Below are 102,036 nucleotides of genomic sequence, written 5' to 3' on the forward strand. Positions count from 1 at the left end.
AATAACCAAACTTAGCAAGTAATCCACCTAAAGTTGGACCAATTACAGTACCTACACCTACAATAGCGCTCACCCATCCAAAGTATTTAGTTCTCTGATTACTAGGAATTATATCTGCAAAATATGCGAAAATAGTACTTATGGTCCCACCTGTTATACCATCTATTATGCGCCCGGCAAATAGTATCCATAAGGCTCCTCCTATACCAAAGACTACGTACCCGATTGCTGAACCCAAGAGACATACTAAGAGTACTGGACGGCGGCCATATCTATCGCTCAAAGCGCCAAGACCTGGAGCTGCTAAAAACACACAAACTGCATAAACAGATGTAAGAAGTGTAACAACTATAGCTTGCTCTCCTGGATTGCTTGTATAAGGCTGAACTAAGAATGGAACGACTGGTGCTATGATCGTAAAGCCTATTCCACAAAGAAATACAGATATAAGACCGAATATTAAAGCATGTTTATCTATAATTTGTTCTGAGTTTTGTTCATTATTTGATTTAAATTTGGACATTTAAACCCTCCTATCAATATTTGTTATTTTGTAAAGATTTATGAGTGATGTTGATATAAACTGAGTGAATCCTACTGCTAATAGTTGTTATTTTGTTTCATTAAGAACTATTATTACCGTGTAACAAATTGGGTATTTTTGACCATCCCTCCAAAATGGAGAAATGAGCAAAGATACCTAGTATCCTTATTACTTCGAGATCCCTTCCGAAACAATTGTTTTTCCTACATCTTTTAACATAATGTTAAGATCTTCTCTTTCATTTGCTGGTCCATTTCTCAAACCAGTAACAACCGGTACCTCTGTAACATCAAATTCAAGCATCTCAAACATGTGCTTAGTATAATCAATATACGACTTGAACAGTTCTGGATCCGGATTTCCCTGATTAAACGTAAGCATTAGCCTTTTTTCAGCTGCGCTTTCTTCCTTAAAATATGGAGAGTATCGTGGAGAGAATCGTGCAAACATCCTGTCAATGATGATCTTTCCTTGAGCACTCATCTGCATCATATAAATCGGCGAACCGAAAACAATCACATTTGCACGGTCAATTGCATCATTAAGTTTTTGCATATCATCTTTGATAACACACCCCTGATCACCTTTATGGCAGGCCCAACATCCTTGACATGGTTTGATATCAAGATTATTGAAATCAAAGAATTGAGTTTCAGCACCTTGTTCTTTCGCACCTTTGAGTATTTTATTTACTATCCAGGCAGTATTCCCTTCTTTTCGTGAACTAGCACTAATTCCGATTACATTCATACTTTTTCCTCCTTGCATATCTTTTATATCTATAATTTGTTTTGTACTTTCTGATTTCATTTTAAATTCTCCTTTCGTAGCAGATACTTTTTTGTTTACCTCTCAACAAAATCATCTTAACACCATTTTGTTTACCTGTCAACAAAATATCACCAATAAAAATGCAGCCTATTACAAATATTTATAGGCTGCTTGTTGTTTTATTATAGATAAACAATTTAAGAATTAAACTTATTAGATGAACATATTTACAAAGTCGCTAAAACTTTGAGTTCATATCTGCACTAGAAATCATAAATATATTTGTGTAGAAAACATTTGAAAATGAGCTGTTAAAGGTTCTTAGCCGTAGGTTGTTCCATTTTAGCTTGTCAAACTGAAAGTTGGAGCATGCTAAAGTGGATGCAACCTGCTGCTTAGAACCTTCAGTGATATTTTCATAGCTTTTCGGAATCAAAATATTTATGATTTCGGCAAGTTATATGCATAAGTTCCGGTATCTAAAGTGCATTAGAACTAGTTTCTTGTTCTTTAACGGAACTTTGCTTTCCTTGAAGCAGTTTTGCTGCAATAGCCGATACAATTGGAACTGTAAGTATAACTGCTAAGCTCCCGCAAACAGCATTAAGAATATCAATTGCAACACCATTTGAGTTAATCAATTGCCTAAACTGTACTTGATAAGAGTACATTAAAATAAAAGAGAAAATGGATTCACCTAAGAACGCTAAAATAAGAGTATTACTCATAGTCCCCATCATATCTCGTCCAATATTCATACCTGAACTGAATAATTCACTGAAGGAAGCCTCCTGATTTTGCTTCTTTAGTTCATTGATTGAGGTAGCAATAGAAATAGCAATATCCATTACAGCTCCAAGTGAAGCAATAATGATACCTGTAAATAAAAGGTCTTTCACCTGCAGCTTGCTTTGTCCAGCAATGTTAAGCAATGCATCTGTATCTGAAGATGTATAACCAGATATACCTAGAATCCTACTAAAAATAAGCATAATTACAACTGATACAACAACACCTGCCACTGTTCCTAATACAGCGGACAAAGTTTTTCTGTCAAAGCCGCCTACTAGAAAGAGGGTTACGCAAGAAGTTACAATGACAAGCAATATAGTTGCCAAGACATCAGACACACCCATGAAAAGTAATGGAACAAAAATAAATAATACCGTGGTCAAGGTAAATATTATCCCTAGAACAGAATGAAAACCACGCCATCCACCTACTAAGCAGATTGCTCCAATAAAAAGGCCTATAAGTACAAGTAAAGGAACAACACGATATGGTGCAAACATATAAACATTTACGTATGATTTATCATCAGTAGATGTATTAACAGACACCACAATATCCTGTCCATTATGAAGAATAAAATTAGTATCATAATTAAGGGCATTATTAACCTTAAAAGTCTGTCCTTTATATTGCCCACTTTCTATAAGTACATCTACAATCTGTCTTCCAATGTAAAGCCCAGAAAACCCTGATGAATTTATTATCTGCTCATCAATTGAGAGAACCTTACCCTTTTCATAATGTACTTCTCCACCAGCTCCTGAACTAAATGGATTATAAATAGGCGTATGTGAGCTAAAAAGTATAGCCAGTATAATGTAAACAGACAAAATGGCAATAGATCCAATAATTTTGCCCCCTATCTTAATAGATGAAATCCAACCTAATTTTATATTCATAATATTCATGCTATTCTCCTACTTCTATACTGCCTTATAAAAAGCAGTTTAATTTTATATGACAAACAGTCCAGTCAATATAAACTGAACTTTTGTCTTTTACTAAGTTATGCTTATTTATTATTTCTTTGTAATAGTGTAGCTATCAATTAATGATTGATTACCAATTGTATAATCATTTGCTGCATAAGTATTGATTGTAAATGTATCATCAGTGAAACTTACATATGAGTACGATGGAACATACCCCTGCCATCCAACAACACTAAATGAATGATCAGCACTTCCGCCAATTGTATCATTATTACCCTTGTTGAAGTCATAATATTTACTTCCTGTACCTGAATCAAGAGTAAAGTAAACTGTTCCCTTAGGATTAGTTACACTGTCTGGATATTCTTTTTTTGCATAAGTAGCATTTGGATTTGTAGTGCCTGGTACAGAAGCGTTGCTACTATTTTTCAAAGTTTCAGGAGCACCAGTATTAGGATCAACAGCACTTCCATTTAACATTTGTGCAGTACGAGTATAGTAGTGATCATGCCCTTGTAGTACAACATCTATATTGTATTTATCCATCATTTTTGTCCAAGTATTACGTATTGTTAAAACTGGATCATCAAGTTCATTTTTAGTATTGTGATTAGCTTCGCTGTATGCAGATTGGTGCCATGTAGCAACCTTCCACTTTACATTTGGATTGGCTTTAATAGCCTCTGCTATAAATTGATCATGATCAGCAGTACCATAGTTATTTGCATTCAATACTAAAAATAATACTGGACCAGCAGTAAACCAGTAGTCACCATCATTTCCATATTGTGTAGCACCTAACTTACTTATATTAGGCTGATTGTAGTGATAGCCATAATATTCACCCATTTGATGATCATGATTACCACAAAAAGCAGCTAAAGGCATATTTTGCATGTAATTCACTGTAGAATCTGGATTAAAGAAATCCCTATATTGATACCATTGTCCATCAGATGAATTTGAAGGTTGAACTAAGTAATTATAGTCGTTAATTTGATCTCCCATTGAAAAAAGGAAGTTTAAGTCCTTATTTTGAGTCACTAGTTTCAGCATATTATTCCAGCCTGTTTTATCATCATTTAAGTTCTTGTGACCACCTGTAGCATTAGATTTGGCAGTACCTTTAGAATTATCAAATGCACCAATTTGTGGATCACCAAAAGCAGCAAACGTTACTTTATCGGTAGGTAGTGTGGTAATTGTATAAACTGGACTCCAATTGCCTTGTCCATCACTTACAGAATAAGAGTACTGTGTATCTGGATCTAACCCTTTTACTTTCACTTTATTTGAATATTCACCAGTTGGAGCACCTGCTGTTTTCTTCCCATTATAAACATCATCCCCATTATTAGCAGGAGTAGCCTTTCCATCAATATCTGTAAGGGCTGTCTCACTCTGATTAATAGATTGTGTAGCTTTTACAACAGTTTGTTCCGCATCCTGAATATCTGCAGAAGTTGGAAATTCTGTACCATTCATATTAGATGTACGTGAAATTTTTATTTGTGTCTTTCCAGAAGATTGTGTGAACCAAGCAAAATCAAGCTCTTTTGGATCAGAACCAACATTTGCATTAATATTATAAGGTCCTGTAACCTTAGGTAATGAGAAATTTTCAATACCTGATATACCAGTAATTTCGGCATTAACGTTCCTTATAAAAGGTATACTGGCAGACGTAGCCATGACTGTAGCTACAGCAATTGGAAGCATGAATTTAACTTTCTTACTAATTTTCATATAATCTTACCACCTTCTAAATATTTTGTTCTTATATAAAGTTACTCCTTTTATTTTAAATACCAGTTAACTTATAGTTAATTTCACTTTAAATATTATAATTTACCTAAAATTACATATTTTTACTGGCATTGCGTTGGTAAGACTACGTTACATACAATTTTATTACAAAGGAATTATGAAATCTCTGGTATAAGCCACACAAAATTTTAACAATAGCAAGTGACCGCTTTATTGCCTGAGCTTTCAAGATTGGCGACAGCACAAAAGAATTGGTTCAGCAAGTATTGGCATCAAAGAAGATTGAACAGCAGGCATGCTCAGCATGGAAGAGGTGTATTACCCCAAACTCAACCACAAAGCAGACCTGACAAACCGTCAAATCTTCTGAAAAAAGTATTCCGCCGCAAGATGGAAATATATAGTTAGGTTAGGCAAAAATATATACAATAAATTGTTTACTATCACAGTTGACACTTTAATCCATTTATTATATACTGTGAATGCATTCACAGTATATAGCGAATAGATTCACACAACAATAAGGAGGGTTCTATGCCAAAAAAAGCTTTCTTTCGCCTGGATGAAACAAAACGCGAGGAAATATCAAATAGCGCTATGCAGCTTTTTGTTAATTATCCATACGATGATATAAATATGAAGATGACTTTAGACGCATTGTCCATGCATCCTGGAACATTTTATCGGTATTTTGATGATAAAGATGATCTTTATTGTCTCTTGATACAAAATGTGACCCAGAAAAGAGCTGAATTTTTTAATAACCGTAATCAAGATTCAATTTTGCAGATTTTCCTTACCGGCTTATTTGATAATGATAATGGGATTGGGGCCGAACCGCTTAATGAATTGGAAGTCAAGTTCATTGAAACAATTTTATCCATTCCCGAGAACATCTTGCTTCACATATACCTGAATGTACTGAAGGGCGAATCATTCCCTTTGGTTAAGGACATTCTTCGCCGAATGAGGTTTGATGGATATCTACGGCCAGATATTGACGACAACCTGATTTCTTTTATGTTTGAGACAATGCAATTTAATTTGATTTTATTTTTTAGGGAATTCGGTATTAAGGACTTTGAGCTGCAGCATAAGGTCAGCAAATACTTTACAGACTTTTTCTGCCATGGTTTGGTTGAAGATCATAAGTATTCTGAGCTCATGAGCAATCTCAAGAAAGTCAAGGAATAGATACGAATCCATTAAGATATGATGGAAATCATTTTATAGCATTCGAAGCCCGAAAGTATTTGTAGCACTATGCCGTTCGGGTTTCGTAAACACTACAATTATTATAAAACGAGAGAGAGGAACAAAAAAATGAAAACTTATGACGCATTTCCAAAACCGATCGGCAACTATACCGTCGGGCGAACACAAATTGATTTTAAGTACGTAGCATCAGATAATTCAGAAAGAGAACTGACAGCGTTTTTCTTTTATCCGTCCGACAGCAGCGAAGGCAAGCCAACAGCAGAATACGCATTTCCAGAGCTGCCATCACTGTGGAATGAAAGTATGGTTAAGAATGGTCTTGAAATGGATAATTTTTTTGATTTCAATATTAAAACATGCTGTTACGAAGATCTGGCATTATCTCAAAAGGAAAATCGTTATCCAGTTGTATTCTATGTTCATGGCGGAACTACATACCCGCAGCAAAATACTGTAACCTGCCAAGACCTGGCAAGTGCTGGCTATATTGTTGTAGCAATTGGTCATCAAGGAGGAGGTGTATACAGACTCAAGGATGGGCGACTTAGTCACATTTCAAAGAAATATTACGAAGATTTACAGGAATTCGGCACTGACCCAGTGACAAAGGATATAGCTCCAATTCTGGTAGAGAAGCTTGAAAAAGAAAAAGCACTTGAAATTTCTCGTAAAGTAACTTCGTCACCTGGAGCAGTCAAGTTTGCAAAGTATGCCGATCTTCAGAGCGAGGACATAAGATATGTAGCAGATTGCCTGTACAAAATGAATACAGGTGACATTGGATCCATATTTAAAGACAGATTGAAACTTGAAATCGGCATTGGCGTGTTCGGGCACTCATTTGGAGGAGCTACAACAGCAATTGTTTGCCGTGACGACGACCGATTTGTCTGCGGCATCGATTTTGACGGTGGTCTATTTTGTCAGGATAGCGACCTTAAGAAACCCTTCATGATGCTCGGCAGTACGGTATCCTATAATGTGGATGCGCTTTTTCTTGAATCAAACAGCGGAGAAACCTATTTTGTCATTCTTGATAATGTAGTGCATTTTGACTTCGGCGATTTCATATTTCTTGCTAAAAATGAAGCCTTGCAACTGTCATTAAGAGGAACCAGGGATGCAATGGAGCTGCGCAACATTCTTACAACTTATACAAAGGCGTTTTTTGATAAATATATGCTGAAAAAATCAGTGGAAATTGAAAGCCTGGCGTTCGATGGCGTGGAAATGATCAAGAAGTCGAAAAAATAAGTAGCAAAACGCTAGGAACGACTCCGATGAAAGCACTTGAGCTTAGTTCTTTGGAATGTACTCTGCGTCATCTATGGACTGTGTCGCCTAGTAAGGCGACATAAACCTTATACTTGATAATATTTACCATACAATAAAAATACAGCCCATTCCAAGTGGAATTAGGCTGCTTATAGTTTTATTTTAATTATTCAGATTTATCAGATTTAGAATCTATTCCAAGTTTATTTATTTCTGCGTCCAAATGCCTGCTATATTTTTCTATGAATCCAAGCATAGCGTCAAATTGTTCATCAGTCACTTGTTCAAATACGACTTTATCTCGATCTTGAAACTCTTTATGCAGCTTTTCATGGAGGTCATAAACTTTTTGCCCTTGTTCAGTGAGCCTAAAATAGATTTCTTTCTTATTATCTGGTTTCTGATAGCTTTCTATAATGCCTCTTTGTATAAGCTTCTTTGTCATTTTACTTATAGCTCCCCTAGTCATATAAAGAGACTCTGCAAGTTTTGTCACGTTGGACTCTACGTTTCTTCCAATACATTCAATGTAATGTACTTCTGATGGGTTATATCCCTTAAGACTATCTTCCATCTTAAGTTTATTAAGCCAAGCCATCTTATTAAATACTTTCCTAAAATCCATTAAGACCTGTTCTTGTTTGTTCATGGCCTATCCTCCCACTTTTTAACGCATTAACAATATTATATTACTCTTTTGTTTCCATTTCAACAATATTAAAATATTATTGTAATAAATTGAACTATACGTAAAAAGTTATTCTTATCCCTATTATGCTTCCTTATACTCTATTTGTATCTTTTTATCCTCACTTCTTACAAATGTATTGCAGGTATTACAATTATAACTATTTGTTATAATCTTAAAAAGATTCCCTTTTTCGTCTTCTTCATTTCTCTCTACAGTATTTACATTCATAATTTCTAATGCATGACATTTAGGACAATATTCATTAACCATAATTTACACTTCCTCATAACATAATTTTGTATTTAAAAATATTTTTTATGATTCAACCATTTTTTATTCTTGCCAAAAACTACATATATTTATGTTAAATGCAATTTTCACTAAACTATATATATTTATCTTAAATCTAAATTTTATTATATGCCGTATCTCTGTATTTAAAAAATACTTTAAAAGCTACTCTTAAAATAGATTCATCATTTGCAGTTCTCAGAATCACCAACTATCTCTAGTAACTTGCAAGGCTTGTCTATAATGTAATCAGCACCTTTTTCCTTTAGAAGCTCTCTATCTCTAAATCCCCAAGTTACGCCTACACATTTAACTCCAGCATTTCTAGCTGTTTTTACATCTACTTCTGAATCGCCAACATATATAGCTTTATCATCAGTAGAATCTAACTCCTTTAAAGCTTTAATTACTGTATCAGGGGCTGGCTTTTTAGCAATATTTGAACTTTCTCCAATCGCAACTTTTATATATTGTTCAAAATAAATCTTATTAAGCTCTTTTACTGCTGAATCAAATTTATTAGAAACAATTGCAATCTTATAGTTTTCCTTTGATAAAACATCTAAAAGCCCCATGATTCCTTCATATACTTTAGTTTTATTTTGCATATTTTTTGAATAATGACTCCGAAAATCTGCAAGACATTCCTTATAATAAGGATTATTTAAGCCGTCAGGTACAGAAAGCTCCATTAAACGCCCAACTCCGTTTCCTACAAAACTTCTAACTTCTTCCTTTTTTCTAGATGGAAAATTATATTTTCCTAATGCAAAATTCACGCTATCAGCAAGATCTTCAAGAGTGTCAAGAAGCGTTCCATCCAAATCAAATATAACTGTATCATATTTCTTCATAAATAGTATCTCCTTAAAAAACATATAAATTTATAATTAAGCTTTGTTTTAAATGTATGTTGATAAATTATATAAACAAAAGGATACATCTTTCCTGTTCCTTTTGTTTGAATGAGTTTACAAAATATTTTACTTATACGAATTATGTTATAATCTTGAAACTTGTATTTCTTTTGCTAATTTACTTTTTCTTAAACTTCTTGTTTTTATTTGAGAAATCAGAATTCCTATATTGGGATATGATAACCGTACTAAAAAATAATTAATAAATTCTATAATAGCAAACAGCATCAAAAATACTCCCCAAAAATAATACTTAAATGAAATTGATTTACTAACTATTAATATAGGGATATATCCTAAAATTAATAGCAGGTTAATATACTTTAGCACAAAATAAAATTTGCCAGTTGAGTTAAAAGTTATATTCTTATTTGTAAGTCTCTTTAGACATATAAACCAATAAACTGAACCTTGTAACAATATTAAACATAATACTGTTAATGGGTAAATAACTTGAACTGTATGTTCTTTAAACCATATAAAATAACACAACCAAAACGCAAAAACACTTGCTAATTCACCAGTTGATAATTTTAACAATTCTTTTCCTATAGATTTTTTCACGTTTTCTTTCTCCCATAAATAATTCTATTTAAATAAATTTTGGTTCTCTATTTTTAAATGCCTTTACCATAGTATGTATAATTATATAGTATATTGCTTTGAATTATAAAATTCTTAGTCTTTAATAGTGTCTTTTTCCACACTAAAAACTTTAAGCTATTTAAACCATTTAAGATAGTTTGAAAGATATTTAGTTGCAACTCCATTAAACCTACGCATCCATCTTTTTAAATTAGAGTGTATTGCATTTATATGTTGTGTATGTGATACACATCTTCTTTGTGTCTACCTCGTTTAATTCTCTTATGCTCTAAGGACATTTCTATTGAAAATTGAATTTGCTGATTCCCTTTTTCTTAACCTCTTTACCTCTTTTATCTTTATATATTTATATTTCATTATTCTCTTTTAACCTCATAAAATACACCTTCATCAAAATAAATTAAAGTATTATTGTCCTTGATGAATAAAGTTATTTTATCTGATACATTTAATTGCATAATAGAATCAGTGCTAACACCTATTTTTGAAAGATTGGTCTTATACTCACTCGCCATATTATTTTGAGTTTTGTTTGTCATCTTATATTGTGGATTATTATAAGATTCATTACCAAAGGTCGCTAAGTTATTGGACAAACTAATCTTTAAACCTATTAGTGATGTTTTTTCACCAACAGATACCTTTGCATACCCTGCCACTTTTTTGATTTCCCAATTACCATAAAATGATTTTTCATCATTACTAGTTTCTTTATCATTGCTTTGTGCATTAGAATTATTATTTTTGCCATTATTGTTTTTCTCCACTGCAATATTTCTATCTTTGCTATCAGTAGATAAGCTGGCAGTCTTATTTGTTTCAGTATTATTATCTGTATTTTTTGAATCACTGTTGCTAGTAGTATTATCACTAGTATCTGTAGTAGCCTCAATGGTTGTATCATTATTGGTTGGGTTAGCATTATTTTGTGGTTTTTGATTTCCACAACCACTTAATGTTACTAATATAGCTGCTACTAATAAGATAATTTTTATTTTTTTCAATTTTATTCTCCTTATTGTATTAACTTGTTGTATTTTAATACGAGCATATTTTAACATAAACATACACGACTTACAAATTTTATATTTACTCTAAATTGTAAATGCGCTTTTGTAATAATATTATAAAGTGTACATTATAGAAATAACCTTCAGAATCTCTGTAGGTTATTTTTATCTCTCCAAATGTCTATCTTTAATTTTCTTTAGGGCAGCATTTTTCTTTCTAATAATTTTATGATAAGGTATTTTCTTTTTAGCTGCATAATCAGTTAGTCTATAGCAATTATTTAACTGACTATAAACTTATTATAGTAAACCTGAAAGATTAATGAAAATTCATCTAGTTCAACATCTAATATTATTTTTTGAAGTTCAACTATTTTATCATTATTACAGATAATCTTTTTAGCAAATTTAAGATAACAGATGAAAACATAAGTTTCATGTATACCATATCATAATATAATTCAGTTTCTATGATATCGCCAGTTTTACTTTATCAGCATAACCGTTAAAATTAATATATGTCATGACATTAACTTTATTTAACAGGAAATAAACAATCCTAAATAAATCGCTTGGAGGTCAGAATATGGATATAGACTTATTAGAGAAACTTATCATATTTCAGAAAGATAAAGATAATTTTATAGAAACCTTATCTTATTTTAATCCAAAGATAAAATACCTAAGCTATAAACTAAAATATCCTGAAGCTGAAACAGACCTTATCATATTTCTTTATGAATTAATTACAAAAATAAAATTATATAAATTTGTTTCTAGTGCAGATGCTTTAAGATATATAAAAAGATGTCTTAGAAATCAAGCAATTAGATTATCATATAAAGTTAATCGTGATAAAAACCTTCTCATCTTTAATTCTGACGATGAATCATTAGAATCATTTAATAAAAATAATTCCATCAATGATTATTCAGATGTATTCTTCAACGATTTAATTTCATCATTAAAACCTAGACAAAAACAAATTGTTTATTATAAATTTCATATGCAGCTTTCAGATATTGAAATTGGTAAAATTCTCAAAATATCTAGGCAATCTGTAAATAAATCTAAAAGAGTTTCTTTAAATGTACTAAAAACTCGGTTATATATGGAGGGATGATATTATGTATGATGATCTTATAAAGGTTGCTATGACTCAAGGAATTTGGACATTACTTAGTTGTGTGCTTATAGTATACATATTAAAAGCACAGGAATCTAGAGACCTAAGGCAGGAAGAAAGAGAAAAAAATTATCAGGAAATAATTAAGGAACTTACTGATAAATTAAATCTTCTAGATTCCATGAATTCAGCTCTAAATGAAATCAAAATTAAGATTAATTAAAGTTTATCTTTTAGATTTCTCTAATATAAAAACCATTTATTTCTTTGAGATGTGTATTAAAAAGTGTTTAATAATATAAAATAAAAGTATATAATCTTTAAAGTTTATGGATTATATACTTTTATTTTTATGTAAGCATAATGCTATTGTGTTTATTTTTGTCATATAATTATGTATAATATAACTTGATTAAGTTTAGATTGAGGTGATTTATTATTTTATTGTTTAAATATTTAGATATTCTTCTATTCCTTGTTTTTTTCTGCTTATCATTAATTTTTATGATAAATTATATCCAGTCATACCATAGATTGGTTGGAGATAAAAAAGCTAATTTAGTAATTGATTCACATTTGCGTTCCAATAAACACTCATATTTTATGTATATCTTTATTGTATTTCTTATAGTAAGAAATATTGTAGAAAGCTTTTCTTTATACTTACTTCTAAGTAATTGTACTCTTATATTTATTATTATTTTATGTCTATTTTTATATGACAAAGTTGTATCTAAAATGTATTTTCTTGAAGATGGAATTTTTATTGGAAATAAATTCATTGAATATATAGATATAAGAAGCCTTGACTTTATAGAAGAAAAAAATGAGGTTTTAATTATAAAGATATATTATATTTTTTTAGAAAAAGATTTTACTATTTCATATAAAATAAATCATGATTCAAAAAGTAAAATCGAGGATTATATTAATTCATTAAGTATTAATGTTAATATTAACGGGGAATAGATAAAACTTACAAAATCCACTCTATGTTGAAAATTCATAGAGTGGATTTTTTATTATAGATATCGAGCTTTAAAACTAAATTTGTGCGGTAACTTAACAAAATCATAAATATTTTGTTCCGAAAAACTATTTATTCTAGTTATTGCTTGATTCACATTTATATATTCTTTAAAATTAATATAATATTGCATATTATTGTAAATTTATATATTACAAATAAAATGGGGGATCAACATGAATGAATTTATCTGCTTTTTGGAAGAATATTTTTTCTTAGTACTTTCAATATTGCTATTTGTAATTGGCTTTAGCTGTCGTTTCAATTCATTAAAGGCTATTACTTCTCTTAAACTTAATATTGCTAAAAGAAAATATACTATAATTGATGAAAAAGAATACTTAAAATTTGAGGGAACTTACAATTTACTTATAGGATGCTTATCTTTTATTAGCTTTTTAATAGTTACATTAAAGGAAGACTTGATTTTTCCTGTACTAACCATAGAGGTAATTATAATAAATATAATTATTTACTTTTATAATAATCTAAAAAAGGACTTTCTACAAAATAAATAATTCATAGTTTACAATATTAAAATTTTTCTATGTAATGTGAAAAATTTTAATATTGGTGAATATTTCATTTAACTTATGCAAACAATTATCATTGAAGTATTAACTTTCAACTATGGTAAAGAGATAGCATTTTAAATTACCCTGCTATCTCTTTTTTATTATTTATTTAACCTAACAATTATTTACAATATTATAGTTTTGAATATTTTTTTATAAATGACATATACTACTCTCGTAAAATAGTAGTAATTTAATTTCATTAAAAGTGAACCACCAGAATAAGCCCTTATTTGCAAGGGCTTATTTTTGTATTATTAAATAAATATCTATTCTGAATATATATATTAACTTTTCACATAATAAAATAAATCAATTAATTATACAGTTTAATTAAGAAAGGTGGATGATTTTTAATGAAGAGATTTCGTACAGCATTATTTGCTTTCTTATTAGTATTATTTACATCATTGACAACCAGCGCTTATAGTCAATCTGGTAAAACTCTTTCTCAAGGAATTTATAATGCAAGAGATTCAAATTTATTAATAAGTACTCCTATGACAGTTAAGATTGATTCTCCTAGCGGCAAGGCTATTATCTTTATACTTGATTCTGATTATTCCATGAAGGAAATGGTAAAGTTAGAAGCCGAATCCACTGAACACACTTTAAAGCCATTTGATTATGGTTCCTTAATCATAATCGTTGGTAATTCAAGTGTTACCTTTTACTAAAAGGCACTAGAAATAGTGCCCTTCTTATATTTCAAAATTTATTTATTCATAATTCTATATCTTAGTGATGGAAGTTTATAAACACCAATACTATTATACAAACAACAATGTTAGGCATTAAAATAGTCAGCAAATTACTTACTATTTTTGTCCTTTTATTTCTCTCATCTTTTCCTTCACTTAGGTAATTAGCTAAGTATTTATCGCCACTAATAAATGAACCATTTAAAATTCCACATATAACAATACAAAAAGCACTTAAAAAACCAGATATTTTTAATGTTATATTATAATCATTCATTAAAAATCCTGCTATATATGACACCATCGCAATAATTAAACCAATAATAAATGATGTTTTCAAAACTTTTCCTCCTCATATACGAAGCCTCACATACTTATTAAGAATAAACGTTTAAATTTTAATTATCATAATTACGTTTTGATATAATTACTAATTATGCATTATTCATAGTAAGTATACCCCTTCATTTTACTTTGTATTACTAATATAAGATTTATAAAATGAAATCCTGGAAATGATAATATAACCAAAATATTAGAAGCATTAAAAATTATTATTACTATTCCAGCTATAATAAGATACACTGAATTTAATATTGCAAACTTTAACTGCATCCTAAAAAATTCTCTTGGTTTTATAATTGTCATTTCTGTTTTTCTTGCAAATCTTTTATTGTAGTAAGTAATTTTATCCTTACAACAAATAGAATATATTAAATAGATTACTCCAATTAAAATTGGTAATATACCAAGCCAATTCATCTCAACTCCCCCTAATGAAATACTTTATTATAATTTTAATTCCCCCCCTCATATTTTCCTACTTAGTATAGATAAATTCTTGCTCATTATTGCTATGCAGTACTTAATTAATGCATTATACCTGTGCCGCACGAAGTTTCTTCCATTTTCTGATTTTGCTGCGAAAAGACTTAAAAGGCGCAACAGTATTTATGTGAATCCATTTCCAAACTGGCCAATTAGATGGTGTTGACTCTGCCCACTTTCTGCCTCCTGGATTAAACAACTTATCCTCATTAAAATCTTTTATCCATAAAATAATATCATCAACTTTTGAAATGTACATTTCCTTTAACTCTGATAAAGAATAATCATTATACTTAGCATAAAATCTTTCATATAACTTTCCTAGTTGATTCCATTTAAAATCTTTATCTGGTGTTATTACTTCCTTTCCAGCCAATTCATCACTTTCCCAGCTTTTAAGCAATTCCATCCATCCAAGCTGATATGCAATGATTTGTCCAGGGGTTCTATCAACTCCTTCTATAATAAGATCCCTATCACTTTCTGCTACATTATCAAATTCCTTTATAAAAAGTGTTGCTGTCTTTTTTATTTCATTTATGAAAGTTTCTTTATCCGCATATTGCTCCATAACTACACCTCCTATTTTGTATAATAATACAGCATAAAACTTGACAGCATCATGTCATATTAATTAACTTTAGTAAAATATTAGTTAATCTAAACAATATATAATTGTATTTATATATTGTTTTTAAATCCTTTAAGGACTTTTTCATGTTGTTCTATATTAGAATTTCTAATCATTTTTCTGTAAACAATCTAAGATTATAGTATTGCCATTTTTTTATATCTATTTTAAACAAGACACTATATAATCAACTGGTACATCCATTCTAACAGCTGTTTCTTCTATGGACAGACCATTATTTAGGAATCTTTTTACGACCATCACTATATTTTCTCCAACTTCAATAATATGATTATCAGGATCATAAAATCTAACAACACGCTGCCCCCAAGAATGTTCTACCATAGGATGTACATAATTAATATCTGAGATGCTGGTAAGCTTTTGACTAAAGCTGTAAAAATCATCTTCCTCAAAATATAATTCCGCTACATTTCCACCAAAAGCAATTTCATCATTCTGTTTGCATATAAATGATAACCAAGTATCTTTTGTTTGTAATGCAATACCACCAGTCAAAGTTACATTTGCTCCAAAGTCAACAACAACCTCTAAGCCAAGTACTTCATAATAAAATTTCTTTGATTTCTCCATATTAGAAACAACTATCATTGGATTTGAAAACTTCATTTTATTCCTCTCCTTTAGCTAGCTTTATCTCTTCTAACCTTTCCTCAGCTGCTTTAATTGCCTGAGTTCCTGTTTTACACAGTACATTTATTCCCTTAACAATAGTTACAATTACATATGCTTCTACTAATTCTTCCATAGTTAAACCTGCTTCTACAGCTGCAACAGCATGTGCCTTTGCTCCACTTACTTCATCATCTAAACTATCCAATATAGTAAAAATTAATTCCCTTGTTTTTTTAGGAAGATGTCCATTTTCAATTGATTCACGCATTGCCAAATATCCACTTAACCCATCTGGCGAATATTTAGAAAGTGCATCAGCAAATGGCGGATTCCATTTCAATTCTTCCTTATAATATTTAAGTATACTTTCAAAATCCTTCATAACTAAACTCTCCCTCATTTTTTATTTTCTTAAAAATATTAACCCAAACTATATTTTCTTAACAATATAATCAACAAATCCTTGTCTTATTTTTTCACCTTCATCCATTCTTTCTAATACCCTAATTTCTTTATGCAATATTTCCATATCTTCAAAATATGTATCTGGCTCACATTCCTCAAAATATGAATGTATTACAGAAGTATTTCTCTCCATTTGCTCATATTGATTTTCACCAATATCTATACCTATACTATAACGAGAATCTTTTGTCGTAAGAAAATTTATAAAAAGCAACCCTCCAGGCTTTAATACACGCTTCATTTCATTCATTGATTTTAAAACATCTTCTTTTCTCATGTGAAATACTGAATTATACGAATAAACAAAGCTAAATGTTTCATCTCCAAATTTTAAATATCTCATATCTCCGTGTTCAATATTTAAATCTTGATTTTTTTTATGTGCATACATATTAGCCTCTTTTAATTGATTAATATCAAATTCTATTCCATGTGTTTTATATCCATATTCCGAAAATAAGCTTAACGGTGGACAATTCCCTCCTGCACCACAATCTAGAACCACTTTATCCATAGTTGTTTCATTACAGAACATGATAAATGTATACAATGGTATTTGCCTAAATATTTCATTCATTTTACCTATTCCTTTCTATTAAACACATTTTATAAATCGCCTAAATTTATCATTGCTACAGTCTTCTATTTCCACTAAAATATTCTGACATTATAACTAAATAATAACATATATTACAATTATAAATTTCTTAAATTTTATTAAGTTTGAATATATGTACTACAATATAAAATTGTATTTATGTATATATGTCGCAATAAATTTACATTTAAAACTTTAGTTAGGTAAGTCCTAAGTTAAAACCCAAATGTAGAAATTAAATTGCAACATATTTAACAGAGAACTCTTCATCTGCTGCTGAAGTTAGGCTATAGCAAGATGATTTAGCTGAACCATTACCTTTGTTAAATTATAATAAACTCTTTAAATACTAAGCTATGTTTTAATATGATCTTGAAATATAGCTAAAAAAAATTATAGGTGGGATTGCCCGCCTATAATACTCAATATAAGAAATAAGTTCTTCTCTTACTATTATTTTTTAAAAAGGAATTATAGTTCCCAAAGGTAACCAACCATTTGACCTTGAAAGTTTATCCATCTTTTGCAATACTTTATAAGCTCTATCTCCAGTAGTAATTTTTTCAATAAAAACTACCCGATAAATTCCAACGACTACATGCTTCAAAACAACTTGAGGAATTTTACCTTTGCTCAATTCATTTTGTCCATTCAATATAATATCATCAATGATTTTGTTTTTAGGTTCATACATTTCTTTAAACTCATTTAGTAAAAGTTCTGCCTCTTCTTCTATTCTTATCTTTTCCTTTTTCACCAAATAATCACCTTACTATCTTTAAAATCATACTCTAAATTATTCTTGTTACGAAATATGAGTTACTACTGTTTATTAGATTATAGTTTTTAATAATGCTTATTATAACATAATTTACAAAATATCACACATGTTACACATAGATTGGCTCTCTATCCTTTATACTTTTAATTTGATATATAATGTGTTACATTGCTTTGAATTATAAAGTTCTTAGCCTTTACTATTTCTTTATCTGCATCAATATTTGAACCACTTGATATAGTTTCTTATGTATTTAGTTGCAAATTGCAATACCACTGAACCTATTTCACTAGTAAATATCAATTTTCAATACTAATTTTAAACATAGCTAACCTCTAAAAAGCAAGACTAAAATCTAGCCTTGCTTTTAAATTCACAATTTTTTGATATAAATTATTCTTTTATTAATATGTTCAATAACTTTACATCTGTTAATGCTTCTATTCCATATTGTATATCAGCTTCTAATGCAAAAATATCACCTTCGCTTATTACTGATTCGTCATTTTCATTGTAAACAACTTTAGCTTCTCCTTCTATTACAATAAATAATGATTCCATTTGATAATATTCCTTATCTATGCTTTCTCCCTTTGCATATGAAAAGAATCTAACTTCATGTTTTTCATTATCTACTAGGGCCTTACTTGCTATTGTATTTCCTGAATGACTTATCATATCTTTCATTTTTATTGGTTCAAATGGTTTTATGTTTCTTAAATATTTCATAAGCTTAATCCTCTTTCACTACTATTAATAGCATCTTCATGTCTTCTTTTGCAGTTACTTGATGCTGAATATTTGCAGGCATAACTACCAATTGCCCTTTATGAGCTTCCATTACTTCATCACCTATTTTTACAGTAGCTATTCCTTCCTGAATAACAATCATAGCATCCCCTTTAGCTGCATGAGGCCCAACGCCTTCACCTTTTCCAAAAGCTAATGCAGTAAGTCCTACACCTTTCTTTTGAGCCATTGTAACAGTTTCTATTTGACCTTCCTTGCAGCTTACTAAGCTGTCAAAATCTATTGCCTTTGATTTTTCTATATTCTTAATTAATTCTTGCATATTACATTCTCCTTTTTATTTATTGTCTAGTTTTTACTACACAAAATATGTTTTATATTTGAATCATTATATAATCTGATATTTTTATCCGATAGCTAGCATCCGTAACACTCCCTCAATATATGAAACTCCTCTTCCTAAAGTCAGATGAGTAAGCGATTCACACTAAATCATAGATTTAGGTTCTCTGCTTAAGTGGGAGATAACGGCTGCACGCTCCTGGATTAGTTCAACTAAATTCAGCTGGAGTATAAAAACTCCACCTGAAAAGTTTCACTTTATAAATAAGCAGTAAATGTTTCTATTAGTTCTTCATTATTTTTGTTTATATTACTATCAAAATATAGATCTAATACAGGAATATTTATTTCTTCTTTATATTTTTCTCTTAATATTTTTAATATTGTAGCTGTATTTTCATACATAGAGCTTACAACAATAATCCCATCAACATTTTCTGCTGTTAATAATTTAGCAAACCTATATCTTCCGCTTCCTCCTGCATAATTTGGAAGCTTATCTTTTAGTATTTCATTAAGACTATCAATATCCTTATTAAATGGGGATTTTTCTTCTAAAATCAAATTAACTTTATTAATAATCTTCTTAGCTTCAGCTACTAATTTTAAATATTGCTTATTAGTCTTATTTCTCTTATTGCTAAAATCTTCATATAGCATATATAATTCTTCCGCAAAGGGCTGCTTTACAACATCATAATTTTCCATTAGCCTTTTTATGAGATTATTATTTAAATAATCTTTATTCACTACCAAAGATTCTCCCACTATAAGCAGTTTCTTTTTATTTTCTTTTAATATCTCACTATCTAGGATTTCTAATTTTTCATCAAAATATGAGTCTGTCATATTATTATTTTTTATTGCTTTAATTAAATCATCTAAGGATGTTTCTTTTTTATCTTCATGTAATCTATTAATTAGATCGCCTATTACCAATGCTTTAAAGAATTCTAGACCAAAATCTTTATCTCCTAAGTAATCTTCTATAAATGGCGCTTCGAGATTTAGTTTTCTGCCACATTCTAAGGCTTTATATTGTATAAGCTTCCCATACTGCCCAAAGGTTTCACTTCCTTCATCTGTAGGAAGATATAATGTATATTCTTTTTCACTTTCTTTAACTTTACTTATGACTTCTGATATTAAACCAGTTAGTGAGAAATATTCTTTTCCTCTTGAAAATTGCTTTCCAATTTCAATTGTGCTTTCACTTACAGGTTCTAATATTGTAACCTCTTTATTTTTTCTTTCTAAGAAAGCTTTTAGTATATTGCTATATGGATACATATATGGAATTATCACTTCATTTTCAGTTTCTATTTCATTCTTAGAGTTTTGAAGTTTATTATCAAATTTAACTTCATTAACCATTCCAAGTTTTTTACTATAATTACCTTCAGCAGATTCCTCAACTTTATTTTCTAAAAGGCCATTATTATCACAATTTTTAATCGAATTTATAAATGCCTCTACCCTTGTAATTACTCCAACTTTTGAAGAGTGTTCATCTACTTCTATATGCAAATAAGGCTTGCTTCCCATTTCCTTTTTAAAATAATGGGTAAGAATTGTATCTGGTCCGCATCCATGGTTAGTAATGTATATTGGATATAAATTTTTATGATTTCTTATAATTTTTGCTCCTGTTATTATGTGCTGTCCAAAAGGCCAATACATATTAGAATATTCTTCTCCAATATTCATTTCAGAAGCTTCAAGGTGAGTTAAATGAAGTACTTTATATCCACGCTTTTTCAATTCATTTTCTATGCCCATGTTTAATGCTGGATCAACAATATTATATACTCTGCTTATCATTACAAATACTTTTTCATCTTCACCTATATTTTTTAAAACATCCGATCCGAGTGATTCAAGATTTTTTTCATAATCCATAAACTTTTTCATACCAGACATTACTGCTGCCGCTGTTTCTATTTTATTTTTTCCAAGATCTTTTCCTATACTTAATAAGGTTTTAATCATATATTGTTTACCAAAATTAAATGATAATGTTGGTGATATTAACTTTATATTTTTTTCTTCTAAATTAAACACGCTTTCAATTATCTTTGGTGAAGTCTGCATATACACACATGCATAATCTTCTCTCACATCTGAACCTGCATGCTTCATAGTGTATAAATGTGGCAGGAATATATAATCAACTTTCCTCTGTAGAAGCCATGCCACATGCCCATTTATTAATTTAACTGGAAAACATGTTTCTTCAAACGAATATTCCTGGCTAAGGCCTATTATATCTTCATTAGTTGCATCTGAAAGTAAAACATTATATCCTAATTTTTTGAATATCTCATTAAACATCGGGAACATTTTATTAAGAAACAGTACTCTTGGTATCCCTATTGTTTTTTTATTAGCATCTTTATCAGTTATATATCCGTCTAAGAATAATTTTTCACCTTTATTTGAATAATCTATACTGCTATTTTGTTTCTTATCTTTTTCGTTATTCTTTATACTTTCCTTTGTTAAAACTGCTGTTCCTAAAGCGCCTGTAACACTAAAGAATTCTGGAATGATAATTTCTTTATTAAGTAAAGCTCTAAATGCATTTACTACTGCTTGATTATGAGCAATTCCACCTTGAAGGAAAATTTTATTTCCAATAGGTCTATTTCCAACAACTCTATTTAAATAATTTTTTACTATAGAGTAAGCAAGTCCAGCTGAAATATTCTCAATACTTTCGCCTTCTCCTATTGCTTTACCTATGTTTCCTTCAATAAAAACAGTACATCTATCCCCTAAATTGCAAGGGCTATCGCCTTCTAAAGCAACCTTTCCAAACTCATTAATACTTATTCCAAGTTTCTTAATCTGCTCTTCTATAAACGCTCCTGTTCCTGCTGCGCATATTTTATTCATTTCAAAGTCTTTTACTAATTTATTTTCTATACATATATATTTTGAATCCTGACCACCAATTTCAAATATGGTGTCAACATCACTACATACATTTATGGCACCTTCTGCTTGCGCTGTAATCTCATTTACAATTAAATCTGCATTAATTAATTTTCCAATATACTCTCTACCAGAACCAGTTGTACCTATTCCTTTGAATTTAAAGTCTTGTCCTAATCTTTCCTTTAATATATCAAAATATTCAGTAACAACTTCTTTTGGTTTTCCATTAGTTTTTGTATAAATATAATCAATTACGTTGTTAGCTTCATCAATAACAACAAAATTGATACTTGTTGATCCAATATCAACGCCCAAGTAACCTTCTTTTAAAGTATTGTTTATACAATTATGTTTATTTAAACCATCATTTACTCCGAATTTATCTAATTTTTCAAATAAGCTATTTTTAGGCTTTTCTATAATTAATTTTTCAGAAGAGCTAAGTTTATTTACATCTATAATTAATCCTTTTTCTTCTGCTATCTTGCAAGCTCCAAAACATGTAAGCAACTCAAAATTTTCTTCAATTATAATGTCTTCGTCTTCTAACTTTAATACATCCTTTAGAGCTTTAACTACTCCTTTGTTATGTATTACCCCACCAGAAAGCATGATTGGTTTATTAAGCTTATTTTTCTGAAGAACATTTGCTTTATAATTTCTTACAAGTGCATGGCATAATCCTTGTAATATGTCCTCTACTTTTACACCATCCTGCATATGATGTATCATATCAGTCTTTGAAAAAACGCTGCATCTTCCAGCTATTCTTGGAATTTCTGTAGCTTTTTCTGTATAAAGTGATATATCTTTTATATCTATAGATAATCTTGAAGCCTGCTCTTCTAAAAAAGAACCAGTACCAGCTGCACAGCTTGTATTCATGAAGAATTTTACATTTTTAACATCTATATCTGTAATATATTTTGTTTCTTGTGCACCAAGTTCAATAATAGATTTAACATTCTTATTTTTAAATAAAGCTCCTTCAATAAGAGAAATACTATTATTGATATGATACTTTTTATCTAAATTAATTCTTGATGATAAACTTCCTGTTATCCCAATAACCATATTTGATTCTTTATTAATTGCTTTAACCTTCTCAATTAACTCACTATAATATTTATTAATATTTCCTTTATGGAATATATAATTACTTTCAATTAAATTATCATTACTATCTAAGTAAACATACTTAAGAGTTGAATAACCAATATCTATTCCTAACTTATTCATAACACCCTCCTTTGAAATTCATTCTCATTTACTTCTTATAAGTATTATATTACACTTTCACGCTAGACTCCGTATCATATGATACGCTTAAGAAGAAATTTATGAGGAGTCTAATGTCAGATTTAGATAATTTAAATATTTCATGTGCTTCTGAAGTCCAAATGATTGAGGTTTTTATAAACTAAAATACCCTATAGAGTTGACTTTTTTATCGTCTATTCTATAGGATACAATCTAATTATCTTATGATCCATCCATTATTAAAAATAAAGTTTACACTATATCTTTCAATCTGAAGTATTGCTCGATCTTTTCATCAATTAAACAAAAATTACAGGAATGTGCGATTTTAAATTTCATATTTTTAGTTAAGACTAAAAATAAATTATACAGATTAATCAATAGTTAGCTACAACAATGGATTATGCCACTATCTTTCATCTCTATGATCATAATCACAAGTACGAGCTGGTGGAATACTCTGTATGAAGTTGAAAACATTTTCTGGATCATATTTAGCTTTAATTCTCCTAAGTCTAGCAAAATTATCACCATAATATTCATGACCGTAATCTTTTATACATAAATCTGGTACATTTACATATGATCCTGTTATATATGACTGCAATCTTGCACGTGTCTTCTCAACAAGCATAATATTCTCTCGTGCTTCACCTTTTTCAATCCATGATGCATCCCATTCCAAATAATATTTAGTATTTCGCCAGAAAAAGGCTGTATCCTTTGGATTTACACTATTCATAGCACCTCCAGAGTTAAGGAAAAAGAAATTAGATTCGCTTCCTTTTGCTTTTTCTAAGAAGCTTCTTATTGCTTCAATTCCTTCTTCAGGTAGAGTTTGCTCAACCCAGGCAGATGACCACGTACTCTTCTGTTCATCGAAGAAAGGTTCATTTGGAGCCCAGAAATCTATTGCCTCACTTAGTGTAACCCCATCAATAACTACCTTTAAAGGACATCCTACTTCTATCAAAGGTCTTATCAACTTCTTCAGTTCTGCTTTAGTCCCAAGGAATAATCCCTGTGAACGGAGAAGACCATTTGTTTTAGAATATATCTCCAATATAGTACCAAGTCTTACATCTACAAATGGAGACCACCTTTGCCATGCATCAATAACTTCATCTAATTGCTCCCAAGGCCAAATTATTTGGAATATCCCAACTTCAGCAGGAGCACGACGTATTCTAAATGTGTATGAGGTTATAATACCGAAGTTACCTCCTCCACCTCCACGAATAGCCCATAGTAAGTCTGGATTTTCCTTTTCGCTAACGTGCATAATCTCACCATCAGCATTAACTATAGTGGCAGCTAGAATATTATCTGAAATCACTCCTGCTGTTCGTTGTATAGCTGTAATTCCTCCACCAGTACTTATTCCGCCTATACCAACAGTAGAACTATCTCCAAAAGGAGCAAGGAAACCTTCCTGTGCTAGCATCCTCACAAGAGAACCAACGCGTATTCCCGCTTCAACTGTGGCAATTAAATTTTCTTTATCTACCTTTACTCTTTTCATTAGACCAGTATCTATTACAATTCCACCATTTGTTTGTGAAAAATCTTTTGCTAGAGCATGCCTGCCGCTTCGCATTCTAATTGGTACATCATTCTCACGAGCCCACTTGACTGCATTTTCTACATCCTTATTATTCTTTGCAAAAACAAATACACTAGGAAACGCGTTGGTGAACGGATTCCAGTTCATTCGTGCTTCCCTATATTCAGGATCATTTGGACGGACTACCTTTCCAGTTAATTTTGTTTTGCATTTCATATAGTCACCCTCTTTTGTAAATTTGCTTTATATAAAAACAATGTGATTTTTTACACAAAGCTTGTTATATTTTATAATATGAACATTTATAAAATTAGTACCATCTTTTAACTTTTCATCTAACATAATACTATAAAAACACTACGAACTTTTGATTAAACTACTGTGAATTAAGAAGGCAAGTACGCTCATATTTCCCATGTACTTTTTCCCAAAAACGAGTATACACTTTTCATTGATATGTAATTCACTATGTGATTTTTTAATACTCATCCTGATCTGAGATTAGTTTTTTAATTCACCACCAAGCAAATATTTTTTTATTCTCTTTTAAAAGGCAACTTTCCGAATAAGCCTTTCTCATAATTAATCCCCCTCACCAAGCACAATGTCCATATGTTTGTCTAGTGATACAAATTTCTAGAGAATAATAAATCCTCGACAATACTACACTCGTATTGTCGAGGATTTGTTTAGTTAACATGATGTCTTCCTCTTGGAACTATAAAAGGCGAATTAGATACTGGATCTTGTATTACCACACAATCTAATCCAAATACTTCATTGATTAATTCTGATGTTATAACCTTTGATGGTTCACCTTTCCCAATTAATTTTCCCTTTCGAAGAGCAAATATATAATCTGCATATCTGGCAGATAAATTTATATCATGAAGTACCATTACAATAGTAGTTCCTCTTCTGCGGTTTAGATCCGTCAATAAATCAAGAATTTCTACTTGATAAGCAATATCAAGATATGTAGTTGGTTCATCTAAAAGAAGTATATCTGTCTGCTGAGCTAGTGCCATAGCTATCCAAACCCTTTGGCGTTGTCCTCCAGATAGCTCATCTACACTACGATTAGCAAGCTCTGTTATTCCCATTATTTCAAGTGCCTCTTCTACTGCATCAAAGTCACTTTTATCCATGCTTTTCAAAAATGCTTGATATGGAAATCTACCTCTTGAAACTAAGTCCCAGACTGTTATCCCTTCTGGAACTACTGGTGATTGTGGAAGCAGTCCTAAAACTTGTGCCAATTTTTTAGAAGGCATTGAAGTTATTTTTTTGCCATCAATTACAACATCTCCCGAAATTGGCTTAATAAGCCTTGCAAGTGTTTTTAGCAAAGTTGATTTACCACATGCATTTGCACCAATAATAACACTGATTTTATTACTTGGAATAGTTATATCAATTCCATCAACTATAATCTTTTTTTCATACCCAGTTACTAAATTTTTTGCTTCAAGCAATTGTTGTTTTTCATTCATTATGCTTGCCCCCTTCTGTTTATAGTTATTAGAAGCAATAGCATATATGGTGCTCCTAAAATTCCTGTAATTACACCTACAGGAAATCTTGTACTAAATACAAACTGGCCAATCATATCTGCTCCAAGTACTAATAATGCTCCAACTAAACCTGATGCTAAAACATTTGGTGCACCTAGTCCAACAAGTCTTGCTGAAATTGGACCTGATAAAAATGCAACAAAGGCTATAGGCCCTGTAACAGCAGTTGCAAAAGCAATTAAAAATACGGAACTTAAGATCAATGCTATTCTTATTAAATTTATTTTAATCCCCAGTGTTGTTGCAAATTCATCTCCTAATTCTAATATTTGAAGATGATTAGTTAAACATAAAATGATAACTCCAAATATAATAACAACCACAAGTAAGCCTGGGACATCTTTCATACTCATCCCATTTAAGCTTCCATTTAACCATGTCAGTGCTTTTGAGACATCGTGTTCTGAAGCCTTAACCAGCAAAAATGATATAAGGGCATTTAGCATTGCTTGCATTCCAATTCCTATAAGTATTAATCTTCCGCCTGAAAATCCTGAACCTTTAGAGAACATATATATAAGTCCTGAAACCAAAATTCCTGAAATCACAGCTGCAATAGAAACACCGCTTCCACTCATGTGAAGAACTAATATACAAAATACAGCTGCCACACTAGCTCCTGAACTTATTCCTATAATATCAGGACTAGCTAGTGGATTTCTAAGCATAGTTTGAAATGTGTTTCCTGCTATTCCAAATGCTAGCCCTGCTAAAAGTCCACAAAACATTCTTGGTAAACGCAAGGTTCCTATAGTAAATGTAGCTCCTTGTATCTCTTCCCCAATAAGTACTCTTATAACTGTACTTAATGAATAATTAGTTTTACCATATAAAAGCATAACTCCGCAAAGACTTAATGTTAAAGCAAAGAGAATTATATTAACGCTAATCATGCGTTTTTTTCTTTTTATATAACCTTCTTTTATCATAGAGTGAGTAGTTTTTATCATATAGCCCTCACCTTCGCTTTCCTTGCAATGATAATAAGAATTGGTGCACCTAAAAATGCAGTAATAATTCCCACCTGAAGTTCACCAGGACTTCCAATTACTCTTCCCAAAACATCTGAAATTGTTAAAATCACCGCTCCTCCAATAGCTGACATAGGAACTAAGCCTCTTAAATTTGAGCCAAAAATGAGACGTATACTATGAGGAATCATTAAACCTACAAATCCTATGGGTCCTGCAATTGCTGTGGTTGCACCACATAGTATAACCCCTGCAATTGCACATATAATCCTAATAATTCCTATATTTACTCCAAGACCAGTTGCAACCTCATCTCCTAAAGCTAAAATATCCAATGCTGGTGCTGATATTATGCTTATTATTAATCCAATTATTAAAAATGGTAACATTAAGTCAATACTCTCCCAAGTTGCACCACTTACACTTCCGACCTGCCAAAATCTATATGCATCTATAACCTCACTTCTAGGAAGTATTATTACACTTACTAAAGAGGTTAAAACCGCACTAGTAGCTGAGCCTGCCAAAGCAAGTTTTATTGGTGTCATACCTCCGCTTCCAATAGAAGCTATAGTATAAACAAATATTGATGTTATTCCTGCTCCAGCTAATGCAATCCAGATATACTCGTTAGCTGAATTTATATTAAAAAATGCTATTCCAATTACAACAAATAAAGACGCACCTGTATTAACTCCTAAAATGCTTGGGTCTGCTATTGGATTTCTAGTGATTGATTGCATAAGAGCCCCCGATATTCCAAGAGAAGCTCCTGCCATAATACTAAAAATTGTTCTTGGAACACGTTCTCGAACAACTAATGCAGCAAAAGACGTATCGTCACTATTTAATAAAGCATTTATTGCTTGACTAATTCCTATATTTTTTGACCCAAATGCCAGTGATATTACTACACATATACCTAGTAAAAAAATACTACCTAAATATATTCCTACTGTCTTTCTAAATCTCATTATGCTTTATCTGCTGCCTCTCCAATTATTTTTAGATATTCATCTATTGTTGCTGGAATTGATAAAGCAGTAGGAGTACAAGATGCTGCAAGTGCTGATCCATCTTCTATTACGGCAACTGATCCTCTTTTTATTGCTGGAACTGTTCCAAGTAGGGCATCTGATTGCAATTGTTTTACTAATGTATCATTTCCATACGTTACTATTACATCTACATCTGTTAATTTATCAATATTTTCTGAACTAATTTCAAGAGCAAAACTATCTGAAGTCTGCGCAAGCTTTTTAACACTCTCTGGTAATTCTAATCCTAAATCAGTTAAATATGCTGCTCGAGGATCTGATGGAAGATATATATAAAATTTACCTAGGTCAGCTGGATTAAAGTAACAAAAAACAGCCTTTTTGCCTTTAAGTTTAGTATACTCACTAGTTTTTTCTGTTATTTGCTTTTCCAAATCTGAAACTAATTTGTCTCCTTCATCTTTTTTACCCATTGCAGTTGAATTAATTGATATTTGATCACGCCAATATGTTTGCCAAGGAAGTTTAGGATATGCTACAACAGGAGCAATTTTACTTAATAAATCATATTCTTCTTGTGTTATTCCTGAATATACAGCTAATATAACATCTGGCTTTGCATTACTGATAGCTTCATAATCTAAACCATCTACATCGTCAAAAGTAACAGGTTTGTCCACACCTAACTCTTTATATTTTTCTGCTGTCCATGGCAATAAACCATTTTCATCTGCTTTTCCATAGTTAGCTTTAGATACACCTGCTGGTACAACTCCTAATGCTAATGGTACGTCCTGATTTCCCCAAGAAATTGTAACAACCTTTTCTGGCTGTTTTTCAATTACTGTTTCACCAAAAGCATGTTTAATAGTAAGTGGATAAGTTACAGTCGCACTTTGTCCCACATTAGATTTATCTTCATTTTTAGCCGCTCCACTTGAGCATCCTGTTATTAATAAAGTACAAGCAAGAATAATCGTAGTTATTCCTTTTAATTTCATGATAATCCTCCTAATTGTTATGTATTTTATTTAATTAATACTTATTTGATTTTTATACTCAAATGATAATGTTTTTCATTTACTATCGTTATTTATTTTATATTTATCAGTAAAATTTGTCAACCTTACATTTGAGAATATTATCTTGAAATTTGTGGTAATACTTATTAAATAAACTTATTTTCATTATATTTTGTGAAGACTTTGCCTTCATAGGGAGTTCCTAGAAAAGAACAAAACCGCAGGCGACTGTGTTTAAGTTCCGTATTGTGCTTCGCACTCTTTTCATATGTGTAGATTTTTTCACGCATCTGCCTTTTCGAACGCATGTGAGAAAAATCTGCACATCAGAAATGGCAGCTATGCACTTATAAAAAGAGTAGCTATGCTACAATACTGAACTATTCTGCATATAAGAACATTTTATGCAGGCGAATAAGATTTCTTTTTTATTCTTTTTTAAATACAAAAACTAGTCAATCAACCTTTTTTAAGTTATACCCTCAAGGAGTACCTCGTCTACAGATTTTATTGGAATATAAATTCCTAAAGAATAAAAAAATATTTATGATAAATCCTTGTTTTAATTGCGTTTCTAAACAGCAATGAAAACAAGGATCTATACATAAATATTTCAAAACAAAATTACATAAAATTTATTATTAACGCACAAGTTCTTTAAGCAACAAAACTTATTTTTTGACTTAACTAAATCTCGCTTTAAGACATTTGATAAATTAATTTAATTCTATAGATTTAGAGGTTCTTTTAATATTAAGTTCAGTTACCATCTTATTCGAAAACTTGTCCATATTTATAAAATACATTACGATTAATCCAATTATGGTAAATACAATTCCTGAGTATATAAACGAAATATTAATTGCCTTTATTGCTGCACCTGTCTGTACAGCAGCTGTTCCATTATATTTTCCAAAGTCAAGAATCCATCCGAGAATTGCAGTACCAAGGCCCCCCCCTAATTTCATTCCAAAACTTACACAACTGTTAATTAATCCATCTGCACGTATTCCTGTTTTCCATTCTCCATAATCTACAGCATCTGCAACAATTGCGAAAATTCCAACTATTAGAGGCGCCATACCAAAACCCTTTATAATACTTCCTGCCATAACAAGCTCATAAGAAGCAGGATTAATTGCCATAATAATAACACCTACTAATTTCACTAGAAATCCAAACATCATAACTTTCCATTTACCAAATTTACTTATGAACTTAGGTAAAAGTGCAAATCCAACTATCATAGGTGCATAAAGTGCTAAAGTAAGCATCCCCATTAAATTAGCATTATTTAATACATAAGTTGTATAATAAAGAGTAGCTCCTGAAAATAGCCCCATATCTGTATAAATAATAATAAACATAATCGCTATAAGTAAAAAATATTTATTTTTCATCAAGGAACCAATTCCTACTTTTAACTTGAATTTTTCTCCCTTTTCATCCTGATTTCTTTCTTTTGTAAATGCAAATGTTATGAATAGAAATGCACATGAAATTATTCCATAAATAACTGCAAGTTTTGACCATCCATACTTTTCAACCAATGGATTTGTAATCATTGATAATATAATAGTAAATGAGATAACAAAAACAAATCGAATTGAGCTCAAAACTGAACGTTCTTGTATGTTACTTGATATTCTTGATAACAATGTGCAATATGACAAATTTGAGGCCGTGTATACAATTGACACTAAAAATATATAAGTGATATATGCATAAATCAGCTTTCCACCATTGCTGAGCCCCATAGGAACATTAAACAATAATATCAAACCAATCCCCATAAATGGTGCACTCCATAAAATCCAAGGTCTTGTTTTCCCCCACCTTGTATTAGTTTTATCAATAAGTGCTCCAATTGATAAATCTGTTACACCATCTAAAAGTCTCGCAATCAGCATTAGTGTCCCAACTGCTGCTACTCCAAGTCCAACGCTATTAGTATAATATATCATCAAAAAAGAAGTAATTGGCACATACACAAAGTTACATCCTACATCGCCTATTGAATAAGAAATCTTTTCTTTTAAATTAATTTTTTCTTCCATAAAAATACTCATTCCTTTCATAGTACTCAACATATAAAGTAATTAAACGATTACTTTAAGAATATATATATGTTCTAATTAATGATTAACATTTGTCAATAAATAATGAATGCTCGAACTTTTTTAGTTTTCAAAATAATTCTTATTCAAAAAGCATTGAATTCTAATTAAAACTTATATATTATAAAAATATGACTTGATATGGCAGAGTAAAGTAATTATATTTTTATGTACAGTTAATATTAACTAATCAACCAACTAATATTAACTATCATTAAACTAATACTTTTCACTCTGTCATTTCATTTGTATTTGATACAATTACAATGTAACTTTTCCCATGTGTAGATCTGAATCTGCGCTGCTGCTTCCTATATACACCTCATACTCCATTTTCTCTAATTCCATTTGTTCTGTTTTTGGATTATACCAGCAAAGCTCCTCTTTATGGCAAGTTATTGTAACTTCCTTGCTTTCTCCTGGCTGTAAATTTACACGAGCAAAACCTCTTAACAATTTTACAGGTCTCTCTACAGATGAATTTTTGAATCCGACATACATTTGTACGACTTCATCCCCTGCCATTTTTCCTATATTTTTAACAGTACATTTAGCGATAACACTATCATCAGATGCATCAAACTTTGCATCACTAAAATCAAATTTAGTATAAGATAGTCCATATCCATATGGAGCAGATGGTTTTATGCCTTCCTTTTCTAACTTTGTATATCCATGATAGTAATCATACCATTGAGATGTTGTATCCCAATTTACTTGTGGAAGATCACTTTCTTTAAATGGAATTACATATGGTAGTTTTCCACTTGGATTAACATCTCCAAATATAATCTCTCCTATTGCAGTTCCGCCTTCCATACCTGGATAATATGCCATCATTATAGCTCCGACGCTTTCTTTCCATTCTTCCATCATTATCATATTTCCACCAATTAACACAGCTATGGAATTAGTGTTAACAGGACCTACTTCCTGTATTAATTTAATTTCATTTTCATGAAGACCTAATGAATTTTTTCTATCTCCACCTACTGCTCCTGTATAAGATTCAAATTCATCTTCTGATATATATTCACCTTCATCGTCATAGTTATATCCAACTACAAATATAACTGCGTCTGCATCTTTAGCTAATTCTTTTGCATGTTCCAAATTTTCACCATTGTAATATACAACTTGTGCTTTAGGTGCTGAATTTGCAATTCCTTGTAATGGTGTTATGACATAAGCTGGTCTTACCTGACTTGAACCGTGATCTCCAATTACTTCTTTATCTCCTAACTTTCCTAACACAACAATTTTTTTTGCTTTATCTTTGCTTAGTGGCAATACATTATTTTCATTCTTAATTAATGTAATCCCCTCTCTTGCTGCCTGAAGTGCAAGTTTAATGTGATCTTCACATCCAATTACGCTCTCATCATATTCATTTGAATAAGCATCTTCAAATGCTAGCAATGTACGCACGATACGTAATGCAGATTCATCAATTTTACTTTCTTTTACTTGTCCATTTTTTACTGCCTCTACTAATTTATCTCCAAAAAACTGAGTGCAGCACATTTCCATATCTTGTCCGCCATTAGCTGCTTCAACCGTATCTCTGACTCCCCAGATAAAGTCACTCATAACAAATCCATCAAAATCCCATTCCTTTTTCAATACTTGATTTAATAAGTAATCATGATGTCCACAATGAGTTCCTTTGTATAAGTTATAAGAACTCATAATAGCTGCTGCACCTGCTTCAACACATTTCTTGAAATGAGGAAGAAATACTTCTCTCTCTGTACGTTTATCACATTCAACATTTACTTTAAATCTGGAAATTTCCATTTGGTTAAAGGCAAAATGTTTTACACATGCGATTACATTTTCGTCTTGTACACCTTTAACTAATGCTCGTCCCATTTCCCCTAAGTGAAAAGATTCTTCACCATAAGTTTCTTGGCTTCTTCCCCAGCCTGGATTATACGGAAGATTGATACATACTCCTGCAAATAAGTTCCCTTTATACCCATGAACTTCTTTACCTATAGCATTACCTATTTTTTCTTCTAATGCTGTATCAAATGTTGCACCTCTAAGCATTGATACTGGAAAACATGTGCTTTTTCCTGCACTACAAACTACACCTCTTGGGCCATCACAGAAAAGCATAGAAGGCACATTCTTCTTCTCTATTCCTCCAGCTGGATAAGGATAACTATTATAATGTTTTTGCTCATCAGCATCTCTCAAATCAGAGAGCATATCATTAAGAGTAACATTTCCACCCATTAAGGAAACCTTTTCTTCTAAAGTTAAAGAGTTAACTATTTCCTTTGCCTTTTCAGTATAAGATAATCTTTTTAATTTAGTACATTTCATTTTTACATATCTCCTTTACAATATTTTTCTAATAAATTAATAGATTCTTTAAAATCAAAACGCAAATAGCCTTGTACATTAGGATCAGCATTTAAACTTGCCCCACTTTTTCGGTATTCAGAAGGGGTCACACCTATTTCCTTTTTAAAAGCTCTGTAAAAAGTACTTTCAGAATAAAAGCCACAATCATTTGCTATAAAGCTAATTGACTTGTTTGAAAACTTAAGCATATATTTAGAAGCCTCTATTTTGCTGCTAAGCACTAAATCCTTAGGTGATAATCCAATGTTTGCCTTTAAGAAACGATAAACTGATTTCTCGCACAAGCCTATAAATTTATATAGTTCATCTAATACTGTATCCTTTTTACAGTTTTTTTGGATAAAGTTTATTACCTGCATGAGCAATTCTGTGTTTTCTGTTTCTTTCAAATCTACAGCTTTTTGATGAATATCATATAATGTGAATTCAAATAAGTCCGCTATTAACATATAAACCAAAGATTTTACCCGGTAAGTGTTAAATATTTCATCATTCTGACTTTCAAGTCCAATTTTAGCAGCATTAGTAACGTATGCATCATATCCGTTCTTAGGTTTCTTATCATCAAGCTTGCTATTTAAGTAAAAATAATACGATCTATTATCATCTTTTGTATTTTTGAATAAATTCTCATTCATTTGAATAAACAAGCATAAATTATCTTCTTTAGTACGTTGTAATTCATGTACTGCTTTTGAATTTAATAATACAATATCCCCTGCTTCCAAAACCGTTATCTTTGGGCTTGCATTTACTATTAAAGATCCTTTCAGAACTAAAATTAATTCATAATCATAATGCCAATGAAAACTAGAATGCTCAATTGATGTTACAAACACCTTTGCTGGATATTTCTCTTCATGTTCAATTGTTTCAAAAATATATGAACTCATATTTCCCCCATTTCATGATACACTATAACCACTTTGTAAATATTTACACTTTGATTATAAGTTATATCAAAATATATTTGTTATCATTTTTGTACAAATTCTATTTCATTTTCAGACTACTCATATTATAACTGAATCATATAAGGTGCATAAAAATAAATTAAATATTTCATATTATGTATAGACAATCTATAAGCTAATAAACTGTATAGAACTTAACTAATTCCCTAATTTCTAGCTATTCCGAATCATAATAAAAAAATGGAACAATAATTTATCTTTGAAATCTCAAACCCAATACTTTGGAAATTTATGATAAAATATTATTATGTGAAAAAGAAATATTATAAATTTAACAGAAGATGGAATTAGCCTTTTATTAGAATCTATTAAAAAGTAAAGGATGTATCTTATATGTTAAATGTAAAAAAAATATTATTAGGTGTAGTTTGTCTTGTTGTAATCACAGTTATAATCGTTGGAGGAAAATATCTAATCTCTGTTAGAAATTATCAAACAACAATTAAAGGATTAACAATTAACAACGTAGATTTATCAAAGATTCCCGATGGAAAATATATTGGTTCATACGATGCTAATTTAATTAGCGCAAAAGTTTCAGTTACAGTTAAAAGCCACAAGATTGAAAATATAGATTTACTAGAACATAAAACCGATAGAGGCAAGCCTGCAGAAGTTATTCCAAGTATGGTAGTTAAAGCACAAAGTTTACAAGTAGATACTGTTTCAGGAGCAACAAATAGCAGTAAAACAATTTTAAAGGCTATTGAAAATGCACTAAAGCCTAATCAGAAATAAAGATATATCAATAAAATGGGCTGTAAATAGATTTTGTCTTTACACAAATCTACCTACAGCCCAAAAACATAATATTTAAAATCCAATACGCATAATTTAGTTCCATATACGTTATAAACATTCTATTTCACAGAACTTTTATCCCTCATTACCTTACTTAACAATATTGACTATGTTAGCTTGTCCTGCATCAACCTGTATATCGCCATTAACCAGTTCACATATTTCGCCACTAGTAAATATAACTATCACATCAGTTGATGGAACTTTATTTTTTATTTCTTCTATGTCAAACTCTAAGAGCTTATCACCTATTTTTATCTTTTGCCCTTCTCTAACAAATGTTTTGAATCCTTTACCATTGAGTTTGACTGTATCAATACCAACATGAATTAGAATTTCAGCTCCATTATTTGCTTTTAGACCTATTGCATGCAAAGTTGGAAAAATCATTGATACTACACCAACTATAGGTGAATACACAACACCTTGTTTAGGCTCAATTGCAAAACCGTCACCTAAAGCTTTAGACGCAAATACCTCATCTATTACAGATGTTACTGACTTTAGTTTTCCCTCCGTTGGTGACACTATTTTGAACTTTGTCCTATTAAATAAATTAAACATATTTTCCAGCCTTCCTTTTATAAACTACTTTTTTCTATATTTATTGCACCGCTAATTCTTATCTCTAGACTTTTGCACCATTTAGAAAATCATAAATACAATATATCAGTTATCTAAAATTTGCAATATTGCCTCTGCCGCTCCATTTTTATCATTGTCTAGTGTAATGAAATCTGCTTTAGCTTTAATTTCTTCACTTGCATTTCCCATTGCAATGCCAATTCCAGCCATTTGAAGCATTTCTATATCATTATTATTATCCCCAATAGCAGCTATTTCCTTCAAATCTATTTCTAGCAATTCAGCTAGTTTTTCCAGACCAGCCCCCTTATTTGCGCTATGAATGTTAATCTCAAGATTATCCTCTACAGATGAGGTTATTTTAACTTTATCATTTATAGATAACAAACTATTATATACTTCATTTTTCATATCATCTTTTAAAAATGGAATATTTATTTTTTCTACACATTTTATCCATTCACATTCTGATCTATCATCAACTACCGAAAAAATATTCTTTATTAAATTATGACTGTCTGACATAAGATTTAAGCATTTTTCTGATAATCCATATTTAACGGGATTTATAAAAACCTCTTCATCTATATAAGCATTCCCGTTAGAATAAAACTCAACAACGATTGGATAATCCTTAATTATTTCAATTATCTTCTTTAAAATATCTATAGTAATAAAGTTAGAAAAAACTATTTCATTTTTTCTTAAATTTACTACAGCCGCTCCATTTGAAGATATTGCATATGTAATTTCCTCTATTGATTTTATTTCATCACATATTAATCCAACACTTCTTCCAGTTGCCAGAACCACCTGAACTCCCTTTTCAATCGCCATTTTAATTGCAGTAAGAGTTTTGTCACTTATATAACCACAACTGTTTAATACTGTCCCATCTAAATCCAATGCTATAAGTTTAATCTTCATTTACACCTCCATGATAGTTTATTAAAAATTCCTGTATTCTCTTAATATTTTCTTCCTGCAATACATAGTTAATATAAATAATCTTAGTTTTACTTGGTAATATAACATTAAATAATCGTATTGGAGTAAAGATCACATCTACATCTACGGAATACTGTCTTATATAATTTAAGGAGAAACTTCCTATGATTTCGATTTTATCACCACAGTAATTATTGATTTGTTTTGCCATGCTCGAAGCTGCACTTTGTCCAATATCACTTATTATTATTGCTTTTATTTTTGTTTGGGCAAAAGCTCCCATATAAAGTATGATAAAGCCCAATTCTTCTTCTTGAATCTTATAACTATACTTATCAAAAACTAGTTTATATAATATATCTGCCATTTCTGTTTGAAGCTTATATAATTCCTTTGCATTTCTTATAGATGCATTGTGTTCAAAATGTCCTTGTTCTAAACGATAAAGCATTTTATCTATATGTATGCTTAACATTTTCTTTAACTCTGGATTTTTCAAATAGCTACAATTATATTTTTTATCTACTATCGATAAAAATTCTTCTGTTAACTCCGCGATTTCTTTTCTTGGCTCCACTTTAACACATTCATCATATAATACTCTTTTAGTTAAAAGGCAATCTTTTAAAAAGTTTCTATCACACTCAGATATTCTAATATCATTTTGAATTAAAAGTTCCTCAATTTCCTTCATAATATCTTCAAATACTTGAGGATACTGTCTACTAGTTTCTGATTCTAAAAGTAATCCCGCTTTGTTACGATATATCATTATAAATAAATCTAACAAAAATCCTTCTACCGATTTATCAATTAGAATCAAATTATTTCTATATAAAATAACAGGTAATTCCTTTTGCAAAATTTCATATATTTTGCTATATGACTCTCCAAACTGAAACTTCAAAACTTTATACATTAAAATAGATCCAAATGTTTTATAATTTAATGTTTCAGATAATATATGCCTTATGCTTCTTTCTTTTCCACGAAAATAGATGCCTTTTTTTGTTCTTTCAATATTAAGTCCATTAAAATTTCGTAAATATTCATCAATTTCCTTTAGAGTTTTTATCATTACCGTTTTTGATACATACATAATATCTGCTAAATTCTGAACTGAAATAGGCTCTTTTATAAATGTCAAATATATAAAAGTAAATAAAAATCTTTCTCCAGGTGTTTCTGGCAATTCTACCTTCTTCAAACTCAAAATCATATTATTTAGAAATTCATAAAACTGAGTTCTCTCTCCTTTAAGAATAAAATAACCTCTAGCTGAAGACGAGTTTATCCTCATATCTTTATGTCTTAATATATCATTTATCTCATGTATTTCCATCCTGACAGTCCTTAAGCTGATACCTAACTTTTCCATAAATTCATTGGGTCGCACATATTCATTATGTAATAAATCTCTAAGCATAATTACTTGTCTTGATTTCATAAATCCTCCACTTTTATAATATAATCATCTTTTTTTGCTACAACATTAGATAATATGTTTTATGCATTTTTTCCTCCATATATTTGTTGTACAAGACTCTTTACTATATTATATACGAAAGATAGGTCACATGAAAAAATAGATATATTTTAATTGTTATTAAAAATATTTTTTCAAAGAATTTCCCTCGCCATAAGAACGAGGGAAATTCTTAAATTCTAGCTAATTAATCTAACCTCAAAAGAAATTCCTTCTGAAGAATCCTTTCCTAATGTAAATTCAAACATTCCTTCATCACTTTTATATTGATTCTCTCCATTCCAATAACGAAGATCTTTTTCATCAATGGTAAACTCTACAGTTTTTGTTTCATTAGGATTAATCATAATTTGTTTGTATTTAATCAACTGTTTAACTGGTCTTGAAATATCTGCAACTTTATCTCTCATATACAATTGTACTGTTTCTATACCAGTATACTTTCCTATGTTAGTAACATTAATACTGCATGATATTCGCTCTTTTTTGCTTAGTTCTTTTTTACTTATATTTAAATTATCATACTTAAACTGCGAATATCCCAGCCCATATCCAAACGGAAATAGTGGCTCATTTAGGACATCTAAATATTGGGACTTATATCTTTTTTCGTTCTTAAGTAATTCTTTTGGTCTCCCTGTTGCTAAATTATTATAGTAAACTGGAATTTGACCTACTCCTCTTGGAAAGCTCATAGTAAGCTTTCCACTTGGATTATAATCACCATATAGAATATCTGCAATTGCATTTCCACCTTCTGTTCCTGGGAACCAGCACTCTAAAACTGCATCGGCTTCTTCTATTACATTAGTAAGATCTAGTGGGCGACCATTTATTAGAAGAACTATCAAAGGCTTGTTCAACTTTTTCATACAACGTAAAAGCTTTATTTGAGCTTCTGGAAGAGTTATATTGCTAACACATCCTGCTTCTCCGCTTTTTTCTTCTTCTTCTCCTAATGCTAATACAATAACATCTGCTCTTTTAGCTTTTTCTATTATTTCCTCTGATTTTTCTTTCGAAATTTCATTAAAGGATGTCGTTTCTACGCCTTCAAGCCTGATATTCTTATTTATTAATCCTTGTTCAATTGTAATTACATCATTAAGGTCTCCATCTAAAGACCATGGGCCTAATATTGATGAGCTACTTGCATATGGTCCAATTAATATTACATTTTTACTACGCTCCAAAGGCAATACATCGGAATTTTTTAATAACACTGCAGATTTAGAAGCCGCTTCTCTTGCTACCTTTCTGAAATCACTACATAACAATGTTTGCTTTTCTTTTTCATAAGAAATCCCTCTGTATGGATCTTCAAATAATCCACACTCATTCTTAAGTAAAAGAATTCTCTCCACTGCTTCATCTAATAGCTTTTCCATACTCTTATCTTTGCATAGTTCTGGTAAAGCTTCAAAATATGCTGTAGTAGCCATTTCAATATCTATTCCAGCTTTTAATGATAACTTTGCTGCATCTATGCTATTTTCCGCTGTGCCATGAGGTATTAGTTCCTTTACTGCTCCCCAGTCGGAAATCACGGCACCTTCATATTTCCATTCTTCTCTTAATATTTTTCGCAAGAGCCATGTATTAGCAGTAGCTGGTATTCCATTCAATACATTAAAGGAAGACATTATTGATTTTGCTCCAGCTTTTATAGCTTCATAATAAGGTGGAAAATATTCATTTCTCAATCTACATTCTGAAATATCAACTGTATTATAATCTCTTCCTCCCTCTGCTGCTCCATATGCCGCAAAATGTTTTACACAAGAAATTAAGGTATCTGGATCTTTTAAATCACCATTTTGATATCCTCGAACCATGGCTGCTCCAAATATACTATTGAGAAGAGTATCTTCTCCAAAACTTTCAATAACTCTTCCCCATCTTGGATCTCTGACTATATCTACCATAGGCGAAAATGTTGCTTGATATCCTGAAGAACTGCCTTCTCTTGCTGCAACTCTTGCAGTTTTTTCTATTAATTCCTCATCCCATGAACATGAAAGCGCTAGTGGAATAGGAAATATAGTCTTAAATCCATGTATAATATCATGCATAAAAAGTAGCGGAATTCCTAAACGGTTATTATCTAAATATTCTTTTTGAATTTCAAACATCATCTTTGCATCTAATTTACCTAAAACAGTTCCTATCATCCATTTTTGCTCTTTTGTAAATTTAAGCTTAGAAACCGTTCCTGTTGCTGAAGTATTAGAATTATAATAATAACTTGTTCTGATTTGTGTTAATTGTCCTATTTTTTCTTCCAATGTCATCTTAGACAACAGGGTTTTTATCTCTTCATTTTTCATAAGCTTCCTCTCTTACTGCTCTTCTTTATCTTTATATCCAAACATGAATGTTAGCGCAAAGGCTACTCCAAAAGAAATCGCTATTACTAATATATATAATGGAAATTGATTATTTAAATAAAGAAGCATTCCTGGTAAAGCAGATATCCCCATACCAGTGGCTTTAAGTTTAAATAGTGAGGCTAAAAATCCACCTACACCTCCACCAACAAGTCCCATTATAAACGGTTTTACAAATCTTAAATTGACACCGAATATAGCTGGTTCTGTAATCCCCAAAAGTGCTGATATTACTGATGGAAAAGATAAAGCTTTGATTTTTTTAGACTTAGTTTTCATACCTACTGCAAATGCTGCTCCAGCCTGTGCAGCTATTGCACAAGAACCTATAGGATTTACAAGATTCCAGTTTGTTTGAGCCAGCATCTGAATTTCAACAACACTTAATGCTTGGTGAATTCCTGTAACTACTATTAATTGAGATATTCCTCCCCAAATTAATCCACCTAATCCAAGAGGTAATGTAAATAACATTGTTACAACGTATACAAGAGAAACCTCAATTTCATGAGCAATAGGCCCAATAATTAATAATCCAAAAATTAATGTAACAAGTAATGTCAAAAATGGTGTAAGTATTAAATCAAATGTATCTGATATTCTTTTTCTAAGCCAAATCTCAAATTTTGCTCCAATAAATCCTGCAAAGAAAGCTGGTAATACTGATGCCTGATATCCTGACATCTTAAGACCGAATAACACAAGTGGTTCAGCTGTTCCTTGAGCTACTGCCCAACCATTAGGAAGTGATGGGCTAACAAGCATAAGTCCTATCATAATTCCAAGTATTGGTGTTCCCCCAAACTTTTTAAATGATGACCAGCAAATAAGAACTGGTAAAAATGCAAATGCAGTATCGGTTAATATTTGAGTAAATGCTAATAATGAACTCGGAATGCTTTCTGGTGTTAATCCAAACATTGCTAATATTGGTTGTTGTAATAAAACTCCTCTAAGTCCCATGAACAACCCTGTAGCAACCATTGCTGGTATGATTGGTACAAATATATCAGAAAATATACGAATTGCCCTTTTAAATTTGTTATCGCCTTGCTCAGCTACCATTTGGCTTTGCTCTGATTTTGATGTACCAGATATGCCAAGATTACTTACTTGTTCAAATACTTTATTTACAGTTCCTGTACCAAAAATAATTTGATATTGTCCTGAAGTAAAGAAAAATCCTTTTACCTTATCAATCTCTTCAACTACTTTATCATCAACTTTTTGTCTATCTTTAAGAATAAGTCTTAATCTTGTAGCACAGTGAGCCGCCGAAATAATATTATCTGCGCCTCCTACTGCTTCAATAACTTCTTTAGCGATCTTTTCATAATTATCACTCATTTATATTTTCCCCCTTGTAATTCCACAAATTTAGTTTTAATTTTCCATTAGAATTTATTCGGATATCATTATCCTGAAAATACACTCTGCTAGAAATAACTTTTTCCCCTTCGTTTATAAATATTTCCACTGATGAGTTATCAATAAATACCCTAAGCATCTTTAAACTTTCGTTAACATTTAAGGATTTTTCATCAAACTCTCCTGTAAGCCAATTAAGTCTTTTAATATTTAATATCTTATCATTGGAATTGTAATGTAGTTTAAGCGCTCCTAATATAGTACAATTAAATTCATTTTCATCATCTAAAATGAATTCCATCTCTTTATAGTAATCCCTAACTTCTAGACTTATTTCTTCATTTTCTATATGTTTCTCAATTTTATCATTTCTTAAAGATTGTAATTCTTTAATTGGTTTCTGATATAACCAATTATTTTTATATATGAACTCTCTTGGATATGTAAAGCTGTGAAGCCATCCATCGTTTACAGATAACTGTGACATTTGGTAGTCATATTCACCGCCCCCCATCCAAGACATATATAATGTTCGTTTATTTTCATCTACAAAAGATTGAGGTGCATAAAAATCAAACCCTTCATCTACTCTAATTCCTTCTTTATGTGGTGTAAATGTTCCTTTTTCTTTTGAAAATTCACCACTCATCCATACTGCATGACAGCTATCTTTTTCTATTCCATTTTCTATCTTCTTCTCTTGCCTGCTGACAATTAAGATATACTCTTCTCCAAGGCGAATCATATCTGGACATTCGCACATATATCCCCAGTTCATCGTGTCTGGAAGCAAATTGCCTTTATAATTCCAATTATATAAATCTTCTGACCAAAAAAGTGCTACATTTCCTTTCTTTTCACTAGTCTGTGCTCCTACTATCATCCACCATATATTTTCTTCTTCATCTTTCCAAACTTTTGGATCTCTAAAATGTGCTGTGTATCCTTCTGGCAGATAGATAACTGGTCCATGTTTTTGAAATGTAATTCCATCTTCTGAAGTTGCTAAACATTGATAAGTTTCTCTATCTCCATTTTCTTTTCTTACATTCCCTGTATAAAACAGATATATTTTTCCATTAAATACAATTCCATTTCCAGAATAGCATCCATTTTTGTCATACCACATATCTGGCTTTAATGCTATCCCTTTGTCTTCCCAGTTAACTAAATCTTTAGAAATACAATGCCTCCAGCATTTTGCCCCTTGTGGTGTAACTTCTTCTAACCATTGATAAAAAGCATGATATGTTCCTTTGAATTCTACTAATCCATTTGGATCATTTAAAAAACCTGTTTTGGGTGTAACATGATGCTTAGGTTTTATCCTATTTTCTTTATCCATCTAATCTCTTTCCTCCTTCCTCTTATCGTTTACACCTGTATTATATAACATAAGATCTCGCAAACAAAGTCGCTTATTTACCTCTAGAAGTGGCAAAATAAATATCATATATTTTCACTTTTTTATCATGTTTAATACTTTTTACTCACTACTTACGTATAATTATTTTTTATATAAGATCTACTAAGCTGACTTTACGAAATATTTAGCATTACGAAATTAGTTAATATTACAATAAGAGTATTTATACAGATTCCTATAAAATCAAAACACCTCACTAGAACACAAATTTTAGATTCTAGTGAGGTTTATGGTCTATATAATACGTGCGCATGAATAATAATGTCTTTTATTTTCTTGTATTTTACACCTTATTACTTATTTATATATTCTTAGATAGATCTTAAACACATCATTCTCACATTCTGCCCAGATTTCACCCTTATGAAGTTCTACTATATTCTTTGAAATCGCCAGTCCTAGCCCTGACCCACTAACTTTAGAGTTTCTAGATTTATCACTTCTATAAAATCTTTCAAAAAGTTTTAATGTATCTTCTAAACCGTCGTTAGCTACTTCATTTTTAAATGAAATGGTTACATATTCACTGCTTTCTATTAAATTTATATATATCTCTGTGCCTTCTACACCGTACTTAACTGCATTTGATAACAGATTTTCAAAAACTCTTCCTAGCTTGCTTGAATCAACATTTAAAATTACTTTAGATGCCTCGTACTCTTTTTTTAAATTCATATTTCTTTTTTGAGCTTCACCAAACAATTCGCCTATGCTTTGCTCTAATATCTCAACCACATTTACCTCTCTCTTATTTAAAGATATTCCGCCTGATTCTAACTTGGAATATTCAAATAGATCTTCTATAAGCTTATTTAACTTATAAGCTTTTTCTATGGAAATAGCAGTATACTTCTTTTTATTTTCCTCTGTAGTCTTTTCGTCCCCTACAAGCTGCATATAAGCTATAAGCGAAGTTAATGGAGTTCTTAAATCATGTGAAACATTAGTTATAAGCTCTGTTTTAAATTCTTCCTGAGCTCTTTCCTTTTCAATATTTTCCTTAAGTTTCTCTGCCATGGAATTCATACTTTCAGCCAAGAATCCAAGCTCATCCATCCCCTTCTTTTGAATCCTATAATCTAAGTTTCCATTTGAAAATTCTACTGCACCTTCTGCTATTTGTTTTATATATTTTACTTTTCTGCTGGTTAAAAAGAATGTTAAAAGCATTGCTATAATTACAGGCGACAATAAAATCATTAATAATTCATTATCAGTATATTTTTTCTCATCAATTTCATTATACTTCTCATAAATATATAGTTTTTCTTCATTACCATCTATTGTGATATCATAAACTTGATATACATTCCCATCTTTGTATTCTCTATTAAGCCACTTCCGGATTTTTTCTACATCTAATTTATCTCCTTCTACATTTTTTGATTTCAGCAATATATCTCCATTTACGTCTGCTATTACAGCATTTACATCATATAATTTTGCAACATTATTTAAGTATTCTTCACAGGATTCATCATTTCTATTTACAAATCTGTTTATATCAACAAAAGCTTTATTAAAATTATTAACATGCCCAGACACAGTACCTTCATATATATAATATAGAATTGCACCTATTCCCACTAATATTATTAAAGCACTAATAACATTCATTAATATAAATTTTATATTCAAGCTGCTTAAGCTTTTTATTATTTTATTCTTCAACCCTTTCACCTCTTACTTATCAATCTTGTATCCAACACCCCATACCAACTTTATATATTTAGGCTCTTTCGGGTTGATTTCTATCTTTTCTCTTATATTTCTAATATGAACTGCTACAGTATTATCAGAATTGAAAAAAGGTTCATCCCATACATTTTCATATATCTGTTCAGTACTTAATACTCTGCCAATGTTTGTTGCTAAAACTTTTAAGATTTCAAATTCTCTTGGAGTCAATCTAACAAATTTGTCGTCTACAAATACTTCCCTATTTGCTGTATTTATTACAAGCCCATCTATGCATATCTCATCATCATTTTCTTCTCTTGGTTCATTAAAACTTGTAGTTCTTCTTATTTGGGATTTCACTCTTGCAACAAGTTCTAAAGGATTAAATGGCTTTACCACATAATCATCTGCACCAATATTTAAACCTAATATCTTATCACTGTCCTCACTTTTAGCTGACAGCATTATTATAGGCATCTTTTTTTCTTCTCTGATTTTTAAGCATGTCCTAATGCCATCTAATTTAGGCATCATTATATCTAAGATTATTAAATCTATAGCTTCATTCTTTAATTTTTCTAAAGCTTCTAATCCATCACAAGCTGTGACAACCTCATAACCTTCATTTATCAAATAAATTTCTATAACTTCTCTTATATCTTTTTCATCATCTACAACTAATATTGATTTTTTCTTTTCCATGCTATACACCTTGCCTTTTCCTTATCTTTGAATCTCTATATTTGCACATTTTATGGTAAACATAATTACCTGAAAAAATAATCATCAGTGGCATAAGAGGATATGCATATCTGCTACATGTAAAGTATGGAAGATACACTGCATTCATAGTTATTATACTTAGGGTAATAACCTGTTTTCCTAAAGTGAAATTTTTTTCTTTAACAACATTTCTAATACTAATAATTGCTGTAATTAATATAAAATAATGTTCTATAAACGCAAGCAAGTTTTTTATACCTATATATTGAGTCCAATAAAACGGCTCATACCAAAAGTAAAAAGTCTTTCCAATTGTATACCAATATGCAAATTTAAAAGGTTCTTCTTTTCCGTATATATTTAACCTTTCTATTCCTTCCTCTACTTCATATTTATCATTTTGTATAGAATCATCGCTCTTCCTATACTCAACTCCCCATCCGTTATCCTGATTATAGTTAATAAATGTACCTTGCAAAAATGGATTACCACTTGACTTTGTAAATGGTATAAACATATTAAAATTATTGTAATTTCTTACCCACCAAGGCGACATTATAATGCAAAATATAATTACTACTATACTAGCATATTTAACCATTTCTTTCATCTTATACCTAGCCTTAATCCAAATTGCAAGTATTACTAGTGGGTATACTGCTATTGTCGGTTTAAATAAACAACCTAAACTCCAAACTATTCCTGCCAGTGCATAGTATTTTATTTTCTTAGTTTCTAATGCTTTAATACTTAAATATATAAGCAATAGAATCAAGAACTTAAATGTGACTTCCATTAATATAAGGTTTGCAGAATATATCTCAACAATATAAATTGAATCAACTATACAAGCTATTAAAGCTGCTTTTTCATTAAAAACTTTTTTTCCTATTAGAAATATTAAATTTAAGCTGCATATCTGCAGAACAACTTGAAATATCCTAAATGCCATGATGGCCTGAAATTTCCCAAATATCATTACAAAGAACGAGAGTATAAAGGTTAATCCTGGCATTATATAAACTGTGGGCTTACTTATATCTTCATACGAAAATATTCTATTCTCTACCAAATTCCAAGCGCTTCTTATATATTTAACATCATCATTATCAAAACTCTCCAAACTTCCAAGCAATGTAGAATTACCATGTTTGAAAATCGAAATAAGAGCCACTATTATAAATAATATTTCCAAAAGAATAAGTCCAAATTTTATCCTTTTATTTTCCTTATAAGTAATAAACATATTTTTCTCCTCTACTTAGCAATAATAAATGTTCCAATTATTATAAATATTGCTCCTAAACCTTTGTTAAATGTAAAATACTCCTTGAATATTAAAACTCCAGCAAGTATTCCCCCTATATAACATAAGCTTTGCAATGGATATATCCTGCTTAATTCTTCCTTTGATAATATGTAGATCCAAATTATTGTAGCAAACACATATATAATGCCTCCGCCTAATATATAAGGATTAAAAAACATATCAATAATTCCTGTAATTGAGAAATTAAAACTACTTTTTCCTATACCAATCTTCCATAATACTTGACCTGAAACCAACATTATTATGTTTAAGAATAACAATAAATACATCATCTATTCTCTTGCTCCTTTATAAATTGCCAAATCACAGCATTTTCTTGTATCAGCCTAACTAATCTCCTCTTTATCTCATATATTTGTCTGACTAAATAAGCTATTGCAAAAATTAATATTATCAAAAAAATTATTATTCCATTCATAATTTAATCTCCTTATTTACATTTTTAATAAACTTGCTTTTGAGCTGTTATCAATGTTGATAGTGTTACTTTAATCATGTAATAAATCGATTTTAGTGGTGTTATGGATGACTTTCCTTCATATCTTTGCCTCATATTTACACCAATCTCTTTAACCTTCAAGCCATTTTTGTATGCATATACTATAGTTTCAACTTCTGGATAATCCTTTGGATAGTATTTTGCAAAAAGCTCTATTGCCTTTTTATTTATTAATCTGTATCCAGAAGTAGTATCATAATAATTACTTCCACATAGCAACGAAACTAATTTAGAAAAATATTTTATTCCCATTCCTCTAAATATACTTGGTATATAATTGGATTTCTCTACAAACCTTGAACCTATAATCATATCGAAATTGCCCTTTTCCATTTGTTTAACTAAATTTTCTAAATCCTTTGGATCATGCTGACCATCACCATCTATCTGCACAGCTATATCATATCCCTTATTTAATGCATAGATATAACCAGTCTGAACAGCTCCCCCAATCCCTAAGTTTTCATTTAAATTTATTACTTCTGCTCCTGCCTTTTTTGCTTCAAAATATGTATTATCTTTAGAACCATCATTAACTACAATGACATCCGCAAATACATTATTATTTCTTATTGAAGTTATTACATTATAAATATTTTTTTCTTCATTATAAGCTGGTATTATAATCAAACACTTCATTACTTTACTCTCCTTTTTCCTTGATCTGCTATAACTTAATTTTAATTATCAAAATTAAAGAACTATTTATTAAATTTATGAAGAAATTATGAAGTTCATCTTTGGCCTACAATCTATAGATATAAATCTGTAGTTTTCAGAAATAGAGCATTTAACAGGAACTTAAAATCATATATATGTTGCAATAAATTACATAACGAAAACCTTCTGAATAATACATTCATCAATCAAAAAGTCTATATTCTCCTGTGAAATGAGAAAGCCCCATGAAAATCTAAATTTTAGATTTTCATGGGGCTTATAGATATCCAATTTAAGAATTAAACTTATTAGATGAACATATTTACAAAATTGCTAGAACTTTAAGCTAATATCTTAACTAGAAATCATACTATTTCAAATCCACCACAAAAGCAATTAAGCTTTTCTATTCTTCTGTAAAGTGCTCTTTTATATATTTAACTGAATTTTCACCAGCCATTCTGCCTGAATTTAAGGCAAATCCTAATGAGTTTCCTGGAAGAATAAATGCATAGTCTGGATTATATAAAGAGTTTGCATCTGTTCCTGCTGCAAATAATCCTGGTACTACATTAGATTCTGCATCCATTGCTTGTGTCTTATAGTTAATTTTAATTCCACCTGCACTACCATATGCACTTGGAGCAAATTTTAAAGCATAATATTTTGGACCTATTAATGGTTTTAAATATTTTGGATTTTTATTGAATATGTTATCTCTTGATTTGCAAGCTTCATTATAATCATTTATTGTTTTTACAAGACCTTCTTTATCAATTCCTGCTTTTTCTGCTAATTCTTCAATGGAATCTGCTATGAATAAAATATCATTTCCGTTTTTAATAAATTCATTCATTTCTTGCTTGAAATCATCCATACTAATATTTGAAGTTACAACATTTATTAGCTCTAAACCGTTTTTCTCATAATATTTCATAATGCTATCATCTATAATTGAAAATACAGTTTTACTTTTTTGCTTACAGATAGCATTAACTGAAAATACAGGATTTTCAACTACAGCTTCATCATAGAATCTTTCACCATCTAGATTTACAAAAACATTTGGTTGTCTAAATGGAAGTTCGATTGGAGCATATCCACCTGTATTAGGTGCAAAGAAAACTAATTCTAAGTCCATTGTGTCTTTTGCTGCCCCAGCTTCCCATGCCATTTTAATTCCATCTCCTGTAAGTCCTGGAATTCTATATGAAAATAAATCTTTTCCCCATTCAAATCCTGTATACTTTTTAATAAATTCAGGATTATCACCAAATCCTCCTGTTGCAATAATAACTGCTGAGCCATATGCTTCAATTTCACCATCTTTATCTTTTGCAACTACGCCTATTACTTCTCCATTATCTTTAATTAAACTTTGAATTGGTGATTCTAAACAAATTTTAACTCCTAATTCTTCTGCTCTGTCTGTCATTGCTTTGATCATTGTAGCAGCGGCTCTAAGACCAGGCGCTCCTGTCTTTGGCTGAACAATATGCCAAGTTGCTTCTGAACCCGGGAAATATTTTGATGGTAGTGCAAATTTTACACCCATATCTTCTAGCCATTCAATTGTACTTGCTGATTTATAAATATAATCTTTTACAAGTCTTGCGTCTGCGCGCCAGTGAGTATAATCCATGAATTTTTGAAAAGCTGCTTCTCTTGTACAGTCAATAAGTCTTTCCTTTTGCATTTTAGTCTCTACACCTAAAGGACCCATTGCCATATTAGCGCATCCACCAGTAGTATTTGCTTTTTCAAACACTATAACTTCAGCCCCTTGTTCTGCAGCTGCAATTGCTGCTGCAAGTCCTGCTGCTCCTCCACCTACGATAATTACATCTGATTCCATTTCACGCATATTTGTTACCTCCTAAATTTAATTAATGATTAAAAAATATATATTAATTTTTGATTATGAGCTATTTTCTTCGTCTTCTTCCAAGTCCAAGGCCTTTCTTTTCACCTAAAGCACCTTCATCAAAGCTTCCAACTTCTATTGGTTCTGATGGTAATTTAGGCTTTACTGAGCCATATCTCTTTACTGCTTTTACGCTGCATATCTCTTCACATTTTTTGCATTTATCACAACAATCCATATCAATTATATGAATTAAATTATTTCCACCTTTTATTGCTTTTTGAGGACAATCCATACAATCGCCACACCCATTACAAACCTTTGGATCTATAAAATAATTAGCATAAGCTATACAATTTAGTGTACTACAAATTTTTCTATCAATATGCTTTTCAAATTCATCTCTAAATTTATTAATAGCTGTATATAATGGATTAGAAGCGCTTCTTCCAAAATCACACAAAGTCCCAATTTTAATTGTTTCACTTAACCGGATAGCTAAACTAATGTCACTCTCTTTTCCTTTTCCTTCAGTTGCATCCTTAATGATTTTGTATAATTGGTAAATCCCTTCCCTGCAATATACACATTTCCCGCAGGTCTCTTTGCTATTATCTAGCATTTTTTGAGTTACCCAATTCACAACACACGTATCTACGTTATAAACTTCTATTTTTGATACTTCTACCATTGTCCCATTTCCCATTAAACTTGAATATAAGAATGGAGTATCTAATTCTTCTTCTGTGAAAACAGCACCTGTATTTCCACCTACCTGCACGAACTTTATTGCTTTTTCAGATTCAGTTCCGCCACCATATTCACTTATAATTTCCTTTAAAGATGTTCCAAATGGAATTTCATAGATTCCAGGATTTCTAACATCTCCAGCTATTGAAATAATCTTTTTATGGATATAATTTTCTTCAAATGAATTCTTAAGGGCATACATTGTTTCTGCATTATGTACTAATGTTATTTCATTAAATACATCTTTTTCAAAAGCTTTCTTATTCCCAACTAGCACTACTTCTATTGCATATGATTCTAATTGCATTTTGAAATTACTATAACATTCACTAAGATAAATTTTAACTTTTTCTATCCCTAATTCCTTTTGGCATATTTTAATTCCATCAATAACCTTACTTATGTGCTGTTCTAATAAATATCTTATATTTTCACTTTGACTATTATCTTCAATAAAAAGACATGCTAATTCTTCCCATTCCCTGCTTTGCCATCTATCTATAAGATTAGTATTTTTTATTCCATGTCCTGATATTTTTATATTTTCTGCTAGCATTTTTTCACCACCTTTACTTCACCTTATATTCAGTCCAGAATTTTGCCTTTGTAAGTTTTGGACGCAAATCACATTGAAGGCATCTAGAAGCCTCGCATTGTGCAGTTTTTGTATCAAATCCCACTGTCATTAAATTGAAATTATTTATTCTTTTATCAACTGGAACACATTTATAATTACTACATTCCTTTTTAGCAAAATCTTCTTCCATTCCTATCATTGGATCTAAAGGCTGTTCAGATGATAAGACTTCATCTATAACTCCATCTCCACCTAAATATTTATCAATACTTGATACGGCTTTTCTTGCTCCTGCTATTGCCTGAATTACAGATGCTGTTCCTGTCACTGCATCTCCAACAGCAAAGATTCCAGCTTCATTAGTTTTATAACAATCGTCAATATTTACTAGACCTCTTCCGTTAAGCTCAATTTCTTTAAATGCTCCAAGGTCTGCTCTTTGGCCTGTTGCAAAAATTATCATTTCACCTTTGATTAAATGTTCTGAGTTCTCTTTTATATTTAATATTAATTTCTTATTCTCATCAAAGTGGAAATCTTCAACTTCCTGACATACTATCCCAGAAGCATTCCCATCATTATCTTCAATTTTTACAAATGTTCTGCTATTGTAAATTTGAATTCCTTCTTCAATTGCTTCTTCAATTTCTTCATCACTAGCAGTCATGTTTCCTTTTCCTTCTAAACAAACAACTGCAACACTTTCAGCTCCTAATCTCTTTGCTGATCTTGCACAATCAAATGCCACATTTCCTCCACCCAAAACAACAACTGATTTCTTCATTTCAACGTCTATATCTATCAAATCTCTTCTTAAAAAATCAATATTTACATATACATCTTTCAAATCAGACCCAGGGATTGGAATTCTTACACCTTTATCTGTTCCTATAGCAATTACAACTGCATCATAATTCTCTTTTAATTCTTTTAAAGATTCTACCTTACTGTTAGTAATAATATTAACTCCTGCTTCACGAATTACATCTATTTCAGATTCTACAACTTCTTTAGGAAGTCTATAATCTGGAATACCTGCTGAAAGCATCCCTCCTGCTACTGGGAGCTTTTCATATACATCTACTGCATGTCCAAGTTTTGCAAGATAGTAAGCTGTTGTAAGCCCTGCTGGCCCTGATCCAATAATCGCAGCTTTCTTGTCAGTTTTATCCTTTTTAAATGATTTATCTTTCCACTTATAAGAATCAGTTTCAGCTGCAAATCTTTTTAATTCACGTATTGAAACAGCTCCATTTATATCTTTTCTTCTACATGCAGATTCACAAAAACGCATACATACAAGACCTAATGATTTAGGAAATGGTGCTTTTTCACGAATTACTGCTGCTGCTTCATCAAAATTTCCGTCCTTTATGTAACGAACATATTTAGGAACATTAATTCCTGCTGGACATTCATGCTTACATGGAACTAATACATCATCTCTATTTCCATCTTTGAATACACCTTTTTTATCTTGAAGAGCCCCTGTTGGACATACTTCAACGCAAGCCCCACAAAAACGGCAGTTTGCATCTGATAATGATAATCCATTTTTAACTCCAACATAAATTCTATCTTCTTCATTTTTATCATAATCTAAAATTCCAACACCTCTGATATCATGGCATGCCCTTACACATCTGCCACATGCTACACATCGGTTTAAATCTCTAATAATTAATGGGTTTTCTGTTTCAACAGGAACAGCATTAAGAGTTCTTCTTAATCTTGAAGTACTGACACCTAAATATTGAATTAATGATTGCAATTCGCATTTTAAATACTTTGGACATGTAGTACAATCGTCTACATGGTTAGCAAGCATCAGTTCCATTGATAATCTTCTCATCTCATCAAGTTTTTCTGATTTTGTTTTAACAACCATTCCTTCTTCAATTTTTGTGGTACATGCTGTTTGTATATCATTTTTTCCTGATATTTCAACTACACATAATTTGCATCCCCCAACATCATGAAGATCTGGATGATGGCAAAGATGTGGAATATAAATATCAGCATCTTCAGCTACTTGCATAATTGTTTTATTTTCATCAGCGCATAATTCTATATTATCTATTATGACTTTTATACTACTCATGTTAACCTCCAATTTTCTTGACTCTTGTACAAAAGTTACTTTATACTATTAATATAAACGTTGCCATAATGGTAAAGTCAATAGTGGAGTGTGAAAAAAATGACAAATCTATATACAATAGGTGAAGTATCTCGTTATATGAACATATCAACTAAGATATTACGCCATTACGATCATTTAAATTTGCTAAAACCTTGCTATATTTCACCAGACACTAAATATAGATATTTTAGTTATGATCAACTTTTTATAATTGATGTAATTCGATATTTAAATAAAACTCTGTTAATTCCATTAGAAGATATCAAAAATATACTTGATGAAAATAAAGATTATGATAAACTATTAACATTTTTAGAGTCTCATAAGGAACAGTTAGATAAAAAGATAGCTGCTATCGAATATTCAAAGCAGCTTACAGATAGTATGATATCTGATATAAAAGAATTGAAAAAATCTCCAAAAAAAATTGAGACCTATGAACAATATCTAATGAGCAGAAATTTTTATTATCTTGAGCTCAATACTTCTATTTATGATATTGATAAATATGTAACTAGGCATATAACTAATATTACTAATATAGATATTACAGAATACAACACTATGTGTTTACTATTCTCCTTATCAGAATATATGAAGACTAAAACTTTAAATGTCAAAGGTTTTGGGGTATTCTCTGAGAAAAAAATTCCTCAATTAAAATTTAAAAATTTGCGTGAAGGTCGATATATTAATCAAAGCTTTATTTATTCAGAAGAAAATACTATGTCCGCAATAAACAACATAACTAAGTACGCTGATATAAAAAATATGAAACTTGATGATACAGCTTTTTTAGTCTCAAAGATGGTAGATTTATCTGTTTCCTCAAAGTATGATTATTTAATGGAGCTTCAAATAATGCATCATATGTAAATATCCCAACTAAGACCTAAACTTATGCATATGAATCGCCAAAATGGAGATTATGCTGTTATTCCAGTTTCTAATGAAACATTTCACAAAAGCATAATTCTTATTTCTAGTTGAGATATATTTCATGGTATAAATCTGCTTATAATTAGTTTATCTATATGTAAAACCAATATTTCTACATTTCATACAAAGAATTTCATTTTATTACATTATTTATGAAATCTGTATAATTATGTTGTATAATATGAAATAACTAATTAATTATAAGGGGAGATAGTATGAACAGAGAAATAATCAATTCACTAAAAGATGTACTTCCATTACTTAAAGACATGCTTAGAGAAGACATTGCCATATCAATTACAGATACTGAAAAATTTATAGCTTATTATCCCAATGAAAAAATACCAATGAAATTAAGTGTAGGCGATAAGATACAAGAAGGTGATCCATATCTAGAAGCAATGAGAACTAAAAAAGTCACTTCAAATATTTTACCAAAAGAGATATTTGGATTTGTATTCCAGGGCATATGCTATCCACTTATTGATGATAGTGGCAATGTCTTTGGAGCTGTTGGTGTTGCCAAAAGCCTTGAAAAGCAGGCAATTATTCAGGAGTCTTCTGAAAACATTTTCAATTCTATGGAGCAAACTAATGCAGGTCTTGAAGAAATAGCAAGTTCTTCTCAAAAATTGGCTTCAACTATAACTAACGTAGTAAATTATACAAAAGCTACTAATAAAAAGTTAGAAGATATAGATTCAATACTTATATCAATTCAAAATATTGCTTCTCAATCTAATTTGCTAGCGTTAAATGCCGCTATAGAAGCTGCTAGAGCAAGTGATGCTGGCCGTGGATTTAGTGTAGTTGCAAACGAGATGAAAAAATTAGCACTACTTAGTAGTGAGTCAGGTAAGAGAATATCAGACATTATGTCTCAAATAAAAGAGTCTATATTACATATTGAAAGCGAAATATCAGAATCAAGCTTAACTGCTGATTCACAAGCTGCTGCTACAGAAGAAATAACTGCTTCAATTGGAGAAATAACAAGCTCCACTGAAAAATTAAAAAATATTGCAACAATAAAATAATTTAAATTTATTTATAGATAACCAAATTAAGGCCTGAACTTATGCATATAACTCGCCGAAATGAAAACATACTTTTGTTCCGAAAATCTATGAAAATACAGTAAAGCCTTATTTATAAACTTTACTGTATTTTATACAAGCTATTTACCTTATCGTCAAGTATATCCCAATATACAAAGATACATATTGAATTAAAAATAAAAATGCCTCCTATGATAATTTTATTTTTCATAGAAAGCCATTATTTCTATTAGATTGCAAACTATCTACATCCTCTTAACTATTTCATTGATAATAATTTTTAATATAAGCCACCCATTCATTGTATATATCTTCATCAGATTTTCCAAATACCGTTTCATAATCTTCTGTTTTAATTATCTGCATTAATTTTTCCCATCCATATTTTTTATCTATATACTCTATATAGGTATTGGCAAAGGTGTAACCTCCCATCTTTGAAAATTTAACTGGATTGCTAGTCTTAATTTCTGAAAAAGTTGGAATATGCATATTGTAGGTATATTTTTTGTAAAAAGGCTCTTCATTGGATAGATATAAAGCCATTCCTTCAGTTAACCATAATCTAATATGTGGATTTATTATACTTACATAGGCATGAACCATTTCATGTAAAGCAGCTTGTTTATTATTATCATAGTCATGAACCTTTCCTGGATTTGCAGGCGATGTCAATATAACATTCGTTCCTATATTATCACCAATATACCAGTCTAAACCTAACATTGGCCCTATTAGTCCATATTTTTTCATTTGCATTGTAGATTGATGATCATAAATATAAATATTAACATTTTGCTTTTCACTAAATCCTAATTTTTTAGCTAATTCACCAGCTCTTGCATTAGCTAACTGAAAAACATCCTTAGCTGCCGCCTCTTCATCTTCATAATAAACATTCACCCATTCCCCTTCAATAACATGCATATTTGATGTTTTTAATCTAAGAGTTGGAATAAGATTAATAAAAATAAGTAATGCAGCTATCACAAAAATAATTCCAAATACTTTAACTGATTTATTTCTTTTCATTTCTTTTTCCTCATTTCTATCTTCTTTCCTATAGAATAACTAAAATATCATTCATAAAAAAGTAACCAGAGTCATTATTTTCATATGACTCTGGTCATGTTTAATTATTAAGAAAATATTTTTGCAAGCTTTAAGGCTAACATTGTCCTATCCTTTATTTCCGTTTTATCATAAATAGTACTTATATAATTTTTTACTGTACCTTCAGAAATATATAAGAATTCTGCTATTTGAGAATTTGTATATCCATCTGAAAGCAACTGACAAATCTCTATTTCTCTTTCAGTTAAATTTTTTAGTAAATCAACATTAAGATATTTTCCTTTATCTGTATTTTCATTTGAGCGTTTTAACATTATATTTGCTAATGCAGTCATTACTTTACTATCAAGCATGCTTTGACCATTCATAACATTAAAAATTCCTTGGACAATAACTTTTGTTCCTGCATCTTTTAATAAGTATCCATCTGCCCCATGTATCACTGCCTTCACAATGTTTTCTTCATCATAAAAAGTGGTCAAAACAAGTATTTTAATCTTAGGATATATTGTTTTTACCTTTGATATCAATTCTTGTCCCGACATTCCTTCCATATTTAAGTCTACTAATGCTATATCTACTTGTTCTTTCTCTAAAATATCTAATGCTTCTTTTCCATCATGCGCTAATCCTGTTATTGTAAAAGATTCATTCATAGATAAGATTAACTCAAGGCTTTCTAAAAGAAGTTTTTCATCATCTACTATTAATATTCTAATTTTATTCATTCTTATCACCTGCTCTTGTTGGAATTTTTAGCATTACCAGAAGTCCTTCTTGATTTTCTATTTTTAAAATCCCACCTATAGAAATTAAGTAGTTTCTGATTTTTCTAATTCCAAATCCAGAGTCCAATAATTCCTCATAATTTCTCATACTCTCTATACCTGTTCCATTGTCCTGAACTATTATATTTATATTACTTCTATCTACATTTATAATAACAATAATAGCCGTTGCATTTCCATGCTTTACACTATTTGTAACTAGTTCCTGCAATGCTCCTATTAAGAAGTCAATTCTTTCTATACAAATACTCTGCGTTTTTAATTGCTGTTCACTATAATCGATTTTAGCTCTTATTTTAATATTAAAATCATTTTTTAATTTATCAATATTTGCATTTATCAATTTCATCACATCATCTATGGTTTGTCCATTTTCTTTTGTGTTTACTCCACGAACCGCTTTTCTAATGGCTTCAAGGCTCTCACGCATTCTTATATTAGCAAATTTTATTTTTTCCATTGCCTTTTTAGAATTCGTATTGTAAATTGCTTCTGCCGCATCCAAACTCACAATCGCCGCCATTATTGTATGACCAACGCTATTATGTATATCTCTGCTTACCTTCTCCCGCTCCTCATATTTTATCTTCTGCAGAGCAATAGATTTTTCCAGTTCAAAAACCTCTTTATCTTTTATAAACTTATGGTAATTAAGCATGAGTCCAGAAGTACGATTACATAATATATAAAACAAGCTTCCACAGCATAAATATTGAAGTATTCTTGGCACTGCTCCATATAGCATTATATTTTTTAATCCAGTAAAGGGTTCAACCCATGGTTCCATCAAAAAATTAAAGCTAAGTAAATGGGCTATTAATATATTAAATACTGATTCAATAATTACTACTATAAGCTGTTTCTTTCTAAAATACATAGATGCTAATATTGTTGGAATAACAAACATTAAAACTGTTTGAAATGTTAATAATGTATAACATATTCCTGTAGAAATCACAGCACAAGTAAGTATCAAATACTTTATCCATGGTTTCTTAAGTTCAAATATATCTACTAAAATTGTTGGCAGCAAAAGAGGAATTATAAGTAATGCATTCATTTTTACCATAACATTCTGCACGGCATCAAATACATGAATTAAATTTAAAAATCCTGCTGCAAAGCAAAAATACAAAACAATACGCATCGCCTTTGACACTGTTTTATTTGTTTCTATTTCATTTTTCCACAATAGCTCATCAAACTGGTTCATGTTATACCTCTTATCTGTAATATAAATCTAATAAAAATATTCTTAACTAAAATCTTCATTTAGATCTTTTAAAATTCTTCTAAATATGGCTGTATCAACTAAGATCTGAACTTATGCATATAGAGCTCTGAAATAGGATTATACTGTTGTTCCAGTTTTTAAGGGAACATTTCACAAAAGCATAATTCTTATTTCTAGTTGCGATATATTTTATAATATAAGTCCAACTTATAATGACTTATCTATCATTTCTGGAAATTTGCTCATTACTCTAAAGATATTTTTTCCTATTGTGTTAAAGTTAATATTAACAACCTTATTTATAATATAAATCCATAATTTCCTAAATATTCATTATAACTAGTATAACATAAATAGCAGAGAGTTATTTAGATTATGCTAATAATTTACCTTCTTCAAATTCTATAATATATCTTCTTTTTCTCCACTCTCATAATTCTACAGCTTCTCCTAATGATTATTATTTTATTATCCTTAACTTCTTTCCATATGGCTTTTAACCTTATATAAATTCAAACTTTTAAATATATATTTAAATTTTTTTATTTTAAACGTGGGATTATACATGCATCTTACGTCTAAATATATGAAAATAAAATTCATGGAGGATTTTTATATGCGAAAAATAGGCACAACTACTTCTGCTATCTGCTTTATACTTTTAGGTATTTGGATTATGATTAATTCCAACAATCCGGATTTAGGAAGAAAACTCATAAAATTTTGGCCCATAATTATTATTTTAATAGGTATAGAAATTTTGTATTACACTTTAATAAAAAAAGAAAATGAAAGAATACGGATAAGTGGTCTTGTTTTTCTTATAATAATAGTTTTCTTTTTCACAAATATATCTACAGACATTTTTAATAATATAAAACAAAATAATTCTTCCTTTAATTTAGACACAAATTTCTTTGATAATGTCTTTACAAGTAAAAATTTACAATCTATTGATAAAAAAATCACTTTAGATCCTATTGGTAATAATCTAAATTTTGAAACATTAAATGGTAAGCTGAATATAGAAAAAGCGACTGACAACAAAATAACTATAGATACTGAATTGTATATAAAGCAAAACAGCACTTCAAAGGATTATGAATTGAATCCAACAACTGACTCAAATGGGTATACACTAAAAATTGTAGATGATAATATAGATTCAATTAAAGCCACTATCTATATACCTGAAGGATATGATGTTTCTATAAAGGGGGGTAACCTAAATGTAGATAGTAATAGTGATGTAAGACTTGATGCTTTAAATATAAATGCATCTAATGGAAAATTTGATTTACAAGGCGACATTCCTAATTCGTCTCTAAAGTTAGAAAATGGTAAAATAGATTTAAGCAATAATTTATGTAAACACATCGATGTTTCTATGAATAATGGTTCAATCTCTTTAGATTCAAAAGACAAAAATTTATCAATCAATACAGATATAAATCGTGGTACATGCAAGATAAATGATGAAAAAAGAGTCAATTCTGGAATTTCTAAAAATATCGGTACTGGTGAGGGCATAGTTAAAGCTAAATTAAATAATGGAACCATTAAAATAAATAGTGGAGAGTGAAAAAATGGAGGAGCAAGAATTCGTTGAAAAAATGAAAACCAAAGATGAAAATGCTTTTATTTACATGGTAGACGTTTATAAAAAAAGAATTCTCTCCTTATGCTATTCCTATACCTCTGATTATTATGAGGCAGAAGATTTATCCCAAGAGGTTTTTATAAGCGTATTTAATAATATTGATAAATTTAGAGAAGAGAGTTCCTTTTCTACTTATTTATACAAAATTACAACTTCAAAATGTATAGATTATACAAGAAAAAGAAGCATTAAAAACTTTTTAACTGGTCTCTTTATCTTTTCTAAGGAATCTACTCAGGATATAGATGAGCAAAATTTTATACGGCAAAGCATTCAATCTCTGCCACTAAATTTGAAAACCCCGCTTGTACTATATTATTATATTGGATTAACTCAAAAAGAAATTGCAGATATATTAAACTTACCTTTAAAAACAATTGAAGGGAGAATTTATAGAGCTAAAAATAAATTAAAAAATATTATTGAAACGGAGGTTCCATTTTATGCAGAACAAAAGAGATGATTTTGATACTATAATTATTAATTCCTTTAAAAATATAACCGTATCTGATGAGTATAATAAAAAACTAATGCAAAAACTTCATAAAAAGCAGCTTCCTGATTCTAAGAGAAATAATCTAATCCCTTCCTACGCTTTAATTGCTGCTGGTTTACTTAGTATATTTCTTAGTATTACTAGTCTTCAGGTGCACATTACAAACTTTGAATCACGTTTTTTTGACAAAGCTGTAATTACTGAAATTAACCAACATTCTATTATTAATTTTATAAAACAATTAGGAGAGTGAAAATATGAACAATAGAAATAGTTTTCTTACTTTTGTAACTGCCTGCATTCCTGGCGTTGGATATATGTATCATGGGCTAATCAAAAAAGGAGTCCAGGTTTTATTCTTATATATGCTTATTGGACCTATTTTATCTTTTGTAGGACTTGGTTTCTTATCTCATTTAATTAAAATTTGCATATGGTTTTATACTTTCTTTGATACATTTGCTGTTTCAAGCAAAATAAAACGTGGAGAATATGTGCCTGATTCTGAATTTATTTTTAAGAATTACGTTAACACAGAAAATTCTTACAGCGTAACTCCTACATGGAACGAAAGAATTAACAGACAAGGTTGGGTAATATTGGGTTCCTTTTTAATTATTCTTGGAATCTTATCTATCTTAAATCAAGTTTTTATAGATAGCGATATTTACAAATATATCAGATCTTATGCTTCGCAATATTTCATTCCTATAATATTTATTGTCATAGGTGTTTTGATTTTATTTAGGAAAAAAGACTAAAAATTGAATACCTTCCTCATGAAAACCCACTACCATCTGTAAGTTGCTATTCAAGCAGCATGCAAATGGTAGTGGGTTTTATTGTAGAGGCGAAACACGACCTTTGAAATCCATTAGTAACTAATACTATAAAGAAAATTATCTTCATATAGTATTTCAGAATCTATATCAGCCTCGTTCCCCAATTCCACAGTGTTAAGACTAACTCTTGCTCATTTATAAATAAAAATATATCTTTAACTGTTTCTTTGGTAATTCTTCCTCTATTATTTTACAAGAATTTATATCTGTTTCCATAGTGAATTTAATTATGGTATAACCGTAACATTCTACTGACCCAGACTTTGAAGTATCGATTCCGAGACAACATATTTTTATTTGGTGATTAATTAGTATTAATTTATATATTAAATTTTTGTATCATATTATTAAGCTTTTGTGCAAGTTCAGCTTGGCTTTGTGAAGATTTTGCAATATCAGTAATAGCAAATGTTATTTCATTAACACTTCTCAATATTTCGTCAGAGCCAGTTGCAGATTCTTGAGCAACTTCAGAAACATTTTGTATAGAACCGCCTACTTGCATTACTACTTGGTTCATTTTTTTTGATGCTGCTGCAAATTCTTCTATTATGTCATTCATAAATTCAGCATCCTTTTCATATTGAATTCCTGTATCCATAAGAAATCTATAACTAGGTTTTACATTATTGCTCATAAAATCAAGAACATCTTGTCCGCTCTTTGAAAGACTTCCAACTGCAATCTGAACCTGTGATACCATGTTTTGAATATTAGCAACTGCTGCTGAAGATTGTTCTGCAAGTTTTCTTACTTCATCAGCAACTACAGCAAATCCTTTTCCTTGTTCACCTGCTCTTGCTGCTTCTATAGCTGCATTTAAAGCAAGCAAATTGGTTTGTTCAGCTATGGTTCCAATAGAATCGGCCATCATTTTAACTTCTCCTACAACCTTAGAATTTTCGATAGCTTTTAAAATATTTTCACGATTTTCATCATAAATTAAATTACCTTGTTCTATATTTTTTAATGCTTTATCCTTTATATCAATAGCACGCTTCTTTATTTCATTAACAGATATTGTCGCATTACTCGCATTTTTTTCAAGCATATTAGTGTTAGCACCTATTTCTTCTGCTGAAGTAGTTACCTCTTGCGTAGTAGCACTTAAATCTTGAGTTCGTTTAGATATTTGTTCTGTAGATTGATTTACTACCTCCATTTGAGATGAAATTTCTTCAGTTGTCGCAGAAAGCTCTTCACTTGTTGCACTTATATCACTCGAACTGTTTGTTATTTGAATTATTAGATTTTTAATATTTTCCTTTGCAGTATTTAGTGCTTTTGAAAGATTACCTACTTCATCCCTTGATTCAACCTCTATAGATTTAGTTAAGTCTCCGCTTCCAATAGCTTCTGCAAATACTAATATTTTCTTAATCTTTCTTGAAATTGTAAGAGCCATTGATAAACCTATTGCGAAGCTAATAAGCGCACCTACTATAACAATGCCTGATAGCATTTTAAAATACTTATTAAATGTAGTATCACTGTCGATTGATTTGACTTCTGCTGAAGCTGTATTATCGTCTACTATAGAAATCAAACCTTCTTTAATTGGTTTTCTAAGTATATTATACTCTTCTTTATAGGCTTTTGTAGCCGCTTCATAGTTACCACTCTTAACTAAATCTTCTACCTTTTTCATCGAATTAATATATTCAGGTAGTGAAGCTTTTACTTTATTATAGTTTTCCTTTTCTTCATCATTAGCAAAAGGTATACTCTCATATTCTTCAAAAAGTTGGGTGTTTTTTGCTTCAATGTTTTCTATATCAGTTTTCATAGCATCAACATCTTCTATAAGATTGACATTAATCATGTGTTCTAAATCTAATTTCTCTATATAACTGTTAGTTTGTATAGCATATATTTTCTGCAATCTTGTTAAGCTATTCGCGTATATGTAGTTAGCATTATTATTAATAATATGCATTCCCACTAGACCGACAGCTCCAACTATAATTAGAAATGCTGTGCTTATTATGCTAGTAACTACTAGCTTCTGTGATATTTTAAAATTATTAACCCATTTCATAAAAACACCCCTAAAATTATTTATTTTTATTATTATTCTCTAATTCATGCAATTAAGTTACCCTTTTCATGAATTAGGAAACAATTTGCAAAGTAGTTTATTTTGTTTAATCCTATTTCCATACCTTTAATTTTTCAATAATTCGATTCAGTTAAACAATATTATTTCATTTCCCCATAAATTTTTACTTTTTTTACAATTTATTAACTAAAATCAAGATTTTATACAATTAATATATCATATTATTTGTCGAATTACAATTTATTATAATAATTCTTGATTATTTTCCAATATTTATTGAGCAATCCATTTTATAATTATTGTCAAACTTTAAAATGCACTATAAATAAATTAGCTCTGGATGTAGCTATTTCAGTAAATCGTATCTTGTTTCTAAAGTATCTTACTTAACTTTATTAATTTTCTGAACGGATAAGAAATTTTGACTATACATACCCTGAGCATTTTTTCTCTGTAGCATTGAATTAATAAAGTTCTCTCCAAGATTTCTTCTCATTACTTTTATTAAGATATTTTTCAAAACTTCTGCTACGTAAAAAATAAAGCCCACGATGTTTCTAATCGTTGGGTTTATGGTAGAGCAAAGCATGACCTTTGAAGTCCACTAATAAATTTCTTCTAAATATAGATAAACAACTTATAAATTAGACTTATTATATGAACATATTTACAAAATTGCTAGTACTTTGAGCTCATATCTTCACTAGAAATCATAAATATATTTGTGTAGAAAACATTTGAAAATGAGCTGTTAAAGGTTCTTAGCTGTAGGTTGTTCCATTTTAGCTTGTCAAACTGAAAGTTGGAGCATGCTAAAGTGGATACAACCTGCTGCTTAGAAGCTTCAGCGATATTTTCATAGCTTTTCGGAACAAAATATTTATGATTTCGGTAAGTTACCACATAAGTTCAGTTCTTAGTTGGGGTATCTATATTAAAGAAAGTTTAATTCAAAAACTTAACAAAAGATTTACATTTTTAAATTTGTAGTCACTTTATAAGGCCCTAAAATGCTGATCAATAACATTTCAGGGCCAATTTTAAATATATAATTTTATTTTATTCAATGGTTCAATTAAATTTTAAGAATTTATATTTTAAATTTTTGCACCAATTCATCCAAATCTTGCGCTAACTCTGCTTGACTTTGGGTTGAATCTGCGACTTCAGTTACCGCTTTTGTAATTTCACTAATACTAGCTAATACTTCTTCTGAGCTAGCGGCTGAATCCGCAGCTGTAGTTGAAACCCCTTCAAAAGCCTTATTAACTTGTGTTACTGTCTCATTCATATGTTTGGCAGTATTAAATATATCAGTAGCCATATCGCTTACAAACCTTGCATCTTTTTCATATTGTATACCAGTATCTAATAACAACGTGTAACTTGGCCTCACGTTATTTACCATATAGTCTAATATGTCTTGTCCGCTAGAAGATAATTCATCAAAGGCCGCTCTTACTTGAGTAACCATATTTTGAATTTGGGTTACAGCTTCAGAAGATTGCTCAGCTAATTTTCTAACTTCTTCAGCAACTACAGCAAATCCTTTTCCTTGCTCTCCAGCTCTTGCAGCCTCTATAGCAGCATTTAATGCGAGAAGATTAGTTTGTTCAGATATACTGCCAATAGATTCAGCCATTAGTTTAACTTCCTCAACAACCTTGCCAGCTTCAATAGCTTTTATAATATTAAGTCTTTTTTCTTCATAAATTTCATTATTTTGTTTTATGTTCTCTGTAGCTTTTTCTTTTATTTCAATAGCTCTTTTATTTATATCATTACCAGATTTTTTAGATTCTTCAGCCTTGCGCTCTAAGTTACTTGTATTCATTGCTATTTCATCCATTGATGCTTGAACTTCTTCTGTAGTAGCACTTAAATCTTGAGCTCCCTTAGCAATTGTTTCTGTAGCTTGACTAGAAGATTGCATCATTGATGATATTTCTTCGGTAGTGGCTGACAAGTTTCCACTAGTTGAGTTTATCTTTTCTGCACCGTTAAATATTTGTGATATAAGTTCTTTTATATTTTTATCAGCTTTATTTAGTGCCTTAGAAAGTCTTCCTATTTCATCTTGGCTGTCTAATTCTATTTCTTGAGTTAAATCTCCATCACCAATTGCTTCAGCAAAATTTAGAACCTTATTTAATTGTTTAGCTATAACAATTGAGATAAATGTTCCAAGTGCTATAGCAAGTGCTAATCCTAAAACTATAACAAATATTATTATATATAAAGACGAAGTATATGTATTAGCATCCTGCTTGTATGAATTGGATGCGTTATCATCATTCGCTTGAATTAAAGTATCTAATCCCTTAAATAAATTAGCTCTGGATGTAGCTATTTCAGTAAATCTAGTTTTAGATTTTTCAAAGTCTTGTGCATCTGCCAACTTTATAACATCATTATAGATATTTCTAAATTCACTTAGATTGCTTTTTATATCCTTAAAAGTAGATTTTTGATCTTCAGTTAACAATTTTTTTTCATAATCATTAAGTATTGTATCTGTATCTGCAGCATAATCTTGAATTTCCTTTTCTAATCCAGCATTTTGATTTTCCTTATTTCCTTGATTTGATATTTTCAATAAATCATATCTTATTTCTAAAGTATCTTGCTTAACTTTATTAATTTTCTCAACGGATAAGAGATTCTGATTATACATATCCTGAGAATTTTTCTTGAGAGTCTGCATATTTCTTATTCCAACAGCTCCAACTAATACTATAAGCAAAGCTATAATAATAAAAGCTGGTATTAATTTTTTAGACATTTTTAGATTATTAAACCAATTCAATATAATTCCTCCTAAAACTACAATTATATGTAACTAAATATATATACCGTATTTTAACAGAAAAATCAACAATTATCCAATTACTTCACTACATTACAACAAAATTAGATTATACTATAATAAAATTTTATTATGTATTCTTCAAAGCTTCTGCTAAACGAAAAATAAACCACCAAAAAAATCTAATCTTAGATTTTCGTGGTGGTTTATAGTGGAGGTAATGGATATTAACTCCTTGTCCACAAAATTCAAAATAACTATCTCCTTAGGCAAATGAATTTACCTTTAAATTTCCTAAATATTATTGCATAAATTCCTTTGCTCTTTTATCTGATGTCTAGCCACTATAAAATTTCTATAGAATCTCCTGATCTAATCACTCCGCCTTGTATTATTCTTGTGAAGATTCCTTCTGTTGGCATAATGCACGTGCCAACTTGATTTTTTATAGCACAACCTTTATGGCACTCTTTCCCTATTTGCGTCACTTCTTGAATTGTTTCTCCTATTTTTAGCCTTGTCCCAACTGGCAATTCATGAAGAACAATACCTTCAGTTGTTATATTTTCTGCAAATTTCCCAGCATCTAAGTCACTTATCCCCATTTTAATCATTTTATCTATGCTTTCTTGAGCTAATAAGCTTACCTGTCTATGCCATTTTCCAGCATGGGCATCATCTTTTAAGCCATGCTCTTCTATGAAGATTCCTTCTTTTATAGGGGTTTTTATAACACCTTTTTTTTCACTAATATTTATTGATAATACTTTAGCCATAATTTTATTTAAATCTCCCTTATATATTCTCCACTTTTTCCACCGGTTTTCTTTATTAATCGGACATTTTCTATTACCATATCCTTATCAACAGCCTTGCACATATCATATATAGTAAGGGCTGCAGTTGTTACAGCTGTTAATGCTTCCATTTCAACGCCTGTTTTCCCAACTGTTGAAACTGTTGCTTCAATCTCTATTTCTTCTTCACCTATATTAAAATTTATATCAGACCCTGTTATAAAAATATTATGGCACATAGGAATTAAATCCGAGGTTTTTTTCACGCCCATTATTCCGCCAATTTGGGCAACTGATAAAACATCACCTTTTTTAATAAGGCCATCTTTTATCAAATCTACAGTTTCCTTTTTCATTTTAATTGATCCTCTTGCAATAGCAACTCTCTTTGTCTCATCCTTTTCACTCACATTTACCATATGAGCTCTTCCTTTTTCATTAAAATGAGTAAATTCCATAAAATCAACCTCCAATTGCTGTCATTTCTCTATTAATATAATTTCCGTTCTCTAATTCATGTTCTTTGGGCTTGCTTTTAATAGTATCAGTAATTACTGTCTTAATATCTTTACCTTCTCTAAGCAATTTCTTTAAATCCACTTCAGAGTTTGAGTGAAGACATGACTTTAGTTTTCCATCTGCTGTTAATCTTATTCTATTGCAATTTCCGCAAAACTTACATGATATAGGATTAATAAGCCCAACTTTCCCCTTTGCATTTGGAAGTTTATAATATCTTGCTGGAGAAGAAATATCTGCTGATTCTATTTCTATTAATTCTGGCATCTTTTCTAAAACTGTATCATTAGAAATATATTTATTAGATGACCAATGCTTTAGAGTACCTATTGGCATAAGTTCTATAAATCTTATTTCTATATCCTCATATTTTGTTAAATTTATAAAGTCTTCTATTTCATTTTCATTAAAGTCCTTTATTAAAACTACATTTAATTTGATTGGAGTGAGCCCACTCTTTTTAGCTGCTTCAATACCTTGAAGTACATCTTTGAGTTTGCCTACCTTAGTTATCTGTGAATATTTTTCTTCATTTAAAGTATCTAAGCTTATATTAAGTCTATTAAGACCTGCGTTTTTTAAATCTTTAGCATAATCCTTTAATAGAATTCCATTGGTAGTCATAGCTAAATCCCTAACTCCGCCTATTTTACCTATACCATCAATTAGCTTTAAAATATTTTTTCTTACTAAAGGCTCTCCCCCAGTTATCCTAACTTTATCTACACCTAATTCAACAAAGCTTTCAGTAATGGCTTCTATTTCTTCTAAAGTTAGAATCTCTTTATGCCACATCTTATCTATTCCTTTTTCAGGCATGCAATATTTGCATCTCAAATTACACAAATCTGTGACTGATATTCTCAAGTAATTTATCTTTCTGCCATACGAATCAAACATAATTTTCCTCCTGCTTATTCTTTTTATTATAAGCTTCTAAATCCTCTTTTGAGTTAAGATTCATAAACATATCAAAAGAATAATCATATTTTTTCAAAACATTTTCTTCAATAAAAATAGGCTCTATAATATCAATTAATCCCGCTATAGATCTTCTATTAAGTGATATAAGTTTTTCAACTTTAGGCAGTATATCTACGGAATAAAAGGCATTAAAAGGCTCAAACTTACCTTCTCTTTTAGCAACACAAGCATTTGCTTTACTATTTGTAAGCACTTTCTTAATATACTTAATATACTTTAAGTTTACATTAGGCATATCACAAGCTATAAAGTATACATATTTACTCTTACTTTCTTTAAGCCCACCATAGATTCCAGATAGAGGACCAATATCTTTTATTTCATCGCTAATTATTCTTATTCCGTCTTCTGCTGTTTTATACTCTTGTGGCTTATTTGTGACAATAATTATATCTTCAAATTCTTTACTTAGTTCATGAATTAACTTTTCCATAATTCTCACTTCATTAATTCTTAAAAACTGCTTATCAAAGCCCATTCGTGAACTTTTTCCACCTGCAAGTATCACTGCTGTTTTAAAAACTTCTACATCCATACACTTATAATATATTTAATAAATTAGCTGCAGCATTTTTTCTCTTTTCTGAAATGTCTTCATCTATAATTTTAGATTCAACTAATCTTAATGCTTCTGTAGGACATACTTCTACACAGGCAGGACCATTTTCCCTACCTATACATAAATCACATTTGTTTGCAACTAATCTTTCTTTATGTTCTAGCTTTCCGTCTTTATCACACATTAAGCCCTTTTGAATAACTTTCTCTCCAGCTTTATGTTCAACTATTATATCAATGGCACCAAAAGGACAAACTATTGCGCAAGATTTACAACCTATGCATGTATCTTTATTTATTAACACTACCCCGTCTTTATTTATAATCGAACCATTTGGACATGCATTAGCACACGGAGCATTTTCACAATGCCTACATTGAATTGGAGCACTTACATCTGCAGTTTTAATAACTTTTAAGCAAGGATTAAAATTAACCTTATCTTTACTTTGTACAAGTATGTTTTCTTCAGAATGTGCAACAACACATGCAGCCTCACAAGTTCTACATCCTATACATCTTTTTGGATTTGCTATAACAAAATTATTCATTTATATTTCCTCCTTCTTTCTCGAAACAAACTTTGTATGTAGTAGATGATGAGATTTTTCACCAAGAGGTTCTATTAAAAACTCTTCATATAATTTTTTTATAAAAGGATTTTCATGAGATTTTCTTATTTCAAGTTCAGAATCATGTTTATAGATACCTTTTTTTCTACTTACCAAGGCATTTCTTCTATCTATATCCAAGATAAACTTAGGTTGTCCACCACCACTTACACAACCTTCTGGGCAAGTCATAACTTCAATAAAGTCAAAGTCACACTTTCCTTCTTTTATATCTTCAAGTATTTGAACTACATTTTTCAAACCTGAAACCACTGCTATCTTTAGTGTTATCTTTGGCAATTTCACTTCTGCAACTCTAATGCCTTCACTGCCTCGTACAAAATTAAGTTCTAAATTACGAATAGATTTCTTTGTAAGCATCTCATAGCCGCTTCTAAGTGCAGCTTCCATTACACCACCAGTTACTCCAAAAATATTGCCAGCTCCAGTATAACTTCCAAGTGGTAAATCGAACTCTTCATCCTTTAAATTTTTAAAATCTATTTCATTATCTCTTATAAGCTGAGCAAATTCCCTTGTAGTAATAACTATATCTACATCCTTAAAACCACTATCTTGCATTTCTTCTCTATCACATTCAAATTGCTTGCAAGTACATGGCATTATAGCTACATTATATATCTTCTTAGGATCAACCTTATCTATTTTAGCACCATAAGTTTTAAAAATTGTTCCAGCCATTTGTTGTGGTGATTTACAGCTTGAAAGATGATTTAAAAGCTCTGGATAGCTTTGTTCCATAAATTTCACCCAGGCAGGACAACAAGAAGTAAACATCGGTAATTTCCCACCTTCTGTTACTCTTTTTATAAGTTCGCTGCCTTCTTCCATTATGGTTAAGTCCGCACCAAAGTTAGTATCGTAAATCCTGTTAAAGCCTAATCTTCGCAATGCTGCTGCCATTTTACCAGCTGTTAAACTACCAGGCTTAAGTCCGAATTCTTCACCTAAAGAAACTCTTACAGCTGGTGCACATTGAACTATAGTAACTAATTCTTCATTATGCAAAGCCTCTTTCACCTTAGCTGCATTTCCTTTGTTAAAAGCTGCAAATACTGGCTCCTTTACACTTTCAAGTAATCCTCTATCTCTTCTTTTCTCTTCTATTAAATGACTGTTTTCTCTATTTTCAAACGCATAAGAATTACATACCTGTATGCATTGTCCACAAGAAACACAAACATCATAATCAATCTCTTGAGGTTGTCCCACTTTACCTTGTATTGCATTTACAGGACAGACTTCAACACATTGCTGGCACCCAGTACATAACTCTTTATCAATATTTACAAAACCAATATCCATAAATTAAAATCCTCTCTCTTATAAGTTTAAATTACTTACTGCTCTTATGTTTCTTATTCTTTTTTCTTCTATGACATCGAATAATTTAAGAGCATCTTTAGGACATGCTTTTACACAAGCTGGTTCATCTTGTTCTTTACATAAATCGCATTTATATGCAACCTTTGTTTCTTTCTCTTCTAGCACTTCTTCAAATAATTCCTTCTGCACATTTTGCATAACTGGTTTTCCAGCCTTATATTTAGTTCCCATTTCAATAGCTCCAAACGGGCAAGCTACTGCACATGCTTTGCAACCTATACAAATTTCTTCATCAATTATTATTGCATTATCTTCATTTTTAATTGCATTTACAGGACAGACCTTTGCGCAAGGTGCATTTTCACAATGTCTACATTGAACTGGAACTGTAAAGTCCTTCTCTTTAATAACATGTATTCTAGAAATTATTGGTGTTTGTATATTTCCAACAGTGACTGATTCATTATGAGCCTTAAAGCAAGCTATTTCACAAGCCTTACACCCAACACACTTATTAGCATCTCCCACAATGAAAGAATTACAACTTTTCATATTAATTTCACTCCTCTGTACATTCAAGGCACTCCCAAGAAGATAATAGACCACCAAAACGCCGTATGACCTAAAATATCAAACATATTGATCTATTATTCCTGGGGTCTGTACCCAATACTTATAGATATCCAAATTTAAACATAGACTTATGTAGTATCTTCCCCAAATCATATATACCCACGACTTAAATTTCACTTATATTTTGAAATATACACATACCAGAAAAGGGAGGTACTCTTATGTGTAGTGTTACATTAGAGAACAAGTTGCTGGCATTTCTTCTGTAGAAGTTGTTCCATTTTTGCTTGTCCTGAAGCTTGTCTTTAGGAGCATGCAGAAATGGTGCAACTTCTACTGTTAGAAATCCTCAACTTATTCTCAGTAACCGAAACAACTGAGTACCTGTCATTTCGGTGAATTATTTCATAATTCTATATCCATTAGCATATATATTCATTTTGTTGCCTCTTACAAATCCAACTAATGTAATATTTAATCTTTTTGCAAGAGCCACTGAAAGGCTTGTAGGCGCTGATTTAGATATAATTATTGGTATTTCTAGCTTGGCCGCCTTTAATATCATTTCAAGAGAGACTCTTCCGCTAAGTATAACTGCTTTATCCTTAAGGAATATGCCTTTCATAAGTGATTCTCCAATAACCTTGTCCAAGGCATTATGTCTAGCTACATCTTCATACACTACAAGCATTTCATTGCTATCACATAATGCAACGCAGTGAACTCCTCCTGTGTTCTTAAAGACATCCGAATAATCTAAATTTGTTCTCATAAATTCGAATATCTTTTCAGTGTGCATTTTAGCATCACTTTCAACAGGTTTGCAGTTTAAGGAATCTAAGAAATTATCAATTCCATCAATTGATTGATCCTTTATACTTTCTAAATCAATTTTCTTAGAGAAAAAGCTTTCGCGAGCAGCATCTTTATTTTTAGTCTCAACCTCTGCAATTCCTTTTTCTTCATTTAAATTAAAAGATATTATATCTTCACTAGTATTTATTAAACCTTCTGTTCTTAAAAAGCCAACTGACAATGCTTTTAAGTTTTCTGGGCTACATAAAAGTGTAGCTAATTTTTTTCCATTAAGAAAAATTGTTAGTGGGTATTCTCTAACTAGAAGTTCATCTACATCTGCTTTAAAAATGCCTTCTTCTATTTTAAAAACTTTACATTCTAATGTTTTTTCCATTATTTATTTCTCCTTTGCGCACTTTAAAAATAATCTTATCCTCAATAAATTCAGCTATCTTATTCACATCATTGATATCTAATTGATCTATGTTCAAATTTAGCTTTTCATCAGTAGCTACTGCTAAAAATTTCGTTCTATCCAAACTCTCATTTTCACATAGAAGCTTTTGATCTACTTCTTTTCTATGAACTTCTATTTTAGGGTATCCATTATTTTTATATCCCTCTATGATTACCAAATCCATACCTACAAATAGTTCTAGTATTTCTTCAAGATCCTTTTCTTCCTTTAGCTTTTCTATCATAGCTATTTTTTCTTTTGATGAAATAACCATTTTGTCTGCTCCAGCTTTTACAAACCTATAACTGTCTTTTCCCTCTTTGTCAATTTCAAATTTGTGAGCATCATGTTTTAAGACTCCTATGTTATAGTTTTTTTCTTTTAACATAGGTATCAATGCTTCTATGAGCGTTGTCTTCCCTGTTCCAGATTTAGTTGCAACTATAGATATTACTTTAAGTTCACTTGATTTATTTAAAGATGAATTTTCCACTTAAAACTTCTCCTGCCTTTTTATATCCAATTCCTGCTGGCATTATTATTATTCCATTTGCCTTACTCATAGTAATTAACTGATTAGAACTTTGAGATCCAACTTTATATGCATATAACTTTCCGTTCTCAGCTTTTATATTTACATATATGTATTTACTTCTGCCTTCTTTTTCTTTAAAGTCTTCAGCTAGTATAACTTGGAGAGTATCATCACTCTCCATGTTTTTACCAAGCATTTTTTCACAAGCTGGCTTTACGAATTCTTCAAAGGTAGTTATTGCAGATAATGGATTGCCTGGTAAGCTAAAAAACATTTTTTTATCAATGACTGCAAAGCTTATTGGCTTTCCTGGCTTTATAGCTACAGATTGAAATTTTATATCAGCATTTATTTCATTCAATACTTGTTCTACAAAATCAAAATCTCCTACAGAAGCACCACCTGAAGTTATAACTATATCTGATTTTTCTAATGCTTCTTTAACTTTACTTTTTAACGTATCTTTTTTATCTTCAACAATTCCTAGGCATAAAGCTTCTAATCCTAAATTCTTAATTAATGCTTTTAGTGAATATTCATTGCTATTTCTTATTTGTCCAAACTTAGGAGTTTCATTTATATCTACAAGTTCATCACCTGTTGTAAGTATTGATATTACTGGATCTCTATGAACTTTAATTTTGCTATAACCTAAAGAAGCTAAAACTCCAATTTCAGTTGGCCTAATCAGTGTTCCTTTTCTTAAAGCAATATCTCCTACTTTAATTTCTTCACCAAGTTTTAGTACATTGCATCCATCTTTAACTTTCTCAGAAATATAAAGAGTATCTTCACGAACTTCTACTTTCTCAATTTGTATTACTGCATTTGCACCTTTAGGCACTGGTGCTCCTGTCATTATCTTCATTGCTTGCCCGTTTTTTAATTCTTTATCACTAAACTCCCCAGCTTTTATAAGATCAACTATCTCAAGCTTTATTGAAACTCCATCTTCATATAAATCAGTATCCTCACTTTTTATGGCATATCCATCCATTGCTGATTTATCAAATGGTGGAAGATTATCTCTAGAATATATATCTTCTGCTAGTACCTTATTTAAACAAGATAAAATATCCTTCTCTTCACATTCTAAGGCCTTAGATTCTTCCAAAATTATTCTTAAAGCTTCTTCTACACTAATCATTGCTGTTTCCTCCCTATAATGTTCACCTGATGGGCCCTATTTGGTAAACATATCTCATCATATGAAGTAAAATATACAAGCATACTTATCTATTTTTTGCTTGTGCTTTATCATTTTCTTTTAAATTCCTAATACTATTTTTCAGATGTTATTCTCATTTTCTTTCTTATGTTTTCATATTCAGTTATTATATATTCCTCAGCTGATTTTTGATCTTCGATTCTTTCAACCTTAATTGCACAATATTTAAATTCAGGAGTTTTTGAAATAGGATCAAGACTATCATTAGTTAATTCATTACATGCACCAATCCACCATTGATATGTCATAAAAGTAGAACCCTTTTTAACTCTTTCAGTAATAAGTGCTCTTGATAGTACACTTCCTCTTCTAGACGTTATTCTTACAAGTTCTTGATCTTTTATATTTAACTCTTCCGCATCTTCAATACTCATTTGTATAAATCCTGGTTCATCTGCAAGCTTTTGAAGAGCACGGCAATTTCCTGTCATTGTTCTTACTGAATAATGTCCAACTTCTCTTACAGTTGATAAACTTAAAGGATATTCTTCATCTGTTAATTCAACTGGTGGTCTCCATTCGCAAGCAAATAATCTTCCTTTACCGCTAGGAGTCGTGAATTTATTTCCTTCATATAAATAAGAAGTTCCTTTGTGATCTTCTGTAGGACAAGGCCATCTAACAATTCCTTGTTCTTCAATCTTTTTATAGCTTGCTCCTGCAAACTTAGGACATAGGCTTCTCATTTCATCCCATATTTCTTCTGTATTTTTATAATTCATTGGGTAACCCATAGCTGTTGCTACTGCACTTATTATTTCCCAATCAGTTTTTACATCCCCTAAAGGTTCTACTGCTTTTCTTATTCTTTGGAATCCTCTATCTGCTGAACTGTAAACTCCATCATGTTCCCCCCAAGAAGTTGAAGGTAAAATAACATCTGCATGGAGAGCTGTCTTATTCATAAATATATCTTGTACCACTATAAATTCAATTTTATCTAAAGCTTCTCTAAGTTCTGCTGCATTTGGATCACTTTGAACTGGATCTTCTCCAAATATATAGTAGGCTTTTATTTTATCTTCCTTAAGGACTAACTCAGGCACTTGAGTTAAGAAATATCCATTTTTATCTGAAAGTTCAACACCCCAAGCCTTTTCAAACTTTTCTTGTACTTTCTTATCTGTTACAAGTTGATATCCTGGATAATTATTAGGGATTGTCCCCATATCACAAGTTCCTTGTACATTATTTTGTCCACGAACTGGTCCAATTCCTACGTTAGGTCTTGCAAAGTTTCCTGTTAAAAGAGCAATAGATGCAAGGCCCCTTACTACATCAACAGCTTGTGAGAATTGACAAACTCCCATACCGTATAATATTGTGGCATTTTTAGCCTTTGCATAAGTTCTCATTGCTTTTCTTATATAGTCAGCTTTTACACCTGTTATTTTTTCAGCATATTCTGGAGTATATTTTTCTACTTCTGCTTTATACTTTTCAAAGTCCTCAGTATATTTTTCTACATAATCATGATCATATAAATTTTCATTTATTAACACATTTCCAAAGGCATTAACTAAAGCCATATTAGTTCCACCCTTTAGTTGAAGCCATAAATCAGATAATCTTACAACATCTGTTTTTCTAGGATCTGTTACAATTATTTTTGCGCCCTTTTCTTTGGCTTTAACTATTCTTCTTGCCACTATAGGATGAGTTTCTGCTGGATTATATCCAAATATAAATAAAACGTCTGAATTTTCAATTTCTGGAATCGAATTTGACATTGCACCATCACCTAGTGAATAAGTAAGTCCTGCAACAGATGGCCCATGGCATACTCTAGCACAATGATCTATATTGTTAGTTCCAATAACTGCTCTCATAAATTTTTGCATTACATAGTTTGGTTCATTTCCTGGACCTCTAGCTGATCCTGTCCCCATAATTGCATCAGGCCCATATTTTGCTTTTATCTTCATAAGGTTTTCTGCTGTAAATTTAATAGCTTCATCCCATGAAACTTCCTCTAATTCTCCATTTTTTCTTATCATAGGTTTTTTAATTCTAGAAGTTAATAATTGAGGATCATTTAAGAAATCCCAGCCATAATATCCTTTTAAACATAATTTTCCTTCATTATTATCACCATTTGCAGGTTCCGCTCTTACAATCTTTCCATCCTTGACTACTAGATATAAATTACACCCACTTCCACAATAAGGACACACCGTTAACACTTTCTTTTCCATATTCTAATACACTCCTTTTTAGGCATAATCAAAAAATAACAAATCATCATATGCCTTAATTATTCAACCACTAAATCAAATATTATCTAAAAAAACAAAAAACCAGTACAAGGGCTGTTTATTTCAACGGTCCTTAGTACTGGTTTATTTAAAAGCTAAAACATAAAATCAACACTATCAAAAAAATAACAAGTAAGTATGCTAATATCTTTTCTTTATAGTGCCTAATATTTTTCTTTTCAATCCAACCTTAATTTATTTATTTTTCTAAGCTTAATCTATCAAATTTATTGTTATAACTACTGTTCTATTACCATTTTCTATATTACAAATTTTCCAGCTATAAGTAAAGTCTTTTTTTAATATATCTTTCACTTCCTGGAGGAAATTTTTTTCAAGATGAGGCTTCATTATCTTCCAATAATCTGCTACCATATTGACAGCACCTTCATTAACCAAAATTTCACTAAGATTTGAAAGTATCCCTTTTATGTCTATAATTATTGTATCAGGAGAATCAACCTTCACTTTGACATACTCTGGTCCTCTACCTCTGTAGTATTTTACAATTTTAACTGTAACTTTTTTAATTTGTTCTTGCAATTCAAGATTTATAGCACTCATTTTCTATTTAAATCTCCTATTTTATTAACAAAATCCAGTTCTATAAATTTTACCTTGTTACAATATTTTAGTCAATTGAGAATATTGATGGAATTTTTCATTTAAAGCTTAATTTCGACATATTTCTAATTAATTATCACTTATCTTAAGTCTTTCATTTTTTCTTCAATAAGCTTATAATTGATATTATTAATTTAATCTATAACTAAACTATAGTATAATTATTTAAATTCAAATGTTTATTAATATAAATTTTCCCTCAGGAGGTAAATATAAAATGATAAGTACAGCTATACTAACTATAAGTGATAAAGGCTACAACAATCAACGAGACGATTTAACTGGTCCAGCTATAAGAGATATTCTACCAAGTGATAAGTTTTCTGTAGACTATTATAAAATAATCCCTGATGAAGTTGAAATGATAAAAGAAGAATTAATATATCTTTGTGATTCCTTAGGTATTAATATGATCTTAACAAATGGTGGAACAGGTTTTTCAAAGAGAGATGTCACTCCAGAAGCCACAACAAGTGTTATAGAAAAACTAGTTCCTGGCATCCCTGAAGCAATGAGGAGTGCTTCCCTAAAAATAACTCCTAAAGCTATGCTTTCAAGAGCTGTTAGCGGAATTAGAAAAAGTACCTTAATAGTAAATTTACCTGGAAGTCCCAAAGGTGCTGTAGAAAATCTAGAGGTTATACTACCTGCTCTTCCTCATGGAATTGATATTCTAACAGGTGAAGCTTCTGAATGCAGTCGATAATATTGAATTTAGATTTATACGATAATCCACCGAAAGTAGAAACATTGTTATTCCGCAGGACTATGAAAATTTCGCTGAAAGTACTAAATTGCAGGTTATACCACTAATGCTTGCTCCCAATTTCATTGTGACAAGCATTAGTTGAACAAGTGATAGCGGAAACTCGACTCACATTCGTTCCCTGAGTAAGCGATTCTTACCAAATCAAAGATTTGGATTCTCTGCTTAAGACCTTTTAACTTGTTATTTTCAAATGCCTGCTGCATAATAATGTTTATACTTTCTAGTTTGGATACATTTCTTAGTATAAATGTAGCTTATAATTGGTTTATCTGCATTGCAGAACAATGCAATAAAAAACTATGCTATAAAATAAAAGACCCACGAAAATCTTAGATTTTCGTGGATTTCATATTAAAATTAAAGATAATTCTTTTTTAATTTTAAACTATCAAGTTTATTATGTATTAAACTCACTTCTTCATCAGTTAGATTATATGTGGATTTATAGTTAGAAATAAATCTTGCAATGTTATCTACCTTTACAACAGGTACTTCGCAATTTTCAAAACCTTCAACAACAGTTTTATAATTAGAAAGTACTATTATTCCCAACGCAGTATATCCTTTTTCTTTAAAATTCTCTTTTAATATATCATTTAATACTCTATCATGTCTGTCCAATTGAGCTACAGGACTTATAAGTGGTTTTTCTTCACCACTGTAATTTATTCTTCTCCAGCGCCCTCCAGTTTCAATGATTACCTTACAGCCATACTTTCCACCTTCGTTTTTATTCTCTATATGAAATATTCCAGTAGGACCTATTACTATAGCATCAAATTCTTGACTTTCAATTCTATGATCTAGATTCACATTACGTATAACTTTATATTCACTTGGAAGCCATTTTAAATTGTATTTAAGATTATTTTCACCTTCTTCTCCACTAGCACGCTTTCTTTCTTCTTCCTCTTTTTCTAATTCTTCTTTAGATTTATTGATTTTTACATTTTCTAAGTGAAATCCTTTTTTATAAGCTTCTTTATACAACTTTTCCTTTAGTTCAGTGAAAATGTATTCAGAATTATTAATGTAAAAAAAGGTGTTTCTAAACTGATTCCAATTATTAATTGAATTTAATTTTGATAAGCATTTAATATAATTTTCAACATTTTGATTATTCAGCTTATTATATATTCGTTTCTGTGCATTTATGTATTTAACTCCTTTAATAGTATATCTTACTGCAAGTGATAAGCCTACTACCCATGCAACTCCAATCGCTATTGGAATGATAACGAAATATCCCACACTCCATACTCCTCTCTTAAACAATTTTATCTTTTGTATTAAAATTATACCAAATTGTAATTTTTTTTCAATGTTTTGCGATTTCTTTGAAGTTGTTGGCATCTTCTTTTATTTTTGAGCCTTATCTATTTTAATTTCCGTGAGTGTTATAATATTTTTAAATTTTAAACTTAAATACCTCTTGTTTTAATTTTTCCGAACTTGTTTTAGCTTTCAATGTCTCCTCCAATACATCATTAGATTGAGTAGTTATATTTGAGACTCTATTTGCTATATCTGAAGCTCCCCTTGCACCTTCAATAGATGCATCTGCTACATTTTCTATAGTTTCTAGTATATTTTCTACAGATAATAAAAGTTCTTTTGAAGTTATGCCTAACTCTGAAAAAAAGTCTTTATAATATAACGCATCATCATTATATTGATGACTTGCGTTAACTAAAATCTCGTAATCTTTCAATATTCTATTTTCTATAAAACTAAGCATGTTATTAGAATTATTAGTCAAATCTTCAACAGACGATAATATAATTGATGTTGTATTTTGCATCTTATTTATTGTTTCATTAGATTGTTCTGCCAGCCTTCTTATTTCTTCCGCTACTACGCTAAATCCTTTGCCAGCTTCTCCAGCTCTTGCTGCCTCTATTGCTGCATTAAGCGCAAGTAAGTTAATTTGTGAAGTTATTTGAAGTATAGATTCCGAGAAGGTATTTATTTGCTCTACAGCTTTAGCTTTTTCAACTGATTGCTTCAATTTAATACCTGTTTCTTTAAACACTTTTTCAGTTTCCTCTTGATTATTTTTTGAAGTTCTCATAATATTTTTAGCTTTTTCACTTACTTGATTTGATTTATTTTCAATATATTGTGACTTTTCTGCTATAGAATTAACTATCATTCCCATTTCCTTTGAAGTTCTTGACATCTCTTCTGCAGATACTGCACTCTCTTCTATGCTCGCTGAAATTTCTTCCGTAATTGCTGAAACTTCTTCTACATCATTATTTAGATATTTCACTTTATCATTTACTGTATCATTAACACTATTTATATCTTTAGCTACAATTGCTACATCGTTTATCAGAGCTTTTAAAGAATTCTGAACCTCATTGATTGATATAGCTATATCCTCAATCTCATCCTTTGTTCTTATATTTATACTGCTAGTTAAATCACCATCACTCATTTTACCTAAAACATTTTGTATTTTTACAATATTATTACTTATTTTCTTAGAGTATAAATAAATCATAACAAAAGCTAAAATACTCACAATAACTATTGTTAGAATTGTTGCTTTTAACAACGCACTTCTCATGCCTTCAAACATACTTGAGTCTACATCTACACCAGCAATAGCTATAATCTTTCCTTCTGAATTTTTAATTGGTGCATAAGCAGAAATAAAAGTACCATACTCATCTGTAAACGATTCATTTGTTGCTACAACTTTATCATCAAAGGCTTCTTTCATCCCGCTATCCATAGTATAATCTTCTAAAAATTCAGATGCATCTACTGAAACATCAACTAAAAACTTAGCCTGTGTCCCTTGAACTCTTTCAATTGTATAAAAATTCCTTGCAACACTTTTTGATTTAGCCAAACTCATTGAATTTAATATATCTTGATATTCTACACTGTCATCTGATTGTTCTTTTATAATCTTTTCAAGCTTGTCTCCATCAATAGAAACAGTTAAATCTGAAATACATTGAGTAACTGTTTCCCTAAGCTCCTTTTTAAATTTTTCAAACATAATCAGATTCACTGAAACCAATATTATAGCTATAGATGCTAAAATGACCAACATCATTCTTAATATTTTTCTCCCAAATTTACTCATACTCCACCCCTAAAAATATTGTTCTTTATATAATTTTTATAAATAATAAAGGCCAATTTAAACTAATTGAAAAAGAACCTATTAGTTTAAATTGGTCGACTACACAGATAGCTCGAAATTCTTAAAATATCCACGTAAAAAGAATTTTTCATAGCTCTCAATTACTATATTCCATTAATAATTGTCATTTTTTAAATATATATGTCATATTATCATATAGATATTAAAAAATCAATAATCTAAATATATTTTTGTTAATTACCTAAATATTTAGATTTCCTAAAAAATAGTGTAAACATAATATAAAGCTCATAATTTTTAACTATAGATCTTCAAAATACAAAAATACCCCCACGAAAATCCAAAATTTAGATTTTCGTGGGGTTTATGGTGGAGGTGAAACGTGACCTTTTAAATCCACTTGGAAACGAATATCATTGAAAAATAGTCACAATCTTTAAATTAAGTGTATTTTACCATTATATTTTTTCCTATTCAAAGGCTTTCCTTCGCTTCCTTTATGGTTTGCCCAAAAAGTGCAGCCATTAAATAAAGATCTTCTGAAACTGCTTAAGTTCTTCACCAATATACTTTATTGATGAGAATACATAATCTGCAGTTATGTCAGACTTTTCATACATCTCTTCTGATGTCTCACCACTTAATACAAGAATACTAGTTATCCCTGCATTTACGCCAGTTTTGATGTCAGTGTAAAGTCTGTCTCCTACAATTGCCACATCTTCTTTTTTTAGTCCATACTTTTCAATGATGGCCTCCACTATATATCCATATGGCTTACCTATAACTACAGGAGAAACACCTGTGGATGCCTCAAACATTCTTATCATAGAGCCAGTATCCGGCATATATTTACTGTCTTCAATTGGACAATTGAAATCTGGATGAGTAGCTACAAATGGTATTCCCTCTCTAAGATAATCACAAGCTGTCCATATTTTTTCATAGGTTAGTGTAGTATCAAAACCAAGAACTACGTAATCCGGCTTTTCATTTTTGTCATTAACTAATATAAATCCTGCATTTTCAAATTCTTTCATAAGTGGTTCTGTACCCATTAGATATATTTTATTACCTTGGCAGTTTTTCTTCATATACCATATGGTAGCTTCACCAGATGTATAAACTTGTTCTTCATCAACCTTGCAGCCAAGCGCTGAAAGCTTTTGCTTGTAGGTTGATTTATTTTTCGAAGAGTTATTTGTTAAGAATATGAACTTCTTTTGCTGGCTTTTCAAAATATCTAAAAAGCCTAATGCGCCATCAATAAGTGTATTTCCAAGATAAAAAGTTCCATCCATATCTAATAGAAAACATTTAATATCATTTAACTCATTCATTTTTTACCTCCAAATTAAAACATATAATTGTCTTATATGTTGTTGGACTTAGGCACATGAAAGAAAATAACAAGTCCAAAATGCCATGATTATTTTTCATCAGGCAAGTAAGTAGATTGGTCTCATAGCAAGTCTATTAGGGCAATCTGCTGAAGAAGCATAATGAAAAATAGGCTTGGCAGATGAATCTGTTATTTTTTTGATTGTGCCTTATATAATTTATCTGCAATTAAATTAGCAATTTCCTCTGTTAATCCAAGATCATCAATCAAATGCACAACACCATATCTTGTTCTTATATCCTTTGCTGCAATGAATGTTTTAATAAATAAATTCTTATCAATTCCAAGCTCTTCAGGATGCCATACACAGCCACCGTCCTGTAATATTTTTTTTATGTCATCAGAACTTGGTACTATAGTATTTGCAATATAAAGAATGTCCTTCCAGCTAGAGGCAATCCTTTCTGCATTTTCCTGTCTCTTATCTGGATTCAATTCGATTGCATCCTTCTTATAGTTAATTACATTATCTGCCACTTTACCAAATACGCTTTCAATATTTTGTCTCCATTTATTCATATCATAAGTTCTGAAACTTCTCTTAGACATAACACTCTCTATATCTAAATCCCTTAACACCTCAAATACCATGGACATAACCACTGTACCTACTCCAACAAAGTTCCCATGTACCCATTTTTTCTCACTATTTCTTGTATGAAACATTATCTCCCAGCCATGGGCAATATGATGTTCTGAACCGGATGCGGGTCTTGAAGCTCCTGCCATTCCTATAGTTATTCCTGACAAAACTAATGCATCTGTTATACTTTTTACAACTTCATCATTCCTTTGAGGAATCCTTGGTGCAGCATCAACACATTTGTCTACTGCAGCTTGAACCATATCTGCAATAGTCTTACAGTAATATTCTCCTGTTAAGATATTTGCAATTGACCAATCTGCCAAAGCAATATATTTACCTAATACATCACCAAGTCCTGAACAAAGTAAATACATTGGGGCATTCTTCATAATCTCAATATCTGCATATATTCCATAAGGATATATAGCTTTATGGGACTCTTTAAACCCATCTGTGATTAAAGGAGATACTACGGAGGCATAACCATCCATGGATGGTGCAGTACCAACTATTGCATAATCCACATGTACCCTGTAAGCAACATACCTGCATATGTCATTGATAACACCTGAACCTACGCCAAGTATAAGTGCTGTATCATCTTCTATCTCCATAAGGACTCTTCCAAGAGCATACACATCAGGCAACAAGTGCTCCTGTGGAAATACATATTTTTTTAAGGAAAAATCATTCTGTAATATTTCTTCTACCCTTTTTCCAGCTACAACATATGTGTGAACATCTTGTACAATTAATATTTTTTTATTTTTAAATTCTTTAAGAAACTCTGGGAGTTGTTCTATTATATTATTTCCTATCTTTACCGAATTGATTTCTACACTATGCCTTTTTCCACATTCACACTCAAAATTCATTCCAATAAGTTCTTCTACTTTTAAATTTGTTACATCCACTATAACCATCATCCTTTCATTATAAATAACCCATGGTGTTAAAGAGTACGCTTAAGCACTCTTTAACAATTTAAGCTAAGTTTTACTTTAGGCACTATCAAAATTTAATTATACTAACCTACAACGCTAGTCGTTACTCCATCATCAGTTATATTTTTTGATGCTTGTTTCTCTAAATATTCAACAATTCCAGTTTTGTTCTTCTTAAATAATGCCCATAAGGCGATGTATACTGCTACTGCAATTGCAATAAACACTGGATTACCTGTTAAGAATGCCAAAAACACTAATCCCATTAAAGGCTTTCCTAGTATATTGAAACTTGTAATCATCATAGCACCTGCTGGTATAGCTACACCTACTCCAACTGCCATTGATGTAAATAATGGAGCCGTAAATGTACATACATATAAACCTAATCCGAACCATATTACACCCGAAACTAATACTTTGAATATATTCCCATTATATACTGCAACTAAACCTTGCACCATATATGGAAGAGCAAGTAAGTCAACTACAGGTAATACTTGATTTCCTGGAAGTATCATTGCTAACACAATCATAAATGGTATTAATATTAATCCTGAGATTAATGTTGCCGGTTCACCATATCCTACTGCATCGTTTACTGCTATAAACCAATCACGATTTCCTTGATTTTTCATGAATTTTCTTGCCCCATCTGTTATTGGCGAGAACGCCTGTGCAAACATACTAGCAACTTTAGGGAAAATAGCCATAACTGCACTAGTTGCAACACCTAATTTTAATATTTCCCCCCATGCTTCCATGGTTCCTATTCTTGTAAAATTACCTAATATGCCGATGAACATTCCCAAAAACAATCCTAAAGTCATAGGTTCACCAAAGAAACCTAGTCTCTTTTCTAATTGTTGTGGATTCAATTTAATTTTATTAAAACCTAATGCATTATATAATGGATCTATAACTACTGCAAATATTGATGCTTCTACATTATGCATAGCTATTATTGTACAGTTCGGATATTTATAATAATTTGACCATCTCTTTGCTACTAATTCTGATATTAATAAACTATATAAATTTAGTAAAACCATACAAGCTATTCCTAGTGTGAAACTACCTGTTACTCCAATAACCATAGCTCCCCAAACCATATACGAATAGTTATTCCATAAATCTGATGGTTGGAAAACATCTGTCCATTTAATTAGGAATAAAACAGTTTGTAATAAAATTCCCAATCCAAGATATATCATACCCGCACTTGAAGAAAAAGCAACTAAAGATGTAGCTTGCCAACCCACGTCAAATACAGGACGATTTACTCCTGTACTTTGAACCATTCTATTTATAACTGGTGTCACTATTGGTGTAAATGAATTTAATATTAGCGAAAAACCTTGTAGCGCAACACCTGCATATATAGCTGACAGAAATGATTTTTTTGTTGTTATTTTAAAAACTTTTGCTATTACAAATATAATAAACGGAACTATTATTGCTGATCCAAATGTGTCGATTATTGATTTAATAAATGCTAACATACTCAATTCCCCCCATTGTCAAAATTTTATTTATACATCAATCACTAAACGTTTTCAACATAATCTTTTTCTATTTATTTAGTTCATCTACAGTTTTCAACAAGTCTTCAAAAAACTTATCTTCTCCTATTCCAGTAAGACATGCAAATGCATTTATAGTTGGTATTTTATAATCTCCAGCTGGTAGCGGGCTTGTGTAAACAATGAGATTAAATCTTCCTGATTCAGCTAAATTTAGTGCTTCAGTTGGTCTTGCCTCAGTTGTGGATACACTTATCCCCTTTTCTTTTAAAGTTTCCTTTACTTTTCCTGCAACCATAGATGATGTTACTGTTCCTGAACCACAAACTGATAATACATTGACATATTTCATATTATATTCCTCCTAAAAATTTATTATATGAACTTAAAATTTGTTATAATTTTAAGTGCTATATTTCTATGAATTCTAATAATTTTGCCACCTCTTCTATATTTGATGAATTTCTTATTTGTTTTAATAAATTCACATTCTGAAAAACTGACATTAATTTGCTTAATAGACTTACTTGAGAATCGGGATCATTTATAGCTAATAAAAACACAACCCTTACTTGAACCTTTTTACTAGGTTCTATCATATTATTAAAATCTACAGAATTCTTTAAAACAGCTAGTGCTACATTAGATTCATTTACATGCTTTGAATCTGTATGTGGAATTGCTACACAAATTTCTCCAATATCTAATCCTGTAGGAAGAGTTTTTTCCCTTTCTAGAACTGCATCTATGTAAGTATGCTTTACATAGCCTTTTTCAAACATTCTCTTTCCTAATTCCCTTATAACCTCTTCTTTATTTTTTACTTCTAAATTTAATGCAATTAAATCTAAATTCATTGTTATACCTCCTATGTGCTATATTTCTTTAAATTTATTTAAAATTATGTTTTTAAAATCCAGTTCACTAAGACTATTCTTCATATCATTTATAAAGGTTTTATCTTCTAAGATCTTTAGGATATTCTTTACAATTGCCTTGCCATTTGCTTTAAAAACTGGCATACATATTATATTTACATTTCCAACACCCCAATCAATTGGACTTTTTACTTTAACAAATACGAAGCTTGTCTTATTTACATATGAAGATTCTCCATGTGGTACTGCTATTTCTCCTTTTAAATATGTTGGAGCTAAACTTTCCCTATTAATAACTGATGATAAATATTCTTTATCAACAATTCCTTTATTTATAAGTATTGAACATATATACTCTAATAAATCTTTTTTAAAATATATATCTGGTTCAAAGATTAGTAAATCTTCATCAACAACTCTTTCATAATACTTTAATTCTTCATTTCCATTCCCTAAGGTATTTATATTTAAATTGTTTAAAACTTCCTTATCATATGGTATAAAATTTATTCCTTGTATTTCTGGATCTATTGTTCCTATAACTGCTAGGATGTTATTCACTTCTTTTAATTTAATTATCTTTTCTGATAAATTTTCATCTAATGCGCTCATTTCATAGAAATTTACATTATCATATCTATCCCCCAGGCATTTACTTATATATTTAGCCATGCCTTCACCGGTTAGACATAAAGATATTATCGCTTTAGGTTTATCTGATATATTATCCGTGAAGTATCTATGCCCAAGTCTATCATTTATTAAAGAAAAGTATATTTCATCAAGGTCTCCCTCTCTTATTGAAACTTTTCTTGCTGCTTCTAAGGCAATTATAAGATCTACTCTATCTATTGTTCTTGATTTTATGCCAGTTCTTTTATTTACTATATCTCCTATGTTCGTTAATGACCCCATGTCCACTAAAAACAATATTCCTTTACCTTGATCGATTATTTTAGATAATTCAACTACTTTATTGTATATATTAATTGGATTTTCATCCAAAGGCATATCTACAGCAACTGGAAATCTTATTCCTAACAGCTCATTAACTACATTAATTATAGCGGTAGCTATTTTACCATGAGAAATTATCATCAACCCGACCTTATCTCTTTTATTTTCAGATCTTAATGCAGCCTTTATATAAAGACCTATAAATCCAATTTCATCATTAGGTATTTCTATTTTTTTTATTTCTTCAAGTTCTTTAACAAACTTTTTTGCCATTTCATATTCATAAGTTGTATCACTTATAATATTATCTACATTTATTATTTTTTGTTTTAACCTTATTCTTTTAATACTTTCTTCTACATGTATAGCTAAATATTTAAATACATTTTTATTAATTTCTAACAATGGATTGTCTTTACTTAACTCTTTCATGAAAGTTTCTATAAAATCTATTAAATCTTCACTTACAAAACTTCTTAAATCATTCATAGAAAATGATTGTTCATAAGTAAAATTAGTTTCAATATTTGTAAAACTATTTTGTATAAATGCCCAAAGAATATTTTCTATATCAGCTTCGCGTATATCTATCTTCTTAAGTTCATAATATTTCTTTTCAATTTGTCTATATATATCCTCTGGAAACATATTTTCATCACTATCTGCATACCCTTCTCTTAACCGATTTTCTAACATAAATGGAATAAATATTGAATCTTTGACATACTTCCTTATTTCAGCTTGATTAACATCTTGAAATTTTATGTCTTTAAATGAATCATTTATTTTTAATATTTGATTCATATCTATAATTAAAGACTCTTTGTTAGTATCTTCATTATTTATATATGTCATAAAAGCTCGTGCGCACAAAACCTGAATCATATTTTGTAATTGTCCAATATTTGCACTAAACTTTTTCAATGCTAATATTTCTACAACTTTTTTATCAACAAAAATTTTAGCATCTATTCGATTACATTCAGATTGAAATTCATTATATATAATATCTATTTTTTCTCTAACTGGTCTTTCATGTAAAGGTGATAATTTTATCACCATCGGTATTCTTCTTCTAAATGTTAATAGTAAATTAGCTTCTACGTTTTCAGTAGTTGCTCCAATCAACATTAAATTAACTTTTCTTTCTGAATTTGCCTCACCTAGTCTTCTGAATTTTCCCCTATCCATAATTGAAAAAAGTATTTCTTGACCTTTAGGAGGTAATCTATGAATTTCATCTAAAAAAAGTACTCCTCCATTGGCTTCTTCTACTAATCCAGATGCATCTGTATCTGCACCTGTAAATGCTCCTTTTTTATGACCAAATAAAAGTGATAGCAATAGTTGTGGATTATCACCATAGTCAGCACAATTAAATACTACAAAAGAAGCATTTTCTTTTATAACTTTTCTCTTTTTAGCAAATTCATACATACATTCAGAAAATTTACTTTTCCCTACTCCACTCTCTCCAACAATTAATGTTGTTAAACCTTTAGGTGGATATAAAATTGCAGACTTAGCTTGTTCAATGGGATTTTTTAAACTTCCATTACTGCCAATTAAAGAATTAAAAGCATCAGTAATTTCTTCTTTCTCGACCTTCACTTTATTAATATCAAAATTATCTTTAGATAAGATTTCTTCAACAATTCGTCTTGACACATCAAATCCTTCAGCTAATAATTCCCTTGTAAGCTCAGAGACAGCAATATTTTTATTTTTTTTCAAAATAGATGCTGTTGCAACTTTTAAATAGGGATATCGCCTTTGTCTAGAGTTAGCTATATTTAATTCCTTTCTTAAATTAGTGATGGACTCCCTCGCTACACCTAAAAACTTAGCAATTTGAGCATCAGTTAATGGATTCTTTTTATTTTCAGTATTTATCATTTTTATAATTTTATTTTCTAAATCCATAATATTAATTCCTCTCATAGATTTTATATAGCAATTTCCATGCCATACCTTTTTCCATTTTATAACATTATCTTAAGCATTGCTATTACTTGCGTGCATTAAATCATTTACATTTTGATCAAATATACATTTTGTATGATAATCGATTAACAAAATGTATATTAAAATCAGGCTATCTTAAGCTCATAAAAGAAAATGTTAATTACATTAATTTACATCTAATAAATATTAACTATAACCGATGGAAATTGCAAATAAATATTTCCAGATAAATAACTAAAAAGACACTTATGCAGCATCAAAATGCTCTCTAGCTTTAGTTTTTTCATAAATGAAAGTGATTTTTCCAGCCTCTTATTGATCTCTAACAGTTTTTAATACATCACTAAATTTTAAAGTATCTTTGGATACTTCTAATCCACAATAAACATAGGTCATTATTATAATAAGCAGATATATTTTTTAACTTTTTTAAGTGCGAACTTGATAATCATCTAAGCCTAACTTTTTCTTAGATTCTCTAAAGAAAATTTCGATAGGCCATCTATGTTTATAATGGTTTAGCAATTCCAATAAGGATATGTTGGCGTCAGAACTTATAAAAGCTGTTAAACATCCATCCCATGCTTTGTAACACCTCTTTTGCATACTTTGATTTTAGTTCTTCTAATTGAAACATTTTAATTCTTCAGGAATCTTATTTATTAAATCATTATTAAAAGTTATAAAGCTTATCTTAGATTTATTATCATAATCTATACTAGTTAATAAATAACACATTATTTGCTGAATAATATAAAACCCCACGAAAATCCAAAGTTTAGATTTTCGTGGGGTTTATGCTTGAGGTGAATCGTGCCCTTTAAATTCACCATCTGCACTTAATATAAAATTCTTAACTTGACCATAATAAAAATTTTTATCTAATTGTCTACCTCAAAGAGAACATATGATTAATCCCTAGTCGATCCTTTTATATACTTCCTTGAATCTTAAATAACTGCATGTATATCTATCAGTTTAAGCAAGATGCTAGAATCCCCGCTCCAAGTAATCCTGCATCATCACCTATTTTAGCCAATTTAATATTTACATTAATATTGTTAAATACTCTTAGCTTAACTTCATTAATTAATTTTTCTAAGTGATTAGAATTATTTAAAATAACTGATCCGCCAAGTACTATAACTTCTGGATCTACAATAGTTATTATATTAGCAATTGCTTTAGATAAATTTATAGACCACTCATTTAAAACCTCTCTGCAATTTACTTCTCCATCCTTAGCTCTGTCAAAGACATCTTTGGCAGTGAGTTCCTGTCCTAACTTCTTACTTGCAATTCTAGAAATACTTACTCCACTGCACTGCCCTTCTAATCCTCCAGCATTTAAGCCCGCATGGATATATTCATCTTCATTTATTATCATGTTACATACTTCCCCAGCTATGTTATTAAAGCCATTAATTATCTCATTTTTATAAACAAATCCGCCACCTACTCCTGTTGATAGAGTAATATAATATACACTTTCAGCATTTTTAGCTACTCCTATCTTAGCTTCACAATATCCAGCCACATTTGCATCATTATTTACAGTTGTAGGTAATTTAAAACTTTCTTCAAAGTATTTTTTTATTTCAAATCCTTCCCATCCTTTTAGATTAGGAGGATTAATTATTACTCCATTTCTTATATCTAAAGGACCTGGACATGCCACGCCAATAGCCTGAATATTATATATATTCCACTTTTCCCTAATGGTTTTTATTAAATTATCTACATTATACTTCGCACCTTTTTCAACAATATTATCTATTTTAAATTTATCAATTAAATTATATTCATTATCTAAAATAGCGGCTCTTAAGTTGGTACCTCCTATATCAATTCCTAAATAATAATTCATCTTGACCTCCTAAAATATTAACAAAACTATTTGATTAAATAAAAGCTTCTACGATATTTTTTTAATTGCGTACTTACTTAAAATTGTTACTTCTTATTCGTTCTAAGCTTTTTATAAGCTTATTTTATTAAAAGCCGAGGATTTATCTCGGCTTTTTTACTATTTTTTCTTTAAATCATTGATTTCTTTCTGCATATATAATATCTCTTTAGCTAAAGATAAAATTATTTCTGATGCCATTAATTGATCTTCAGCATGCATAAGTATTAGTGAAAGCTCTTGCTTATTTCCTTTTGCTTCTTCTTGTATAAGTTGTGCATGTGACTTATGCCCTTCTCTCATAAACACAGATGCATCTTCAAGTAATTTTTCTGCCTCTTCTTGATTTCCACTTCTTCCTTTAATTAAAGCCTGGATTCCCATACTCTTTGCCGTTCCAACATTACTAATAATATTGAAAGCTATTAACTCCATTTCTTCCATCTTAAACCACCTTATTTCATTAAATCTATAGCGAAAGTTAAAACTTTATCGGCATTCATTCTGCCATAATCCACCATACTAATAACTTCTACTGATATCTTATTTTCTACTGTCTCTTTTATACTATCTTTCAAAAATCCAATTTGAGGTCCTAGTAGAATTACATCTGCACTTTGCCAACATTGAGATAAATCTGTCGAAGGTATAGCTTCTATTGTTACTTCTATACCCTTTTCTCCTGCCACTCTAATCATCTTTTGTACAAGCATTGATGTTGACATTCCTGCATTACATACTAACAATATCTTTTTCATAACAAAACATCTCCCTTTTATCTTTATATTCTTTCTATTTATTCTTCAACCTGTTTTTTCTCTGAAACCTTTAAAAAAGGAATATACAGTAAGACTGTAAGTACAATCATAATTATTTGAAATACTGAAGCTCTCCAATCTCCACCGGTTGCTAGAAATCCTGATAAAATTGGTGGAGTCGTCCAAGGTGTTTGAATTACTACTGGTGACATCCATCCTGCCTCAGTCACTAAGTATGCAGCAGTTAAGCAAATTGGTGAAGCTAATACAAATGGAATCATTAGTGTTAAATCAAATACTATTGGTAAACCAAATATAACTGGCTCATTAATATTAAATATACCTGGTGCTGTGGAAAGTTTAGCAATATCTCTATAATCCTTTCTCTTTGAGAATAAGAATATAGCAATTAATAACGCAATAGTATTACCTGATCCACCCATTACCCCAAATGTATCCTTAAATGACATGCTAATTATGTGAGGGATAGGTTGACCTTGAGCAAAAGCAGTCATATTTTCATTCATAGCTGTGTATAATACTGGATCCATAATTGGCGCAATTACCCCTCCTGGATGTATCCCTATTGCAAATAATAAGTTAGACAACAGCATTAATATTATAAATCCTGGTAAACTAGTAACTAGAGCTACCAATGGTCGTTGTATTGTTTTTAAGATCAGTGAATTTATATCTGTCCCAAAAAGTTGCTTTATTGCAAATGACACTACAGCAAAAATTAGAATAGTAATCATTATAGGTATTAAACTATTAAAAGACTTTGTAACGGCTGGAGGTACTGCTTCTCCACCTATATTAATCTTAAGTTTTTCATTTTTAGATAGCCACATAAATAATTCAGTTGATAATAGTGACATTATAATACCTACGAACATCCCACCTGAATTAGTGGAACTATAAGAAATAACTCCTGCAACTTTAACTGCCTCTTTAACTCCTACAGGTGTAGTTGAAATCACAAATGGTAATAAAATAACAAATATTGAAATAGTTAGAAGAGCTGGTGCTATTGGATTTTCAAATTTCCTATTTATTGCTAAATGATATGCACATGCACCCGCTAGCAATACTGCTAAGAAATTCAAAGTACCATTATTAATAGATGTTCCAACATCTTGCCAAGTAGTTAATGTTGCTGGATTAATTATTTTAGACATAAATCCTGTCGGTTCAATAACAACATAGTTAATGAAAATCATTAAGCCTGCAATAATAATGAATGGAATTAGTGATGCAAATGCATCTCTAAGTGATCTTAAGTGTATTTCTCCACCTAACTTTTGCGATACTTTCCCTAGTTTTTCAAAAAATTTGTTCATCAATATTCCCCCTTTTTTTATTCTTCAAAACCATTATTTGTAGCTAATAGTTTATAAAACTCTCCACTTTTCTTTACTGTTCTCTTTTGAGTTTTTAAATCTAAACTAACTAAACCATACCTATTTTTATATGCATTCATCCATGACCAACAATCAATGAATGTCCATAGATGATATCCTTTTATATTACATCCCTCTTCAATTGCTTTATGAACATATTTTAAATGTCCCTTAATGAAATTAATTCTGTATTCATCATTAATTTGTCCATTTTCAAGAAAACGTTCTTCATCTGTAACGCCCATACCATTTTCAGATATAAAAGCTTCTATGTTTCCATAATTTTCTTTAACATCATTGCAAAGATCTAGTATTCCCTTCTCGTATATTTCCCATCCTCTATAATTATTAAACTTTCTTCCTGGCATTATATATGGATCAAAAAACCATTCTGGCATAAATGGAGAATTAGGATTCACAGCATTTTCTCTCGCCTTTGCTCTTCTTGGTTCATAATAATTTATTCCTAAAATTTGAGCTGTATTTTCTTTAATTATTTTTAGCTCATCATCTGTATATATAGGAATTTGGTTATATTTTTTAAGAGTATCTACTAACTTCTTAGGAAATTCGCCTTTTACACAAGGATCTAAGAAGCTCCTATTATAAAATAAGTCACAATATTCTGCTGCCTCGACATCATACTTATTTGAACTTCTTGGATAAGTAGGACTAAGATTTAATATTACTCCAATTTTAGATTTTAGATTGTGTTTTTTAAATCTTTCAATGGCTTTTGCATGTGCAAGAATTGTATTAAAAGCTACTTGTGCACCCCTCTTAAAATCTATTATGTTTGGATAGTGAAAATCTTGTAAGTACCCTCCAAGTACTGGTCCTAAAGGTTCATTAAATGTAAACCAATGCTCTGCTCTGTCTCCAAATAATTCAAAACACTTATCTGCATAGTTCACATATGCCTCAACGACCTCTTTACTTTCCCATCCTCCCTTTTCCTGCATTACTAACGGCATATCAAAGTGATATAAGTTAATAAAAGGCTTTACATCATTAGCTAAAAATGAATTAATTACATTATTATAAAATTCAACTGCTTTTTCATTAACTTCTCCATCTCCATTTGGAAATAATCGAGCCCACGAAATAGACATTCTAAATGAATTATGTCCAAGTTCCTTCATTAATTTGATATCATCTTCATACCTATAGAAGAAATCTGAAGTAATATTTGGTCCAACTTCATCATAAAATCTGTTTTTTTCTAATTGAAACCAATGATCCCAAATAGTTTTTCCTTTATCAGTATTACCTTTGCCTTCTGATTGCTCTGCTGATGAGGCACTCCCCCACCAAAATCCTTCTGGAAATTCATAAAATTTTTTCATAAGTAACTCCCATCTTATATATATTATGTTTCTCGTCTCGAGCAGAAAACATTTTCAATTATGATTATATATGTCCTTTTCAAAATAATCAATACCTTTTTATAAAAGATATATACCTTTTATAAAAAGATATATAAATACCAGTATATTTTTATTTATATCTGATATATAATATATGTGTGGAAACAATTGAGAAAGGAAGATTATATATGCCGCCTAAATACAAAGTAGTATATGAAGATATAAAGAATAAGATAAATAACTATATTTATAAAACCAATGAGAAAATTCCAGATGGAGATTCTTTAGCTGAATGCTATAATTGCAGTAAACTTACAATAGCTAAAGCATTAGATTTATTAGTTCAAGAAGGTATGCTAATAAGACGACAGGGCTCTGGTACTTATGTTAAGGAGAATCTATCTAGCAGAACTACTATAGAATTAGATAATATTTCAGGTTATTCTAAAAAATTTAGTAAAGAGCATCTGAAATCAACGATGATAGATTTTTCTATTATCACACCACCTAAAGAAATTGCAGAAAAACTTAACATCACTGATGAATATATATATAAAATTTTACGATTACGTTCTGTAGATAATGACCCACAAATACTAGAAGAAACTTATATGCCTATTTATGTTATACCTGGATTAAAAGAACAACATTTAGAAGGCTCTATTTATGATTACATAACTAATGAACTTGGATTTAAAATTCAAAGTGCCCACATCTCTATAAAAGGTGATGAGGCTAACTCTAACGATAAACTTTATTTAAATTTGACAGAGTCTGACTTTATTATAGAACTTGAGAAAATATGTTATTTAGAAAATGGTAAGATTTTCGAATATTCGAAAACGCATCATAGATATGACGTCTTTAAATTCAATACTGTTTTAGTAAATAATATTTAAATCAATTCCTTCTTCTGTGTAGCTTATTATATAATCATCTAATTAAAATTCATGATTTGTGGACTACCAGTGACAATAAAAAAACACGACCACTTGTAAGCAGCTATTTAAGCCACATACAAATGGTCGTGGGTTTGAAATTGACTAATATTTAAACAAATTAACGTTTTTTTGTAATTCTATTGATAAATCATTCAATACATTTGCCAAACTTGCCATATCGGTTATACCTAAAACCTGTTCCTCTACAGATGCAGATACTTCTTCTGCTGAAGTTGATGATTCTTCTGTTATAGCTGAAACATTTTGTAACGATGCATTTAGATGTTCTACTTGTTCAATTACCTTATTTATTTTACTGCTCGTTGATTCAATTTTAGATACCATATCATTTATTTGCTCATAAATCTGCGTAAAAGAATCTTGTGTTTGTCTTGTAGCCGCCTCTTGCTCGTAAATGGTCATTTCACTTTCTTTCATTTGGGTTACAGTTTGTCCAACAGCTGCCTGAATTTCTGAAATTGTCGTAAATACCTCTCCAGTTGATTTAAGAGAAAGCTCAGCCAATTTTCTTACTTCCTCAGCAACTACCGTAAATCCTTTCCCATGTTCACCAGCCCTGGCAGCCTCAATTGCAGCATTCAAAGCCAACAAGTTAGTTTGCTCAGCAATACCGTTTATGGTCTCTGCAATCTTATTTATCGAATCTGTTTTCAACACTAATCCTTCAACAGCATTTTTAACTTCTTTAGATATATCTACTGTTTGGTTCATATGAATAGTTTGGTTTTTGATTATATTTTGCCCCTCATATACAATTTTTCCAACCTGCTTTCCATTTTCAATCAAATTATTTAACTCAACAGAAGTATCCTGGGACATTTTGTTTATATTATCAGCCATGTTGCTTAGAGAATATACTTCTTTAGCGACTTCCTGATTACCAATAGCCATTTCTCCAACTATAGATGCCATTTCTTCAGAAGATTTACTTATTTCTTTGGCGCCAACAGATAATGTTGAGGCTTTCTCACTTAATATATTGGAACTTTGAGCTACTTGAGAAATCGTTTTTCTAGTCTTTCCTAACATCAAATTAAATTTTTGTGCCATTAAACCAAGCTCATCTTTATTTGATAGTTCAACTTTTTGTGTTAAATCTCCATCTGCCTCTGCGATATTCGATAACTTTAAGGTTAACATTCCAATGGCCTTAATAATATTTCGTGAAATTATTAAAGCTAAAAATACAGCAAGGATTAAACCAATTACTCCCCCGCCAATCATAACAATTCTTGTATTTCTTTCAGTTATCTTTAAATTTTCAGTACGTTGATCCAATAAACTACTCTCTTCCTGCTTTATATCACTGATCAATTTTCTCATATCGTCCATTGACTTCTTGCCATTTTGAGACATTTCAAAATTTATAACATCTGTTATATTTCCTTGATTCGAATTAACCTTTTGACGAATAGTTATCAAAGAAGAACTTTCTGATTTTGACCAATCTTGATAATCCTTGAACAAATCATCTATCCTTTGTTGTTGTTTAGAATTATCGGAAGTTAGTTCTTTTATCTTCTGAATATGTTTTTGAAAATCGATCTCGCCCTGATTATATGGCTGCAAGAACGTGTCTTGACCTGTAATAGCATATCCTCTTAAACCTGTTTCCATGTTAACTAGGCTTTCCAAAATATTATCTGCCTCACCAATAACCTGATATGTATGAATGTTCCAAGCAACAACCTGAGACTCCTCATTAAAATTCCTGTAAGAAAAAGATAAAACTAAAATCATAATTAAAGTGATAACTCCAAATCCTAAGTATAACTTAGTACCTATTTTAAATTTATTTAACATTTATAACACACCCTTTTCTCTTTTAAATTTCGCTTATAAATTTTTACATTAACTATATATACTCTAACAAATAAACTACATTAAATTAACTCCTGTCCATTAATTTAATGTAGCAAATTAATTAGAACTTATATATTAAGTCGTGATATTTCAATACTTAAAAAGTACTTAAATATTAAGCAAAAGTAAACGCTTATCATTAGTTTTCCATTTAGATACTTATATTACTTTAAATTGGCAGCAACAAATTTAATAGCTTCGTGAGGAATTCTTAAAATCTCGTTATCTATACCAACCCAAAATTCTAGAGTATTTTTATTATTTTCCATGATTAAATTTCTGCTCTATTGATACTTTTTTAGCATGGATGGATGATACCCAAACCTTCCACTAAACTTAATACAATAACAACATTTACTCTAAGGTTGACATTTTATTGGTCTAATTCATCTACTTCAAAAAAGTATCTTTAAGCATTTCTACTATCCAGCTAATTTTCTAATAAAAATAAACGATTGCATAGGCTTCAATGTTGATATTTTAGCCCCAGGCTGTCATGTTCCTAAATCAATTTAGCCCATATGGCTTTGTGTTTTATTCTTTCAAGCAGCATGCCCCAATATGATAACCTCCCTTAGTATTAAGTCCTATCTATATGCTTATTCGTAATAAGTATAACAAAATACTACTAATTTACAATGTATTTTTTAGAATTCCTTAAATTACACATTTTACTTCAATTTACAATAAAATTAACACCCTTACCTAAATATAATAAAGATTTGATTGCTTATAAAGCTTCTTCATCAGTACAACTATACGTAGATTTATAATTAGAAATAAATCCTACAATTTTATCTACCTTTATAACAGGTACTTCGCAATTCCCAACACCTTCAACAATGTTTTTTTCATTTGAGAGTACTATTATCCCTAAAGCAGTATATCTTTTTTCTTTGAAATTCTCTTTTAATACATCATGTCTGTCTACTTGAGCTACAAGACTTAACATTGTAATCTACTCTTCTCCAAATTCCAGTACTATCAATTATTATCTTAAGCCATTCTCCCACCTTCATTTTTATTCTCTATATGAAATATTCCGGCAGGCCCAATTACTGTGACATAAAATTCATCACTTTCAATTCTGTGATTTAGATTTACATTATGTATAACCTTATATTCACTTGGAAGCAATTTTAAATTATAAGCAAGATTTTCTTCCCCTCTTTTTCCACTCTCATTGATTGTAATTTAATAACATCTGCATAAATATTTATTTATATTATAGATATTCAAATTTAGCAAAAATAAAATTTACAAATACTTCACTCTTTTGAATACAACACTCCCTTTTATTCTGCAAAATGTACGTTTTATTCCAATAATGTTGAGTTTGCATCAAATATAATATATTATTTACTCAAACAATGGTACTATATCAAATCAAAAAGTTGGTCCGGCATCACTGTTGGTTTGGATCATCATATCATTATTATCATTTCCTCTTGTATTTGTTTTAGGTAAGTTATCAAAGAAAATTCCTAAAGCAGGAGGCATTGCATCTTTTATGGAAAAAGCTTTTGATTCAAAGGCTGGTGCAATTACAAGTTGGATTCTTCTAGGATCAATTCCAATTGGAGTTGCAGCTATTGCTTTAAGCGGTGCATATTATTTGACTTATATTTTTCCACTTTCATTTACAGAATTAATTTTAGTTGCAGCATTTATGCTTTACTTTTCAATTTACTTAAATATTAAAGGAATTGATATTTCATCAAAAATTTGTTCATTAATAATGGAATTAAATTATCGAAATACTTTAGCCTAGAATAGATATATTTGCCCTAACTTCTTTTATTATTTGTTTAATGATTTTACTTTGTAGTGGTCTCATTGCTTTATTTCCTATTGCCTTAGCAATTATTTGGTTCATTTATATTGGGCTAAAACCTAAAGACAAGTAATTATAAAAAGCTGAAATATTTTTAATAATTCATCTTTAGGCAAAAACATAGTCTGTGCCCCCTTCATTTAAATAATTTACTATATCGTCTTCATGGCGTTTACACAGATTATTTTATGCTTATTATTAGTATGCATAGTCACTCCAAATGTTAGATTTTTGTCTAACATTTAGAGTGCACTTCATAGCAAGTGGTTTTCTTTTAAACTCTAAAGCACATAATAAAAAAAGCTATCTTCAAATATATTGATTATTTAAAGATAGCTCTTTGATTAATATATATTATGAATTAATAAATTATGAACTATTATTCTTGTACTGGTTTCTTTAATATACCTAGTATTATAGCACCAACTACAGATCCAGCAATTATAGCTGCAAGATATGCTAATGGATTAGTTACAATTGCGATAACGAATATTCCACCATGAGGTGCTCTTAATGCACATCCAAATGCCATTGAAAGTGCTCCCGCAACTGCTGAACCAATTATACAAGATGGTAATACCCTTATTGGATCTGCTGCTGCAAAAGGAATTGCACCTTCTGAGATAAATGATAATCCCATTATATAGTTTACAAGACCTGCTTGCCTGTCTTTTTCAGTGAATTTATTTCTAAATATTGAAGTACATATTGCAATTGCAAGTGGTGGAACCATACCACCAGCCATAACAGCTGCCATTATATCAAAGTTTCCACTAGCAAGTGATGCAGTACCAAAAAGATAAGCTGCCTTATTAACAGGACCACCCATATCAACTGACATCATACCACCTAAAACAATACCTAAAAGAATCTTACTTGTACCACCCATTGAGTTAAGTGCACCAGTGATACCTGTATTTATTGATCCCATAATTGGATTTATGAATAACATTATAACACCGATTAGAAATGTTCCTAGTAAAGGATATAAAAATACTGGTTTAATACCTTCCAAACTGTTTGGTAAGCCTGCAAATAACTTCTTAAGACCAACAACTAAATATCCAGCAATGAAACCTGCAAGTAATGCACCTAAGAAACCACCAGAAACTGCTGGAATCTTTGGATCAAATGCACTTGCAAAAGTAATACCCGCACTAGCTAAAGCACCACCAACAAAACCTACTGAAAGAGCTGGTCTATCTCCAATACTCATTGCAATAAATCCAGCAAGAACTGGTAACATAAATCCAAATGCTGTCCCACCA

General features: G+C 30.4%; 93 protein-coding genes and 2 pseudogenes (1 of these 95 running past the window's edge). 17 read left to right on the plus strand and 78 right to left on the minus strand.

The features are described from left to right. The 4 genes from T483_RS0104095 to T483_RS0104110 all read right to left on the minus strand — a co-directional run. Window positions 1-523, minus strand: partial view of an MFS transporter gene (locus tag T483_RS0104095; RefSeq protein WP_026885689.1) — the 5' portion only. Its footprint begins 713 nt before the window's first position; the window shows 523 of its 1,236 coding nt (coding positions 1-523); the start codon lies at window positions 521-523; the stop codon falls past the left edge of the window. 189 nt (window positions 524-712) lie between these two features. Next, on the minus strand, window positions 713-1,294 hold the full coding sequence (locus tag T483_RS0104100) for a flavodoxin family protein (RefSeq protein ID WP_026885690.1): 582 nt from the start codon (window positions 1,292-1,294) through the stop codon (window positions 713-715). Window positions 1,295-1,794: 500 nt separating this feature from the next. Continuing rightward, entirely contained in the window at window positions 1,795-3,015 is a 1,221-nt protein-coding gene (locus T483_RS0104105) for a YibE/F family protein (RefSeq protein ID WP_026885691.1), read from the minus strand. Between the two features lie 111 nt (window positions 3,016-3,126). Continuing rightward, complete coding sequence (locus T483_RS0104110) at window positions 3,127-4,785, minus strand: purple acid phosphatase family protein (protein WP_026885692.1); 1,659 nt, start codon at window positions 4,783-4,785, stop codon at window positions 3,127-3,129. Window positions 4,786-5,340: 555 nt separating this feature from the next. On the opposite strand from T483_RS0104110, the gene T483_RS0104115 reads away from it, so the two are divergent. Together T483_RS0104115 and T483_RS0104120 are read left to right on the plus strand one after the other, a co-directional pair. Then, the gene (locus tag T483_RS0104115; RefSeq protein ID WP_026885693.1) at window positions 5,341-6,000 is read left to right on the plus strand and encodes a TetR/AcrR family transcriptional regulator; all 660 of its coding nucleotides are present in this window, start codon (window positions 5,341-5,343) and stop codon (window positions 5,998-6,000) included. A gap of 129 nt (window positions 6,001-6,129) precedes the next feature. Beyond that, the gene (locus tag T483_RS0104120; RefSeq protein WP_026885694.1) at window positions 6,130-7,278 is read left to right on the plus strand and encodes a choline esterase; all 1,149 of its coding nucleotides are present in this window, start codon (window positions 6,130-6,132) and stop codon (window positions 7,276-7,278) included. Window positions 7,279-7,465: 187 nt separating this feature from the next. Here the strand turns inward: T483_RS0104120 and T483_RS0104125 are convergent, their stop codons facing one another. The 6 genes and pseudogenes from T483_RS0104125 to T483_RS0104150 form a co-directional block, all read right to left on the minus strand. Continuing rightward, window positions 7,466-7,948, minus strand: a complete 483-nt coding sequence (locus tag T483_RS0104125; protein ID WP_026885695.1) for a MarR family transcriptional regulator — start codon at window positions 7,946-7,948, stop codon at window positions 7,466-7,468. Between the two features lie 123 nt (window positions 7,949-8,071). Beyond that, complete coding sequence (locus tag T483_RS0104130; RefSeq protein WP_026885696.1) at window positions 8,072-8,260, minus strand: hypothetical protein; 189 nt, start codon at window positions 8,258-8,260, stop codon at window positions 8,072-8,074. Window positions 8,261-8,466: 206 nt separating this feature from the next. Continuing rightward, window positions 8,467-9,135, minus strand: coding sequence for an HAD family hydrolase (locus tag T483_RS0104135; RefSeq protein WP_026885697.1), 669 nt, complete (start codon window positions 9,133-9,135; stop codon window positions 8,467-8,469). A 147-nt stretch (window positions 9,136-9,282) separates the two neighbouring features. Then, window positions 9,283-9,762: a hypothetical protein gene (locus T483_RS0104140; protein WP_026885698.1), complete on the minus strand. Its 480-nt coding sequence runs from the start codon at window positions 9,760-9,762 to the stop codon at window positions 9,283-9,285. 28 nt (window positions 9,763-9,790) lie between these two features. Beyond that, a pseudogene (locus T483_RS31505) lies at window positions 9,791-10,100 on the minus strand (IS1595 family transposase); the annotation flags it as partial. Between the two features lie 60 nt (window positions 10,101-10,160). Beyond that, entirely contained in the window at window positions 10,161-10,808 is a 648-nt protein-coding gene (locus T483_RS0104150) for an LptM family lipoprotein (RefSeq protein ID WP_026885699.1), read from the minus strand. Window positions 10,809-11,400: 592 nt separating this feature from the next. Here T483_RS0104150 and T483_RS0104155 point away from each other — a divergent pair. From T483_RS0104155 to T483_RS0104175, 5 genes are all read left to right on the plus strand, one after another. Next, the gene (locus T483_RS0104155; RefSeq protein ID WP_026885700.1) at window positions 11,401-11,937 is read left to right on the plus strand and encodes an RNA polymerase sigma factor; all 537 of its coding nucleotides are present in this window, start codon (window positions 11,401-11,403) and stop codon (window positions 11,935-11,937) included. A 4-nt stretch (window positions 11,938-11,941) separates the two neighbouring features. After that, complete coding sequence (locus tag T483_RS0104160; protein ID WP_026885701.1) at window positions 11,942-12,163, plus strand: BhlA/UviB family holin-like peptide; 222 nt, start codon at window positions 11,942-11,944, stop codon at window positions 12,161-12,163. 515 nt (window positions 12,164-12,678) lie between these two features. Continuing rightward, entirely contained in the window at window positions 12,679-12,909 is a 231-nt protein-coding gene (locus T483_RS32025; RefSeq protein ID WP_242841796.1) for a DUF5673 domain-containing protein, read from the plus strand. 234 nt (window positions 12,910-13,143) lie between these two features. Next, the gene (locus T483_RS0104170) at window positions 13,144-13,485 is read left to right on the plus strand and encodes a hypothetical protein (RefSeq protein ID WP_026885703.1); all 342 of its coding nucleotides are present in this window, start codon (window positions 13,144-13,146) and stop codon (window positions 13,483-13,485) included. A 413-nt stretch (window positions 13,486-13,898) separates the two neighbouring features. Beyond that, window positions 13,899-14,219, plus strand: a complete 321-nt coding sequence (locus T483_RS0104175) for a hypothetical protein (protein WP_026885704.1) — start codon at window positions 13,899-13,901, stop codon at window positions 14,217-14,219. A 61-nt stretch (window positions 14,220-14,280) separates the two neighbouring features. On the opposite strand, the gene T483_RS0104180 is transcribed toward T483_RS0104175, so the two are convergent. The 19 genes and pseudogenes from T483_RS0104180 to T483_RS0104265 all read right to left on the minus strand — a co-directional run bounded on the left by T483_RS0104180 (window position 14,281) and on the right by T483_RS0104265 (window position 34,983). Beyond that, complete coding sequence (locus tag T483_RS0104180; protein WP_026885705.1) at window positions 14,281-14,583, minus strand: DUF5316 domain-containing protein; 303 nt, start codon at window positions 14,581-14,583, stop codon at window positions 14,281-14,283. 101 nt (window positions 14,584-14,684) lie between these two features. Next, window positions 14,685-15,005, minus strand: coding sequence for a hypothetical protein (locus T483_RS0104185; RefSeq protein ID WP_026885706.1), 321 nt, complete (start codon window positions 15,003-15,005; stop codon window positions 14,685-14,687). A gap of 115 nt (window positions 15,006-15,120) precedes the next feature. Then, window positions 15,121-15,642, minus strand: a complete 522-nt coding sequence (locus T483_RS0104190; protein ID WP_026885707.1) for a ClbS/DfsB family four-helix bundle protein — start codon at window positions 15,640-15,642, stop codon at window positions 15,121-15,123. Window positions 15,643-15,864: 222 nt separating this feature from the next. Next, on the minus strand, window positions 15,865-16,332 hold the full coding sequence (locus tag T483_RS0104195) for a VOC family protein (RefSeq protein ID WP_026885708.1): 468 nt from the start codon (window positions 16,330-16,332) through the stop codon (window positions 15,865-15,867). A 1-nt stretch (window position 16,333) separates the two neighbouring features. Next, entirely contained in the window at window positions 16,334-16,720 is a 387-nt protein-coding gene (locus T483_RS0104200; RefSeq protein ID WP_017213060.1) for a carboxymuconolactone decarboxylase family protein, read from the minus strand. A 48-nt stretch (window positions 16,721-16,768) separates the two neighbouring features. Further along, window positions 16,769-17,380, minus strand: a complete 612-nt coding sequence (locus T483_RS0104205) for a class I SAM-dependent methyltransferase (protein ID WP_026885709.1) — start codon at window positions 17,378-17,380, stop codon at window positions 16,769-16,771. 481 nt (window positions 17,381-17,861) lie between these two features. Further along, window positions 17,862-18,158: a hypothetical protein gene (locus T483_RS0104210; RefSeq protein WP_026885710.1), complete on the minus strand. Its 297-nt coding sequence runs from the start codon at window positions 18,156-18,158 to the stop codon at window positions 17,862-17,864. Window positions 18,159-18,291: 133 nt separating this feature from the next. After that, window positions 18,292-18,443 (minus strand): annotated as a pseudogene (locus T483_RS30900) (IS1595 family transposase); the annotation flags it as partial. Window positions 18,444-18,575: 132 nt separating this feature from the next. Further along, the gene (locus T483_RS0104215; RefSeq protein WP_026885711.1) at window positions 18,576-18,911 is read right to left on the minus strand and encodes a cupin; all 336 of its coding nucleotides are present in this window, start codon (window positions 18,909-18,911) and stop codon (window positions 18,576-18,578) included. A 4-nt stretch (window positions 18,912-18,915) separates the two neighbouring features. Beyond that, window positions 18,916-19,254: a cupin domain-containing protein gene (locus T483_RS0104220; RefSeq protein WP_026885712.1), complete on the minus strand. Its 339-nt coding sequence runs from the start codon at window positions 19,252-19,254 to the stop codon at window positions 18,916-18,918. Window positions 19,255-19,532: 278 nt separating this feature from the next. Next, on the minus strand, window positions 19,533-23,450 hold the full coding sequence (locus tag T483_RS0104225) for an acyl-CoA dehydratase activase (protein WP_026885713.1): 3,918 nt from the start codon (window positions 23,448-23,450) through the stop codon (window positions 19,533-19,535). Between the two features lie 430 nt (window positions 23,451-23,880). Then, the gene (locus T483_RS0104230) at window positions 23,881-25,251 is read right to left on the minus strand and encodes an FAD-binding oxidoreductase (protein WP_026885714.1); all 1,371 of its coding nucleotides are present in this window, start codon (window positions 25,249-25,251) and stop codon (window positions 23,881-23,883) included. Between the two features lie 473 nt (window positions 25,252-25,724). Further along, a complete protein-coding gene (locus T483_RS0104235) occupies window positions 25,725-26,528 on the minus strand; it encodes an ABC transporter ATP-binding protein (protein ID WP_026885715.1) in 804 nt (267 codons plus the stop codon). Then, on the minus strand, window positions 26,528-27,559 hold the full coding sequence (locus tag T483_RS0104240; RefSeq protein ID WP_026885716.1) for a FecCD family ABC transporter permease: 1,032 nt from the start codon (window positions 27,557-27,559) through the stop codon (window positions 26,528-26,530). Before T483_RS0104240 ends, T483_RS0104235 begins: the two co-directional genes overlap by 1 nt. Continuing rightward, entirely contained in the window at window positions 27,556-28,554 is a 999-nt protein-coding gene (locus tag T483_RS0104245) for a FecCD family ABC transporter permease (RefSeq protein WP_012059927.1), read from the minus strand. Before T483_RS0104245 ends, T483_RS0104240 begins: the two co-directional genes overlap by 4 nt. Then, a complete protein-coding gene (locus T483_RS0104250) occupies window positions 28,554-29,579 on the minus strand; it encodes an iron-siderophore ABC transporter substrate-binding protein (RefSeq protein ID WP_026885717.1) in 1,026 nt (341 codons plus the stop codon). Before T483_RS0104250 ends, T483_RS0104245 begins: the two co-directional genes overlap by 1 nt. Window positions 29,580-30,316: 737 nt before the next feature. After that, window positions 30,317-31,657 carry an MFS transporter gene (locus tag T483_RS0104255; RefSeq protein ID WP_031275914.1) on the minus strand — a complete coding sequence of 447 codons (1,341 nt, stop codon included), beginning with the start codon at window positions 31,655-31,657 and terminating at the stop codon, window positions 30,317-30,319. A gap of 321 nt (window positions 31,658-31,978) precedes the next feature. Continuing rightward, on the minus strand, window positions 31,979-34,048 hold the full coding sequence (locus tag T483_RS0104260; RefSeq protein WP_026885719.1) for a beta-glucosidase: 2,070 nt from the start codon (window positions 34,046-34,048) through the stop codon (window positions 31,979-31,981). Window positions 34,049-34,050: 2 nt separating this feature from the next. Next, the gene (locus T483_RS0104265; RefSeq protein ID WP_026885720.1) at window positions 34,051-34,983 is read right to left on the minus strand and encodes a helix-turn-helix domain-containing protein; all 933 of its coding nucleotides are present in this window, start codon (window positions 34,981-34,983) and stop codon (window positions 34,051-34,053) included. Between the two features lie 414 nt (window positions 34,984-35,397). Between T483_RS0104265 and T483_RS0104270 the strand changes: the two genes are divergently transcribed. Then, a complete protein-coding gene (locus tag T483_RS0104270) occupies window positions 35,398-35,802 on the plus strand; it encodes an FMN-binding protein (protein WP_026885721.1) in 405 nt (134 codons plus the stop codon). A gap of 153 nt (window positions 35,803-35,955) precedes the next feature. Here T483_RS0104270 and T483_RS0104275 read toward each other — a convergent pair whose 3' ends face one another. From T483_RS0104275 to T483_RS0104345, 15 genes are all read right to left on the minus strand, one after another. Next, a complete protein-coding gene (locus T483_RS0104275) occupies window positions 35,956-36,429 on the minus strand; it encodes a PTS sugar transporter subunit IIA (protein ID WP_026885722.1) in 474 nt (157 codons plus the stop codon). A gap of 105 nt (window positions 36,430-36,534) precedes the next feature. Then, window positions 36,535-37,377: a Cof-type HAD-IIB family hydrolase gene (locus T483_RS0104280; RefSeq protein WP_026885723.1), complete on the minus strand. Its 843-nt coding sequence runs from the start codon at window positions 37,375-37,377 to the stop codon at window positions 36,535-36,537. After that, the gene (locus tag T483_RS0104285) at window positions 37,367-38,845 is read right to left on the minus strand and encodes a BglG family transcription antiterminator (RefSeq protein ID WP_026885724.1); all 1,479 of its coding nucleotides are present in this window, start codon (window positions 38,843-38,845) and stop codon (window positions 37,367-37,369) included. Before T483_RS0104285 ends, T483_RS0104280 begins: the two co-directional genes overlap by 11 nt. A gap of 218 nt (window positions 38,846-39,063) precedes the next feature. Further along, a complete protein-coding gene (locus tag T483_RS0104290) occupies window positions 39,064-41,211 on the minus strand; it encodes a glycoside hydrolase family 3 N-terminal domain-containing protein (protein WP_026885725.1) in 2,148 nt (715 codons plus the stop codon). Between the two features lie 12 nt (window positions 41,212-41,223). Next, window positions 41,224-42,618, minus strand: coding sequence for a sucrose-specific PTS transporter subunit IIBC (locus tag T483_RS0104295; protein WP_026885726.1), 1,395 nt, complete (start codon window positions 42,616-42,618; stop codon window positions 41,224-41,226). Further along, a complete protein-coding gene (locus T483_RS0104300; protein WP_026885727.1) occupies window positions 42,611-43,984 on the minus strand; it encodes a glycoside hydrolase family 32 protein in 1,374 nt (457 codons plus the stop codon). The genes T483_RS0104295 and T483_RS0104300 overlap by 8 nt, the downstream gene beginning before the upstream one ends. A gap of 378 nt (window positions 43,985-44,362) precedes the next feature. After that, window positions 44,363-45,745, minus strand: coding sequence for a HAMP domain-containing sensor histidine kinase (locus tag T483_RS0104305; RefSeq protein WP_242841797.1), 1,383 nt, complete (start codon window positions 45,743-45,745; stop codon window positions 44,363-44,365). Window positions 45,746-45,748: 3 nt separating this feature from the next. Continuing rightward, the gene (locus T483_RS0104310; protein WP_026885729.1) at window positions 45,749-46,447 is read right to left on the minus strand and encodes a response regulator transcription factor; all 699 of its coding nucleotides are present in this window, start codon (window positions 46,445-46,447) and stop codon (window positions 45,749-45,751) included. A gap of 1 nt (window position 46,448) precedes the next feature. Further along, window positions 46,449-47,714, minus strand: a complete 1,266-nt coding sequence (locus T483_RS0104315) for an ArnT family glycosyltransferase (protein WP_026885730.1) — start codon at window positions 47,712-47,714, stop codon at window positions 46,449-46,451. An 11-nt stretch (window positions 47,715-47,725) separates the two neighbouring features. Beyond that, window positions 47,726-48,070: a hypothetical protein gene (locus T483_RS0104320; RefSeq protein WP_026885731.1), complete on the minus strand. Its 345-nt coding sequence runs from the start codon at window positions 48,068-48,070 to the stop codon at window positions 47,726-47,728. After that, on the minus strand, window positions 48,067-48,216 hold the full coding sequence (locus T483_RS31510) for a hypothetical protein (protein ID WP_017212021.1): 150 nt from the start codon (window positions 48,214-48,216) through the stop codon (window positions 48,067-48,069). Before T483_RS31510 ends, T483_RS0104320 begins: the two co-directional genes overlap by 4 nt. A 24-nt stretch (window positions 48,217-48,240) precedes the next feature. Further along, window positions 48,241-48,936 carry a glycosyltransferase family 2 protein gene (locus tag T483_RS0104330; protein WP_026885732.1) on the minus strand — a complete coding sequence of 232 codons (696 nt, stop codon included), beginning with the start codon at window positions 48,934-48,936 and terminating at the stop codon, window positions 48,241-48,243. A 427-nt stretch (window positions 48,937-49,363) separates the two neighbouring features. Beyond that, window positions 49,364-50,821 carry an FAD-dependent oxidoreductase gene (locus T483_RS0104335; protein ID WP_026885733.1) on the minus strand — a complete coding sequence of 486 codons (1,458 nt, stop codon included), beginning with the start codon at window positions 50,819-50,821 and terminating at the stop codon, window positions 49,364-49,366. A gap of 61 nt (window positions 50,822-50,882) precedes the next feature. Continuing rightward, window positions 50,883-52,127, minus strand: a complete 1,245-nt coding sequence (locus tag T483_RS0104340; RefSeq protein ID WP_026885734.1) for an NADH-ubiquinone oxidoreductase-F iron-sulfur binding region domain-containing protein — start codon at window positions 52,125-52,127, stop codon at window positions 50,883-50,885. A 13-nt stretch (window positions 52,128-52,140) separates the two neighbouring features. Then, window positions 52,141-54,249 carry an FAD-dependent oxidoreductase gene (locus tag T483_RS0104345; protein ID WP_026885735.1) on the minus strand — a complete coding sequence of 703 codons (2,109 nt, stop codon included), beginning with the start codon at window positions 54,247-54,249 and terminating at the stop codon, window positions 52,141-52,143. 99 nt (window positions 54,250-54,348) lie between these two features. Between T483_RS0104345 and T483_RS0104350 the strand changes: the two genes are divergently transcribed. Together T483_RS0104350 and T483_RS0104355 are read left to right on the plus strand one after the other, a co-directional pair. Continuing rightward, window positions 54,349-55,167, plus strand: coding sequence for a MerR family transcriptional regulator (locus T483_RS0104350; protein WP_026885736.1), 819 nt, complete (start codon window positions 54,349-54,351; stop codon window positions 55,165-55,167). Window positions 55,168-55,445: 278 nt separating this feature from the next. After that, window positions 55,446-56,267, plus strand: a complete 822-nt coding sequence (locus T483_RS0104355; protein WP_026885737.1) for a methyl-accepting chemotaxis protein — start codon at window positions 55,446-55,448, stop codon at window positions 56,265-56,267. A gap of 285 nt (window positions 56,268-56,552) precedes the next feature. Here T483_RS0104355 and T483_RS0104360 read toward each other — a convergent pair whose 3' ends face one another. From T483_RS0104360 to T483_RS0104370, 3 genes are all read right to left on the minus strand, one after another. Further along, window positions 56,553-57,320, minus strand: coding sequence for a hypothetical protein (locus T483_RS0104360; RefSeq protein ID WP_026885738.1), 768 nt, complete (start codon window positions 57,318-57,320; stop codon window positions 56,553-56,555). 107 nt (window positions 57,321-57,427) lie between these two features. Then, a complete protein-coding gene (locus T483_RS0104365; RefSeq protein WP_026885739.1) occupies window positions 57,428-58,090 on the minus strand; it encodes a response regulator in 663 nt (220 codons plus the stop codon). Then, window positions 58,083-59,363: a sensor histidine kinase gene (locus T483_RS0104370; protein ID WP_026885740.1), complete on the minus strand. Its 1,281-nt coding sequence runs from the start codon at window positions 59,361-59,363 to the stop codon at window positions 58,083-58,085. The genes T483_RS0104365 and T483_RS0104370 overlap by 8 nt, the downstream gene beginning before the upstream one ends. Window positions 59,364-60,000: 637 nt before the next feature. On the opposite strand from T483_RS0104370, the gene T483_RS0104375 reads away from it, so the two are divergent. The 4 genes from T483_RS0104375 to T483_RS0104390 are packed head-to-tail and all read left to right on the plus strand — an operon-like array spanning window position 60,001 to window position 62,301. Beyond that, on the plus strand, window positions 60,001-60,966 hold the full coding sequence (locus T483_RS0104375) for a LiaF transmembrane domain-containing protein (protein ID WP_026885741.1): 966 nt from the start codon (window positions 60,001-60,003) through the stop codon (window positions 60,964-60,966). Between the two features lie 4 nt (window positions 60,967-60,970). Continuing rightward, entirely contained in the window at window positions 60,971-61,507 is a 537-nt protein-coding gene (locus tag T483_RS0104380) for an RNA polymerase sigma factor (protein ID WP_026885742.1), read from the plus strand. Beyond that, window positions 61,488-61,793 carry a hypothetical protein gene (locus T483_RS0104385; protein WP_023975227.1) on the plus strand — a complete coding sequence of 102 codons (306 nt, stop codon included), beginning with the start codon at window positions 61,488-61,490 and terminating at the stop codon, window positions 61,791-61,793. Before T483_RS0104380 ends, T483_RS0104385 begins: the two co-directional genes overlap by 20 nt. Window positions 61,794-61,797: 4 nt before the next feature. Further along, entirely contained in the window at window positions 61,798-62,301 is a 504-nt protein-coding gene (locus T483_RS0104390) for a hypothetical protein (protein WP_026885743.1), read from the plus strand. Window positions 62,302-62,701: 400 nt separating this feature from the next. On the opposite strand, the gene T483_RS0104395 is transcribed toward T483_RS0104390, so the two are convergent. The 14 genes from T483_RS0104395 to T483_RS0104460 form a co-directional block, all read right to left on the minus strand. Further along, window positions 62,702-64,420, minus strand: coding sequence for a methyl-accepting chemotaxis protein (locus T483_RS0104395; protein ID WP_026885744.1), 1,719 nt, complete (start codon window positions 64,418-64,420; stop codon window positions 62,702-62,704). 1,111 nt (window positions 64,421-65,531) lie between these two features. Continuing rightward, window positions 65,532-67,247: a methyl-accepting chemotaxis protein gene (locus tag T483_RS0104400; RefSeq protein WP_026885745.1), complete on the minus strand. Its 1,716-nt coding sequence runs from the start codon at window positions 67,245-67,247 to the stop codon at window positions 65,532-65,534. Window positions 67,248-67,591: 344 nt separating this feature from the next. Then, entirely contained in the window at window positions 67,592-68,023 is a 432-nt protein-coding gene (locus tag T483_RS0104405) for an MOSC domain-containing protein (protein ID WP_026885746.1), read from the minus strand. An 8-nt stretch (window positions 68,024-68,031) separates the two neighbouring features. Next, on the minus strand, window positions 68,032-68,502 hold the full coding sequence (gene moaC / locus T483_RS0104410; protein ID WP_017212001.1) for a cyclic pyranopterin monophosphate synthase MoaC: 471 nt from the start codon (window positions 68,500-68,502) through the stop codon (window positions 68,032-68,034). A 4-nt stretch (window positions 68,503-68,506) separates the two neighbouring features. Further along, window positions 68,507-69,463 carry a GTP 3',8-cyclase MoaA gene (gene moaA, locus T483_RS0104415; protein WP_026885747.1) on the minus strand — a complete coding sequence of 319 codons (957 nt, stop codon included), beginning with the start codon at window positions 69,461-69,463 and terminating at the stop codon, window positions 68,507-68,509. Next, window positions 69,456-70,082, minus strand: coding sequence for a molybdenum cofactor guanylyltransferase (locus tag T483_RS0104420; RefSeq protein ID WP_026885748.1), 627 nt, complete (start codon window positions 70,080-70,082; stop codon window positions 69,456-69,458). Before T483_RS0104420 ends, moaA begins: the two co-directional genes overlap by 8 nt. A gap of 4 nt (window positions 70,083-70,086) precedes the next feature. Beyond that, a complete protein-coding gene (locus T483_RS0104425; RefSeq protein WP_026885749.1) occupies window positions 70,087-70,656 on the minus strand; it encodes a 4Fe-4S dicluster domain-containing protein in 570 nt (189 codons plus the stop codon). Continuing rightward, window positions 70,657-72,042 (minus strand): [FeFe] hydrogenase, group A, encoded by a 1,386-nt coding sequence (locus T483_RS0104430; RefSeq protein ID WP_026885750.1) that lies wholly within the window; start codon window positions 72,040-72,042, stop codon window positions 70,657-70,659. It abuts the gene before it with no gap. Window positions 72,043-72,060: 18 nt separating this feature from the next. Further along, a complete protein-coding gene (locus T483_RS0104435; protein ID WP_026885751.1) occupies window positions 72,061-72,615 on the minus strand; it encodes a 4Fe-4S dicluster domain-containing protein in 555 nt (184 codons plus the stop codon). 421 nt (window positions 72,616-73,036) lie between these two features. Next, complete coding sequence (gene fdhD / locus T483_RS0104440; protein WP_026885752.1) at window positions 73,037-73,828, minus strand: formate dehydrogenase accessory sulfurtransferase FdhD; 792 nt, start codon at window positions 73,826-73,828, stop codon at window positions 73,037-73,039. Then, complete coding sequence (gene mobB / locus T483_RS0104445; protein WP_026885753.1) at window positions 73,806-74,384, minus strand: molybdopterin-guanine dinucleotide biosynthesis protein B; 579 nt, start codon at window positions 74,382-74,384, stop codon at window positions 73,806-73,808. Before mobB ends, fdhD begins: the two co-directional genes overlap by 23 nt. After that, entirely contained in the window at window positions 74,362-75,573 is a 1,212-nt protein-coding gene (locus T483_RS0104450; protein ID WP_026885754.1) for a molybdopterin molybdotransferase MoeA, read from the minus strand. Before T483_RS0104450 ends, mobB begins: the two co-directional genes overlap by 23 nt. Window positions 75,574-75,707: 134 nt before the next feature. After that, a complete protein-coding gene (gene fdhF / locus T483_RS0104455; RefSeq protein WP_026885755.1) occupies window positions 75,708-77,849 on the minus strand; it encodes a formate dehydrogenase subunit alpha in 2,142 nt (713 codons plus the stop codon). A gap of 273 nt (window positions 77,850-78,122) precedes the next feature. Further along, on the minus strand, window positions 78,123-78,473 hold the full coding sequence (locus T483_RS0104460; RefSeq protein WP_026885756.1) for a Na-translocating system protein MpsC family protein: 351 nt from the start codon (window positions 78,471-78,473) through the stop codon (window positions 78,123-78,125). A 277-nt stretch (window positions 78,474-78,750) separates the two neighbouring features. Here T483_RS0104460 and T483_RS0104465 point away from each other — a divergent pair, with 277 nt between their 5' ends. Continuing rightward, window positions 78,751-79,239: a MogA/MoaB family molybdenum cofactor biosynthesis protein gene (locus T483_RS0104465; RefSeq protein WP_026885757.1), complete on the plus strand. Its 489-nt coding sequence runs from the start codon at window positions 78,751-78,753 to the stop codon at window positions 79,237-79,239. Window positions 79,240-79,659: 420 nt separating this feature from the next. On the opposite strand, the gene T483_RS0104470 is transcribed toward T483_RS0104465, so the two are convergent. The 13 genes from T483_RS0104470 to T483_RS0104530 all read right to left on the minus strand — a co-directional run bounded on the left by T483_RS0104470 (window position 79,660) and on the right by T483_RS0104530 (window position 96,088). Further along, window positions 79,660-80,655: a nuclease-related domain-containing protein gene (locus tag T483_RS0104470; protein ID WP_080696909.1), complete on the minus strand. Its 996-nt coding sequence runs from the start codon at window positions 80,653-80,655 to the stop codon at window positions 79,660-79,662. A gap of 55 nt (window positions 80,656-80,710) precedes the next feature. After that, window positions 80,711-82,402 carry a methyl-accepting chemotaxis protein gene (locus T483_RS0104475; RefSeq protein WP_026885759.1) on the minus strand — a complete coding sequence of 564 codons (1,692 nt, stop codon included), beginning with the start codon at window positions 82,400-82,402 and terminating at the stop codon, window positions 80,711-80,713. Between the two features lie 545 nt (window positions 82,403-82,947). Continuing rightward, window positions 82,948-83,763, minus strand: a complete 816-nt coding sequence (locus T483_RS0104480; RefSeq protein WP_026885760.1) for an HAD-IIA family hydrolase — start codon at window positions 83,761-83,763, stop codon at window positions 82,948-82,950. A 191-nt stretch (window positions 83,764-83,954) separates the two neighbouring features. Beyond that, the gene (locus T483_RS0104485; protein WP_242841803.1) at window positions 83,955-85,334 is read right to left on the minus strand and encodes a sn-glycerol-1-phosphate dehydrogenase; all 1,380 of its coding nucleotides are present in this window, start codon (window positions 85,332-85,334) and stop codon (window positions 83,955-83,957) included. Between the two features lie 104 nt (window positions 85,335-85,438). Next, window positions 85,439-86,857 (minus strand): PTS galactitol transporter subunit IIC, encoded by a 1,419-nt coding sequence (locus tag T483_RS0104490; RefSeq protein WP_026885762.1) that lies wholly within the window; start codon window positions 86,855-86,857, stop codon window positions 85,439-85,441. A gap of 70 nt (window positions 86,858-86,927) precedes the next feature. Further along, window positions 86,928-87,230, minus strand: coding sequence for a PTS sugar transporter subunit IIB (locus T483_RS0104495; RefSeq protein ID WP_026885763.1), 303 nt, complete (start codon window positions 87,228-87,230; stop codon window positions 86,928-86,930). Between the two features lie 58 nt (window positions 87,231-87,288). Further along, a complete protein-coding gene (locus tag T483_RS0104500; RefSeq protein WP_026885764.1) occupies window positions 87,289-87,735 on the minus strand; it encodes a PTS sugar transporter subunit IIA in 447 nt (148 codons plus the stop codon). Between the two features lie 18 nt (window positions 87,736-87,753). Continuing rightward, a complete protein-coding gene (locus T483_RS0104505; protein WP_242841798.1) occupies window positions 87,754-90,654 on the minus strand; it encodes a sigma 54-interacting transcriptional regulator in 2,901 nt (966 codons plus the stop codon). A 997-nt stretch (window positions 90,655-91,651) separates the two neighbouring features. Beyond that, complete coding sequence (locus T483_RS0104510; RefSeq protein ID WP_026885766.1) at window positions 91,652-92,545, minus strand: ROK family protein; 894 nt, start codon at window positions 92,543-92,545, stop codon at window positions 91,652-91,654. A 159-nt stretch (window positions 92,546-92,704) separates the two neighbouring features. Next, window positions 92,705-93,028, minus strand: a complete 324-nt coding sequence (locus tag T483_RS0104515) for a PTS lactose/cellobiose transporter subunit IIA (RefSeq protein WP_026885767.1) — start codon at window positions 93,026-93,028, stop codon at window positions 92,705-92,707. A gap of 11 nt (window positions 93,029-93,039) precedes the next feature. Beyond that, the gene (locus T483_RS0104520) at window positions 93,040-93,342 is read right to left on the minus strand and encodes a PTS sugar transporter subunit IIB (RefSeq protein WP_026885768.1); all 303 of its coding nucleotides are present in this window, start codon (window positions 93,340-93,342) and stop codon (window positions 93,040-93,042) included. Between the two features lie 38 nt (window positions 93,343-93,380). Beyond that, a complete protein-coding gene (locus T483_RS0104525) occupies window positions 93,381-94,682 on the minus strand; it encodes a PTS sugar transporter subunit IIC (RefSeq protein ID WP_026885769.1) in 1,302 nt (433 codons plus the stop codon). Between the two features lie 17 nt (window positions 94,683-94,699). Then, window positions 94,700-96,088, minus strand: coding sequence for a glycoside hydrolase family 1 protein (locus T483_RS0104530; RefSeq protein ID WP_026885770.1), 1,389 nt, complete (start codon window positions 96,086-96,088; stop codon window positions 94,700-94,702). Between the two features lie 179 nt (window positions 96,089-96,267). Here T483_RS0104530 and T483_RS0104535 point away from each other — a divergent pair, with 179 nt between their 5' ends. Continuing rightward, the gene (locus tag T483_RS0104535; RefSeq protein ID WP_242841799.1) at window positions 96,268-97,008 is read left to right on the plus strand and encodes a GntR family transcriptional regulator; all 741 of its coding nucleotides are present in this window, start codon (window positions 96,268-96,270) and stop codon (window positions 97,006-97,008) included. A 144-nt stretch (window positions 97,009-97,152) separates the two neighbouring features. Here T483_RS0104535 and T483_RS0104540 read toward each other — a convergent pair whose 3' ends face one another. From T483_RS0104540 to T483_RS30375, 3 genes are all read right to left on the minus strand, one after another. Then, window positions 97,153-98,874: a methyl-accepting chemotaxis protein gene (locus tag T483_RS0104540; protein WP_026885772.1), complete on the minus strand. Its 1,722-nt coding sequence runs from the start codon at window positions 98,872-98,874 to the stop codon at window positions 97,153-97,155. A 790-nt stretch (window positions 98,875-99,664) separates the two neighbouring features. Further along, on the minus strand, window positions 99,665-99,886 hold the full coding sequence (locus T483_RS0104550; protein ID WP_026885773.1) for a hypothetical protein: 222 nt from the start codon (window positions 99,884-99,886) through the stop codon (window positions 99,665-99,667). Between the two features lie 44 nt (window positions 99,887-99,930). Next, window positions 99,931-100,128, minus strand: coding sequence for an NERD domain-containing protein (locus T483_RS30375; protein ID WP_080696912.1), 198 nt, complete (start codon window positions 100,126-100,128; stop codon window positions 99,931-99,933). 217 nt (window positions 100,129-100,345) lie between these two features. Here T483_RS30375 and T483_RS30380 point away from each other — a divergent pair, with 217 nt between their 5' ends. Beyond that, the gene (locus T483_RS30380) at window positions 100,346-100,705 is read left to right on the plus strand and encodes an amino acid permease (RefSeq protein WP_242841801.1); all 360 of its coding nucleotides are present in this window, start codon (window positions 100,346-100,348) and stop codon (window positions 100,703-100,705) included. A 442-nt stretch (window positions 100,706-101,147) separates the two neighbouring features. Here the strand turns inward: T483_RS30380 and T483_RS0104570 are convergent. Next, on the minus strand, window positions 101,148-102,036 hold an 889-nt coding region (locus tag T483_RS0104570; protein WP_026885775.1), incomplete at its 5' end, for a PTS fructose transporter subunit IIC.

It is taken from the genome of Clostridium beijerinckii HUN142 (assembly GCF_000621745.1).
Taxonomy (GTDB): Bacteria; Bacillota; Clostridia; order Clostridiales; family Clostridiaceae; genus Clostridium; species Clostridium beijerinckii_A.

Bases quoted from the DNA above. Each gene is read 5' to 3' on its own strand.
- T483_RS0104185 (WP_026885706.1), bottom strand. From the start codon at position 15,005: ATGAATTGGCTTGGTATATTACCAATTTTAATTGGAGTAATCTATTTA.
- moaC (WP_017212001.1), bottom strand. From the start codon at position 68,502: ATGGAATTTACTCATTTTAATGAAAAAGGAAGAGCTCATATGGTAAAT.
- T483_RS32025 (WP_242841796.1), top strand. From the start codon at position 12,679: ATGTATTTTCTTGAAGATGGAATTTTTATTGGAAATAAATTCATTGAA.
- T483_RS0104435 (WP_026885751.1), bottom strand. From the start codon at position 72,615: ATGAAAAGTTGTAATTCTTTCATTGTGGGAGATGCTAATAAGTGTGTT.
- T483_RS0104515 (WP_026885767.1), bottom strand. From the start codon at position 93,028: ATGGAAGAAATGGAGTTAATAGCTTTCAATATTATTAGTAATGTTGGA.
- T483_RS0104460 (WP_026885756.1), bottom strand. From the start codon at position 78,473: ATGAGTGCTATAAATCTTGAATTGCAAGAACAAATTAAAAAAGTTACA.
- T483_RS0104480 (WP_026885760.1), bottom strand. From the start codon at position 83,763: ATGAATGAGTTAAATGATATTAAATGTTTTCTATTAGATATGGATGGA.
- T483_RS0104490 (WP_026885762.1), bottom strand. From the start codon at position 86,857: ATGTTAGCATTTATTAAATCAATAATCGACACATTTGGATCAGCAATA.
- T483_RS0104420 (WP_026885748.1), bottom strand. From the start codon at position 70,082: ATGGATGTAGAAGTTTTTAAAACAGCAGTGATACTTGCAGGTGGAAAA.
- T483_RS0104160 (WP_026885701.1), top strand. From the start codon at position 11,942: ATGTATGATGATCTTATAAAGGTTGCTATGACTCAAGGAATTTGGACA.
- T483_RS0104365 (WP_026885739.1), bottom strand. From the start codon at position 58,090: ATGAATAAAATTAGAATATTAATAGTAGATGATGAAAAACTTCTTTTA.
- T483_RS0104510 (WP_026885766.1), bottom strand. From the start codon at position 92,545: ATGAATTATTATTTAGGAATTGATATAGGAGGTACCAACTTAAGAGCC.
- T483_RS0104110 (WP_026885692.1), bottom strand. From the start codon at position 4,785: ATGAAAATTAGTAAGAAAGTTAAATTCATGCTTCCAATTGCTGTAGCT.
- T483_RS0104450 (WP_026885754.1), bottom strand. From the start codon at position 75,573: ATGATTAGTGTAGAAGAAGCTTTAAGAATAATTTTGGAAGAATCTAAG.
- T483_RS0104495 (WP_026885763.1), bottom strand. From the start codon at position 87,230: ATGAAATATGTCAATGTATTATCAGTTTGTGGTTCAGGAACAGTAACA.
- T483_RS0104320 (WP_026885731.1), bottom strand. From the start codon at position 48,070: ATGATGTATTTATTGTTATTCTTAAACATAATAATGTTGGTTTCAGGT.
- T483_RS0104300 (WP_026885727.1), bottom strand. From the start codon at position 43,984: ATGGATAAAGAAAATAGGATAAAACCTAAGCATCATGTTACACCCAAA.
- T483_RS0104405 (WP_026885746.1), bottom strand. From the start codon at position 68,023: ATGGCTAAAGTATTATCAATAAATATTAGTGAAAAAAAAGGTGTTATA.
- T483_RS0104500 (WP_026885764.1), bottom strand. From the start codon at position 87,735: ATGAATTTAGATTTAATTGCATTAAATTTAGAAGTAAAAAATAAAGAA.
- T483_RS0104470 (WP_080696909.1), bottom strand. From the start codon at position 80,655: ATGCCAACAACTTCAAAGAAATCGCAAAACATTGAAAAAAAATTACAA.
- T483_RS0104425 (WP_026885749.1), bottom strand. From the start codon at position 70,656: ATGAATAATTTTGTTATAGCAAATCCAAAAAGATGTATAGGATGTAGA.
- T483_RS0104315 (WP_026885730.1), bottom strand. From the start codon at position 47,714: ATGTTTATTACTTATAAGGAAAATAAAAGGATAAAATTTGGACTTATT.
- T483_RS0104330 (WP_026885732.1), bottom strand. From the start codon at position 48,936: ATGAAGTGTTTGATTATAATACCAGCTTATAATGAAGAAAAAAATATT.
- T483_RS0104250 (WP_026885717.1), bottom strand. From the start codon at position 29,579: ATGAAATTAAAAGGAATAACTACGATTATTCTTGCTTGTACTTTATTA.
- T483_RS0104125 (WP_026885695.1), bottom strand. From the start codon at position 7,948: ATGAACAAACAAGAACAGGTCTTAATGGATTTTAGGAAAGTATTTAAT.
- T483_RS0104270 (WP_026885721.1), top strand. From the start codon at position 35,398: ATGTTAAATGTAAAAAAAATATTATTAGGTGTAGTTTGTCTTGTTGTA.
- moaA (WP_026885747.1), bottom strand. From the start codon at position 69,463: ATGTTTGATTCGTATGGCAGAAAGATAAATTACTTGAGAATATCAGTC.
- fdhF (WP_026885755.1), bottom strand. From the start codon at position 77,849: ATGGAAAAGAAAGTGTTAACGGTGTGTCCTTATTGTGGAAGTGGGTGT.
- T483_RS0104370 (WP_026885740.1), bottom strand. From the start codon at position 59,363: ATGAACCAGTTTGATGAGCTATTGTGGAAAAATGAAATAGAAACAAAT.
- T483_RS0104235 (WP_026885715.1), bottom strand. From the start codon at position 26,528: ATGAATGAAAAACAACAATTGCTTGAAGCAAAAAATTTAGTAACTGGG.
- T483_RS0104385 (WP_023975227.1), top strand. From the start codon at position 61,488: ATGCAGAACAAAAGAGATGATTTTGATACTATAATTATTAATTCCTTT.
- T483_RS0104120 (WP_026885694.1), top strand. From the start codon at position 6,130: ATGAAAACTTATGACGCATTTCCAAAACCGATCGGCAACTATACCGTC.
- T483_RS0104310 (WP_026885729.1), bottom strand. From the start codon at position 46,447: ATGGAAAAGAAAAAATCAATATTAGTTGTAGATGATGAAAAAGATATA.
- T483_RS0104170 (WP_026885703.1), top strand. From the start codon at position 13,144: ATGAATGAATTTATCTGCTTTTTGGAAGAATATTTTTTCTTAGTACTT.
- T483_RS0104290 (WP_026885725.1), bottom strand. From the start codon at position 41,211: ATGAAAAATGAAGAGATAAAAACCCTGTTGTCTAAGATGACATTGGAA.
- T483_RS0104505 (WP_242841798.1), bottom strand. From the start codon at position 90,654: ATGAGAGGAATTAATATTATGGATTTAGAAAATAAAATTATAAAAATG.
- T483_RS0104355 (WP_026885737.1), top strand. From the start codon at position 55,446: ATGAACAGAGAAATAATCAATTCACTAAAAGATGTACTTCCATTACTT.
- T483_RS0104190 (WP_026885707.1), bottom strand. From the start codon at position 15,642: ATGGAGCAATATGCGGATAAAGAAACTTTCATAAATGAAATAAAAAAG.
- T483_RS0104395 (WP_026885744.1), bottom strand. From the start codon at position 64,420: ATGAAATGGGTTAATAATTTTAAAATATCACAGAAGCTAGTAGTTACT.
- T483_RS0104475 (WP_026885759.1), bottom strand. From the start codon at position 82,402: ATGAGTAAATTTGGGAGAAAAATATTAAGAATGATGTTGGTCATTTTA.
- T483_RS0104260 (WP_026885719.1), bottom strand. From the start codon at position 34,048: ATGAAATGTACTAAATTAAAAAGATTATCTTATACTGAAAAGGCAAAG.
- T483_RS0104485 (WP_242841803.1), bottom strand. From the start codon at position 85,334: ATGGTTATAGTGGATGTAACAAATTTAAAAGTAGAAGAACTTATTGGA.
- T483_RS0104360 (WP_026885738.1), bottom strand. From the start codon at position 57,320: ATGAAAAGAAATAAATCAGTTAAAGTATTTGGAATTATTTTTGTGATA.
- T483_RS0104465 (WP_026885757.1), top strand. From the start codon at position 78,751: ATGATAAGTACAGCTATACTAACTATAAGTGATAAAGGCTACAACAAT.
- T483_RS0104285 (WP_026885724.1), bottom strand. From the start codon at position 38,845: ATGAAATCAAGACAAGTAATTATGCTTAGAGATTTATTACATAATGAA.
- fdhD (WP_026885752.1), bottom strand. From the start codon at position 73,828: ATGGAAAAAACATTAGAATGTAAAGTTTTTAAAATAGAAGAAGGCATT.
- T483_RS0104380 (WP_026885742.1), top strand. From the start codon at position 60,971: ATGGAGGAGCAAGAATTCGTTGAAAAAATGAAAACCAAAGATGAAAAT.
- T483_RS0104525 (WP_026885769.1), bottom strand. From the start codon at position 94,682: ATGAACAAATTTTTTGAAAAACTAGGGAAAGTATCGCAAAAGTTAGGT.
- T483_RS0104430 (WP_026885750.1), bottom strand. From the start codon at position 72,042: ATGGATATTGGTTTTGTAAATATTGATAAAGAGTTATGTACTGGGTGC.
- T483_RS0104245 (WP_012059927.1), bottom strand. From the start codon at position 28,554: ATGAGATTTAGAAAGACAGTAGGAATATATTTAGGTAGTATTTTTTTA.
- T483_RS0104135 (WP_026885697.1), bottom strand. From the start codon at position 9,135: ATGAAGAAATATGATACAGTTATATTTGATTTGGATGGAACGCTTCTT.
- T483_RS0104105 (WP_026885691.1), bottom strand. From the start codon at position 3,015: ATGAATATTATGAATATAAAATTAGGTTGGATTTCATCTATTAAGATA.
- T483_RS0104155 (WP_026885700.1), top strand. From the start codon at position 11,401: ATGGATATAGACTTATTAGAGAAACTTATCATATTTCAGAAAGATAAA.
- T483_RS0104200 (WP_017213060.1), bottom strand. From the start codon at position 16,720: ATGAAGGATTTTGAAAGTATACTTAAATATTATAAGGAAGAATTGAAA.
- T483_RS0104230 (WP_026885714.1), bottom strand. From the start codon at position 25,251: ATGAAATGCAAAACAAAATTAACTGGAAAGGTAGTCCGTCCAAATGAT.
- T483_RS0104340 (WP_026885734.1), bottom strand. From the start codon at position 52,127: ATGCTAGCAGAAAATATAAAAATATCAGGACATGGAATAAAAAATACT.
- T483_RS0104195 (WP_026885708.1), bottom strand. From the start codon at position 16,332: ATGAAGTTTTCAAATCCAATGATAGTTGTTTCTAATATGGAGAAATCA.
- T483_RS0104375 (WP_026885741.1), top strand. From the start codon at position 60,001: ATGCGAAAAATAGGCACAACTACTTCTGCTATCTGCTTTATACTTTTA.
- T483_RS0104255 (WP_031275914.1), bottom strand. From the start codon at position 31,657: ATGGAAGAAAAAATTAATTTAAAAGAAAAGATTTCTTATTCAATAGGC.
- T483_RS0104215 (WP_026885711.1), bottom strand. From the start codon at position 18,911: ATGAAATATTTAAGAAACATAAAACCATTTGAACCAATAAAAATGAAA.
- T483_RS0104350 (WP_026885736.1), top strand. From the start codon at position 54,349: ATGACAAATCTATATACAATAGGTGAAGTATCTCGTTATATGAACATA.
- T483_RS0104130 (WP_026885696.1), bottom strand. From the start codon at position 8,260: ATGGTTAATGAATATTGTCCTAAATGTCATGCATTAGAAATTATGAAT.
- T483_RS0104280 (WP_026885723.1), bottom strand. From the start codon at position 37,377: ATGAAGATTAAACTTATAGCATTGGATTTAGATGGGACAGTATTAAAC.
- T483_RS0104540 (WP_026885772.1), bottom strand. From the start codon at position 98,874: ATGTTAAATAAATTTAAAATAGGTACTAAGTTATACTTAGGATTTGGA.
- T483_RS0104520 (WP_026885768.1), bottom strand. From the start codon at position 93,342: ATGAAAAAGATATTGTTAGTATGTAATGCAGGAATGTCAACATCAATG.
- T483_RS0104115 (WP_026885693.1), top strand. From the start codon at position 5,341: ATGCCAAAAAAAGCTTTCTTTCGCCTGGATGAAACAAAACGCGAGGAA.
- T483_RS0104100 (WP_026885690.1), bottom strand. From the start codon at position 1,294: ATGAATGTAATCGGAATTAGTGCTAGTTCACGAAAAGAAGGGAATACT.
- T483_RS0104550 (WP_026885773.1), bottom strand. From the start codon at position 99,886: ATGTTAAGTCTTGTAGCTCAAGTAGACAGACATGATGTATTAAAAGAG.
- T483_RS0104335 (WP_026885733.1), bottom strand. From the start codon at position 50,821: ATGCGTGAAATGGAATCAGATGTAATTATCGTAGGTGGAGGAGCAGCA.
- T483_RS0104265 (WP_026885720.1), bottom strand. From the start codon at position 34,983: ATGAGTTCATATATTTTTGAAACAATTGAACATGAAGAGAAATATCCA.
- T483_RS0104345 (WP_026885735.1), bottom strand. From the start codon at position 54,249: ATGAGTAGTATAAAAGTCATAATAGATAATATAGAATTATGCGCTGAT.
- T483_RS0104295 (WP_026885726.1), bottom strand. From the start codon at position 42,618: ATGAGTGATAATTATGAAAAGATCGCTAAAGAAGTTATTGAAGCAGTA.
- T483_RS0104175 (WP_026885704.1), top strand. From the start codon at position 13,899: ATGAAGAGATTTCGTACAGCATTATTTGCTTTCTTATTAGTATTATTT.
- T483_RS0104390 (WP_026885743.1), top strand. From the start codon at position 61,798: ATGAACAATAGAAATAGTTTTCTTACTTTTGTAACTGCCTGCATTCCT.
- T483_RS0104220 (WP_026885712.1), bottom strand. From the start codon at position 19,254: ATGCAAGAATTAATTAAGAATATAGAAAAATCAAAGGCAATAGATTTT.
- T483_RS0104530 (WP_026885770.1), bottom strand. From the start codon at position 96,088: ATGAAAAAATTTTATGAATTTCCAGAAGGATTTTGGTGGGGGAGTGCC.
- T483_RS0104275 (WP_026885722.1), bottom strand. From the start codon at position 36,429: ATGTTTAATTTATTTAATAGGACAAAGTTCAAAATAGTGTCACCAACG.
- T483_RS0104205 (WP_026885709.1), bottom strand. From the start codon at position 17,380: ATGAATGAAATATTTAGGCAAATACCATTGTATACATTTATCATGTTC.
- T483_RS0104240 (WP_026885716.1), bottom strand. From the start codon at position 27,559: ATGATAAAAACTACTCACTCTATGATAAAAGAAGGTTATATAAAAAGA.
- T483_RS0104225 (WP_026885713.1), bottom strand. From the start codon at position 23,450: ATGAATAAGTTAGGAATAGATATTGGTTATTCAACTCTTAAGTATGTT.
- T483_RS31510 (WP_017212021.1), bottom strand. From the start codon at position 48,216: ATGAATGGAATAATAATTTTTTTGATAATATTAATTTTTGCAATAGCT.